Annotated in this window: 119 protein-coding genes, 1 tRNA gene, 2 pseudogenes and 1 other annotated feature (1 of these 123 cut by a window edge); of the genes and pseudogenes, 32 read left to right on the forward strand and 90 right to left on the reverse strand. The window is 39.4% G+C overall.

Translation table 11 applies throughout. The features are described from left to right. Positions 1-28: 28 nt before the first annotated feature. From HCJ55_RS00895 to HCJ55_RS00925, 7 genes are all read right to left on the reverse strand, one after another. Entirely contained in the window at positions 29-847 is an 819-nt protein-coding gene (locus tag HCJ55_RS00895) for a purine-nucleoside phosphorylase (protein WP_008948286.1), read from the reverse strand. Between the two features lie 18 nt (positions 848-865). Beyond that, positions 866-2050 carry a phosphopentomutase gene (gene deoB / locus HCJ55_RS00900; protein ID WP_008948287.1) on the reverse strand — a complete coding sequence of 395 codons (1185 nt, stop codon included), beginning with the start codon at positions 2048-2050 and terminating at the stop codon, positions 866-868. A gap of 28 nt (positions 2051-2078) precedes the next feature. Next, a complete protein-coding gene (xerD, locus tag HCJ55_RS00905) occupies positions 2079-2972 on the reverse strand; it encodes a site-specific tyrosine recombinase XerD (protein ID WP_008948288.1) in 894 nt (297 codons plus the stop codon). Positions 2973-3122: 150 nt separating this feature from the next. Further along, positions 3123-3575 (reverse strand): ferric iron uptake transcriptional regulator, encoded by a 453-nt coding sequence (gene fur / locus HCJ55_RS00910; protein WP_070785259.1) that lies wholly within the window; start codon positions 3573-3575, stop codon positions 3123-3125. A 241-nt stretch (positions 3576-3816) separates the two neighbouring features. Further along, entirely contained in the window at positions 3817-4839 is a 1023-nt protein-coding gene (locus HCJ55_RS00915; protein WP_185516657.1) for a FecCD family ABC transporter permease, read from the reverse strand. Then, the gene (locus tag HCJ55_RS00920; RefSeq protein WP_185502010.1) at positions 4839-5864 is read right to left on the reverse strand and encodes a FecCD family ABC transporter permease; all 1026 of its coding nucleotides are present in this window, start codon (positions 5862-5864) and stop codon (positions 4839-4841) included. The genes HCJ55_RS00915 and HCJ55_RS00920 overlap by 1 nt, the downstream gene beginning before the upstream one ends. Before the next feature lie 101 nt (positions 5865-5965). Beyond that, entirely contained in the window at positions 5966-6907 is a 942-nt protein-coding gene (locus tag HCJ55_RS00925; protein WP_185516659.1) for an iron-hydroxamate ABC transporter substrate-binding protein, read from the reverse strand. 165 nt (positions 6908-7072) lie between these two features. On the opposite strand from HCJ55_RS00925, the gene HCJ55_RS00930 reads away from it, so the two are divergent. Beyond that, positions 7073-7897 carry an ABC transporter ATP-binding protein gene (locus HCJ55_RS00930; RefSeq protein ID WP_008948293.1) on the forward strand — a complete coding sequence of 275 codons (825 nt, stop codon included), beginning with the start codon at positions 7073-7075 and terminating at the stop codon, positions 7895-7897. Further along, entirely contained in the window at positions 7887-8885 is a 999-nt protein-coding gene (locus HCJ55_RS00935; protein WP_185516661.1) for an NAD(P)/FAD-dependent oxidoreductase, read from the forward strand. Before HCJ55_RS00930 ends, HCJ55_RS00935 begins: the two co-directional genes overlap by 11 nt. A 15-nt stretch (positions 8886-8900) precedes the next feature. Here the strand turns inward: HCJ55_RS00935 and timR are convergent, their stop codons facing one another. From timR to HCJ55_RS00960, 5 genes are all read right to left on the reverse strand, one after another. Beyond that, the gene (timR, locus tag HCJ55_RS00940; protein WP_185516916.1) at positions 8901-9521 is read right to left on the reverse strand and encodes a macrodiolide transporter TimAB transcriptional regulator TimA; all 621 of its coding nucleotides are present in this window, start codon (positions 9519-9521) and stop codon (positions 8901-8903) included. Then, positions 9521-10336 (reverse strand): macrodiolide ABC transporter permease TimB, encoded by an 816-nt coding sequence (timB, locus tag HCJ55_RS00945; protein ID WP_185516663.1) that lies wholly within the window; start codon positions 10334-10336, stop codon positions 9521-9523. Before timB ends, timR begins: the two co-directional genes overlap by 1 nt. Next, positions 10333-11220 (reverse strand): macrodiolide ABC transporter ATP-binding protein TimA, encoded by an 888-nt coding sequence (gene timA, locus HCJ55_RS00950; protein WP_185502006.1) that lies wholly within the window; start codon positions 11218-11220, stop codon positions 10333-10335. Before timA ends, timB begins: the two co-directional genes overlap by 4 nt. Before the next feature lie 851 nt (positions 11221-12071). Beyond that, a complete protein-coding gene (locus HCJ55_RS00955; protein ID WP_185516665.1) occupies positions 12072-12317 on the reverse strand; it encodes a hypothetical protein in 246 nt (81 codons plus the stop codon). Between the two features lie 45 nt (positions 12318-12362). Next, entirely contained in the window at positions 12363-12920 is a 558-nt protein-coding gene (locus HCJ55_RS00960; RefSeq protein ID WP_185502004.1) for an NUDIX hydrolase, read from the reverse strand. Positions 12921-13195: 275 nt separating this feature from the next. Between HCJ55_RS00960 and HCJ55_RS00965 the strand changes: the two genes are divergently transcribed. Both HCJ55_RS00965 and HCJ55_RS00970 read left to right on the forward strand, forming a co-directional pair. Next, a complete protein-coding gene (locus HCJ55_RS00965; protein ID WP_003723132.1) occupies positions 13196-13855 on the forward strand; it encodes a 5-bromo-4-chloroindolyl phosphate hydrolysis family protein in 660 nt (219 codons plus the stop codon). Continuing rightward, a complete protein-coding gene (locus HCJ55_RS00970; RefSeq protein WP_003725866.1) occupies positions 13833-15032 on the forward strand; it encodes a toxic anion resistance protein in 1200 nt (399 codons plus the stop codon). The genes HCJ55_RS00965 and HCJ55_RS00970 overlap by 23 nt, the downstream gene beginning before the upstream one ends. Before the next feature lie 33 nt (positions 15033-15065). Here the strand turns inward: HCJ55_RS00970 and dinB are convergent, their stop codons facing one another. From dinB to rnz, 3 genes are all read right to left on the reverse strand, one after another. Beyond that, positions 15066-16136 carry a DNA polymerase IV gene (dinB, locus tag HCJ55_RS00975; protein ID WP_008948301.1) on the reverse strand — a complete coding sequence of 357 codons (1071 nt, stop codon included), beginning with the start codon at positions 16134-16136 and terminating at the stop codon, positions 15066-15068. A gap of 109 nt (positions 16137-16245) precedes the next feature. Beyond that, positions 16246-17037, reverse strand: coding sequence for an SDR family NAD(P)-dependent oxidoreductase (locus HCJ55_RS00980; protein ID WP_185502003.1), 792 nt, complete (start codon positions 17035-17037; stop codon positions 16246-16248). Positions 17038-17041: 4 nt separating this feature from the next. After that, the gene (rnz, locus tag HCJ55_RS00985; protein ID WP_008948303.1) at positions 17042-17962 is read right to left on the reverse strand and encodes a ribonuclease Z; all 921 of its coding nucleotides are present in this window, start codon (positions 17960-17962) and stop codon (positions 17042-17044) included. A gap of 302 nt (positions 17963-18264) precedes the next feature. Between rnz and zwf the strand changes: the two genes are divergently transcribed. The 3 genes from zwf to HCJ55_RS01000 all read left to right on the forward strand — a co-directional run bounded on the left by zwf (position 18265) and on the right by HCJ55_RS01000 (position 20458). Next, positions 18265-19740, forward strand: coding sequence for a glucose-6-phosphate dehydrogenase (gene zwf, locus HCJ55_RS00990; RefSeq protein WP_185502002.1), 1476 nt, complete (start codon positions 18265-18267; stop codon positions 19738-19740). A 117-nt stretch (positions 19741-19857) separates the two neighbouring features. Further along, a complete protein-coding gene (locus HCJ55_RS00995; RefSeq protein WP_008948305.1) occupies positions 19858-20289 on the forward strand; it encodes a YueI family protein in 432 nt (143 codons plus the stop codon). Positions 20290-20320: 31 nt separating this feature from the next. Then, positions 20321-20458, forward strand: coding sequence for a hypothetical protein (locus HCJ55_RS01000; RefSeq protein ID WP_003763184.1), 138 nt, complete (start codon positions 20321-20323; stop codon positions 20456-20458). Here the strand turns inward: HCJ55_RS01000 and HCJ55_RS01005 are convergent. Next, positions 20438-20926: a DUF6884 domain-containing protein gene (locus tag HCJ55_RS01005; RefSeq protein WP_185516667.1), complete on the reverse strand. Its 489-nt coding sequence runs from the start codon at positions 20924-20926 to the stop codon at positions 20438-20440. The two genes, HCJ55_RS01000 and HCJ55_RS01005, sit on opposite strands and share 21 nt — an antisense overlap. Beyond that, positions 20899-21426, reverse strand: coding sequence for a GNAT family N-acetyltransferase (locus HCJ55_RS01010; protein ID WP_008948307.1), 528 nt, complete (start codon positions 21424-21426; stop codon positions 20899-20901). The genes HCJ55_RS01005 and HCJ55_RS01010 overlap by 28 nt, the downstream gene beginning before the upstream one ends. Before the next feature lie 689 nt (positions 21427-22115). On the opposite strand from HCJ55_RS01010, the gene ilvD reads away from it, so the two are divergent. From ilvD to budA, 10 genes are all read left to right on the forward strand, one after another. Continuing rightward, positions 22116-23810: a dihydroxy-acid dehydratase gene (ilvD, locus tag HCJ55_RS01015; protein ID WP_003728794.1), complete on the forward strand. Its 1695-nt coding sequence runs from the start codon at positions 22116-22118 to the stop codon at positions 23808-23810. A 17-nt stretch (positions 23811-23827) separates the two neighbouring features. Continuing rightward, positions 23828-25549, forward strand: a complete 1722-nt coding sequence (gene ilvB, locus HCJ55_RS01020; protein WP_185516670.1) for a biosynthetic-type acetolactate synthase large subunit — start codon at positions 23828-23830, stop codon at positions 25547-25549. Then, positions 25550-26041 (forward strand): acetolactate synthase small subunit, encoded by a 492-nt coding sequence (ilvN, locus tag HCJ55_RS01025; RefSeq protein WP_003723150.1) that lies wholly within the window; start codon positions 25550-25552, stop codon positions 26039-26041. A gap of 98 nt (positions 26042-26139) precedes the next feature. Continuing rightward, the gene (gene ilvC / locus HCJ55_RS01030) at positions 26140-27135 is read left to right on the forward strand and encodes a ketol-acid reductoisomerase (RefSeq protein WP_008948311.1); all 996 of its coding nucleotides are present in this window, start codon (positions 26140-26142) and stop codon (positions 27133-27135) included. A gap of 159 nt (positions 27136-27294) precedes the next feature. Next, positions 27295-28833: a 2-isopropylmalate synthase gene (locus tag HCJ55_RS01035; protein ID WP_185516672.1), complete on the forward strand. Its 1539-nt coding sequence runs from the start codon at positions 27295-27297 to the stop codon at positions 28831-28833. 1 nt (position 28834) lies between these two features. After that, complete coding sequence (gene leuB, locus HCJ55_RS01040) at positions 28835-29887, forward strand: 3-isopropylmalate dehydrogenase (RefSeq protein WP_185516674.1); 1053 nt, start codon at positions 28835-28837, stop codon at positions 29885-29887. Position 29888: 1 nt separating this feature from the next. Next, entirely contained in the window at positions 29889-31277 is a 1389-nt protein-coding gene (gene leuC, locus HCJ55_RS01045) for a 3-isopropylmalate dehydratase large subunit (protein ID WP_185501995.1), read from the forward strand. Then, positions 31264-31845, forward strand: a complete 582-nt coding sequence (gene leuD, locus HCJ55_RS01050) for a 3-isopropylmalate dehydratase small subunit (RefSeq protein ID WP_185516676.1) — start codon at positions 31264-31266, stop codon at positions 31843-31845. The genes leuC and leuD overlap by 14 nt, the downstream gene beginning before the upstream one ends. Positions 31846-31863: 18 nt before the next feature. Further along, on the forward strand, positions 31864-33132 hold the full coding sequence (gene ilvA / locus HCJ55_RS01055) for a threonine ammonia-lyase (protein ID WP_185516918.1): 1269 nt from the start codon (positions 31864-31866) through the stop codon (positions 33130-33132). A 191-nt stretch (positions 33133-33323) separates the two neighbouring features. After that, positions 33324-34043: an acetolactate decarboxylase gene (budA, locus tag HCJ55_RS01060; protein WP_185392133.1), complete on the forward strand. Its 720-nt coding sequence runs from the start codon at positions 33324-33326 to the stop codon at positions 34041-34043. A 40-nt stretch (positions 34044-34083) separates the two neighbouring features. On the opposite strand, the gene HCJ55_RS01065 is transcribed toward budA, so the two are convergent. The 21 genes from HCJ55_RS01065 to HCJ55_RS01165 all read right to left on the reverse strand — a co-directional run bounded on the left by HCJ55_RS01065 (position 34084) and on the right by HCJ55_RS01165 (position 55288). Then, positions 34084-35385: a pyrimidine-nucleoside phosphorylase gene (locus HCJ55_RS01065; protein ID WP_185501993.1), complete on the reverse strand. Its 1302-nt coding sequence runs from the start codon at positions 35383-35385 to the stop codon at positions 34084-34086. Between the two features lie 130 nt (positions 35386-35515). Beyond that, on the reverse strand, positions 35516-36526 hold the full coding sequence (locus tag HCJ55_RS01070) for a substrate-binding domain-containing protein (RefSeq protein ID WP_185516678.1): 1011 nt from the start codon (positions 36524-36526) through the stop codon (positions 35516-35518). Between the two features lie 79 nt (positions 36527-36605). Then, positions 36606-37277 (reverse strand): deoxyribose-phosphate aldolase, encoded by a 672-nt coding sequence (deoC, locus tag HCJ55_RS01075; protein WP_003724140.1) that lies wholly within the window; start codon positions 37275-37277, stop codon positions 36606-36608. 61 nt (positions 37278-37338) lie between these two features. Continuing rightward, positions 37339-38286: a DNA-binding transcriptional repressor DeoR gene (gene deoR / locus HCJ55_RS01080; RefSeq protein WP_185516680.1), complete on the reverse strand. Its 948-nt coding sequence runs from the start codon at positions 38284-38286 to the stop codon at positions 37339-37341. Between the two features lie 96 nt (positions 38287-38382). After that, on the reverse strand, positions 38383-38799 hold the full coding sequence (locus HCJ55_RS01085; protein WP_045598469.1) for a PTS sugar transporter subunit IIA: 417 nt from the start codon (positions 38797-38799) through the stop codon (positions 38383-38385). A 16-nt stretch (positions 38800-38815) separates the two neighbouring features. Beyond that, entirely contained in the window at positions 38816-39811 is a 996-nt protein-coding gene (locus tag HCJ55_RS01090; RefSeq protein ID WP_185503996.1) for an SIS domain-containing protein, read from the reverse strand. A 22-nt stretch (positions 39812-39833) separates the two neighbouring features. Next, a complete protein-coding gene (locus HCJ55_RS01095) occupies positions 39834-40898 on the reverse strand; it encodes an SIS domain-containing protein (RefSeq protein ID WP_185516682.1) in 1065 nt (354 codons plus the stop codon). 12 nt (positions 40899-40910) lie between these two features. Further along, positions 40911-41732 (reverse strand): PTS system mannose/fructose/sorbose family transporter subunit IID, encoded by an 822-nt coding sequence (locus HCJ55_RS01100; RefSeq protein WP_003723163.1) that lies wholly within the window; start codon positions 41730-41732, stop codon positions 40911-40913. Beyond that, a complete protein-coding gene (locus HCJ55_RS01105) occupies positions 41713-42531 on the reverse strand; it encodes a PTS mannose/fructose/sorbose/N-acetylgalactosamine transporter subunit IIC (protein WP_003723164.1) in 819 nt (272 codons plus the stop codon). Before HCJ55_RS01105 ends, HCJ55_RS01100 begins: the two co-directional genes overlap by 20 nt. Positions 42532-42553: 22 nt before the next feature. Continuing rightward, positions 42554-43021: a PTS sugar transporter subunit IIB gene (locus HCJ55_RS01110; RefSeq protein ID WP_023548624.1), complete on the reverse strand. Its 468-nt coding sequence runs from the start codon at positions 43019-43021 to the stop codon at positions 42554-42556. A gap of 19 nt (positions 43022-43040) precedes the next feature. After that, complete coding sequence (locus HCJ55_RS01115) at positions 43041-43742, reverse strand: GntR family transcriptional regulator (protein WP_009930481.1); 702 nt, start codon at positions 43740-43742, stop codon at positions 43041-43043. Position 43743: 1 nt separating this feature from the next. Then, positions 43744-44475 carry a GntR family transcriptional regulator gene (locus HCJ55_RS01120; RefSeq protein ID WP_185516684.1) on the reverse strand — a complete coding sequence of 244 codons (732 nt, stop codon included), beginning with the start codon at positions 44473-44475 and terminating at the stop codon, positions 43744-43746. Positions 44476-44645: 170 nt separating this feature from the next. After that, complete coding sequence (locus tag HCJ55_RS01125; RefSeq protein ID WP_185516686.1) at positions 44646-45641, reverse strand: aldo/keto reductase; 996 nt, start codon at positions 45639-45641, stop codon at positions 44646-44648. 117 nt (positions 45642-45758) lie between these two features. Further along, positions 45759-47456, reverse strand: a complete 1698-nt coding sequence (gene alsS, locus HCJ55_RS01130; RefSeq protein ID WP_185516689.1) for an acetolactate synthase AlsS — start codon at positions 47454-47456, stop codon at positions 45759-45761. Positions 47457-47692: 236 nt separating this feature from the next. Further along, positions 47693-47893: a cold-shock protein CspB gene (gene cspB / locus HCJ55_RS01135; protein WP_003720346.1), complete on the reverse strand. Its 201-nt coding sequence runs from the start codon at positions 47891-47893 to the stop codon at positions 47693-47695. A gap of 286 nt (positions 47894-48179) precedes the next feature. After that, positions 48180-48875, reverse strand: coding sequence for a phosphatase PAP2 family protein (locus tag HCJ55_RS01140; protein WP_008948329.1), 696 nt, complete (start codon positions 48873-48875; stop codon positions 48180-48182). Positions 48876-48888: 13 nt separating this feature from the next. After that, on the reverse strand, positions 48889-49878 hold the full coding sequence (gene dapF, locus HCJ55_RS01145) for a diaminopimelate epimerase (protein WP_185516691.1): 990 nt from the start codon (positions 49876-49878) through the stop codon (positions 48889-48891). Positions 49879-49989: 111 nt separating this feature from the next. Next, a complete protein-coding gene (gene ileS, locus HCJ55_RS01150; protein ID WP_185516693.1) occupies positions 49990-52755 on the reverse strand; it encodes an isoleucine--tRNA ligase in 2766 nt (921 codons plus the stop codon). Positions 52756-52806: 51 nt separating this feature from the next. Beyond that, positions 52807-53040: a binding site (T-box leader), on the reverse strand. Continuing rightward, a complete protein-coding gene (gene divIVA, locus HCJ55_RS01155) occupies positions 53037-53561 on the reverse strand; it encodes a septum site-determining protein DivIVA (RefSeq protein WP_008948332.1) in 525 nt (174 codons plus the stop codon). It overlaps the preceding feature by 4 nt. Before the next feature lie 94 nt (positions 53562-53655). Beyond that, the gene (locus HCJ55_RS01160) at positions 53656-54177 is read right to left on the reverse strand and encodes a transcription repressor NadR (protein WP_185396989.1); all 522 of its coding nucleotides are present in this window, start codon (positions 54175-54177) and stop codon (positions 53656-53658) included. Positions 54178-54181: 4 nt separating this feature from the next. Then, positions 54182-55288: a cysteine desulfurase family protein gene (locus tag HCJ55_RS01165; protein WP_185516695.1), complete on the reverse strand. Its 1107-nt coding sequence runs from the start codon at positions 55286-55288 to the stop codon at positions 54182-54184. A gap of 130 nt (positions 55289-55418) precedes the next feature. Between HCJ55_RS01165 and nadB the strand changes: the two genes are divergently transcribed. The 3 genes from nadB to nadA are packed head-to-tail and all read left to right on the forward strand — an operon-like array spanning position 55419 to position 58812. Then, positions 55419-56873: an L-aspartate oxidase gene (gene nadB / locus HCJ55_RS01170; RefSeq protein WP_185516920.1), complete on the forward strand. Its 1455-nt coding sequence runs from the start codon at positions 55419-55421 to the stop codon at positions 56871-56873. Further along, positions 56870-57715 (forward strand): carboxylating nicotinate-nucleotide diphosphorylase, encoded by an 846-nt coding sequence (nadC, locus tag HCJ55_RS01175; protein WP_185516697.1) that lies wholly within the window; start codon positions 56870-56872, stop codon positions 57713-57715. The genes nadB and nadC overlap by 4 nt, the downstream gene beginning before the upstream one ends. Continuing rightward, entirely contained in the window at positions 57712-58812 is a 1101-nt protein-coding gene (gene nadA / locus HCJ55_RS01180) for a quinolinate synthase NadA (protein ID WP_185516699.1), read from the forward strand. Before nadC ends, nadA begins: the two co-directional genes overlap by 4 nt. Positions 58813-58845: 33 nt before the next feature. On the opposite strand, the gene HCJ55_RS01185 is transcribed toward nadA, so the two are convergent. The 16 genes from HCJ55_RS01185 to HCJ55_RS01260 form a co-directional block, all read right to left on the reverse strand. Beyond that, the gene (locus tag HCJ55_RS01185; protein WP_185516922.1) at positions 58846-59622 is read right to left on the reverse strand and encodes a YlmH family RNA-binding protein; all 777 of its coding nucleotides are present in this window, start codon (positions 59620-59622) and stop codon (positions 58846-58848) included. Between the two features lie 124 nt (positions 59623-59746). Beyond that, positions 59747-60037, reverse strand: a complete 291-nt coding sequence (locus HCJ55_RS01190) for a YggT family protein (RefSeq protein WP_008948340.1) — start codon at positions 60035-60037, stop codon at positions 59747-59749. A 22-nt stretch (positions 60038-60059) separates the two neighbouring features. Next, on the reverse strand, positions 60060-60518 hold the full coding sequence (locus HCJ55_RS01195; protein ID WP_185392150.1) for a cell division protein SepF: 459 nt from the start codon (positions 60516-60518) through the stop codon (positions 60060-60062). 3 nt (positions 60519-60521) lie between these two features. Then, a complete protein-coding gene (locus HCJ55_RS01200; protein WP_185501977.1) occupies positions 60522-61211 on the reverse strand; it encodes a YggS family pyridoxal phosphate-dependent enzyme in 690 nt (229 codons plus the stop codon). A gap of 118 nt (positions 61212-61329) precedes the next feature. Beyond that, on the reverse strand, positions 61330-62502 hold the full coding sequence (gene ftsZ / locus HCJ55_RS01205; RefSeq protein WP_008948343.1) for a cell division protein FtsZ: 1173 nt from the start codon (positions 62500-62502) through the stop codon (positions 61330-61332). Between the two features lie 66 nt (positions 62503-62568). Further along, positions 62569-63849: a cell division protein FtsA gene (ftsA, locus tag HCJ55_RS01210; protein ID WP_008948344.1), complete on the reverse strand. Its 1281-nt coding sequence runs from the start codon at positions 63847-63849 to the stop codon at positions 62569-62571. Between the two features lie 365 nt (positions 63850-64214). Then, entirely contained in the window at positions 64215-65027 is an 813-nt protein-coding gene (locus tag HCJ55_RS01215; protein WP_185516702.1) for a cell division protein FtsQ/DivIB, read from the reverse strand. A 22-nt stretch (positions 65028-65049) separates the two neighbouring features. Next, positions 65050-66141 (reverse strand): undecaprenyldiphospho-muramoylpentapeptide beta-N-acetylglucosaminyltransferase, encoded by a 1092-nt coding sequence (gene murG / locus HCJ55_RS01220; protein WP_185501975.1) that lies wholly within the window; start codon positions 66139-66141, stop codon positions 65050-65052. Then, a complete protein-coding gene (murD, locus tag HCJ55_RS01225) occupies positions 66138-67505 on the reverse strand; it encodes a UDP-N-acetylmuramoyl-L-alanine--D-glutamate ligase (protein WP_185516704.1) in 1368 nt (455 codons plus the stop codon). The genes murG and murD overlap by 4 nt, the downstream gene beginning before the upstream one ends. Before the next feature lie 138 nt (positions 67506-67643). Next, positions 67644-68618 carry a phospho-N-acetylmuramoyl-pentapeptide-transferase gene (mraY, locus tag HCJ55_RS01230; protein ID WP_185501973.1) on the reverse strand — a complete coding sequence of 325 codons (975 nt, stop codon included), beginning with the start codon at positions 68616-68618 and terminating at the stop codon, positions 67644-67646. A 46-nt stretch (positions 68619-68664) separates the two neighbouring features. Next, a complete protein-coding gene (locus HCJ55_RS01235; RefSeq protein WP_185516706.1) occupies positions 68665-70140 on the reverse strand; it encodes a UDP-N-acetylmuramoyl-L-alanyl-D-glutamate--2,6-diaminopimelate ligase in 1476 nt (491 codons plus the stop codon). A 174-nt stretch (positions 70141-70314) separates the two neighbouring features. Further along, a complete protein-coding gene (locus HCJ55_RS01240; protein WP_185516708.1) occupies positions 70315-72570 on the reverse strand; it encodes a penicillin-binding protein in 2256 nt (751 codons plus the stop codon). Continuing rightward, positions 72567-72929 (reverse strand): cell division protein FtsL, encoded by a 363-nt coding sequence (gene ftsL, locus HCJ55_RS01245; protein WP_008948351.1) that lies wholly within the window; start codon positions 72927-72929, stop codon positions 72567-72569. Before ftsL ends, HCJ55_RS01240 begins: the two co-directional genes overlap by 4 nt. Before the next feature lie 16 nt (positions 72930-72945). Then, entirely contained in the window at positions 72946-73884 is a 939-nt protein-coding gene (gene rsmH / locus HCJ55_RS01250; RefSeq protein ID WP_185516710.1) for a 16S rRNA (cytosine(1402)-N(4))-methyltransferase RsmH, read from the reverse strand. A 13-nt stretch (positions 73885-73897) separates the two neighbouring features. Beyond that, positions 73898-74329 carry a division/cell wall cluster transcriptional repressor MraZ gene (gene mraZ / locus HCJ55_RS01255; RefSeq protein WP_003723756.1) on the reverse strand — a complete coding sequence of 144 codons (432 nt, stop codon included), beginning with the start codon at positions 74327-74329 and terminating at the stop codon, positions 73898-73900. A 202-nt stretch (positions 74330-74531) separates the two neighbouring features. After that, positions 74532-75779, reverse strand: a complete 1248-nt coding sequence (locus tag HCJ55_RS01260; RefSeq protein WP_185504009.1) for an MDR family MFS transporter — start codon at positions 75777-75779, stop codon at positions 74532-74534. Between the two features lie 115 nt (positions 75780-75894). On the opposite strand from HCJ55_RS01260, the gene HCJ55_RS01265 reads away from it, so the two are divergent. Next, positions 75895-77667: an SgrR family transcriptional regulator gene (locus HCJ55_RS01265; protein ID WP_185516712.1), complete on the forward strand. Its 1773-nt coding sequence runs from the start codon at positions 75895-75897 to the stop codon at positions 77665-77667. Here HCJ55_RS01265 and HCJ55_RS01270 read toward each other — a convergent pair. The 4 genes from HCJ55_RS01270 to HCJ55_RS01285 all read right to left on the reverse strand — a co-directional run bounded on the left by HCJ55_RS01270 (position 77639) and on the right by HCJ55_RS01285 (position 79861). Then, a complete protein-coding gene (locus tag HCJ55_RS01270; RefSeq protein ID WP_008948355.1) occupies positions 77639-78025 on the reverse strand; it encodes a DUF3397 domain-containing protein in 387 nt (128 codons plus the stop codon). The genes HCJ55_RS01265 and HCJ55_RS01270 overlap by 29 nt on opposite strands. Continuing rightward, positions 78018-78911 (reverse strand): 2-dehydropantoate 2-reductase, encoded by an 894-nt coding sequence (locus HCJ55_RS01275; RefSeq protein WP_185506168.1) that lies wholly within the window; start codon positions 78909-78911, stop codon positions 78018-78020. The genes HCJ55_RS01270 and HCJ55_RS01275 overlap by 8 nt, the downstream gene beginning before the upstream one ends. Positions 78912-79060: 149 nt before the next feature. After that, a complete protein-coding gene (gene rpmF, locus HCJ55_RS01280) occupies positions 79061-79234 on the reverse strand; it encodes a 50S ribosomal protein L32 (RefSeq protein ID WP_003726143.1) in 174 nt (57 codons plus the stop codon). A gap of 90 nt (positions 79235-79324) precedes the next feature. Beyond that, positions 79325-79861 (reverse strand): YceD family protein, encoded by a 537-nt coding sequence (locus tag HCJ55_RS01285; RefSeq protein ID WP_185504011.1) that lies wholly within the window; start codon positions 79859-79861, stop codon positions 79325-79327. Positions 79862-79990: 129 nt separating this feature from the next. On the opposite strand from HCJ55_RS01285, the gene HCJ55_RS01290 reads away from it, so the two are divergent. After that, positions 79991-81163: a nucleotidyltransferase gene (locus tag HCJ55_RS01290; RefSeq protein WP_185516714.1), complete on the forward strand. Its 1173-nt coding sequence runs from the start codon at positions 79991-79993 to the stop codon at positions 81161-81163. An 82-nt stretch (positions 81164-81245) separates the two neighbouring features. Then, entirely contained in the window at positions 81246-83486 is a 2241-nt protein-coding gene (locus HCJ55_RS01295; RefSeq protein ID WP_185516716.1) for an ATP-binding cassette domain-containing protein, read from the forward strand. A gap of 44 nt (positions 83487-83530) precedes the next feature. Here the strand turns inward: HCJ55_RS01295 and HCJ55_RS01300 are convergent, their stop codons facing one another. The 7 genes from HCJ55_RS01300 to cyoE all read right to left on the reverse strand — a co-directional run bounded on the left by HCJ55_RS01300 (position 83531) and on the right by cyoE (position 88646). Next, a complete protein-coding gene (locus HCJ55_RS01300) occupies positions 83531-84571 on the reverse strand; it encodes a SepM family pheromone-processing serine protease (RefSeq protein ID WP_008948360.1) in 1041 nt (346 codons plus the stop codon). Positions 84572-84589: 18 nt separating this feature from the next. Beyond that, positions 84590-85072: a pantetheine-phosphate adenylyltransferase gene (coaD, locus tag HCJ55_RS01305; RefSeq protein ID WP_185506043.1), complete on the reverse strand. Its 483-nt coding sequence runs from the start codon at positions 85070-85072 to the stop codon at positions 84590-84592. 2 nt (positions 85073-85074) lie between these two features. Further along, complete coding sequence (gene rsmD / locus HCJ55_RS01310; protein ID WP_185504015.1) at positions 85075-85632, reverse strand: 16S rRNA (guanine(966)-N(2))-methyltransferase RsmD; 558 nt, start codon at positions 85630-85632, stop codon at positions 85075-85077. Positions 85633-85728: 96 nt separating this feature from the next. Then, positions 85729-86010 (reverse strand): YlbG family protein, encoded by a 282-nt coding sequence (locus HCJ55_RS01315; RefSeq protein WP_003748837.1) that lies wholly within the window; start codon positions 86008-86010, stop codon positions 85729-85731. A gap of 30 nt (positions 86011-86040) precedes the next feature. Beyond that, positions 86041-86490: a YlbF/YmcA family competence regulator gene (locus tag HCJ55_RS01320; protein WP_031674748.1), complete on the reverse strand. Its 450-nt coding sequence runs from the start codon at positions 86488-86490 to the stop codon at positions 86041-86043. 47 nt (positions 86491-86537) lie between these two features. After that, complete coding sequence (locus HCJ55_RS01325; RefSeq protein ID WP_185501964.1) at positions 86538-87593, reverse strand: CAP domain-containing protein; 1056 nt, start codon at positions 87591-87593, stop codon at positions 86538-86540. A gap of 147 nt (positions 87594-87740) precedes the next feature. After that, on the reverse strand, positions 87741-88646 hold the full coding sequence (gene cyoE, locus HCJ55_RS01330) for a heme o synthase (RefSeq protein ID WP_185506047.1): 906 nt from the start codon (positions 88644-88646) through the stop codon (positions 87741-87743). Positions 88647-88881: 235 nt separating this feature from the next. On the opposite strand from cyoE, the gene HCJ55_RS01335 reads away from it, so the two are divergent. Together HCJ55_RS01335 and HCJ55_RS01340 are read left to right on the forward strand one after the other, a co-directional pair. Continuing rightward, entirely contained in the window at positions 88882-89799 is a 918-nt protein-coding gene (locus tag HCJ55_RS01335) for a COX15/CtaA family protein (protein WP_008948366.1), read from the forward strand. Between the two features lie 109 nt (positions 89800-89908). Continuing rightward, positions 89909-90652: a potassium channel family protein gene (locus HCJ55_RS01340; protein WP_185516718.1), complete on the forward strand. Its 744-nt coding sequence runs from the start codon at positions 89909-89911 to the stop codon at positions 90650-90652. Positions 90653-90657: 5 nt separating this feature from the next. Here HCJ55_RS01340 and HCJ55_RS01345 read toward each other — a convergent pair whose 3' ends face one another. The 3 genes from HCJ55_RS01345 to HCJ55_RS01355 are packed head-to-tail and all read right to left on the reverse strand — an operon-like array spanning position 90658 to position 93573. Beyond that, on the reverse strand, positions 90658-91299 hold the full coding sequence (locus HCJ55_RS01345) for an MOSC domain-containing protein (protein ID WP_185516720.1): 642 nt from the start codon (positions 91297-91299) through the stop codon (positions 90658-90660). Between the two features lie 18 nt (positions 91300-91317). Further along, a complete protein-coding gene (locus HCJ55_RS01350) occupies positions 91318-91935 on the reverse strand; it encodes a YcnI family copper-binding membrane protein (RefSeq protein WP_185516722.1) in 618 nt (205 codons plus the stop codon). A gap of 12 nt (positions 91936-91947) precedes the next feature. After that, entirely contained in the window at positions 91948-93573 is a 1626-nt protein-coding gene (locus HCJ55_RS01355) for a copper resistance CopC/CopD family protein (protein ID WP_185516725.1), read from the reverse strand. 137 nt (positions 93574-93710) lie between these two features. Here HCJ55_RS01355 and HCJ55_RS01360 point away from each other — a divergent pair, with 137 nt between their 5' ends. Continuing rightward, the gene (locus HCJ55_RS01360) at positions 93711-93902 is read left to right on the forward strand and encodes a hypothetical protein (protein ID WP_008948371.1); all 192 of its coding nucleotides are present in this window, start codon (positions 93711-93713) and stop codon (positions 93900-93902) included. 60 nt (positions 93903-93962) lie between these two features. Beyond that, positions 93963-94349, forward strand: coding sequence for a large conductance mechanosensitive channel protein MscL (gene mscL, locus HCJ55_RS01365; protein WP_008948372.1), 387 nt, complete (start codon positions 93963-93965; stop codon positions 94347-94349). A gap of 75 nt (positions 94350-94424) precedes the next feature. On the opposite strand, the gene HCJ55_RS01370 is transcribed toward mscL, so the two are convergent. The 8 genes and pseudogenes from HCJ55_RS01370 to groES all read right to left on the reverse strand — a co-directional run bounded on the left by HCJ55_RS01370 (position 94425) and on the right by groES (position 100766). Beyond that, the gene (locus HCJ55_RS01370; RefSeq protein ID WP_185504021.1) at positions 94425-94574 is read right to left on the reverse strand and encodes a hypothetical protein; all 150 of its coding nucleotides are present in this window, start codon (positions 94572-94574) and stop codon (positions 94425-94427) included. 16 nt (positions 94575-94590) lie between these two features. Next, positions 94591-95459, reverse strand: a pseudogene (locus HCJ55_RS14065) (DUF1672 family protein). A 57-nt stretch (positions 95460-95516) separates the two neighbouring features. Then, complete coding sequence (locus HCJ55_RS01380) at positions 95517-96389, reverse strand: DUF1672 family protein (RefSeq protein ID WP_185516727.1); 873 nt, start codon at positions 96387-96389, stop codon at positions 95517-95519. 401 nt (positions 96390-96790) lie between these two features. Continuing rightward, complete coding sequence (locus tag HCJ55_RS01385; RefSeq protein WP_185501954.1) at positions 96791-97183, reverse strand: hypothetical protein; 393 nt, start codon at positions 97181-97183, stop codon at positions 96791-96793. A 44-nt stretch (positions 97184-97227) separates the two neighbouring features. Further along, positions 97228-97437, reverse strand: a complete 210-nt coding sequence (locus HCJ55_RS01390) for a hypothetical protein (protein WP_008948377.1) — start codon at positions 97435-97437, stop codon at positions 97228-97230. 150 nt (positions 97438-97587) lie between these two features. Beyond that, entirely contained in the window at positions 97588-98565 is a 978-nt protein-coding gene (gene bsh / locus HCJ55_RS01395) for a choloylglycine hydrolase (protein ID WP_185516729.1), read from the reverse strand. Positions 98566-98817: 252 nt separating this feature from the next. Then, positions 98818-100446 (reverse strand): chaperonin GroEL, encoded by a 1629-nt coding sequence (gene groL, locus HCJ55_RS01400; RefSeq protein WP_008946500.1) that lies wholly within the window; start codon positions 100444-100446, stop codon positions 98818-98820. Between the two features lie 35 nt (positions 100447-100481). Continuing rightward, positions 100482-100766, reverse strand: coding sequence for a co-chaperone GroES (gene groES, locus HCJ55_RS01405; RefSeq protein ID WP_008946501.1), 285 nt, complete (start codon positions 100764-100766; stop codon positions 100482-100484). A 235-nt stretch (positions 100767-101001) separates the two neighbouring features. Here groES and HCJ55_RS01410 point away from each other — a divergent pair, with 235 nt between their 5' ends. Then, positions 101002-101688, forward strand: a complete 687-nt coding sequence (locus tag HCJ55_RS01410; protein ID WP_185506057.1) for a CPBP family intramembrane glutamic endopeptidase — start codon at positions 101002-101004, stop codon at positions 101686-101688. 1 nt (position 101689) lies between these two features. Next, positions 101690-101894, forward strand: a pseudogene (locus HCJ55_RS01415) (DUF4305 domain-containing protein). Positions 101895-101921: 27 nt separating this feature from the next. Here the strand turns inward: HCJ55_RS01415 and HCJ55_RS01420 are convergent. Then, positions 101922-102569 carry a redox-sensing transcriptional repressor Rex gene (locus HCJ55_RS01420; protein WP_003722329.1) on the reverse strand — a complete coding sequence of 216 codons (648 nt, stop codon included), beginning with the start codon at positions 102567-102569 and terminating at the stop codon, positions 101922-101924. Positions 102570-102879: 310 nt separating this feature from the next. Between HCJ55_RS01420 and HCJ55_RS01425 the strand changes: the two genes are divergently transcribed. Next, the gene (locus tag HCJ55_RS01425; RefSeq protein ID WP_185516732.1) at positions 102880-104832 is read left to right on the forward strand and encodes an ABC-F family ATP-binding cassette domain-containing protein; all 1953 of its coding nucleotides are present in this window, start codon (positions 102880-102882) and stop codon (positions 104830-104832) included. Positions 104833-104856: 24 nt separating this feature from the next. Further along, positions 104857-105816 carry an alpha/beta hydrolase gene (locus HCJ55_RS01430; RefSeq protein ID WP_185516734.1) on the forward strand — a complete coding sequence of 320 codons (960 nt, stop codon included), beginning with the start codon at positions 104857-104859 and terminating at the stop codon, positions 105814-105816. Between the two features lie 200 nt (positions 105817-106016). Here HCJ55_RS01430 and HCJ55_RS14005 read toward each other — a convergent pair whose 3' ends face one another. From HCJ55_RS14005 to HCJ55_RS01480, 11 genes are all read right to left on the reverse strand, one after another. After that, entirely contained in the window at positions 106017-106076 is a 60-nt protein-coding gene (locus HCJ55_RS14005; protein WP_232048003.1) for a hypothetical protein, read from the reverse strand. A 299-nt stretch (positions 106077-106375) separates the two neighbouring features. Continuing rightward, complete coding sequence (gene tsaD, locus HCJ55_RS01435; RefSeq protein ID WP_069891898.1) at positions 106376-107398, reverse strand: tRNA (adenosine(37)-N6)-threonylcarbamoyltransferase complex transferase subunit TsaD; 1023 nt, start codon at positions 107396-107398, stop codon at positions 106376-106378. Continuing rightward, the gene (rimI, locus tag HCJ55_RS01440; RefSeq protein WP_185501951.1) at positions 107395-107850 is read right to left on the reverse strand and encodes a ribosomal protein S18-alanine N-acetyltransferase; all 456 of its coding nucleotides are present in this window, start codon (positions 107848-107850) and stop codon (positions 107395-107397) included. Before rimI ends, tsaD begins: the two co-directional genes overlap by 4 nt. After that, entirely contained in the window at positions 107847-108539 is a 693-nt protein-coding gene (gene tsaB, locus HCJ55_RS01445) for a tRNA (adenosine(37)-N6)-threonylcarbamoyltransferase complex dimerization subunit type 1 TsaB (RefSeq protein WP_185516736.1), read from the reverse strand. The genes rimI and tsaB overlap by 4 nt, the downstream gene beginning before the upstream one ends. Beyond that, positions 108536-108997: a tRNA (adenosine(37)-N6)-threonylcarbamoyltransferase complex ATPase subunit type 1 TsaE gene (gene tsaE / locus HCJ55_RS01450; protein WP_069891901.1), complete on the reverse strand. Its 462-nt coding sequence runs from the start codon at positions 108995-108997 to the stop codon at positions 108536-108538. The genes tsaB and tsaE overlap by 4 nt, the downstream gene beginning before the upstream one ends. 105 nt (positions 108998-109102) lie before the next feature. Next, on the reverse strand, positions 109103-110227 hold the full coding sequence (locus HCJ55_RS01455) for an Lmo2079 family surface lipoprotein (protein ID WP_185516738.1): 1125 nt from the start codon (positions 110225-110227) through the stop codon (positions 109103-109105). Positions 110228-110359: 132 nt separating this feature from the next. Further along, the gene (locus HCJ55_RS01460) at positions 110360-110740 is read right to left on the reverse strand and encodes a hypothetical protein (protein WP_008948390.1); all 381 of its coding nucleotides are present in this window, start codon (positions 110738-110740) and stop codon (positions 110360-110362) included. A 95-nt stretch (positions 110741-110835) separates the two neighbouring features. Next, positions 110836-111192, reverse strand: coding sequence for a fluoride efflux transporter CrcB (gene crcB / locus HCJ55_RS01465; protein WP_185501948.1), 357 nt, complete (start codon positions 111190-111192; stop codon positions 110836-110838). Next, a complete protein-coding gene (gene crcB / locus HCJ55_RS01470; RefSeq protein ID WP_185506062.1) occupies positions 111182-111571 on the reverse strand; it encodes a fluoride efflux transporter CrcB in 390 nt (129 codons plus the stop codon). The genes crcB (HCJ55_RS01465) and crcB (HCJ55_RS01470) overlap by 11 nt, the downstream gene beginning before the upstream one ends. 105 nt (positions 111572-111676) lie before the next feature. Then, positions 111677-112303, reverse strand: a complete 627-nt coding sequence (locus HCJ55_RS01475) for a GyrI-like domain-containing protein (protein ID WP_185516740.1) — start codon at positions 112301-112303, stop codon at positions 111677-111679. Further along, positions 112300-113193, reverse strand: coding sequence for an aminoglycoside phosphotransferase family protein (locus tag HCJ55_RS01480; protein ID WP_185516742.1), 894 nt, complete (start codon positions 113191-113193; stop codon positions 112300-112302). Before HCJ55_RS01480 ends, HCJ55_RS01475 begins: the two co-directional genes overlap by 4 nt. A 132-nt stretch (positions 113194-113325) precedes the next feature. On the opposite strand from HCJ55_RS01480, the gene HCJ55_RS01485 reads away from it, so the two are divergent. After that, positions 113326-113409, forward strand: a tRNA-Leu gene (locus tag HCJ55_RS01485). A gap of 50 nt (positions 113410-113459) precedes the next feature. On the opposite strand, the gene HCJ55_RS01490 is transcribed toward HCJ55_RS01485, so the two are convergent. Further along, a complete protein-coding gene (locus HCJ55_RS01490; RefSeq protein WP_185516744.1) occupies positions 113460-114731 on the reverse strand; it encodes a helix-turn-helix domain-containing protein in 1272 nt (423 codons plus the stop codon). 603 nt (positions 114732-115334) lie between these two features. Continuing rightward, positions 115335-115343: the final stretch of a multidrug efflux MATE transporter FepA gene (fepA, locus tag HCJ55_RS01495; protein WP_185501943.1), read on the reverse strand. Its footprint extends 1323 nt past the window's final position; 9 of the gene's 1332 nt are visible here — the last part of the coding sequence; the start codon falls outside the window, past its right edge — the gene reads right to left on this strand; the stop codon is at positions 115335-115337.

Below are 115343 nucleotides of genomic sequence, written 5' to 3' on the forward strand. Positions count from 1 at the left end.
TTTGGGCTGAGATTAGCTACCAATTATTTTAAGAAATTTTAGCAACAATTGCTTTTACATATTGTAAAAACGTGCTGCGAACTTGATCCGTTGTTTCGATAACTTCTGTATGAGAAAGTGGTTGGTCCAGAATTCCAGCCGCCATATTCGTAATACAAGAAATACCTAGTACTCGTAATCCAGCATGGTTCGCAATGATTACTTCTGGTACAGTGGACATTCCAACTGCATCTGCTCCAAGCGTACGCATCATTTGGATTTCAGCAGGTGTTTCATAAGTTGGACCGCTGAAACCAGCATAAACACCTTCGCGAATCGTTAAATTAAGCTCTTGCGCAATAAGTCTCGCATCGACACGTAAAGCTAAATTATAAGCTTCTGACATATCTGGGAAACGTGGGCCAAAATGCTCGTCATTTGGTCCGATAAGCGGGTTCGTTCCTGTAAAGTTAATATGGTCAGAAATCAACATTAAGTCTCCAGCAGAGTATAATTCGTTTACGCCACCAGCCGCATTCGTTACGACAAGTACTTCTACACCTAATTCTTTCATAACACGAACTGGGAAAGTAACATCTTGCATCGAATAGCCTTCATAAAAGTGGAAACGGCCTTGCATTGCAACAACTTCTTTATTTTCTAACTCACCAAAAACAAATTGTCCAGCATGTCCTTCTACTGTAGAAACAGGAAAATGTGGGATTTCGCTATAAGAAAGTTTCGTTGGGTTATTTACTTCGTCTGCAAGCACACCTAAACCTGATCCAAGAATCAAACCAATTGTTGGTGTTCCAGCATAACTTTCTCTAATTTTTGCAACTGCTTCATTTACTTTTTCTAAACTCATTTTTGTTCCTCCCTTTTCCTATTTCAAGTCTTTTAAGAAACTTTGGCCATATTCTGGCATTTTTACATCAAAATTATCGGCAACTGTTGCGCCAAGATCGGCAAACGTTTTGCGTAATTCTAATTCTGAACCGCCATTTTTGAAGCGTGGTGAGTATACAAGTAATGGTACAAACTCACGAGTGTGGTCTGTGCCAGAGTATGTTGGGTCGTTTCCGTGGTCAGCTGTAATAATTAAAAGATCATCATCCGTTAGTTTCTCCATCACTTCTACTAAACGGCCATCAAAATCAACAAGCGCATCTGCATAACCTTGAGGATCACGACGATGTCCAAACAGCGCATCAAAATCAACTAAGTTCAAGAAACTCATACCGTTAAAGTCTTTATCTAATACAGCGATAAATTGGTCCATTCCGTCCATATTGGATTTTGTACGGATAGATTCTGTAACACCTTCACCGTCAAAAATATCAGAAATTTTACCAATCGCAATCACATCTTTGCCACCATCTTTTAAAGCATCCATTACAGTTGGTTTAAAAGGTTTTAGCGCGTAGTCATGGCGGTTTGGCGTTCTAACAAACGCACCAGGTTCACCAACGAACGGACGTGCGATAATACGACCAAGCATGTATGGATCATCCAGAGTGATTTTGCGACAGAACTCACAGATTTCATATAGTTCTTCTAAAGGTACAACATCTTCATGCGCCGCGATTTGCAAAACAGAGTCAGCGGAAGTATAAACAATTAACGCGCCTGTTTTAACGTGTTCTTCGCCAAGCTCATCCATAATTTCTGTGCCGCTTGCCGGTTTATTACCGATTACTTTGCGACCTGTTTTTTCTTCAATTTGGTTGATTAAATCGTCAGGAAATCCATCTGGGAATACGCGGAAAGGCGTATCAATGTAAAGTCCCATAATTTCCCAGTGACCTGTCATTGTATCTTTACCGTTCGAAGCTTCTTGCATTTTCGTATAGTAAGCAAGTGGTTTTTCTGCTTTTTTAATTCCATCGATTTCACGAATATTGGATAGACCTAGTTTGCCCATTTCAGGCATGTTTAGTCCGCCAACATGTTTTGCAATATGTCCAAATGTATCAACATCAAAATCGCCAAACTCAGCAGCATCTGGTGCTTCTCCAATACCAACTGAATCCATTACAACTACATGTACTCGTTTAAATTTATCTGGCATATTTACTCATCCTTTTCAATTATATTTTTTAAGCGCGCGGGTGAAATTGCTTGTAGACATCCTTTAGGCGCAGTTTTGTTACGTGTGTATAAATTTGCGTAGTGGAGATATCGGCATGACCAAGGAGCTCTTGTACTGATCTTAAATCAGCCCCGTTTTCAAGCAAATGGGTGGCGAATGAATGACGCAAAGTATGCGGTGTAATCGGCTTTTCAATCCCCGACTCTTTCGCAATTCCTTTTAAAATTTTCCAGAAGCCTTGTCTCGTCAACCCTTGACCGTGATGATTTAAAAAGACAAAATCATTTCGATATTTCGGTCTGCGAAGTTTTGGCCGTGCTTCTTCTAAATATTGCTCTAACACAGTTGTCGCCGTTTTTCCAAGCGGGATAATTCTTTCTTTATCGCCTTTACCAATTGTTTGAATAAAACCCATATGAAGGTGCAAATCGTCCATTTTTAAACGAACAAGTTCCGTTACACGAAGCCCTGTTGCATATAAAATTTCCATCATTGCTTGATCTCTTAGCCCAAGCGGGGTACTAGTATCCGACGAACTAAGTAACTTTTCCACATCATCTAAGTTTAAAACTTTGGGTAGGCTTTGCGCTTGTTTTGGTGTTTCAATTTGAATCATTGGATCATGTGACATTTTTCCATCGTGCATTAAATAATGGAAAAACGATCGTAGTGAGGCAATATATCGCGCTACACTTCTTGCTGACTTTCCTTCTTGCCTAGCAAACGCCATAAACCCTACTATATCGCTTCTTTCAAGTATATTTGGATCCGTCAAATTCTTAGAAGTTTCCATGTAAGAAACAAAATAGTGTAAATCTCGCTGATATGCTTTGATGGTATTAGCGGATAAACCTCTCTCTACAATTAAAAAATGTAAAAAATCTTCAATCAAATCATTCATAAGCATTTCCTCCACAAGACCTATTCTACCATGTTCCACTCTGACTGAAAACGTTTAATTAATAGAAAGAAACTTATAATACTTTTCAGGCAATTCAGTCCATCTTTAACCATAAAAAAAGTTTGAGATAGATTATCTCAAACTCTGTTATTATTCTTTTTTAGTTTTTTGTCTGCAGTCTGCGCAAACCCCTTGGAAAGTCAAGCGGTGATCTTTAACAAGAAAGTTCCACTTCGATTCAACAATTTTTTCTACATCTTCAAGTAAATCTTCTTGAATTTCTTCCACAGATCCACATTCTAAACAAACTAAATGATGATGGAAATGTTTAGCGCCCTCTTGTCTCAAGTCGTAACGAGATACGCCGTCACCAAAATTAATTTTATCTACCACGCGTAGCTCTGTTAAAAGCTCAAGCGTTCTATAAACAGTTGCAAGACCAGTGTCAGGTGCAATATCTTTCACACGCAAGAAAACTTCCTCGGCACTTAAATGATCTTTTTCATTTTCCAGTAAAACGCGAACAGTAGCTTCTCGCTGTGGTGTTAATTTATAACTAGCATCATGAAGTTGTGCTTTAATGCGTCCAATACGACCTTCCATTATGGTTCCTCCCTTGGTTGCTACAACAAGTTGTCTTTCTAAATTATCATCATTATCATTTAACAATAAATACAGTTTATAATAATTATAAATAAAATGCAAGTTAGGAATTTACTTTTTACGGTAAAAATAGCACGTAGTCAATTCCTATTGCTTATGTTTACTAAGATATCATAAAAGCAATAGGCTGTCTACAATGATTATCAATTACTCATTAATTTCTCGTTATCAATAATTATTATTATTTAGCTTTAGCAAGAAGGAACAAGAAATACGGTGCGCCGATAATCGCGACAACAATCCCCGCAAATATTTCCGATGGTTGGATAATCAAACGTCCGATCGTATCCGCAAGTAATAATAACAAACCACCAGAAAGCGCCGCCGTCACCATCACCCAGCGATGCGCCGAGCCAACCAGCTTCCTCGCAATATGTGGACCAATCAACCCAATAAAGGCAATTCCACCACTAACAGAAACACAAGCCGCCGCTAAACCAACTGCTACTATTAATAGAACAAATTTTTCACGTTCCACCCGAACACCAAGTCCAGTAGCCACTTGATCTCCAAAAGAGAGCACATCCAGCGTTTTTACTTTCATAAAAGCAATTGTCCCTAAAACAATTAACCACGGCAAAAGTGCAAAAACATATTGCCAGCTCGATGCCCAAATATTGCCAGCCATCCATTCCGCATAGCGCTGATAATTTTGCGGATCAAGTCGAACGGTTAAAAGCGTAATTAACGCCGCAATCGCCGCCGCAACAGCAATCCCCGTAAGTAGCAACCGGTTAGGCAACAACCCTTCACTCCTACTATAAGAAAGACCATACACAACAAACGCCGTTAAAATTGCCCCGACAAACCCAATAAATGGCATAAATAAAACTGGTACATCCATCGTGGAAGGAAAGAAGGAAATATAAAGCATAACCGCAAGACCTGCGCCGTTATTAATCCCAAGAATTCCCGGGTCAGCTAGCCCATTTCCAGAAATCCCTTGTAAAATCGTTCCAGAAACCGCCAGCCCCGCACCAACTAAAAGTGCAATAACAATCCGCGGCAACCGAAATTCCGTCACAATAAGCTGTGTGCCCGCATCCGCCATTCCAAAGAAAGATTTAATCACTTCTAAAAATGGCAATTTCGAATAACCAGCATTGACACTATATGTAAATGTACAAAATATCAGCACACTTAAAATAATCAACGTCCAAATCCGCCGTGATTTTTTTCGCTTTTCCGCAACCGTCATATACATTATAAGTTCCTCCTTTCTTTACGAGCTACATATAAGAAGAAAGGAACCCCGATTAGTGCAAAAATAACACTGATTGGCGTTTCATATGGTGGATTAATCGTACGCGCCACAATATCCGCTGCTAAAGTCAGAAACGCCCCAACAACAGCCGAGCAAGGAATAATCCAGCGATAATCAACCCCGACTAAAAATCGCACCAAATGCGGTACAATCAAGCCAATAAAACCAACCGGCCCAACAACCGACACAGCTAGCCCCGCTAAAATCAATACCACTACCATCGACGCAATTTTAACAAAAGTTGTCTTTTCACCAAGGCCAACCGCAATGTCATCGCCTAAACTTAAAATCGTAATCGACTTACTCAATAAAATTGCTGCAATAAGTGCTCCGAGTAACCAAGGCCAGATCGCCGCAAGTTGGCTCCATTTCACACCAGCCACCCCGCCCGCATACCAAAAGGCCAAATCTTGACTCAGTTTAAAATAAATTGCAAGTCCTTCACTAAGCGCTGTTAGTAGCGAACTAACCGCCGCACCAGCAAGCACTAACCGCGTTGGCGACATCGCACTCCCAGCCAGCGAACTAACGCCAAAAACCATGAAAGCTCCAATCGCCGCTCCAACAAAAGAAAACAAAATCAACGAATTATAGCTAAGCCACGGCATAAACGCGAAACAAATAGCTACCATAAACGTCGATCCAGCATTCAACCCGAGCAAGCCCGAATCAGCCAGCGGATTCCGCGTAATTCCCTGCATAATCGCGCCAGCCACCGCAAACGCCGCTCCAATCGCCATATCCGCAATCACCCGTGGAACACGCAAACTACGAATAATCTGATGCTGCGTTTCCGAACTATTATAATGAAAAAGTGCATCCCAAACCGTACTCAAATTAATATCGGCCGCCCCTACCGCAATTCCGAACAAAGCTAGAATTAGAAGCAACAAAAGCCCACCCGAAAGTATAAAAATCGCGACAGTTGGTCTTGTATTCATTTTTATCTGTTTTGACTTATCCATCTGTACATGTTCCTTCCATCTAAATTATCCGCTCATTTTAAGTGATAATAATTATCAATCGCAAAGAAAATTATATCAATATCAAACACTAAGCGCAATCATTAGTTAGATTCCAGTAACTTCTCGACAATAATATCCAACTGCCCTTCCACTGCTAGAGGATCATAATAAAACATCGTATCAAAATCCATTTGATAAACATTCCCAGCTTTAAACGTCGGTAAATTTTTCCAAATTGGTGAGTTCGTCAAATCCTTCAACGTCTTCTCACCGTCTTTAGCATCTCCAGAAGAAGTCGTCGTGACAAACATTCTATCTGCCGCAAATTCTGGCAATACTTCCAGTGAAATCTTCTGCCAATCTTGCCCAGCCAGCACATCTTTTTGAATTTTTGCCGGAGCTTTCAACTGCAAAGCATTATAAATCGCTTGACCGCCGCGCCCCATGTTTTGCCCCATCACATAAAAATCTTTATCTTGCACTTCATAAATTCCCACTGTTTCATTTGGATCCAGTTTTTCTGCTAATTTTGCTCTACTTTCTTTCGCTTTTTGATGAAATTGATCCAGCCACGTTTCTCCAGCTTTCTTTTCACCAACCAAGTCCGCAATTTGACGCACATCTTCCTCGACATTTTTAGAAGTCGCATAAGGAATCAACACAGTTGGCGCAATTTTTGACATCGCCTCAAATTCATCTTCATTTGAAACAATAATTAAATCAGGCTGTAATTCCGCCACTTTTTCCGCCGAAACAGGATCACCAATATCCGCAATCCCATCTACTTTTCCTTTCAAAAATGGATTTTCCAGTTGTTTCGCTCTAGCACCAACTGGCTTCATTCCTAGCAAAACAATGTTTCCTAAATATTCCGAAGCGACAATCCGTTTCGGGTGCGCCGGAATTTCTACTTTCTTACCATTTATCATTGTATATGTACGCATCTCGACCTGTTCTTTCCCAGCCGATTTGTTATCTCCACAAGCAGTCAAAACCACTGCAATTAAAAGCATTGATACGAGTAAAAAGATGCCCTTTTTCAATTGAACCCCTCCTGTAAATGATAATAATTCTCAGTTAGTATAGCAACATTCTTCACAAAGTGCAAATCATCCTCGGCAAAGTATCGCTTGCATCTTTACCATAAAAACTCTATACTTAACCATTGAGAATGATTATCACCTTAACTTTAAATTGGAGCGATGAAAATGAAAGACCTTCATACAGATAACTTACAAATTTCATACGACAAACGAATCATTGTTGATGGTTTAGATATAGCCATTCCAGCGAATAAAATAACCGCCTTAGTTGGTGCAAACGGCTCTGGGAAATCGACTATTTTAAAAACAATGTCCCGCTTAATGAAACCTTCTAAAGGGGCTGTTTTTCTGGATGGCAAAACGATTCATAGCCAGCCGACCAAAGAAATCGCTAAACAGTTAGCTATTTTGCCACAAAATCCTTCTGCACCTGATGGTTTGACGGTGTTTGAATTAATTTCTTATGGACGTTCCCCGCATCAAAGTAGTTTTAAATCCATTACTGCAAAAGACCGCGAAATCATTTTCTGGTCGTTGCGTGTAACGAATTTGACGGAATTTGCGGATCGACCAATCGATAGTTTATCAGGCGGACAACGCCAGCGTGCTTGGATTGCCATGGCGCTTGCTCAAGAAACAGACGTACTTTTTCTTGATGAACCGACGACTTTTTTAGATATGACCCACCAACTAGATGTGCTTAATTTATTAAAACAACTAAATCAATCGGAAAATCGCACAATCGTGATGGTTGTCCATGATTTAAATCACGCATCTCGTTATGCCCACCACATGATTGCCATTAAAGAAGGAAAAGTTATTGCAGAAGGCACGCCAGTTAGCGTCATGACCGAGCAAACTTTAGAGGATGTTTTTAATATCAAAGCAGATATTTTAATTGATCCACGCAGCGGTGTCCCTCTTTGCCTCCCATACGAAACATGCAACGGATGCGAAATTGTAAAGGAGCTTGATTCCATTGCCAAATGAGGTTTATGATGTAACAATTATCGGCGGCGGCCCGATTGGCTTATTTTCCGCATTCTATAGTGGCTTGCGTTCGATGAAAACAAAAATCATTGATGCCGAACCAGCTGTTGGCGGTAAAGTTCGCTACTTTTTTCCAGAAAAAATTATTCGCGACATTGGTGGTATCCCCGCAATTACAGGCGCAAATCTCGTTGCCAATTTAAAAGAACAAGCAGAAACATTTCATCCTACGATTATTTGTAATGAGCGCGTGGTTGATGTGACCAAACTAACAAACGGTACCTTCCAACTAACTTCACACAATGGTGCGATTCATTTTTCTAAAACAATTGTTATTGCAACAGGTAGTGGCACGTTTGAAGTCAATAAGTTAGAAGCAAATCATGCCGAAGATTTTCCACTAGCAATTCATTATGATGTCAAAAACATCGAGCAATTCCGCGATAAAGTAGTGGTGGTGTCTGGTGGCGGGAATTCTGCCATCGACTGGGCTCAAACCCTCGAACCAATCGCCAAACAAGTGCACCTTATTTATCGCGGCGAAGATTTTAAAGCACATGAAGAAAGCGTGCGCGAGCTAAAAAACTCCCGGGTCGAAATTCATATTCATCATGAAATCAGTGAACTCATCGGAACGAACAACCAACTAACCGAAATTGCCGTTTGCTGTAATCAAACGCAAACTACGAAAACAATTAAGACGGAGGCACTTTTTATTAATCACGGTGTAAAAGTGGATCTCGGAACAATGGCTGAATGGGGCTTTGAACAGGCGGATTTCGGCATAGTCGTGGATGATGAAATGAAGACGACAGTTCCAGGCATTTTTGCTTGTGGAGATAGCGCCACCTACCCTCGAAAAATACGCATTATTGCAGCTGGACTTCATGAAGGACCAATTGCAATCAATAGCGCTAAAAAATATTTAGAACCAACTGCGGCAGACGAAGCGATGATTAGTACACATCACGAAAGCTTTATTGGTTAAAAAAAGGATTTGGGCTCACTCGCCCAAATCCTTTTTCTCTTCACATATCCCAAATTCAACAATTCGCATCATTTCCGTAAAATCATTCGCAAGCGGAACAAAATCTTCCATCGTCGCATTCGGATGACTTTGCAAATAAACAGTACTCGTTTCCGTAATATGCTTAAAAAGAGCCGCCATCACTTTACGCGCCGCATCCATATTCACATCTTTCTTCAACTTCATCTCACTTAAAACCTGATTCATTTGCGCTTCCGATCGCTCAATCGCCTTATCAAAAAAGCCCTCTAGCTTACCTTTTAATTCTACTGGCGGGTTCCCATAAGCTTGCATAATTAAGCCAAACACCGCCGGAAACTTGCGATTAAAATCCAGTTTCATCTTCGTCGACCAAATTGCCATCTCCACAAAGTCGCTCCAATGTTCCCCCTCCAAACTAACTTCATTTGTCGCAAAATCAACTGCATAACTGACCGCCGCAATATAAAGCTTTTCCTTAGAACCAAAATAATGAAAAATCAGCCCTTTCGAAACACCAGCTTTCGCACAAATTTTATTCGTACTAGCCGCCTGATATCCTTTTTCCGTAAATTCTTCCATAGCAGCTTCTAAAATTTTTAATCGTTTTTCATCCATCATACTTTCAAATCCTTTTTCTTATAAAGAACAAATGTCGCTGCAACCATCACAACAATCACCCCACAAGAAATCAGCGCGTTCGTTCCCATAATCCTTTTATCCATAATCTCAGACGGAATCGCATAGTTGATTGGTGAAAAGTATTTGAAGAAATCGACCTTGTCATTTAAACCAGCCATAATTCCTAAAATATACGTTAAGAACACAAGGGCAAGTGCGACCGGAGAGGCTTGCTTAGCTGAACGAAGCACCGCCGAAACCATAAAACCAGCACTCATAAATACAGCAGCTACCAGTAACTCACTAGAAAATACCCGCACAAGCTCCATCACTAAATTACCGCTATCTACCCCACTCGGCTTTAAGAAAAGAACAAGCGCCACCGAAGCCACAAATGTAATTGCCCAAAAAGCTACAAACGACAATAAATTACCAATCATTTTCCAAAAAACAAGACTTGACCGAGTAATCGGCTGCGCATATAAAAATTCAATCGTACCATCCGTTTCTTCTTTTATTAACGCCTGCGCACCAATCAACGCCGCATACACACACGCCGCAATAAAAATATACTGAAAAACATACGCAAAATAGGCATCAATATTCGTTAAATCAGCCATCGAATCCATGTGCAAAATTTTCATCATATCTTGCGGAAGTGCATTCATTTTCGTATTAACTAAATCTTGCATCCCGCTACTTTGCATACTAGGGAAGAAAGCCATAAACACACCTAAAATCACAATCACCACAACCGCCCAAACAACCAGACTCTTTATCCGCGTTTTCCACTCAATGTGTAAAATGTTCACTTGATTTCTCCCCCTTCGTATAGCGTCATAAATTTATCTTCCAATTCCTGATTTGTAATCGTTAAATCCGTAATTTCTTTTTCTTGTAACAATGGCAAAATCGTCTTAATATCCTCATCAAAAATAAGCCGCGCTTTCCCCGCTTCCTTTTCGATAATTCGTGCGCCTGCATTCGTCAATTTTTCAAGTGGCAAATTCGTTCCTTTCAGCGCAATCACTTTGCCTGTCATTTGTTGATTAGCGATATCTTCCACTGCGATAATGTTTCCATTTCGAATAAAAGCAGCCCTTGTACAATATTCTTGAACTTCCCGCAAATTATGACTAGAAAGAAAAATCGTCATTCCCTCTTTATTTCGCTCAGTCATTTCTTTGAATAAATAATGTTGCATTAAAGGATCAAGCCCATTCGTCGGTTCATCCAAAATAAATAATTTTGGCTCGGTAATAAGTCCAGCAACAATCGCCACTTTCTTTTTATTTCCAAGCGACATTTCTCCAAAGCGTTTTTTCGGGTCAATCGCAAACATTTCATAATACTTATTCATTTTTTGCGCCGCATTTTCAATATGGTGGAACTTGGCAGCATAGTGGATAATATCATTTGCCGTCATTTGTGGATAATAACGCACCTCACTCGGCACATAACCAACCATTTTCTTAATTTCCGCTGAATCTTTCACAACGTCTTTCCCGAGAACCGTTGCACTCCCACTCGTAGCATAAATAAAATTCAATAAAACTTTGATTGTCGTTGATTTCCCTGCACCGTTTGGGCCAATAAAACCATATAGTTCGCCTTCATTTACAGACAAATTCACATTTTCAATTGCTCGCTTTTTATGATAATTTTTTGTGAGCGACTCCACTTTAATTGCTTCCATGTTCTCTCCTCCACACTCAAATTGACCACTTAGTCAATTCGAGTATAAGCCCTTTTGACCAGGTAGTCAATCCAGAACTACTAAACCCTTTTTCATAGCCAAAAACTTAATTCCAGATATAAGCAAGCAAAATCTATAAAAGTAGATAAATCACTGTTTTTCATCTGTGTTTATGCTTAGAAAATATAGGTTTCAGCCTAATATTACTAATTTCAACAACCAGCCTATTCTGCATAGAATAATCATATTTCAGATGCTATAATTATGGATAAGTAAGCAAGTTTGTGGTGGTGGCTAGTTCTTTCAACAAGAAAGGATGATGCCTATGAATTTTTTGTTAGGAACTCCTGGAAAGGATAATCCATGACCGTTTATGAAGCCCTGTCTTTTGCAGTCGCTTTTGCAACCTTAGTGTTGTTATTAAACAGTCAAAATAACAAAAAAAATAACCACTCATAAACTTTGGACGGTTTAGTGGTTATTTTTATAATAAATTAAACTAGCTGCCACCTTAAATGGGCTTGCGCTTGAGGGTCATGTTCACGCATGACTCTCTTTTCACATTAATAATACCACATTCCAACCTCTTCTGACAATGTTTTACATAATGAAGACACAACAATGCTATAACTTTAAATGAACTTGATTATCTAGTCCTATATAATGTCTTTCTAAACTGCAGCCATCATAAATAGGTTTATGCTTTCATACACTAGTATTAAAAAGCCTTCTTCAAAATATAAAGTAACCTTCTATTTGCACCTTGCGTCCTATTTTAGAACAACTTTATTTGGTTTTTTATCTATTGAAATTAATAATGAATCTAGATAGTTAGGATCATGAAAGCTATTTCAGGGCACTAAAGAATAATACGCATTCATTAAGCTTACAACAATTCCAGAACCTCGTGAAGTAACATTTATGAAACCGTCCCTCCTCAATTCATCCAGTTTGATATACTTATTAATTGGAAATTCTGTGGAAGCCATGGAAAAAAACTTCCAATCCCCCGAATCTAAAAGGTCTCTATTTACAAATAGTAATGAAATCGCAAATAAATCACCAACACCCCACACTTGTTTTTTTCGCTTTGTCATTTTTCATAGTCTTCTATAAATCAATCTCATACAGTTGAACAAGATTTATTCATTTTCTTCTATTAATAGTTGCATTTTCCAGTATTGCATCGCGTACATTGTTTTAGCATCATGAATGAGTTGTTGTTCTATTAATTGTTCTGCTTCTTCTGGTGTTACTTTGACTAAATTAATAAATTCATCGGCATCTTGTGCTAACGGATGCTCCATTTTCCGGAGATCGCGCGCTACATAAATATGTAAAAGTTCATTGGCAAATCCAGGCGATGTATAAAAAGAAGTGAGATACGTTAAATCATCGGACTGAAAACCAGTTTCTTCTTCTAATTCCCGTCTGGCCGTCACGAGCGGATCCTCTCCAAGCTCCATTTTACCAGCTGGAATTTCGATAATCGTTTTTTCGAGTGGCTTTCGGAATTGTTCTACTAAATACATTTCACCATCTGCTGAAAACGGAATAATTGCTACAGCCCCGGGATGTTTAACGATTTCGCGTTTACTCTTTTCCCCGTTTGGCAACTCTACATCATCTACTTGCAAATCTATTACATTTCCGCTAAAAATCTTTTCTGTATGAAGCGTTTTTTCCTCCAATGAGTCCATTTCTGCCACCTACTCCTCGTTTTTTTTCATTATAACATAACTAAGTCCGAGTTTAATTTACATCGCACGACTGATAACATCTATTTTCTAAATATGGTATGATAAGAACAAATAAAGGACAATTTCTAAAATATAAAAACCTTGCAACTTGCCTAGTGCTAGCATACAAAATATACTTAAATGGTAGGTTACTTTCCACTAATCTTTATTTTTAGAAGAACATATTATAAGAAAAGCGGACCTTTTAAACAGGTACTTAAAGGAGAAGATGTATAATGACCGTTTTTAAAAAGATATTAGCATTCACAGGTTCTATTTTCCTTGTCATTATTTTGGCTGGTATTCTCACTTCACTAATCCATAGTGGCTTGGTAATTGCAGCAATTGTTATCGCTGTTGCGGCTATCCTATTTTTCTTTTCATCTAAAGCTGGGGACCGCGCGCAAATGATTGCAACTGGATTAACTAAGAAAGAATATAAATATATTCGCACTAACCTTGAAGAAGCTCGCGTGAAAATTATCCGCCTTCAAAAAATTATGACACAAAACAAAGCGTTATATTCTTTCCAAGAGCGCAACAAAACGCTTTTACTTACAAAAAGAATTTACGGTATCGTAAAAGATGAACCAAAACGTTTCTATGAAGCAGAAGATTTCTTTTTCTCCCATCTTGATTCTTTGGTGGAACTAACCGAAAAATATGCTTTCCTAGAAAAACAGCCAGTAAAAGACAAAAAAATCTATCAAACACTTTCTGATACACGTACACTTTTAAATGATTTAAGTCGAGTAATTGAAAAGGATTTATTTACGCTTTTAAATCAAGACGTGAATAATCTTGACTTTGAATTAGAAGTAGCGAAAAACTCCATTTCTAAACAGAAAAAGAAATTCGAAAGGGGTACAAAAGATGACCGAGAACAAGCCAAGTGAAGAAACAAATGAATTAAAAGATTTAGTAGTTGAGAAAGAATTCAACCAAACGTTAGATGATCTTCTTGCTAACCCGTTTGGATCAGACGGCGAATCAGCTGCAAGCATCGTGAATAACGAAACGGATGCAGCTCCTCGCCTAGTCGATATGCTGACAGAAACAAATAAAAAACAAGCTTTAGAACTATCGAAACAAATCGAACCTGGAAACCAGGCAGCGATTCTTGGATATGGAGCTCCGGCCCAAGCTAAACTCCATGATTTCTCGCACTCGATGTTAGCACATGTACAAAAGCAAGATGTTGGCCCAATTGGCGATATCATTAGTGATTTAATGTATCGTTTACAAGAAGCGGATCCTGATGAACTTGCGGCTCGCAACAAAAATGTCTTCACCAAAATGTTCCACCGAGTAAAACAATCCATCAATGAAATTACTTCTAAATATCAAAAAATTGGTACCCAAATTGACCGCATCGCGTTGAAACTGGAACATTCCAAAAAGCGTTTAATGGAAGATAACTCTTTCCTAGAACAGCTTTATGATAAAAATAAAGATTACTTCCAAGCACTCAACATTTACATTGCTGCTGGAGAATTAAAATTAGAAGAAATTAATACTAAAATGCTCCCAGAACTTCGTAAAAAAGCGGAACAAACTGGCGACCAAATGGATTATCAAGAAGTAAATGATTTAACACAATTTGCGGATCGTCTTGATAAACGGGTATATGATTTACGCTTAAGCCGTCAAATCACTATTCAACAAGCGCCACAAATTCGTTTAATCCAAAATACGAACCAAGCACTTGCTGAAAAAATCCAATCATCGATTATGACAGCCATTCCACTTTGGAAGAATCAAGTAGCAATCGCGCTTACCTTGCTTCGTCAACAACAAGCCGTTGCAGCTCAGCGCCAAGTTTCCGAAACAACCAACGAACTTCTCAAACGAAACGCCGATATGCTAAAAACAAATGCTATCGAAACAGCGCGTGAAAACGAAAGAGGTATTGTGGATATCGAAACGCTGAAAGAAACTCAATCAAGCTTAATCGAAACATTACAAGAAACGCTTAAAATCCAACAAGAAGGCCGTGCTAAACGCGCCGTTGCTGAAAAAGAACTTGTAACAATGGAACAAGAACTTAAAGAACGTTTACTAGAAATGAAATAAAAAAAGCTAGCGCAAAAGTTGCGCTAGCTTTTTTTATAGTCCTTCTAATCGTAAATTTTCAAAGTAAACGGGTTTTAAATTAGTTACAGTAAGCCCAATCAAGCGAATGCTATCTTGTCCAGTGTAACTTTCTCTTAGAAGTAACGCTGCTGCTTGATAAATTTGATTGGCATCATTGGTATATTCATTTAAAGTAAGCCGTTTGGTAATTGTTGTAAAGTCACTGTATCGCAATTTCAGTACCACGGTCTTGCCGTGTTTTTGTAATTTAATGAGACGCTCTTCTACTTTCTTAGCAAATTTCATAAGACTCTGTTCTAAAATCCGATTATCGAGCACATTAAATTCAAAAGTCGTTTCTTTGCCAACAGATTTGCGATCACGATGCGGATTCACAATGTTGTTCGAACGACCGCGCACATGACGATACAACTGATAACCATGTTTATGCAATTCGCGAATAAGGTCCCATTCACTCCACTTCTTCAAATCTGCCCCTGTTTCAATCCCTAGTCGGTGTAACTTTTCTGCGGTAACTTTCCCTACCCCATAAAATTTCGTCACTGGAATCTGTTCTAAAAAGGCTTCTGCTTCTTCCGGAGTAACCACGGTAATGCCAGCAGGTTTTTTGAAATCCGAGGCAATTTTCGCAATAAATTTATTAAATGATACGCCAGCAGATGCAGTTAGTCCAAGTTCGCGGTAAATCGTTTGTTGGATATCACGTGCAACGAGTGTGGCGGATTTCATTCCTTTTTTATTTTCGGTCACGTCTAAATAGGCTTCATCTAACGAAAGTGGCTCAATAATATCCGTATATCTGGAAAAGATTTCGCGGATTTGATTAGATACTTCTACATAATGCGCCATATTCCCGTGAATAAAAATACCATTCGGACAAAGCTTGGCAGCTTGGCGAGTAGGCATAGCTGAGTGTACACCATATTTGCGTGCCTCATAAGAACAGGTTGAAACAACTCCGCGCTTATTAGGATCCCCACCAATAATAAGTGGCTTCCCGCGAAACTCGGGATGATCGCGTTGTTCTACAGATGCATAAAAAGCGTCCATATCAATATGAATAATTTTCCTACTCGTATCCATAACTGCATCTCCTTTAAAAACGAACAAGCGTTCTTATCTAATTATAAACGCTAACTTAATTAATTACAAGAAAAAAATACCCCATTTTTACAAGGTATTTTCTCCTGTATTATTTCTTTAAAAATGCGCCTTTTCCGAAGAATTCTATTACTTGCGGCATGACTTGATAAAGCCGTGTTGCGATATTCATTACAAAAGGCAAATTGATTTCACGGCGTCTTGTGCCCATAATTTGTACGGTTTTCCTAGCTACTTTCTCTGGTTTTAAGACTAATTTGCCGACTGTTTCCAAATAGTTACCTGATTTATCCGCGACATCGAAAAAGTTCGTTGCAATCGGGCCTGGATTTATCGTCGTCACTTTGATTTTATCGGGGATTAGTTCCAAGCGAAGCGCGTTGGAAAAACCTAGTACTGCATATTTGGTAGCTGAATACACCGTTGATTTTGGTGTGGCAATTTTGGCTGCTTGAGAGGCTATATTAATGATATGTCCAGACTTGCGGGCTTGCATTTGCGGTAAGATTAGTTGCGTTAACTGAATCAAACCTAACACGTTCGTATCAAACATTTTTTCGATGGTCTCAAACGGGATATCTACTGCATTTTCAAATAAGCCAAAACCTGCACAGTTCACTAATACATCGATTTGATATGCCGCATTGATTTCGGCGCTGACTTGTTTTACTTGCTCAAAATCTGTCATATCGAGCGTAAAATAGGCCGCTTCAACAGAAAAATTGGCACTTATTTCTTTTTGTAATTCGATTAATTTTTCCGTACTTCTTGCTGTGATAATAACGTTTGCGCCTGATGCAGCAACTTGTCTTGTGAGTTCTGCACCAAGACCACTAGAAGCACCAGTAATTAATACCGTTTTATTTTTCAAAAAAGGGTTCATTTCGTCACTCTCCTACTTGGAAAACAGCTAAATCGTACGCTATTTCAGTATTTTCAAAAATAGATTTTGCTTCTATTAATAACTCTTTGCTGGCATCGCGGTCATATCTTGAGCTGATATGGGTTAAAATTAGCTTTTGGACATTGGCATTTTTAGCTAGTGTGGCAGCTTGAAGTGTTGTTGAATGCATGTATTCCCCTGCCATCTTCGCTTTGTCACCTTCAAAAGTGGCTTCGTGAACTAGAATATCCGCGTTTTGCGCTAATGCAAGTTCGTTCGCTGTTTCTTTTGTATCACCGAAAATACTAATAATCTTTCCTTTTTGAGGCTCGCCAATATAGTTTTTTCCGTCGATTACTCGCCCGTCAGCTAGCGTGACGCTTTCGCCATTTTTTAGCTTTTGAAAAAGTGGTCCGGCTTCAACACCATCTGCTTTTAATTTTTCTGCATGAAGCGCGCCTTGTTTATCTTTTTCGACAATGCGGTAACCGAAGCTACGAACGCCGTGTTCAAGCTCATCTGCTGTAACGGAAAACATCTTATCTTCAAAAATCAAACCAGGTTCAATTTCGTTAAAGATAATTTTGTAGGTGAGTCTTGTTCCGCTTAGTCTTAAAGAAGTTTCGATGTATTCTGCTATTCCAGCTGGGCCGTATATAGTTAAATCAGATTCCCCTCCTTGAAAAGAGCGGCTACTTAATAAGCCTGGTAGTCCAAAAATGTGATCACCATGCATGTGGGTAATAAATATTTTTTCTAGTTTGCTTAATTTGATTTGACTACGCATGATTTGGTGTTGTGTTGCTTCTCCGCAATCAAATAGCCAAATTGTATTTCGTTCATTTAACATTGAAAGTGCGATGGATGTGACATTACGGCCTCGTGACGGTACGCCTGCTCCAGTTCCTAAAAAAACAAGTTCCATTTATTGTTCCATTCCCTTCCCAGTTCGTGTCTTATTTTATCACATTCTTAAACGAACAGGAAATAAACATTTTTCCAATAAAAACCCTTATAATTCAGAAATAACTGTCAAATTAAAAAAATATTCGAACCAAACAGTTGCACAAATGCCTCATTATGGATAAAATAGTATGGACTAATGAGGAAAATTAATAGCTCATTTAATAAGGCCTTTTTTTGTGGGGTTCTTTTCAAACTAAGAAAACTTTTTCTTAGCAGTTAATTTTTTGCCATTAAGAGAATAAGAAAGAGGGTAAATGACGTATGACAGATGAGTTAGAACAAAAAGCATTGATTACTATTTTTGGCGGTACGGGAGATTTGGCAAATCGCAAACTTTACCCTTCGCTATATCATTTATACAGTAAGGGGTCTCTTGGCGACAATTTTGCTGTTATTGGTACGGCGCGTCGTGAATGGAGTAATGATTTCTTCCGTGATAAAGTAAAAGAGTCTATCAAAGACATTGATGGTTCCGAAAAAGATGCGGATGCATTTGCTTCTCATTTCTACTATCAATCTCATGATGTGACTAATAAAGAATCTTATGTAACGTTAAAAGATTTGTCGGATGAACTTGATGCAAAATATGAACTTGGTGGTAATCGCCTTTTCTACCTTGCTATGGCGCCGAATTTCTTTGGAACTATCGCAAGTCGCATTAAATCTGAAGGCTTTGTGGACACAGACGGTTTCCATCGTTTAATTATCGAGAAACCATTTGGACATGATTTAGCTAGTGCGGAAGAATTAAACAATTCGCTTCGTCAAGCATTTAAAGAAGATGAAATTTATCGTATTGACCACTATTTAGGAAAAGAAATGATCCAAAATATCTCGGTTATTCGATTTGCAAATTCGATCATTGAATCGCTTTGGAACAATCGTTATATCGATAATATCCAAGTTACTTTAACAGAGGTGCTAGGAGTAGAAGATCGTGGACGTTATTACGATGAAAGTGGCGCACTTCGAGACATGGTTCAAAACCATATCTTACAAATCGTGTCTTTACTCGCAATGGAACCACCGATTAACTTATCAACTCGCGAGATTCGTCATGAAAAAGTTCGCGCGCTTCGTTCTTTACGCGTTTTTGAAGGAAAAGAAGTTCATCAAAGCTTTGTCCGTGGTCAGTACGGCCCTGGTGAAGTAGATGGCAAAGAACTAAAAGGCTATCGTCAAGAAGATAATGTTGATCCTCATTCCAATACAGAAACTTTTGTTGCGGCAAAACTTGAAATCGATAATTTCCGCTGGGCTGGCGTTCCATTTTACATTCGTACTGGTAAACGTCTTGCGAAGAAAACAACGCAAATTGCGATTCAGTTTAAAGATGTACCACTAAACTTATTTGGCCAACAACAATCGCTTGGTGGTAATGTGCTTGTTATTCATATCCAACCTGACGAAGGTATTACACTTCATTTGAACGTGAAAGAACCTGGTCAAGGAATGGTGACAATGCCAGTCAACTTAAATTATATTCATTCTTCACCAGATGGCATGAATACGCCTGAAGCATATGAAAAATTAATTCTAGACTGTCTGCGCGGCGACGCGACTTACTTCTCTCACTGGGATGAAGTTTCGCTATCATGGAACTTTATCGACCATGTAGCAGATGTTTGGACAAATACAAAAGATCATTTCCCGAACTACAAATCCGGTTCAATGGGTCCAAAAGAAGCAGACGACCTTATTCAACGTGACGGATTCCAGTGGTTCCCAATCGATTAATCAAAAAACCAGAAATATGGCTAATCTAGCCTGTTTCTGGTTTTCTTTGTTTACTTGCAAAAGCCCATGAGCATGTTAGAATAGAGAGGAAACTAACTAGTTAAAGGAGCTCATATAATGGCTGAAAATATTGATGACTACCTAGAAAAAGGCATGTATGGGGCAAAAGAAATTAATCCCGCTGAGAAGAAAAAATACCTAGGAACTTACCGTGAACGCGTATTAGTCGCTCTCACTAAAGAAGAAGTTTTAACCCAAGAATATCTTCCAGAACTAGAAAAAGCAATCCTAGAAAATAATGACTCCAAGCTTCTGTTAAACGGATTACTGCATTATAATTCTTTACGCCCTTATATTAAATTAGCGGAAAAATGTAAACATGAATTTTCGATTGTTACTCGTTTGGAAGGTGAAACAGATATTTATCTCGTCCTTGCCTGCCAAAAAGCGGTAAACAAAGAGGATATTCATTTATATAAAGAAGCACCCGTAGAAAAACAAGAAGAACCTGTCTCGTTACTGGAGAAGGTTCGTAAATTATTTAATTAAGTTTTCCGTCCAACATCGAGGAGGTCGATTTATGCTACATCTTATCACAGTATCACTCGCTATTTTAATGGCGTTACAAACGATTTATTTTTTCATCCGCAAAAATGTCAATATGGGCGTTATGTTTTTGCTTATAACAGCTGCCCTTCTACTTCTCAGCACGATTTAATGGCATACCGGTCTCGACAGATTGTTTTAACTCGCGCTGCATGACACCAATCCCGGTCGCACCTTCAAGTGGAAAACAAAAAGATTGTTTATCATCTGTAATACTCGCGAGTAGCCCTCTGAACTTTTCACCGCCTAACATCGGGATTTGTTCAGTAGGGTTTATTTGTAGTTTCTGCCACTGTGCCTTTAATTCGTCGAGCTGAATCGTATCTTCCCCTGTTCCTTTCATCGTGAAGCGAACATCGTACGTTTTTGGGACGATATCATTTGGTCGTAAAAAACCGTATTTAGGCGATAAAATTAAATACTCCTTCGCGAACTGTTCTGCGTATGCTTTGCTTAAACGATGGAATGTCCCCGTGTATACATCGCTTGCCTTCACTGGACCGATATCCGGCAATTTGTCCCATATTTTCGGCTTCCCTGATGCGATAATAATCAGGTTTGTTTTATTGGATATTCCCACATCATCACTCTTCCTTGTTTCTCTTCGGTATCTTTTTCCTCTATATGTACGAAATGGTTATGCTTTAATACTTGGATGGATGCACCATTTTGTTCGTAGCTTCTGGCAAAAATACGATTAATTTCAGGCTGCTCTTCTAGCCAAGCAATCATTCCTATCAGCGCTTCGGACATATAGCCTTTATTTTGATAGTCTGGCACGATACTATAGCCAATTTCTATTTCTCCCGTTTCATCTGGGTTGCCTTGTCCGCCAATTTCGCCGATAATCTTATTTTCTTGCTTTAAAACGACTAATCGCGTCCATTTAATCATTCTATCATCTTTTTTTACATTTTCTAACACATATGGTAAATAAAAAAAGAAATCAATTCCGGGCCAGTCTGGCGATACTTGGTAGCCACTCGCTTTTTCTAAAGCTTCTGTCCCATTGATCGTTGCTTGAATCATTTCCAGCGTGTAGTTAATTAAAATTAATCGATCTGTTTCTAAATTATCCACAACCAAAACCCGGCTTTCCTACTAATTTATTACTTTCAATTTAGCAGAATTGGATAGAGGAACGCAACTAATCTGTGATTTTTTATCCGAAATTTTAATTTTTAACAACAAAACTATAAAAATAAAACTATTCTGACTATATACTTGACCTTTAATTTTTGAATACGCTTCCATTCTAGTTATAGTCCAAATATAAGACCAGGTACTAATTATAACTAAAAGTGCAAGTTGCTTGAATTGTGCAAACTGACGGAAAACTTTCAAAATAACAATTGACAATCGCATGGCAACCATATATATTAAATACTAACATAACATTTCTTGATATTAATTTTTTTCAAAAATGTGCGACTAATCGAAAAAATAAAACCATTTAACGAAGGGGATAATGACTTATGAAAACGACTAAATCAGTCATTACAATTTTATTACTCTAGAAGGACTTTGAGCACTGTAGAAATTTACAGTAGTTTGAGTCCTGTTTACGTTAAATGGGATTCTGGCAAAGCATCCCATTGTTTTCATCATTGGGGTGCTTTTTATTTAGCCGGATTTCGGATTTTCAAGCATTAAAAAGCGATTATCAAGCAAGCAGAACTTAATCATATATATTAATGCCACGCTATTTAGTGAATTCTAAAAATTCAGTGTCGGCAAACAATTCTTAATTAGAAATGGGGTAAAGTCATATGCGTAGTGACAAAATAAAAAAAGGTGTCGAACAAGCTCCAGCAAGAAGTTTGCTGCATGCTACAGGTCAAATTAAAAGTCCAGGTGATATGGACAAACCATTTATCGCTATTTGTAACTCTTACATTGATATTGTTCCCGGTCACGTTCATTTGCGAGAACTTGCGGATGTGGCTAAAGAAGCAATTAGAGAAGCTGGCGGTATCCCATTTGAATTTAATACGATTGGTGTAGATGACGGCATTGCCATGGGACATATCGGTATGCGTTACTCCCTTCCCTCTCGTGAAGTTATCGCGGATGCAGCGGAAACAGTAATCAACGCGCACTGGTTTGACGGGGTTTTCTACATCCCAAACTGTGACAAAATTACGCCGGGAATGCTTCTTGCGTCGGTTCGTACAAACGTCCCTGCTATCTTCTGTTCAGGTGGTCCAATGAAAGCTGGGTTGTCAGCTCACGGAAAAGCGCTCACTCTTTCTTCCGTTTTTGAAGCGGTTGGCGCCTTTAAAGATGGTAGCATGTCGCAGGAAGATTTCCTTGATATGGAAGCCAATGCGTGTCCAACTTGTGGATCTTGTGCTGGTATGTTTACGGCGAATTCAATGAACTGCTTAATGGAAATCCTCGGTATGGCTGTTCCCGGAAATGGTACCACACTTGCTGTTTCTGACGCGCGCCGTGACCTTATTAGAGAATCTGCTTTTCATTTGATGGATTTAGTTAAAAAAGATATTCGTCCTCGTGACATTATTACAAAAGATGCGATTGATGATGCTTTCGCGCTAGATATGGCAATGGGTGGTTCGACAAATACCGTACTACATACACTCGCACTTGCAAACGAAGCTGGTATTGAAGATTACGATTTGGAACGTATCAATGATATCGCCAAACGTGTTCCCTACCTTTCCAAAATTGCACCATCCTCTTCTTATTCGATGCATGACGTTCATGAAGCTGGCGGCGTTTCTGCCATCGTTAAAGAACTTGTTGACCTTGGCGGCGCAATTCATCCAGACCGAATTACTGTTACTGGAAAAACGATTCGCGAAAACGTAGCTGATGCCAAAATTAATAATACCGATGTTATTCATCCAAAAGAAAATCCCTATAGCCCAGTTGGTGGACTATCGATGTTGTTTGGAAATATCGCACCAAAAGGAGCTGCTATCAAAGTTGGTGGCGTAGATCCTTCCGTACAAGTTTTCAAAGGAGAAGCGATTTGCTTTAGTTCTCATGATGAGGCTGTTGAGGCGATTGATAATCATACGGTTCGCGAGGGACATGTGGTTGTTATCCGCTACGAAGGTCCAAAAGGCGGCCCGGGAATGCCAGAAATGCTTGCACCAACCTCCAGTATTGTTGGTCGCGGTTTAGGAAAAGATGTTGCCTTAATTACAGATGGACGTTTTTCCGGAGCTACTCGCGGTATCGCAGTTGGGCATATTTCTCCCGAAGCTGCGGCTGGTGGTCCAATCGCACTCGTTCATGACGGTGATATCATCACGATTGATTTGCCAAACCGGACGCTGAATGTGGATGTTCCTGATGAAGTTTTAGAAGAACGACGAAAAGAATTACCGAAATTTAAAGCTAAAGTAAAAACTGGTTACCTTGCACGATACACTGCGCTAGTAACGAGCGCCCACACTGGTGGTATTTTGCAAATTCCAGAAGATTTAATCGACTAAAAAATGAGGTGATAAGCGTGATTGATACGACGAAGACAAATGAAAAAGCGACAAAAAAGCAAAGTAAAAGTGGAGCAGAACTTTTAATTGACGCCTTGAAAAAACAACAAGTAGACATGATTTTTGGTTATCCGGGTGGCGCGGTTCTTCCTCTCTATGATGCCTTTTATGACTGCGATATCCCGCATATTCTAACAAGACACGAACAAGGAGCCATCCATGCTGCTGAAGGGTATGCTCGTGTCACTGGGAAACCTGGAGTCGTAGTTGTAACGAGTGGACCTGGTGCGACGAATGTATTAACTGGAATTGCAGATGCGATGAGCGATTCGATTCCATTAGTAATTTTTACCGGACAAGTTCATACGCCTGGTATCGGAAAAGATGCTTTCCAAGAAGCCGATATGATTGGGCTAACGATTCCAATTACTAAATACAATTACCAAGTGCGTGATGTTCGTGACTTACCTAAAATCGTCAATGAAGCTTTCCATATCGCAAGTACTGGTCGTAAAGGTCCTGTTGTCGTAGATATTCCTAAAGACATGGGGATTATCCAAACGGACACAGTTCGACCAGATACGATTGATTTGCCGGGTTATCAACCGACTTATTCACCTAACCCGCTCCAACTCGAAAAATTAATGAATTCCCTTTCTGCCGCAAGCAAGCCACTTATTCTCGCTGGCGCTGGCGTTAACCATTCTAGAGCTACAGCCGAATTACTAGAATTCGCTGAACGCTATCAAATTCCTATCGTGAATACACTGCTTGGTCTAGGAAGTTTCCCGCAAAGCCATGATTTATTCCTTGGTATGGGTGGTATGCACGGTTCTTATGCAGCAAATATGGCGCTAACGGATTGTGACTTACTCATTAATTTTGGCTCTAGATTCGATGACCGCCTTGCAAGTGCGCCAAAAGAGTTTGCCACTAAAGCAACGATCGCTCATATCGATATTGATCCTGCTGAAATCGGCAAAATTATCGAAACGCAAATTCCAATCGTTGCCGATATCAATGAAACCCTTACGCAACTTCTGCAAATGGAACTTCCGGTTCATCCAGATACATCCCATTGGTACAAATTAAATATGACACGTAAAAACCGTCATCCTTTTAATTTTGATAGAACGAAAAAAGCGGAAATTAAGCCGCAACGTGTGATTGAACTTATTGGTGAAATTACGCAAGGTGAAGCGCTTGTTTCTACCGATGTTGGACAGCATCAAATGTGGGCAGCGCAGTTCTATCCGTTCCAATTTGATCATCAAATTATTACAAGTGGCGGACTTGGCACAATGGGCTTTGGTTTCCCGGCAGCAGTTGGGGCGCAACTTGCTTTCCCGGATAAAACGGTAGTCGCGATTGTTGGCGATGGCGGTTTCCAAATGACCAACCAAGAACTCGCGATTTTAAACGATTATCAAATCAATGTAAAAACGGTCATTATCAATAATGGTTCGCTCGGGATGGTTCGTCAGTGGCAAGAAAAATTCCACGGTGAAAGATATTCCCACTCGATTTTCACGAGTCAACCAGATTTTGTCAAACTATCTGAGGCTTATGGCGTCAAAGGGGTTCGCCTGACGAATCCGGAAACGCTGGAAAAAAATTTGAGAAAAGCCTTCGCTCACCCTGGACCAATTGTTATTGACGTTCATGTTGCCAAAGATGAACTCGTACTTCCAATGGTTCCAAGTGGCAAACCTAATCACCAAATGGAAGGGGTGGAATAAATGCGCCGAATCATTACCGCTACAGTAAACAACTCTTCTGGCGTGTTAAATCGTATTACTGGGGTTATCTCCAGACGCCAATACAATATCGATAGCATCTCTGTCGGCTGGACCGAAATCCCGAATGTTTCCCGGATTACCATCGTTGTCCATGTTGATTCCTTATACGAAATTGAACAAGTAACCAAACAGCTCAACAAACAAATCGATGTGTTGAAAGTGAGCGATATTACTGACGATGCGCATATCGAACGCGAACTAGCTTTACTGAAAATCAACTCCCCCGCCGCCTTACGTTCCGAGCTAAACGCAGTAATCGAACCATTTCGCGCAACCGTCATTGATGTCGGCACTAAAAATGTTGTCATCCAAGTAACTGGTACAAGCGAAAAAATCGATGCATTTGTTGATACGGTTCGTCCCTACGGCATTAAACAAATGGCAAGAACTGGCGTGACTGGCTTTACAAGAAGCCCTAAAAAAATGGGTTGAAATCATTTACTACAGAGCAATCCGTTGCTTTGCTAGCATCAGGACAGCACACTTGCTATTCTGAAATATAAAAAGAAATTAGTTGGAGGTTAGGAAAAATGACAAAAGTTTATTATGAAGATGCAGTAAAGAACAACGCACTAGAAGGTAAAACAGTAGCAGTAATCGGGTACGGTTCTCAAGGCCACGCACATTCTCAAAATCTACGTGACAATGGCAATAACGTTATTATCGGCATTCGCGAAGGAAAATCTGCCGAATCTGCTAGAAACGATGGTTTTGATGTTTATTCTGTTAGCGAAGCCGCTGATAAAGCTGATGTTATCATGATTCTTTTGCCAGATGAAACACAAGGCGAAACATACGAAAATGAAATTAAACCTAACCTAAAAGCTGGTAATTCACTTGTTTTCGCTCACGGTTTTAACATTCATTTTGACGTAATTAATCCTCCAAGTGATGTAGATGTTTTCCTAGTTGCTCCAAAAGGTCCTGGTCACTTAGTTCGCCGTACATTTGTCGAAGGTGGCGCGGTTCCTTCCCTATTCGCAATCTACCAAGATGCAACTGGAAACGCACGTGATACAGCTCTTTCTTATGCAAAAGGTATTGGCGCAACTCGTGCAGGTGTTATCGAAACTACTTTCAAAGAAGAAACAGAAACCGATCTATTCGGCGAACAAGCAGTTCTTTGTGGGGGCGCGACTCACCTTATCCAAGCTGGATTTGAAACACTTGTAGAAGCTGGCTACCAACCAGAACTTGCTTATTTTGAAGTACTACACGAAATGAAACTGATTGTTGATTTGATGTATGAAGGCGGCATGGAAAAAATGCGCCACTCCATCTCCAACACAGCAGAATATGGCGACTATGTATCCGGCCCTCGTGTTGTTACAGCTGATACGAAAAAAGCAATGAAAGAAGTACTTACCGACATTCAAAATGGTAACTTTGCTAAATCTTTCATCGATGACAACAAAAACGGCTTTAAAGAGTTCCATAGAATGCGCAAAGAACAACAAGGTCATCAAATCGAAAAAGTTGGCGCAGAACTTCGCGAAATGATGCCATTTGTCAAACCACAACATTAATACTTAATTCGGATTGCTAGGTGGGATTTCTCGCCTAGCAACCGTTTATCCTTTTTTCGATATGAGTTTAAGGTAGAATGCATTTCTTTCTTAAACTGATACTGAAAGCAGGAAAAATCCAAGCTTCCCTATCTAATATAAAACAAGAGGTGAAATCGAATGAAGAAAATCCAGTTTTTTGATACTACACTTAGAGATGGCGAACAAACCCCTGGAGTTAATTTTGACGTAAAGGAGAAAATCCAGATTGCCTTACAACTCGAAAAACTTGGAATTGATGTGATTGAAGCCGGCTTTCCGATTTCTTCTCCTGGAGATTTTGAATGCGTCAAGGCGATTGCAAAAGCGATTAAACATTGTTCTGTAACAGGGCTAGCGCGCTGTGTTGAAGGAGATATCGACCGCGCGGAAGAAGCGCTTAAAGACGCTGTTTCTCCGCAAATACATATCTTCCTAGCAACGAGCGATGTGCATATGGAATACAAATTAAAAATGAGTCGGGCGGAAGTTCTTGCTTCCATTAAACACCACATTAGTTATGCAAGACAAAAATTCGAAGTAGTACAGTTTTCACCAGAAGATGCAACTCGGTCAGATCGTGCTTTTCTAATTGAGGCCGTTCAAACAGCAATTGATGCCGGGGCAACTGTCATCAACATTCCGGACACGGTCGGATATACTAACCCAACCGAATTCGGACAGCTATTCCAAGATTTGCGTAGGAAAATTAAACAATTTGATGATATTACTTTCGCTTCCCATTGTCATGATGACCTTGGTATGGCGACTGCAAATGCACTTGCTGCAGTCGAAAATGGTGCAAGACGCGTCGAAGGTACAATTAATGGGATTGGTGAACGTGCTGGAAATACAGCTCTTGAAGAAGTTGCTGTCGCGCTTCATATTCGCAAAGATTTTTATCAAGCAGAAACCAATATCGTTTTGAACCAATTTAAAAATTCTAGTGATCTGATTAGTCGTTTGTCAGGTATGCCTGTTCCGCGTAATAAAGCCGTAATTGGTGGTAATGCTTACGCGCACGAATCCGGTATTCATCAAGATGGCGTACTAAAAAATCCAGACACATATGAAATCATCACCCCTGCCCTAGTTGGCGTAGATAAAAACTCGCTTCCTCTTGGAAAACTTTCTGGGAAACATGCCTTCAATACGCGCATGGAAGAAATGGGCTACACACTAACTGAACAAGAACAAAAAGATGCCTTTAAACGTTTCAAACAACTAGCAGATGCGAAAAAAGAAGTAACCGAAGAAGACTTGCACGCGCTAATTCTCGGCCAATCTTCCGAGTCTGCGGATGATTTCGAACTAAAACATTTGCAAGTTCAATATGTAACTGGTGGCGTCCAAGGTGCGATTGTTCGCATTGAAGAACGTGATGGCGCTCTAGTAGAAGACGCAGCAACTGGTTCTGGAAGCATTGAAGCGATTTACAACACAATTAACCGTCTTATGAAACAAGATATTGAATTAACCGATTATCGTATCCAAGCAATTACAGCCGGTCAAGATGCCCAAGCAGAAGTCCATGTCGTCATTAAAAATGACAAAGGCGCTGAATTCCACGGTATCGGTATCGATTTTGACGTTTTAACAGCTAGTGCTAAAGCTTATTTGCAAGCATCCGGCAAAAGCAAAACCGCCAGTAAGCAAGCTGATTTCGAGGAGGTAAAATAACGTGACCTATAAAATTACTTCCTTAGCTGGCGACGGAATTGGTCCAGAGATTATGACCTCTGGACTTCAAGTATTAGAGGCAGTCGCAAAAAAATACAACCATACGTTTGAAATTGAATCTCATCCTTTTGGCGGCGCAGGAATTGACGCAGCTCACGACCCAATCCCCTCTTCCACCTTAAAAGCGTGCCAAGATGCCGACGCGATTTTACTTGGGGCTATCGGTGGTCCTAAATGGGATAACGCACCTAAACGTCCCGAAGATGGCCTACTTGCACTACGAAAAGCGCTTGGACTTTTCGCCAACATTCGTCCTATTCAAGTTCCAAGTTCCATCACGCACCTTTCTCCTTTAAAAAAGGAAATTGTTGAGAACACTGATTTTGTCGTTGTTCGTGAGTTGACTGGCGGACTTTACTTCGGGGAACCGAAACATTGGGACGATGCGGCTGCTGTCGATTCTCTAACGTATACACGAGCAGAAATCGAGCGAATTATTGAGAAAGCTTTCGAAATAGCTGCGACGAGAAATAAAAAAGTTACTTCTGTGGATAAAGCGAATGTGCTAGCTTCTAGTAAATTATGGCGAAAAATTGCTGAAGAAGTGGCTAGCCGTCATCCTGATATCACGCTAGAACATTTATACGTCGATGCGGCTGCGATGATTATGATTCAACGGCCGACGACTTTTGATGTTATCGTGACAGAAAATTTATTTGGCGATATTTTAAGCGATGAAGCCTCTGTTATTACTGGTTCACTGGGGATGCTCCCTTCCGCTAGTCATGCAGAAAATGGCCCCTCTTTATACGAACCAATTCACGGATCTGCACCAGATATCGCTAATCAAAATATTGCCAATCCAATGTCGATGATTTCTTCAGTTTCGATGATGCTCCGCCAATCCTTTTCACTTTTTAATGAAGCAGATGCGATTGATGCGGCAGCTACAAGAACAATGCAAGCTGGATTTTTAACCGCTGACCTTGGTGGAAACACTACTACGACAGACTTTACAAAAGAAGTTCTAAAACAAATTGAAGGAGGAGAATAAAATGGGGAAAACACTTTTTGATAAACTTTGGAACCGTCATGTCATTTATGGCAAAGAAGGTGAACCGCAATTATTATACGTTGACCTTCATTTGATTCATGAAGTTACTTCTCCTCAAGCGTTTGAAGGACTGAGAATGGAAAAACGGCCACTGCGTAGACCGGATAAAACGTTCGCGACAATGGATCACAATGTTCCTACTGAAGATATTTTCAACATCCAAGATCTTGTGGCTAAAAAGCAAATTGAAGCGCTGCAAACTAACTGCGCGGAATTCGGCGTAACGCTAGCTGATATGGGCAGTGACCGTCAAGGCATCGTGCATATGGTTGGACCTGAAACAGGGCTAACGCAACCTGGCAAAGTGATTGTTTGTGGGGATTCTCATACGGCAACACACGGCGCTTTCGGAGCGATTGGCTTTGGGATTGGCTCTAGTGAAGTAGAACATGTTTTTGCGACTCAAACTATTTGGCAACAAAAGCCAAAATCAATGGGTATTGAAATTAACGGTAAACTTCCAAAAGGCGTTTATGCAAAAGATATTATTTTGCATTTGATTGCCACATATGGCGTTGCTTTTGGAACTGGTTATGCCGTCGAGTATTATGGTGAAACTATTCGTAATATGTCGATGGAAGAACGGATGACAATTTGCAATATGGCGATTGAAGGCGGCGCAAAAATGGGCATGATGGCGCCAGATGAAACTACTTTTGAATATGTGCGCGGTCGTGAATACGCTCCCGCTGATATGGATAAAGCAATTAGCGACTGGAAAACGCTTCAAACTGACCCAGATGCAGAATATGACCTCCATATCCAAATGGATGCTAGTATTTTAGAACCTTATGTCACTTGGGGAACGAATCCAGAAATGGGCGTCCCTTTTTCGAAAGCATTTCCAGAAATTAAAGATATGAACTATGAGCGCGCCTATGAATATATGGGGCTAAAACCCGGACAAACGGCGGAACAAATCGAGCTAGGTTATGTCTTCATCGGTTCCTGTACGAACGCTCGGCTTTCTGATTTAGAAGAAGCCGCTCGTATCGTCAAAGGAAACAAAGTGAAAAATAATATTCGCGCACTCGTCGTCCCTGGTTCCCGCCAAGTGCGTAATGCGGCAGAATCTATTGGACTGGATAAAATTTTTATAGAAGCTGGTTTTGAATGGCGTGAACCCGGTTGTTCGATGTGTCTAGGAATGAACCCTGACCAAGTACCAGACGGCGTTCACTGCGCTTCTACTTCGAATCGTAACTTTGAAGGACGGCAAGGTAAAGGCGCCCGTACTCATCTCGTTTCACCAGCAATGGCTGCGGCCGCGGCAATCAACGGACACTTTATCGATATTCGAAAGGAGGCGGTTATCAGTGGAGGAAATTAAAGTACACATTGGAAAAACAGTGGCGCTAATGAACGACAATATCGATACCGATCAAATCATTCCCAAAAGTTTCCTAAAACGGATTGAGCGGACTGGTTTTGGTGAATTTCTCTTTGATAGCTGGCGTTATCTACCGAATCGTAAACCAAACCCGGATTTCCCGCTCAATGCTCCGGACCGCCAAGAAGCGACTATTTTAATTACTGGTGAAAATTTTGGTTGTGGTTCTTCGCGGGAACATGCGGCATGGGCGCTACTTGATTACCGTTTCCGCGTGATTATCGCAGGAAGTTATAGTGATATTTTTTATATGAATTGCACGAAAAATGGCGTGCTCCCGATTGTGCTCCCTCGAGAAGCTCGGGGAAAATTAGCAGGAATTGCAGCCGACGAGGAAGTGACAATTGACTTACCAAACCAACAAGTTATCAGTTCAGTTGGCACCTACCCTTTTGAGATTGATGCTACGTGGAAAAATAAATTTATTAACGGACTGGATGATATCGCCATTACATTCGAACATATTGATGCGATTAAAGCCTATGAACAAAAAGTGGATTCAATATAAGAAAAGGTAGTGAGGATGATGGAATTAGTTGACTTATTAGTGACAGAAGAAGATGTCGAAAAGGCCTATGACGTATTAAAATCGGTCGTCAAGCATACACCACTTGAATATGATTTCTATCTTTCGGAAAAATATCATTGCAATGTGTATCTGAAACGCGAAGACTTACAACGAGTTCGTTCGTTTAAATTGCGCGGTGCTTTTTACGCTATTTCCAGACTGTCAGCTGAGCAGTTAGAACACGGTGTTGTTTGTGCAAGTGCTGGAAATCATGCACAAGGAGTCGCTTATACGTGCAAACGCATGACGGTTCCCGCAACGATTTTCATGCCAACAACTACACCACAGCAAAAAGTGTCACAAGTAAAATTTTTCGGTGGTAGTAACGTTGAGGTTGTCTTAATTGGCGATACATTTGATGCGTCCGCAACTGCGGCAAAAGAATTCGCGGCAGAACACGGACAGACTTTTATCCCGCCGTTTGATGATCCTGATATTATCGCTGGGCAAGGCTCGCTCGCTGTGGAGATGGTGAAAGATTTAAATAAAGCACACGAACAAGCGGATTATGTTTTTGCTGGTATTGGTGGTGGCGGTTTAATTAGCGGTGTCGCAACGTATCTCAAAGCGAAAAGTCCTATCACCAAAATTATCGGAGTCGAACCAGCTGGCGCGCCTTCGATGACTGAAGCGTTAAAACAAAACCGAGTCGTAACGCTTGATAAAATCGATAAATTTGTCGATGGCGCTGCGGTGAAAGAAGTTGGGAGCCTGACATTTCAACATGCGAAAGTATTGGTTGATGAAGTGACCACTATTTCTGAAGGCGCCGTTTGTTCCACGATTTTGGACATGTATACGAAGCAAGCAATTGTCGCTGAGCCAGCTGGTGCTCTTTCTGTTGCTGCACTTGAAACGTATCGGGAGGAAATTAAAGACAAGACGGTGGTTTGTATCGTGAGTGGTGGGAATAATGACATCAACCGCATGCAGGAAATTGAAGAGCGCTCCCTACTCCACGAAGGATTAAAACATTATTTTATCGTTAATTTTTCACAACGTCCTGGTGCTTTGAAGGAATTTGTTAACGACGTGCTCGGTCCGCATGATGATATTACTAAATTCGAATATACGAAAAAAGTAAATCGTGGTAATGGACCAGTTATTATCGGCGTGCTCTTACAAGATAGAAACGATTATGAAGGCTTACTCGACCGAGTTGCGGCATTTGATCCAAGCTATATTCCGATTAATGACAATCAAACACTCTACACATTACTTGTTTAAAAAGGGTTCTCGCATTGCGCGGGAACTTTTTTATATTACAGTTTACTCTTCTGTTATAGTAACAGTTTATTTCATAAATCAGTTTAAAATCTTTTGTTTAAGGATATAAAGTAGTATAATGAACATATAGAAATTAAACTGTATTATTTAAAAACAACTTTTTATATATAACAATTCAAGGAGTGGCAATGATGGACGCAGTTAGAAAAAATCGATTATTTCAGCATTCTACAATGGCAGCACTTGTTGGTGGACTTTTCAGCGGAACAACGAGTTTCAAAGAATTACTACAACACGGTGACCTTGGTATAGGAACACTTGATCAATTTGATGGCGAGTTAATTATTTTGGATGGAGAAGCTTTCCAAATACGTTCGGACGGGCAAGCATATAAAGTAAAACCGGAAGATACGACGCCTTATGCGAGCACTACTTTTTTTGATGCCGATACTTCTTTTAATGTTTCCGAACCGACTTCGAAACAAGCTGTAGAGGAAAAAATCGCGGAATTAGTACAAGGACCGAATGTGTTTTACGCGGTGAAAATGACTGGGAACTTCCGTTACGTGGATACTCGTGTTGTACCAAAACAACAACGACCATATCCACCACTCATTGAAGCAGTGAAAGAACAACCAACGTATCATTTTGAATATATTACGGGTACAATTGTTGGTTTTTGGACACCAGCTTATATTAGTGGTATTGGCGTTTCTGGTTACCATGTGCATTTTATTGATGATATGCGCAAAATTGGTGGCCATGTGTTTGACTACGAAATGCTTGAAGGTACAGTAGAAGTCGCGCAACAAACTGAATTCGAATTGCAATTACCGCAAACGACCGAATTCTTGCGCAGCGATTTAAGTACACCCGATATGCTAGAGCAAATTGAAGCAGCAGAAAATTGATTCATAGAAAAAGCGCCCAAATTAGCTTGGGCGCTTTTGTTTATTCTGTAATAATTTTATGAACAAGTGTTGGTGCTGTTGCTTGCTCAGAGATTTTGATGTTTTCGTAGATTTTCGCCTTCACGTTTTCTACATCTTCTTGATCGGCAAAAATGGTTACGAGTGACTCGCCTTCTTTGACTGCATCGCCAACTTTTTTACGTAACATTAAGCCTACCGCCAAATTGATTTCGTCTTCTTTTGTTGCGCGGCCAGCTCCGAGAATCATTGCAGCGATTCCAATTTCATCAGCAACGATTTGGCTTACGAAACCAGATTGCTTAGCTGGTACTTCGATTTGGTATTTTGCTTGCGGAAGTTTTTCCGGATGGTCAACTATACTTGCGTCGCCACCTTGGTTGGAAAGGAATGTTTTGAATTTCTCAAGTGCTGCACCGTTTTCAATTACTTCGATTAATTTGGCACGAGCTTCGTCTAATGTTGCTGCTTTTTTAGCAAGTACGACCATTTGACTGCCGAGTACTAAGACTAATTCTGTTAAGTCTTCTGGTCCTTGGCCTTTTAATGTATCGATAGCTTCTTTTACTTCTAAAGCGTTTCCGATTGCTTCGCCGAGTGGTTGGGACATATCGGAAATGACTGCCATTGTGTTTCTGCCAACGTTATTTCCGATGCGAACCATAGCATTTGCTAGGTTTTCTGCATCTTCATCGGTTTTCATAAATGCGCCCGCGCCGGTTTTTACATCCAACACAATTGCATCTGCGCCTGCTGCAATTTTTTTACTCATGATAGAGCTTGCGATAAGCGGAATGGAGTTGACAGTTCCTGTTACATCTCGAAGCGCGTACATTTTTTTATCGGCTGGAGTAAGGTTACCTGATTGGCCAATAACCGCTACTTTATCGCGATTGACTAAATTGATAAAATCTTTTTTATCTAGTTCGATATGGAATCCTTCGATGGATTCTAGTTTATCGATTGTGCCTCCTGTATGACCTAAGCCACGTCCGGACATTTTTGCAACTGGAACGCCTACTGCGGCTACAAGCGGAGCAAGTACAAGTGTCGTCGTATCGCCAACACCGCCAGTACTATGTTTGTCGACTTTGATTCCTTCAATTGCGGATAGGTCAATCGTGTCGCCAGAACCTACCATTGCCATTGTTAAATCCGCGCGTTCTTGATCGTTCATATCTTGGAAAAAGATTGCCATGGCTAGAGCACTTGCTTGATAATCTGGAATTTCCCCATTTGTATACCCATCAATGAAAAACTGAATTTCTTCTGTTGATAAAGCTTTGCCGTCCCTCTTTTTGGAAATAATATCCACCATTCTCATTTCTCTTCACCCTTTCTTTTTGTCCACTTTAGCATTTTATGTATCTTTATTGAGAACGGTTACACTTTTCAAGTAAACCGTTTTACTAAACAAGAACATGTGCTTAACATGCTCACTATATCGTACTCGCTCACTTGTTGTCAATAGTTTTTGTGCTGCTACGATTGATTAGAGAAATGTCGAGTAAACGGTTCTCTAGTTTCTCGGTTGGATTTTGCAGATTTTTCAGCAAAAGTTCTGCAGCAATTTCGCCGATACCGTAGATTGGTTGGCGAACTGTTGTAAGTGGCGGGGTCATATATTCGGCCAGTTCAATATCATCAAAGCCGATGACGCTAAGATCATGAGGGATGCGCATATTTTTTTCTAGCGCCGCACGATACGTTCCCATCGCCATTAAATCATTGGTTGCAAAAATGGCACTCAGCTTTTCTTGAAGTAATTTTTGCGTGGCGATATAACCGCCATTCATCGTTTGGTCCCCGCTGACAATCCAGCTATCTTTTACCGGAAGTTGATAATCTTTCATACACGCCAAGTAACCTTCGTAGCGCTCATGTACGTTGTAAAATGATGTATCTGAAATAATGATTCCGATATTCGTATGGCCTAATTCAATTAAATGCTCCGTCGCCATATAGCCACCTTTGAAATCATCAATCGCGATATTACCTTCTTGCCTTGGATTCCGCTGTCGGTCGAGCAAAATATACGGCGAACGCTTCTCTTCCATACGTTTGATGACACCTGAGAGCAGAATATTAGGGCTGGCGATAATTAAGCCATCGACAGCCCGGTGCAATAATTCTTCAACATATAAATCTTCTCGTTCTTTATCATTAGAAGAGTTACAGAGCATAATCATGTAACCTTCTTTATTTAAGTAATCCTCGGCCCCTTTAACCATTTGCGAGAAAAAAGGATCGGTTACTTCCGGAACAATCATCCCAATCGTGTTCGTGTGGCTAACAATCATGTTTTTGGCGAAAAAGTTTGGTTTGTAAGACATCTCTTTTGCTGTTTTCAGGACTTTTTCACGAGTTAAGTCGCTAAATCGTTCCCCTTTACCATTCAAAATTTGAGAAATCGTCGTAATTGAAACGCCTGTCTTTTCAGCTATTTCGCGGATGGTTGCAGCCATTTAAACTCCCCCAGTCAGATTATCTATTCTCCTTATTTTGCCACATTTGAGAATAATAATAAAGGGGTTTCATTCAAAATTAGTAATTATCAGGTTTAGCTGGTTTTTCGCCGGAAACAATTGCAACGCCTGCACTTGCGCCAATACGAGTTGCGCCTGCTTCGATCATTTTTTCTACGTCTTCTTTCGTACGAACTCCACCAGATGCTTTTACGCCGATGTTTGGTCCAACTGTTTTACGCATTAAGGCGATATCTTCGGCAGTTGCGCCACCTGTGGAGAATCCAGTAGATGTTTTAACGAAGTCTGTTCCCGCTTTTACAGCGATTTCGCATGCGCGAACTTTTTCTTCATCCGTTAGTAGGCAAGTTTCGATAATTACTTTTACTAAGGCTTTTCCTTTGGCAGCATCGACAACAGCGCGAATATCGCGTTCTACTAATTCGTCGTCCTTGTCTTTAAGTGCACCGATATTGATAACCATATCGACTTCTTTCGCACCATTTTGGATGGCATCTTTCACTTCGAATGCTTTCACTTCTGGCGTATTTGCTCCAAGTGGGAAACCGATAACAGTACAGACAACGGATTCAGCTCCAGCAAGTTGTTCAGCGGATAGTTTTACCCAAGTTGGGTTCACACATACGGATGCAAAGCCGTATTCTCTTGCTTCTTTTGTTAGGGTTAAAATTTGTTCTTTCGTTGTGTCTGGTTTTAAAGCAGTATGGTCGATCATTTTAGCAATTGTCATTTTAAAAACTCCTTTAAATTGTATTTGGTTTCATCATATCGCACCGCAGAACATTTGTAAACTAATTGATGAAATTTTGTTCAAGTAGTTGTTTTGCGGTAAATTGGTCGGTAATAAAATGATTGGCATAACCGCCACGAAGCGCGCCGTGAATCGCTTTTATTTTTCGTTCGCCGCCTGCGACAAGGATTGCTGTTTCTTTTTGTTTTAAATCTTGCAAATTTATGCCGATGGTTCGTTCGTCCATTTTTTCGTCAGCAATTTCACCGTCGATTGTAAAAAAGCGTGAACAAATATCGCCGACTGCTTTTTCTTTTAAGCGAGCCTTTTCTTCATCAGAAAAATAGCCTAGGCGGAAAAGCAAGGCTTCATCACGCACGGTTCCTACTGTAAAAATAGCGATATTGGCTTTTTTACCGAGTTCGATGATGTTTTTTATATGGCGATCTGCTTCTACCATTTGTTTTGTCAGCGGGTTGTCAAGCACAACAGGAAGCGGCAGTGATACCGGGGCCGTGTCATAGGCTGCACCGAATAATGCTAACGTTTCAGCAGCATACGTATTGACATCAGAATGACTCACGCCGCCTTTAAGTTGGACGATTTTTATTTCTGCTTTTAACGGGGTTAGTTTTTGGGCGATTTTGTACATCGTTGTTCCCCAACTCACACCAAGAATATCGCCATCATGGATAATTTCTTCTAAATATTCAGCGGCACTTTGGCTGATTTGCTTGGTTATTTCGCTGTAATCATTTGTTTGGCTGAACGCAACTGTGACGTTTTTTAGTTGGTACTTTTCTTTTAAAGCGACGGCCAGTTCTGTGAGGTTAGAAAATGGATCTTGGACTTCAATTTTGACGTATCCTTTTGTTTTCGCGTTTTGGAGCAATCTGGAAACGGTCGGTCTGGAAACACCAAGACGCGTGGCGATTTCTTGCTGGCCGAGATCCGATTGATAGTACAGTCTCGCCACCTCAACGCTGAGCTGTTCTTTTTGTTTATCCATTTCATCCCTCCATCGTTTTCTTTTTAGTATAACGTAAGAACGGGGATAGTTCGAGAGGGAAGATAAAAAAAGACAGCCGCAGCTGTCTTTTTCCTATTAAAAATCTTCTTCTATTTCCTCAAGCGGCGCGGAATATTCATAAATACCTAACCGCCCAGTTTCGGCAACTTGATTCGCAAGTTGTTTTAAGGATAGCGTTTCACGACTGAGGAATGCTTCTAATAAAAGCGGAATATTCACGCCTGCGACAAGTTCTACTGCATCAAAATTTCCGAGCAAGCGAACGAGCACATTAAACGGAGTGCCACCTTTTAAATCGGTTAGAAATAATACGCCTTCTGTTAAATCGAGTTTAGCTACTTCACTGGCAATTTTCGCCTGTAAGTTTTCCGCAGATTCATTCACTTCAAAAGGAACAAAACTTGTATTTTCTTGTTTACCGCAAATCATTTCCGCAGATTGAATGAGTTCTTTTGCGGCGTTTCCATGAGTACAAACAAAAATTGCTTTCATTTTCTAAACCGCCTTTTTAATAGTCTAACTGACGATAGTATCTTCTGATTTCCATTGGATGACAGTTAATTTTTTCCACGTGTACATCAATACGATTATTAACTGCGTGGATAATAAATGGTGACAACGCCCCTCTGAATTTAGCGGAAATACCCGGCATATCGTAATCTTTTGCATCAATGACTGTATAATTAGCGCAAATTTGCGGAATAAAATTAACTACCCGTTCACTTAATGAGCGCTGGCTGTCTTCTGTAACGTAAATAGTAACTGGTGTATCTCGTTCCACAATTTCAAACATACCGTGGAAAAACTCATGTGACTCAATCGATTTCGTTTTAATCCAGTGCTGTTCTTCCCAGTAACACATTGCGTATGAATAGGTCGCACCCCACTGATTCCCAGCACCAACGAAATAATGAATGTCGTCTTGATGATGTTTTAGCGCAAATTCTTGACCAAATTTATCTGCTGCTTTTTCTACTTCTACAATCCCTTTAGCAAAATGTTGATCCATTTCTTGATAAAACGCATCATAATCTTCAAATTCACCTGCTAAATACATAAAACGATCTGCCACCATAAAGAATTTTAATTGTTCATTTAACGGATAGGAGATTAAGTGATCTACTAAATTAGCAAGTTCGGTTTCCGCTTTATCAATAAACCCAAATACAGTCGCACCAATTTCATTACATTTTTTCACAGCATCTACTACTTCTTGCGTACTTCCGGTCACCGATGAAATAACTACAAGTGTATCTTTGGTGACACGTTTATTGCCTGTAGTTAGAAACACAGCCGCATTTTCATAAAAAGTTTCTAGCGCCGTTTTTTCTTTCATATGCACCACAGCTTGCATGGCGGATGCGTATGTCCCGCCAATTCCTAGCCAGCAAATATTACTAAAACCACGGTGGTGTATTTGGTCTACTACTTCATTAATTTGTGGGCGTAACTTTAGCGCCCCTTCCATGTTTTCTCTCACTTTTTGTTCATCAAATTTTAGCACTCTTCATTCCTACTTTCTTTGATTAAATTTTGGATTTTGTTATTTTATCAAATTCCGGAAAAGCGGATACTTCTAAATTAATTCCTTTTTTCTTGGAAATTTCAAAGGATAATAAATGAACCGGGATAGTCATAAATAGCGGCGTCAGAAGTTCTGCTGTCCGCATACCGAGTAATAAATCATCCGCGTTTTCCCCGCCTGCATCCGCATAAATTGTCCGGATTTTCTTTACATGGCCTTGTAAAAATTGTTTTAATTTTTCCGCGCGATCTTCTAGTAATCCTTGAGGTTCAAGGAAGATAATATAGTCTCGTTCGGATAAACCTATATATGGTCCATGCATATATTCTTCTAGCTCTTTACCAAATGACGTAATCCGGATGGTTTCTGTTACTTTTGTTTCTCCTTCGCGCGCTACACCATAAGCAGCGCCGTATCCTATGAAGAAAACTCGTTCCGCTTCCATCAATTCCTGTGTATGCTCGTTCACCCAAGTAGCTGATTTCTCTATCACTTGTGGTAAATGAGCGGTGATTTTTTTCAATTCTGCAATTTCCGCCTGATACTCTTCTTCCAACATTTTCTCTTGTAAAAGGGCTAACTCAAGCGCCATTAAATTCAACATAAGAATCGTTGCGCTATAGCCAAGCGTGACATATGGCATCTCTTCTATGCCCATTCCGAGATCAATTGCCCGCGTACTTTCTTTAGCAATCGGGCTAGTTAAATCGCTCGTTAAAGTGAAAACAATGCCACCTTGACGCTCAATTTCTTTTACGAGATGAATAGTGGAGTAACTGTGCCCACCTTGTGATATAGCGATGTATAAAGTGCTTTTGTTTAAATGAAGCATGTAATTTCCTGCAGTAGATGGTTCTTCCACATATACCGGAATAGCGAGTTTATCCGACATATATAACTGCGCTGCGAATGCCGCATTAGAACTAGAACCTGTTGCAAAAATAACAATTGCTTGATAGTCCACTTTCTCCATTTGAATAACCTTTTGTAAAAGGTCTTTTCGACTTCGGATGATATTTTCATAAACGCTTTGTTCCGACCGGATATAATAATCCATGTTTTTCATTTTTTCACCTACTTATTTTAATAAACCTGTGAATGCCCCTAAAATCCCAATTCCTGCGATTAATAGAAGAATCCAATGTGCTTTTAGTCCTTTTTTATCTAACCAGAAAATAAAGAAGGTAAAGCCTAGTGCTAGAATTCCTGGGACGATACCGTCAAAAACACTTTGAATCGTTACTGCATCATCACCAGAACCAAATTTCATTGGCATATTAATGTTTACCATCGTGGCGACCATCGCACCAACAACAGCCAGACCGATAACCGAAGCCCCATAAGACAGTTTATCCATTAATCCAGTTTTTTGAATTTTTTCGATAAAGTTAGCTCCAATGTTATAACCAATGAATAACCCATAATAACGAGTCAGAATAGCTGGAATATTGAAAATAAGGAGGAATAAAATCGGCCCTAACATATTTCCTTGTAGCGCTAAGGAAGTTCCAATACCTGTAGCGATAACGCGTAAAGTTCCCCAGAAGAACGAATCTCCAATCCCACTTAGAGGACCCATCAATGCTACTTTTATATTATTGATAGAATCTGTGTCAAAATCTTTATCTTTCGCAGATTGCTCTTCCATCGCAATGGATATCCCGAGCGGAAAAGTGGAAAGCCACGGTGTTACGTTATAAAATTCTAAATGTCTTTGATAAGAAGAAATTCGTTTGTCTTTATCATTTTTAAAAATTTTGTTTAGAGCTGGTAACATGGAAAATCCATAACCGAGATTGGATTGTCGTTCGTAGTTCCATGACCATTCCATCGTGAACGAGCGCCAAAAAACTTTCATTAAGTCTTTTTTCGTTAATACGTCAGAACTCTTCATCTTCATAATTTATACCTCCATCATTCGCAAGTGCTGGCTCTGTATTCGTATTTTTCGGACCATTGTCATTTTTAAGTGTTGCATAACCTGTTAAAATTAGCGCTAAACATGCAGCGAAAATCGCTACACCTGTTACAGGAACTTTTAAGTAAACAGCTAACGCGAAGCCAAATACGAAAAATACCGCATTCTTCTTGTTGACCATCAATTTGAGAAGCAAAGCAAAACCATATGCTGGCAGTAAACCAGTCGCGATTCCAAGTCCCGTTATAACGAAAGCTGGGATGGCATCAAGTACGTTTTGAATAACCGGGCTTCCTACTAAATAGGATGTCGCAACAATAATACCAATTGGCAAGTTGATCGATAAAAACCCACCTAGTAACTGCATTCGACTAATCCCTCGTGAATTTCCCTCGAGTGCGTATTTATCTGCTTTATGAACAAAGTAAGGTAATACGAAAATAAAGCATAGATTTTTAACAACAAGTACAAGGGAGGCAATTGGAATCCCAAGCGCTAACGCTACGGCTGTGCTTTCGCCAGTCGAAATCGCAAAGGCAGTTCCTAATATACTTCCTGAAATAATTTCTGGAGGAATAGATGCTCCAATAGAAAATGATCCCACAAAAGCTAATTCTAAAGTTGCCCCCATAATAATCCCCATTTGTACATCCCCCATGATAAGCCCGGCGAGTGTACATGTTACAAGTGGTCTTGATAGCATCGATGAACCAAATAAATACTCTCCATTTGCAAGCATTGCTGCAAGTGCAAGCAAAATCGCTGTTCCAAACTGTTCCATAATTTATCCCTTCTTTCGTCTTTTATGCTTCAAAGGTTACTTTTTTCTCGTTAGGCACTTGCTGCATAAACACATCTACTTTCTCTTTTTGAAGCTCTTTTAATTTCGCTACTTCTTCAGGCGTTAAATTAACTGCTTTGGAAAAATTGGCTGTTCCTTCTCTTTGCTTCGTTCCGCCTAGATTTAACATCGGGATTTTGCCATTCGTACCATGGATTAATTTGTAAGCGTCTTCAACTGATTCGACAACAATAAGCATGTTGTATTTATCAGTGACACCTGAATTAATCGCTTCGATACTTTCATCGATACTTTTCATGACTAGTTTTGCTGCCTCTGGTTTTGCAAGCCGTATTGCCGACTTACGAAAATCGTCCGCTGCTACCCCATCATTTGCCACTAAAATTGTATTTACATCTAAAGCATTAAACCAAGATACAGCTACTTGTCCATGTAGTAAACGATGGTCTACTCTTAGAAATTGAATCATTTTTTCTTCCTCCTTAGTATTAGTTAAAATCAACTACATATTTGGTCGACTCAGCATCTTCATAATGATATTGGATGGCAATCGGCATTTCATTTTCTGCATAAAAGACACTGCTCAATTTAAAAACAGGATCATTTTCGTTTATATGCATATTTTTGATTTGCTCATTCCCAGCTAAAATAAGTTGAAGTTCCTGCTCAAGCTCAAATAATTTATATTTACCTGAATTAACAAGCTCAATAATATTAATAATTTGAAAATCCTTCGCTTGTAAATCAGGGTATAAACTCAACGGTAAAATTAAACGATCTAACGTGACACCGTTCTCACTTTTTTGGACAAACTTGATAGAATACACAAGTTCATTCTCTTTTATACCAAACTTCTCTGCGTAAAACTTGCCAGCTTTGCGGATGTAAAAGTCTTTAATGTCTTTTTTCAAATTTTCATTGGTATCAGTTTTCATAACACCTGTCATTTCTAGAATATTCTGGGATGTAAGTTTTGGTTGGACGTATAGCCCAACACCGTTTTTACGAACAACTAAACCCTCTTCGACTAATAAATCTACTGCGCGGCGAATAGTTGTCCGACTGCTAGAAAAAATTTCTTGTAAGGCTGTTTCGTTTGGCATAAGCATTCCCGTCTTATACTCATCGCGATTAATACTATCTTTTATTTCTGAAGCAATTACTTCAAAAAGTGGTTTTTTAGCTCCCATTTCACTCATCCTCCAAGTAATCAAATATGTTTTTCGCATTGATTTTGTATTTGATTTGATTACCAATTAGATATTGTTTGCTGTACTCAAACGGTTCATCATTTTGATCAAATGCTTTACTAACTACTTCAAAAAGTGGCGTGTTTAGTGGTACCTTTAATGCTTCTGCTAACTTTTCATTCGCTGATACAAAGCGCAATTCTTCGCGCCCGTAGGTAGGTTTAATAGCAAACTGCTTTTCTAACACATTGTATAGCGAGGAATTATTTAAATCGATTTTCTCAATACCAGCAAATCTCGTGCTATCAATAAAAGATATTTCATAAGAAAACGGCTGATTATCAACTATTCTTCGCCGAATTAATTTAAACACCGGCTTATCTTCACTTAAGTTTAAAAAGTGGTTCACCTCGTCTTTGCCAGCTACTATTTCTTGTGATATTACTTCTACCTTTTGTTCTCCTGGCAATTGGCTGCTCATGGAATTCATTTGCAATATATTGATTGTTTGCTTTTGATTGATTTCGATTCCTTTTCGGTTTCTTTTTTGGATGACAGCTTCTTTTTCAAGTGTATCAAGTGACCGTCTGAGCGTGGTCCGGCTGACACCTAGTTCGTTTTCAAGCGCACGTTCTGATGGGAAACTTGTTTCTCCGGCTGCTACTTTTTCTTGGATAAGCTGTCTTAGTTGTTCTTCACTTTGCACTGCTGGCGACAAGTCTTTATATTCCATATTTCCACCTCTTTTTTCAAATCATTTATCTATTTCACTTTTTCAAAAGATACAGCTTTAAACATTTTTAATACCACTTCATTGTAAACGGTTGCATTTTATTTGTCAATAGTCTTTTTACATAAAAAAGCATAAGGTAGATTTTCCAATCCAACTCATGCTCTGTTTGATTATTTAGTTGTAGGCAGTGCTCCAACTACTGGGTGCGGGATGTATAGTTCTTCTAGATAGTTAACTTCCGAAGTGGTTAGTTTAATATTTAGCGCCTCTACCGCGCTTTCTAGGTGACTTTCTTTTTGCGCTCCGATGATTGGCGAAGTGATTTCATCTTTATTTAATAGCCACGCTAGAGCAATTTTATCTCGAGATACTTGGTGTGTTTCCGCAAGTTCAGCAACACGTTCAATAATACCTCTATCCGCATTCATCATGTCATCGTATTTAGATTTTTGAACTGGGTCCGTTTCGGAACGATTCGTCGTTTCATTCAAATCACGTGTTAACCGCCCTGATGCTAGTGGACTATATGGTGTAATCGCAATTTTTTCATCGCGACAAAACGGAATCATTTCTCGTTCTTCTTCCCGGTAAATCATATTGTAATGATTTTGCATGGAAACGAATTTTGTCCAGCCATTTCTTTCTGCGACGCGTTGTGCTTTTTGGAATTGCCAGGCATACATCGCACTCGCACCAATGTAGCGCGCTTTCCCCGACTTAACGACGTCATGCAACGCTTCCATTGTTTCTTCGATTGGCGTATTTTCATCAAAACGGTGAATGATATATAAGTCCACATAATCTGTTTCTAATCGTTTTAAACTATGGTCAATTTCGCTCAAAATTGTTTTTCTAGATAAACCGCCACTATTCGGACGATCTGGGCGCATGGTTTGATGTACTTTGGTTGCTAACACAATATCATCGCGGTTAGCGTAGTCTTTTAGCGCACGCCCGACAATTTTTTCGCTTTCACCATAGGAATAAATATTAGCGGTATCAAAGAAATTAATGCCTAAATCGAGTGCTTTTTTAATAATTAGGCGGCTGTTCGCTTCGTCTAAAACCCATTTATGAATCCATTTATCTTTATCACCGAAGCCCATTGTTCCTAAACAAATTTTCGAAACATCCATCCCAGTGTTACCAAATTTAACATATTCCATTCAAAACCCTCCTAGTCAATTTCTAGTACTACTACAGCATAAACCTTGAAGTACACTCCAAGTCAACCTTTTACTATTAAAAAAATCTCCCGGAATATCCGAGAGATTTTTAATTTTTTAATAAAATTGGTCAGGTAGTAAAGTTTCGCCGAGTTTGATATTATCACGGTAATCAATTGGAATATCAACCACGACCGGCCCTTCTGTTTCAAGCGCTTCTTTTAAAACGTCCGCAAGCTCTGCCGGATTTGTCACGCGAAGCCCTTTTGCTCCGAAACTTTCTGCGAATTTAACGATATCGACATCACCAAAACGAACCGCCGCTTCTTTACCGTATTTCATTTTTTGTTGGAAAGCGACCATGTCATAGCTACCGTCATTCCATACAAGGTGAACAAGTGGCGCACGTAAGCGGACAGCTGTTTCTAATTCCATCGCGGAAAATAAGAAGCCACCGTCTCCAGAAATCGAAACAACTTTTTCACCGGGGTGTACGAGTGTAGCAGCAATTCCCCAAGGAAGCGCAACACCAAGCGTTTGCATACCATTACTGAAAAGCAGACGGCGTGGTTCATAGGAGCGGAAATGACGCGCCATCCAAATGTAGTGAGAACCAACATCGACAGTTACAGTGACATTATCATCAATCGCTGAACGAAGCGTTTGAATGACAGACAACGGATGCACACGGTTTGTTTCGTCACTTTCTGGCGGAACATCTCGTTCTTCTAATTGGGCGTGAAGCTCTTTTAATGTTTCAAGTTCTTTTTCCGCTAATTCTAAACCGCTAAATTTTGCATTGACACGGTCTAAAGTAAGCGCGATGTTGCCGACTAATTCCGTCACTGGTTGGTAATAATGATCAATGTCAGCGCGAATATCATCTAGATGAACAATCGTTCTGTCGCCGGAAGCATTCCAAGCTTTCGGATCGTATTCAATTGGATCATAACCAACCGTAATAACTAAATCGGCTTTATTGAGCAAAATATCGCCAGGTTGATTACGGAATAAGCCAACACGTCCAAAGAAATTATCTTCTAGGTCGCGCGAAATCACACCAGCTGCTTGGAAAGTTTCTACTACTGGAATGCTTGTTTTTTGGAGTAAACGACGAATCGCACCTGTTACTTCTGGGCTTGAAGCACGCATACCTAGTAGCAATACAGGTAATTTCGCTTTTTTCAAACGGGTAACTAGTTTCGCAACTTGTTCTTTGGATGCTGGGCCGTTTTCGGGTTTAGCAAGTGGGCGAATTGCCTTTACCGGCACGTTCGGTTCATTAACAATATCTTGTGGCAAACTGATAAAAGCGGCACCTTGATTTGGCTCAGCGGCTGAACGAAAGGCGTTGGTGATAGCTTCTGGGATACTTTCGGCGTGCACTACTTCTTCGCTATATTTAGTAATCGGACGGAACAACGCTGCATTGTCCATAGATTGATGGGTTCTTTTTAGACGGTCTTGTCGAGTTACATTTCCGGCAATTGCAACGACTGGATCCCCTTCTGCTGTGGCGGTTACAAGACCTGTTGCAAGATTGGATGCGCCCGGCCCACTAGTTACAAGCACAACGCCTGGTTTCCCTGTTAGACGACCGATAGCCGCAGCCATAAATGCAGCATTTTGTTCGTGTCGGCTGACGATTAATTCTGGTCCGCGTTCTTCCATCACATCAAAAACTTTATCGATTTTTGCTCCGGGAATCCCAAAAACGTGGGTAACTCCTTGATTAATTAAGCTGTCTACAACTAAGTCTGCACCTGATTTTCCTTTTGCAACTACTTTTTCTTGTTCTTTTTCAAGCTTTGCCATTTCTATCATCCTTTTGTTATATAATTTATTTATATTTTAATAGTACAGATTATAATGAAATCTCATTTACAAGACTTATTATACTACTCAAAAGAATTATTGCAAGATTACTGACTCAAAAACTGTTATACAACTAAATAAAAACTGTTATATAAATATCGCAAATAAAAAAACACACAGCATTCCTTCTCCCTAAGAAGTTCGCTGTGTGTTTTTATTAGTTTAACGTGAACAGATTAAAGTTTAGTAACTTTTTCTGCTTGTGGGCCACGTTGGCCTTCAACGATTTCAAATTCAACGCTTTGACCTTCGTCTAAAGTTTTGAATCCGTCACCTTCGATAGCGCTGAAGTGTACGAATACATCATCTCCGCCTTCTACTTCGATGAAACCGAAGCCTTTTTCACTGTTAAACCATTTTACTGTACCTGTTTGCATATTTCACAAACCTCCAAAAATTTTCTTAATATGTTTCTTTTACTAACGAAAAAGATGTTAACAACAAGCTAAGCATTTTTTCAATTACAAAATTCACATATTAGTAAAGATACGCATCTATATCCATATCCTTACTAATACATAAATTTACTTCCTTCAACACTTATATATTAACGCCATCGCACAAATAAATCAAGCGAAAAAGCTGTACGGTTACAAAATAGATTATTCAGTTTACTATCAAAAAAACCTGCTATAAGCTAATTCTTATAACAGGGTTTTCTTATTAATCAATAATACTTTTATCTTTAATACGCCATTTCACGAGTAAGTTATGTAACGGTTTACGAACTAAGAAATAAACGCCTAGAGAGATTAGAACAGAAGCGGTACCAAGGAAAAAGCCGCCAAGTACATCTGTCGGGAAATGCACACCAAGATAAACACGTGTATACATTACGAACAAGATGAAACCATAACCAATGATTCCGATAACGATTTTTTGCCACATTTTCGGCACGGTGAAGATTAAGAACATTGCTGCAAGGCCGTAGAAAACAGCTGTAGCAGTCGCATGTCCACTTGGGAAACTATAGCCAGACTCACTTACTAACCAATTGATACTAGCTGGGCGCGTACGGCCAACCAAGCTTTTCAAAACAAGATTTAGGACAACTCCACAAACGAGCATCGTGCCGCCGAACCAAAGTCCAACAACAAATTTACGTAAAAAGAATAAAATTAGGACGACTACAACAGTTAAAATAATCGTTGTTTCTGCGCTTCCCAGGTTAGTCACTAATTTGACGATAGACGTTTTATCCGGTTGAATTCCGCCGCGGATTTTTTCAATCCAGCTTAGATCAAAACGCGCTACCCAATTGCTTTCTGTTGCGATTGCTGAGGCGATGGTAATAAATAAAATAAGGCAAAATCCGCCGATAACGAATAGCGGTGTTGCTTTTTTTCGATTTGTATTCATGGTTAACTCCTTTTCATTCAGTTGTTTTTAGAAATTCTTTTACTTCTTTAACGAGCGCTTGATACTTCGCTTGTTCTGATGTCGCTTCATTCGTAAGCTCGGTAACTATGTCATTATCATAATGAACAGAACCATTGCTAACAAATGTGGCATTGCCGATTAGTTGTAATGAAATTTCGCCAGTTTCGTCTTTTTTCGCGGTTACTTGCACGCGGCCGCCATCATTATAAACGTTTAATGGTGTTTCGAAAGTATCATTATCCAACATTTTTTTAATTAAGCTACATGCCGACATCGCTGTCCCGCAAGCGTTCGTAAACCCAACACCGCGTTCAAAAGTCCGCACATAAATAGCATCATCGCGCAAACGTTTCACAAAGCTCACATTGACGCCATCTGGGAAATACGGGTTTTCGCTATTTAAGTAGCTCGCTAATTTTTCTTGTTTATCCGAATCTAACACCGCTTGATCCACAAAGGTAATCAAATGCGGATTTGGAACAGAAACGGCTGAAAAAGCTAGTTCTGCGTCAAGTTCAGGCACAATTTGATTAAATAATTTTTCCACGCCTACATCCATTGGTAAACTTTCTGGGTTAAATTTAACCGGCGAAATTTCAACTTGGTAGGTTGGAATATCAAAACCAAGAGAAGTTGCTTTTTTAACATCCAGTGTCGCTTTCATTGTTTCAACTTCCGCTTCAGATAATCCATTTTTTTCAAGTAAATAGCGGGCTACCGTTCTTAGGCCATTCCCACACATGGAAGCAACCGAACCATCGGAATTAACAACTTGCATTCGGCCGATTGGGCCTGCTTGCTTACTTTTTGTGACATATAAAATGCCGTCTGCTCCGCCAAGCGAATGGTTTCTATCACACAATTTAATTGCAAAATCAGCACGTTCCGCATCAGACCAAGCAGTAATTTGATTTTCTTCTTCATCTACTATGAAAAAGTCATTTTGCGAACCATGTACTTTTGTAAAGTGAATTGTTGCCATGACTTCAAGCAACCTCCTTTAATTGGAATTACGTCTATAATACCACATCTTAAAATAAAAAAGCTTGGGGAACCTCCTTTTTAACTTACTAGGATTTTCCCCAAGCGCGCATTATGCTTCGTAGTGGTTTACAACAATATCAGCACAGCGGCCACATAAAGTTGGATGTTTCGGATCTACGCCAACATCTTTTTTCACAACGCGGCAACGTTCGCAAGTTTCGCCTTCTGCAACAGTAATTTGAACAGCCACTTGATTAGACTTGAATGCAGATTCTGGTGCATTTTCTAAGCCTTCAACTAGTTCAAAATCAGATACGATGAATAGTTGCGCGAAATCACCTTCTAATGAATCAAACAATGTTTTCGCTTCGCCGTCCACGTATAACGTTACTTTTGCAAGCATTGATTTACCGATTAGTTTTTCGTTACGAGCGAATTCTAATGCTTTTTGGACGTTATCGCGAATTTGCATGAACGCGTCCCATTTCGCTGTAATTTCTTCGCTATCAGCTAATACTTTCACGTCTGGCAAGTCTTGTAAATGAATGCTTTCAACGCCTTCACCAATCAAGTTATTCCAAACTTCTTCTGTCGTATGAGGTAAAATTGGCGCAAGTAATTTTGTCAGCGTAACAACTGCTTCATAGAAAACAGTTTGCATCGCGCGACGATCATGGCTATCTGCTGCTTCAATGTAGACAACATCTTTGGCAAAGTCCATATAAAATTGGCTTAATTCTACTGTACAGAAATTGTTGATTTGGTGATAAATAGTAGAGAATTCGAAAGCTTCGTAGCTATCTTTCACATTTTTCACTAAATCGTTTAATTTGATTAGCATGTATTTGTCTACTTCGCGTAAGTTTTCATAAGAAACTGCATTTACAGTTGGTTGGAAGTCATTGATATTTCCTAGTAAGAAACGCATTGTGTTACGGATTTTACGATATACCTCGGATACTTGTTTTAAGATTTCATCACTAACGCGAACGTCGGCTTGATAATCCACAGAAGCAACCCAAAGGCGAACAATATCCGCACCAAGTTGTTTAATTACTTTGCCTGGAAGAAGTGTATTTCCAAGCGATTTACTCATTTTGCGACCTTCGCCATCAAGAGCGAAACCATGACTTAAAACGTTACGATAAGGCGCTTCGCCAGTGATCGCTACAGCAGTTGTTAACGACGAGTTAAACCAACCACGATATTGGTCAGAGCCTTCCATATATAAATCAGCTGGACGAGTTAATTCAGGACGAGCATTCAGAACCGCTTGATGACTTGAGCCTGAATCAAACCAAACATCCATAATATCCGTTTCTTTTGTAAATTCGCCATTCGGGCTACCCGGATGCGTAAAGCCAGCAGGTAATAAATCTTTGACATCACGTTCAAACCAAACGTTCGAACCATGCTCACGGAATAGTTCAGAGATATGGCTGATTGTTTCGTCCGTGATAATTGCTTCCCCATTTTCCGCATAGAAAATCGGAAGTGGAACGCCCCATGCACGTTGACGAGAGATAACCCAGTCGCCGCGGTCGCGAACCATGTTGAATAGACGTGTTTCGCCCCATGCTGGAGTCCAGTTAACACCTTTAACAGCCGCGAGTAAATCATCGCGGAATGCGTCAATCGAAGCAAACCACTGCGCTGTTGCACGGAAAATAACTGGTTTTTTCGTACGCCAATCATGTGGATAAGAGTGAGTGATGAATTCCATTTTTAGTAATGCGCCCACTTCTTCTAATTTTTCTGTTACCATTTTGTTCGCTGTATCGTAAAATACGCCTTCAAATCCTGGTGCTTCCTCTGTAAATACACCACGATCATCTAAAGGAGCAAGTACTTCTAAATCATATTTTTTCCCGATTAAAAAGTCATCTTCCCCGTGTCCAGGAGCCGTATGAACCGCACCCGTACCAGCTTCAGCAGTGGCATGTTCCCCGTTCATTACTAAGGAATCACGGTCATAGAGTGGGTGTTTTGTTACAACGCGGTCAAGTTCAGAACCACGAACCGTTTTAACAACAGTCGCATCTTCAAAACCTAATTTTTCACGTAAGCTTGGTAAAAGTGCTTCAGCTACAACATATTTTTCACCAGCAGATTCAATTACTACATAATCCAAATCAGGATTAACAGTAATACCCATGTTGGCAGGGATTGTCCAAGGTGTAGTAGTCCAGATAACGATATTTGTTCCTTCGTCTAGTACGCCTTTTCCGTCCGTTACTTTGAAAGCTACGAAAATCGAAGCAGATGTTTTATCTTGGTATTCGATTTCTGCTTCTGCAAGCGCGGATTCACTTGAAGGAGACCAATAAACTGGTTTTTTCCCTTTGTAGATGTAGCCTTTTTTCGCCATTTCACCGAAGACTTTGATTTGTTCTGCTTCGTATTCTGGTAAAAGCGTGATATATGGGTTTTCCCAGTCGCCATTAATACCAAGACGTTTGAAGCCTGTGCGTTGACCTTCTACTTGCGTCATCGCGTATTCAGCACAAAGTTTACGGAATTCAGCGATAGACATTTCTTTCCGTTTTACGCCTTTTTTCGCGATAGCTGTTTCGATTGGAAGTCCGTGTGTGTCCCAACCCGGAACATACGGGGAACTGAAGCCAGCCATTGATTTATAACGAACGATAATATCTTTAATTGTTTTGTTTAGCGCGTGCCCCATGTGAAGCTCGCCGTTTGCATAAGGAGGTCCGTCATGCAAAATGTACGTCGGGCATCCAGCATTTTTTTCTTGGATTTTCTCATATAGCTTTTCTTCTTCCCATTTTGCTTGCCATTCCGGTTCTTTGTTTGGTAAATTCCCACGCATTGGAAAGTCTGTCTTCGGCATTAATAACGTATCTTTATATTCCATGTTTTATTCTCCTTTAAAACTTTATTTTTAAACGCAAAAAAATCTCTCCCAAAAAGGGACGAGATTCGCGGTACCACCCTTGTTGACATGCATTCTAACTGCTTGCCCACTTCATTAGTGCCATAACGCTGGCTCGCGCTAACACTTACTCAAGCGGCTGCTTTTTCGGGTTAGAACTAAAGAGTGATTTCGATTTTCTAGAGGATAGCTGGCCTCGCACCATTTACCAACTCGCTTCGTATCCTTTATCTAAAAAATGTACTTGTCTCTAATAATTGTTTTTAGCGTTCTTCTGATTGAGATTCAACTTCTTTGATAGATGCAAGTTCTGTCGCATCCACATCGTAAGCCATCATTTGTTGCCAATCTTCGCTTTTAATTAAATCCATTTGCGCTTCTACCAACATACGTAGACGCTCGCGGAATACTTTGGATTGGCGTTTTAAGTCTTCAATTTCAATCGCGATTTTGCGTGCTTTAGAAAGAGAATCGCTTAAAATACGGTCAGCATTTTTTTCTGCTTCACGGACAATAAGTTTTGCTTCTTTTTCAGCGGAAGCTTTCACTTCTTCGGCAGCTGTTTGTGCCACGATTAATGATTTGTTTAATGTTTCTTCAATGTTAGTAAAATGAGCTAAACGTTCTTCACTATTATCTAAAGTGTCCTCAATACGCTTTTTCTCTTTAATAACTTGTTCATAATCTTTAATGATTTGATCGAGGAAGTCATTTACTTCGTCTTCGTCATAACCTCTAAAACCACGGGTAAACTCTTTGTTATGTATATCCAGCGGCGATAATGGCATATCTAGCACCTCCATACGACTATTGTTTATAAATACCTAACATACATTTTACCATAGTTACTTGCTTTTTCCTAGAATTTATATTGAAAAATGATCAGATTAAAAATCCAGCTTTATCTAAGGCGGCAATAGCAAGTTCTAATTGTTCTTTTGTATCTGCTTCAATCGTGTGCAAATGTGTTCCGTCCGTTAGCCCTGACAGCATAGTTGCTCCGGTTGTTTGCACTTTTTTGACAAATTTCTCAACATCAAAACGACTTTTCAAATGTAGCGATGCGGTAATTTCGCCGTAAATCGGATGGTCGACAATTACGTCAATAATCGATACGCCGTGATCCACCAAAATATTTAGTTCTTCGGCGGCCTGTTCTTTCGTATGCTTGACCGCGATAACGCGCCTTTCTCCTGTATAGCCTGTTTCTTTCGCGTAAATGTAACCTTGCGGCGTAGCCATGATTGGCTCATTACCAGCTTTTAAGAGCGAAATATCTTGTACAATAACTTGACGGCTAACATTCGTTTTGCTCGCAAGTTGATTGCCTGATATCGGCGCTTCGGCTTCTTTTAACCATTTTAAAATGAGTTGCCGACGCGTATCACCTAAAATTTTCTTCATTTTCTCACCTTTTTCGTAGTAATTTGTCGATTTCTTCTTTAAAAATAATACTATCGCTTAATTCATTTTCGTTTCCAAAGGACAAGCGAATAAATCGGCTTGCTTCTTCTTCTGTTTTCCCGGTAGCAATTAATGTCTTGGATGGCGCTGGGTCCCGCAAACTACAGGCGCTCGTTGTCGAAATTTGAATATCCGCTTCGTTTAATGCCAGTAATGCTTCTTGCCCTTGCATATTGGGTAAAGTCAATCCTAGAATAAACGGAGATGTATTTCGTCCCCCTTCGACCTCGACTCGCGCTGTTAACGTCTCACAAATCGCCATTTTAAGTTCCGCAATCCGCCTCGCTTCTTTTTCTCTAGTTTCCATTATATCATAGGCTGCAGTCGTAAAGGCAGCAATTGCTGGAACATTTACAGTACCCGCTCGAAAGCCAAATTCATGGTGAACATCTGGCAAAGCAGCTTGCAGGGGAATATCTGGATTTATAAAAAGAAGACCCGCCCCTTTTGGACCATAAATTTTATGTGCCGAAATACTAAAACTAGTTACGTCACCTAATTCCAAAGCTAGTTTTCCGAATGATTGAACGATATCTGTATGAAAATAAGCGCCTGCTTGTTTGGCAATATGCGCTAATTCTGCAATGGGTTGGATGGTTCCAATTTCCGAATTCACATGTTGAATGATGATAAGCCCGGTATCCGCAGAAATCATTTTGCTCAGAACTGCTGGACTTACTTGACCAAAAGCATCGACTGGCAAAATTTCCACCCGACATTCCCCTGCTTGCTCTAAAGCACCTAGCTGTTGCCAAATAGAAGCATGCTCTAACGGACTCACTAACACTTCTTTCTTCTCACTTGTATGTAGCAATGTTTGTATCGCGATTTGGTTGCTTTCCGTGCCACCACTTGTAAAAATAATTCCCCTCACAGGAACATTCAAAATATCTGCAATACTGCCACGACACTTTTCTAAAAGAGCGGCCGCTTTCGTCCCGGCATCGTGTAAACTTTCCGAATTAGCGAAGAACTCTCTTGAGGCATTCATAAAAACTTGTAGTGCCGCCTCGCTCATTTTCGTTGTTGCTGCATGGTCAAAGTAAATCATTCCTTATCTCTCCCCTAGAATTTTATACTTGAAATTAGTTTTGTTTTGTGTGATTATAGATGACAAGACAACTGTATATTCATTAAGAAGTATACAATTAATTGAACCTACTATGCAAGAGGTGGAAATGATGATAAAAGAACGAGTTATTATTGTTGGGAGCGGCATCTCTGGTTGTATGGCTGCCCTCAGATTAATGCAGGACTATGATGTGACAATAATCACAAAAGGTATGAAAGAAGAAAGTAACTCCATGCTCGCTCAAGGCGGAGTAGCTGCCGCAGTGTCAAAAAGCGATACTCCGAAAAAACATTTTAGCGATACATTCCAAGCGGGTTGTTTTCATAATAAAGTCCGCGCGGTAAGTCAACTCGTTACTTGCGGCCCAGTTGTACTCCAAAAATTGATAGATGAAGGCCTGACATTTGATAAAAAAGATGGTGAATTTTCGCTTGGTTTAGAAGGTGCGCACAGGCTGCCGCGGATTTTACATACTGGCGGGGATCAAACTGGTAAATATCTTACTACTTTTTTGCAAGAAAAGTTGACGAATATTGACTGGCAAGAGGAGCAAATGGTCATCGAGATTATCAAGCATAACGAAGTAGCCATTGGCGTTCATTGTTTAGATAAAGAAAATCAGCTACATACGTATTACGGCGAACATATTATTTTAGCAAGCGGTGGGCTTGGACAGCTATTTCCGGTTACGACAAATGCGGCGACGATTTCTGGAGACGGGCTGGCGCTAGCTTACCGAGCAGGTGCCAAACTGACCGATATGGAATTTATTCAGTTTCATCCAACTTTGCTTTTTTTAAATGGGCGTTGTCGTGGGCTTATTTCTGAGGCGGTTCGCGGGGAGGGAGCTGAACTTGTACGAGCTGATGGTTCAGCTGTCATGATGGGCGTTCACCCACTGGCAGATCTTGCGCCACGTGATATTGTTGCGGCGACATTGTTTGAAGAAATCGAACGTGGAAATGCTATTTTTCTTGATATAACGGCGGTAAGTCATTTTGAAGAACGCTTCCCAGCGATTACCGCCAGTTTAGATGCGCATCAAGTACCGTTTCGCGAAACAAAGCGTATCCCAGTTCACCCCGGTGCACATTTTTTGATGGGTGGCATTCGAACCGACCTTCACGGAAAAACCAATATTCCCGGTCTGTACGCTATTGGTGAGGTGGCGAATGCTGGCGTGCACGGGGCTAATCGACTCGCGAGCAATTCACTTCTTGAAACTCTTGTTTTTGGCGAAAAAGTAGCTGAATACATTCACACACAGAAACCTAATCCAAAAAAATATCCACTAATCCCGTGCGCCAGCTCAACCAAAACAGTTCATTTACCAGAGAAACAAGTTCTTCAAGAGAAAATTTGGGAATCGCTGGGAATTACTCGAAAACCAGAAAAAATAACGGAATTTCTTCGCTGGTTAGCTGCATTTGATTACGCTAATCACACCCGCGAAGCCGCTGAAATCAGCCATATGCTTATTACTGCAAAATTAATCGCCGAAAGTGCACTTAAACGAACCGAAAGCCTCGGCGCACATCGAATTTTAAAAGGAGTAATGAAATGAACTCAATACTTATGAATCAGGCTATTCACGCATTTTTATTAGAAGATATTGGTCAATATGATTTAAGCGCAGACACGATTTTCGCCAGTGATACAATTGGAAATGGAGTGTTTCTAGCAAAGGAAACTGGTATTCTTTGTGGTATTTCTATCCCGCCAAAAGTGTACGAGATTCTTGGTGGTGATGTGCAGTTTGAAGCTTATAAAAAAGATGGGGATCAAGTAACAAAAGGAGATATCATTGCGACCGTATCAGCTCCCGTGCGCACACTACTTTCCGGCGAGCGCGTCATTTTAAATTTAATGCAACGGATGAGCGGGATTGCGAGCCAAACGAATGTAGCCATCAAACAGCTGGATGATCCGGCAATTCGCATTTGCGATACACGAAAAACAGCACCCGGTCTTCGCGCCTTCGATAAATATGCCGTACAGACCGGTGGCGGCTTTAATCATCGTAACGGTCTATACGATGGCGTTATGCTAAAAGATAACCACATCGCCTTCTCTGGAGGTATTACCGAAGCTGTAGCTACTGTCCGCGGAAAACTAGGACACATGGTGAAAATTGAAGTCGAAACGGAAACACCCGAACAAGTGAAAGAGGCCGTCCAAGCTGGCGCAGATATCATCATGTTTGATAATCGTACCCCAGAAGAAATCGCCCAACTTGTTAAACTGGTACCGGGACACATTACTACCGAGATTTCCGGGAATATCACTTTGGACAATATTAATAGCTATAAAGGGTCTGGCGCGAATTATATTTCTTTAGGCTCGCTAACGCATTCTGCCCGCGCGCTCGACATCAGCTTTAATAGTAAAGGAGGAATAAAGGCATGAACTTACTGGAAACCGTGGAACAAGATACGATGCCGGCTCGTTATAAAAGTATGACGCAAACAGAAATGATTGCTCGTGTCACAGAAATTAAAGCCCAGCTTGGCGACGATCTTTTTATCCCCTGTCACCATTATCAAAAAGATGAGGTTGTTCCTTTTGCAGATGCGATTGGTGATTCGTTACAATTAGCGCAAATTGCTGCAAAGAATAAAAAAGCGAAACATATCGTTTTTTGCGGGGTTCATTTTATGGCGGAAACGGCGGATATGCTTACGACCAATGAGCAAATTGTTACGTTACCAGATATGCGCGCCGGTTGTTCGATGGCGGATATGGCAGACATTCACCAATTAACAAACGCTTGGCCTAAATTGCAAACTCTTTTTGGCGATACGATTTTGCCTGTGACTTATATTAATTCGACTGCCGCAATTAAATCTTTCGTTGGCGAACACGGTGGTACGACTGTTACCTCCAGTAATGCAACCAAGATCGTCTCATGGGCACTTGAACAAAAAGAGCGGATTTTCTTTCTTCCCGACCAGCATCTAGGTCGAAACACCGCCTTTGAACTAGGCATCCCACTTGAGCATATGGCGATTTGGAATCCGATAAAAAATGAACTGGAATACGATGGCAATTTGGCCGATTGTAAAGTCATTCTTTGGAAAGGCTACTGCTCCGTTCATCAACATTTTACCGTTAAAAATATCGAAAATATCCGTAAAAATCATCCGAACATGCGAATTATCGTCCATCCGGAATGCACGCATGAAGTTGTTTCTTTAGCAGATGATTCGGGTTCAACGAAAAAAATCGTGACAGAAATAAGTAATGCTGCGCCAGGGACGGAATGGGCTGTCGGTACAGAAGCTAATCTAGTCGGCCGCATTATCCAAGAAAATCCGGATAAAAAAATCGTTTCGCTCAACCCATTTATGTGCCCGTGTATGACCATGAACCGTATCGATCTATCACATTTACTCTGGACACTCGAAGCCATCCAAAACGGCGAACAACGTAATCAAATCAAAGTTGATGAACAGACAACGACATTCGCTTTAAAAGCATTGGAAAGAATGCTCCAATTAAGCTAACAAAAAAACGAAAGCAGCGAATGCTTTCGTTTTTTATTTTAAATAACCAATTTCGATACGAATTTTATCTTTTTTCGTTCTGCCGCCTGTCGATAGTACTTTCACACGACCATACCCACGCGCAGATAATACATCTTCTTCCTCACATTCAAAATCCGGATTCTCGACTGTTTTCCAGTTTACTTTCACTAGTCCAGCAGTAACCAATTGTTTCGCCTTCTGTCTAGAAATATGATGCGCATTACTAATGATTACGTCGAGTCGCATACTAGAAACAGTTAAGCCCATTTCTTCCCAAACGACCGGGGCATAAACAGCATTAGCCAATTCCGTCTCTTCTAACATCACATTCACTTTACCAATTTTCTCAAGCTGTAATGTCAAATAATCCTTCATCGAGCTTTCTACTAACAGTTGCCACTCGGTATCCTTATTTAAAATGTCACCAAAAATATCGCGCTTCATGCCTAGCGACATCAGCGTTCCAAGGATTTTTTGATGCGTGAGTGTCGTAAATTTCACCGGGTAGCGAATATGGAACAGGGCAATCTCAAAATCTGCTTCTGTTGGCGTATAATAATCCGGGTAAATCAGTGCGCGGCGACGTTCCGCGTGCTCTACTCCGCCAAAAAACTGCACATTAATTTGCTCATAGCCACCAATAACGGTTTCGGTAATAAAACGCTGCCTCGGGTCTAAGAAATCCGTCAACTGCGGCGTATATTCATTTTCTACTTGCATCGTAATCCCTAAAACCTTATCAATAAATGCGTATTCTTCCGCGCGAAAATGCTGATAAATTCCATCCATCATAATTTCTCCCTTTCAATCCGTGTCAAGTCTTTAGTGCTATTATACCACGAAAACAGCTGCTACTAGGCTAATCTTGCTTGATTATGAAAAAAAGGCACCCATTTGAAAACGGGTGCGCTTTTTAAAATAACATTGGAATAATGTACACTTGAATTAAACCAGTTAAAACTCTCATCGCATATTGGAAAATGAAATAAGCCACAAGGGACGAAATATCAAACATACCAATCGGCGGAATAATCCTTCTAAAAGGTTCTAAAATCGGTTCAAAAATGCGTGCTAGCAATTGGCCAATTTTCGACTCTCTTGCACCTGGGAACCAGCTCATCAAGAAATAAATAAACATGAGTGTTGGCAACCATCTAACAATAAATAAGATGACCTCCACCACTTGATATAAAATACTTTGCAATCTAGTTCACACCTCTATTTCATCACATAAAGTTTTGTTCATCAAGCATTTCGGAAATAGAGCCATCCACTTCCACATTGTCTGGAGTACATAAGAAAATATTATTGCCAACGCGTTGAATATCTCCACCTAACGCATAAACTGTACCGCTCAAGAAATCGACAATACGCGTCGCTTGATCATGGCTAATACGTTGCAAGTTTACAACAACAGATTTATATTCTTTTAAGTAATCCGCAAGTTCTTGTGCTTCTGCATATACACGCGGTTCCGCAAGTACCATACGACTAGAAAACTGAGCTCCCTGCATACTAACCACCTTCGCATCATCTTCTTCTACAGCATAAAAACGGTTTTTATTAGGTCTTTCTTTCTTCGTTTTCTTTTGCATAGGTTCAGGTTCCCTCGCTACTTCTTCTTCATAATATTCTTCCTCTTCATCTAAGAAAAAGAATGACTTAAATTTATTCGATAGTCCCATTTGTTACACCTCCATATTATCGTCACTCACCAAAGCTCTTCCTACTCGTATAAATGTTGCACCTTCTGTAATCGCAATTCCGTAGTCATTTGTCATCCCCATAGATAACTCTGTACATGGAATGTTTTTTAACTGAAGCGCATGAATTTCTTGCTGCAATTGCTTTAACTCATGAAATACGTGATGCAGCTCTATGTCACTATTAGTAATTGGTGCCATTGTCATTAAACCAACAATCTCAATGAACGTAAAATCCGCTTCTTGTAAAAAAGATAGCGCCTCTTCTTTCGAAAAACCATGCTTGCTTTCTTCACCAGAAATATTTACTTGCAGAAAACATTTAACTGGTTTAGTAGCGCGCTTTTCGATTTCCTTTGCAAGCGATGATCGGTCAAGCGAGTGCAAATAATCGATTTTTGGTAATACATCTTTTACTTTACGCGTTTGCAAAGAGCCAATGTAATGCCAACAAATGTCGTCTTTATCTGCAAGTGCTACTGTTTTTTCTAGGAAAACATCGGCACGATTTTCACCAAAGTGGCGAATACCTAAATCATAAAGCTCCGTGATTCCAGCAACATCGATCGTTTTTGTAACAGCTACTAACGTTACATCTTTCGGCTCGCGATTACTTTCTTCACAGGCGTGCTCGATTTGTGCCGTTACTTTTTCTAAATTAGCTTGTTTTGTCATTTTTAATCACCTTATATAATTCCCGAAGCGCTTTATTTAAAACACTTCTTGTTATAATCAGATACCCGGTCACTTGGCAAAGCTTCAAAAGTGGCCGGGTGAATTTGTGTTATAAGTATTATCCGCGACGATTACGGTTACGGATGAATGCTGGTACATCAACATCTGAACTATTTTGTTGTGGTTCAGCTTGTTGTTCATGAACAGGTGCATTTGCTTGTTGTGGCGCGTTTTGCGCATAATCATTTTGTTGTTCGTCTTGTACAGCATAGTTAGGACGATTTACTTGAATGGATTGATTTGGACGACGATTAGCTTGTGCTTGTTGCGCTTGCTTTTCTTCGTCAAAACCTGTTGCGATAACAGTAACAATTAATTCGTCTTGTAATTCGTCGTTAATAACAGAACCGAAAATCATGTTTACATCTTCGTCAGATGCGCTAGATACGATTTCTGCAGCTTCTTGTACTTCATAAAGGCTAAGGTTAGATCCACCAGTGATATTCATTAGGACCCCTTTTGCTCCATCAACGGAAGTTTCAAGAAGTGGAGAAGAAATGGCTTTTTTCGCAGCTTCGGCAGCACGGTTTTCACCAGTTGCGATACCGATTCCCATAAGGGCAGAACCACGATTAGTCATAATAGTTTTTACATCGGCAAAGTCTAAGTTAATTAAACCAGGAACGGCAATCAAATCAGAAATCCCTTGTACACCTTGACGTAAAACATTATCTGCTTCACGGAAAGCTTCAAGCATTGGTGTATTTTTATCAACAATTTGAAGTAAACGGTCGTTAGGAATCACGATTAGCGTGTCTACTGCTTCTTTCATTGCTTCTGACCCAGCTAGGGCTTGTTTTGTACGTTTTGGTCCTTCAAAACCGAATGGTCGTGTGACAACACCAACAGTTAGCGCGCCCATTTCTTTTGCGATTTGAGCGATAACAGGTGCAGCACCAGTTCCAGTTCCGCCGCCCATTCCAGCAGTTACGAATACCATATCAGAGCCTTTTAAAGCTTCTTCAATTTGTTCGCGGCTTTCTTCTGCTGCTTTTTTACCAATTTCAGGTACAGCACCCGCGCCTAGACCACGCGTTAATTTTGTACCGATTTGTAGTTTTGTTTCTGCTTTTGCTAAGTTAAGTGCTTGAGCGTCTGTATTAACGGAGATAAATTCTACTCCTTGAACACCATGCTCAATCATACGGTTTACAGCGTTATTACCGCCGCCGCCAACACCGATTACTTTAATTGTTGCCAAACTTTCTGAACTAGTGTCAAATTCTAACATATTATTGCCTCCTATTTGCCGATTTATACGATACGATTTTCTTGCTGATATACCAGCTATTCGCTTTTATTCAAAAAATGCGCCGAAAAAATTCTTCATTTTTGTAGATACTTTTTCGTCATCTGATTTCTTTTGTTTTGGTTTAGCTTGTTTTTGTTTTGGTGCTTCGTCGTCGTAGCGAGGTTCGCTTGCAGTCGAGCTTACATCGCGTCCTTCTAACTCAGCCATTTGGTAAGCGTATTTAATTAAGCCTACTGCGGTTGTAAAGGATGGTTCACGAACACCAATATAATCAGGAATCGCTAGTCTAACGTGTGCTGCTAATGTTTTTCCAGCCAAATCAATTGCGCCCGGAATAGCCATCGAGCCACCAGTTAGTACATAACCTCCTGGAAGATGCGTTTTGCCAACTCGTGTTAGTTCTTCTACTACTAATTGGAAAATTTCTTCCATACGCGCTTCGATAATATCTGCTACTTCCACTTGTGTAAAATGTTGTTTTTGGTCGCTGCCGATAACATCAATAGCAAAAACTTCATCTGGAGAAGCATCATCATAAAATGCGTAACCGTGCTCTAATTTAACGCGGTCTGCATTGGCAGTTGATGTGTTAAGTCCAAGTGATAAGTCTTTCGTGATATTGTCTCCACCAACTGGAATAACACCAGTATACGTTAGTCGTCCTTGTTCAAACACGCTAACCGTTGTCGTTCCTGCGCCAACATTCACGAGTGCCGTTCCAAATTCTTTATCATCTTCTGATAAAGAAATCGATGCTTCGGCAAGTGGTTGTAAAGCAATATCAGAAATTTCAAGTCCTGCACGTTCCACACAACGTAATGTATTATGTAAAATTGTTTTTGAACCAGTAATTAATGTGCCTTCCATTTCTAAACGTACGCCAATCATTCCGCGCGGATCTGTAATCCCAGTTAGCCCATCCACAACAAATTGATCTGGAATGGTATTAATAATTTCTCTTTCAGGAGATAGAGGAACAACCTGAGCGGCATCCAATACATTCCAGACATCTTCATCTGCAATTTCACGGTTTTCGCTACCTACTGCCACAATTCCTCGGCAAGCCTCTAAATGTACCTGATTGGATACTACCCCAACGATTACTTGAGAGATTTCTACGCCAACCATTCTTTCTGCTTGTTCAATTGCCTTTTTGATGGATTCTACAGTCTTGTCTATGTCGATAATGATCCCTTTTTTGATTCCGGAAGATTCGACATTCCCAACACCGATAATATTGAGTCTATCGTCAGCCATTTCTGCGATGATTACTTTCACAGAAGCTGTTCCAATGTCTAAACTTACATAAATTTCGCTATCACCCATTTATCGGCACCTCCTTTTATTCTAGTCATTTAAGATTTATTTATTTCATTTTTTATACCGAGCAAAAGCCGGTTTTTTAACTTGCTTGAAAAAGCTATAAAACTTCTTTATTTTTATGGCGTCAGTGTAGAATGATTGCCCATTCTGCCTAACATACAAAATCACTTATTTACAGTCTACACTAAGAAAGAAGGTAATAAAAGCACAAAGAACAATTTTTGGCAAATTCTTAGGATATTTTTTTCATTTTATTCAAAAAGCGAACAAGTGTTGGTATCCCTTGGTCTAAGGTCACCATTTTGTTACCTTTTTGAAACATCTGTTACCTATAAATTTGCCAAAAGTTAGCACGAAGAATGATTGTATTATTGGTTTGATTTTTTCTCTTCTTCAGCTTTTTCTTCGGCTGCTTTTTTCTCAGCATTTTGTTGATAATAACTTTGGAAATAAGAACCAACTTCGATGTCAATAACACCTTTTTGGCCATTTGCTAGTTGCGCGACGATGGCTGGATAGTGTTGCATCTTTTCTGCAAAAGTACTGATGTCTGCGGAAACCTGGTTGCCATCATTCATATATAATTCGATATGGCTTTTGTCGCTATCTGTTGGACTATAAATCACTTCCGAAATGGAGCTAACGACCTCTTTTGGTAATTTATTAATTTGTTGTACCATTTTTTCGAGGGTTTTGCCGTTTTCAAAATTTTGGAAGAGCAAATCATTACCGATAGGAAATTGTCGCGGTTGATCCGTTAGCATAATACCACTTTCAAGCACATCGTAGTATTTTCCGTCCTTTTGTTGATAGCCGATTGTTTTAAATTCGGTAATGTTGATCTGGACATCATTTAAACCCTCTTTAGAAACGGTCGCATCTTTAATGAGCGTATTTTTCTTAAGTGTATCTTCGGTTTTACCATTTCTTATACCGATAACAAACTCACCCATTCTAAGTCCACTTTCTTTTCGTACTTCATTTTCAGTAAGTTGTTTATTGCCACTTACAGTAATTTTATCCAACTTACTGAGCGGTGAAAGAAAATAAAGCGTAATAGCTATCAAAATCGCAAAAATTCCGATTAAAATGGCTAGATGTCGTACTAATTTTTTTTTGCGGTATTTTTTAAGTTCTGGAATACGATTTTCAATAGAAATCACTCGTTTATTCTCTGCCATTTTATTCGCTCCTTTCTGCGATTTATTTCATAATACTTAGTACAGCTTCCACTAATTTCGCGGCTGCATCAGGGCGTCCCATTTGCTTGGCGCTTAGTTTCATGCTGTTTAATTTTGCTTCGTCATTCAAAATGGAATCAACGGTCGCCATTAAATCGGTAGTTTTTAATTCTGCTTCTGTAATTACGATTGCTGCATTATTTTTTTCTAATGCACGCGCGTTGTTTTCTTGATGATTCGCTGTTACGTAAGGACTTGGTATCAAAATACTTGGTACTCCAAGCGCTGTCAGTTCTGCGAGTGTTGTCGCTCCTGCTCTTGAAACAACCAATGTCACCGCGTTTAAAATTTTCGGCATATCATAAATAAATGGTTGAACGCTAATATGATTGCCTAAATGTAGCTCGGCTAAAGCATCTTTTATTTTTTCATAATGTACTTCACCGGTTACATAAAGCAGTTGAAAATCACGATTGTTCCATTCTGGTAAAATGGCCTCGACTGCTTCGTTCACGCCGCGCGCTCCTCGACTACCTCCAAAAACAAGGACAGTTGGCTTTCCGGAAACAAGTCCATATGCCTCAAGTGCACCTTCTGAGTCAACTCCAACTACTTCTGAAGCACGTGGATTCCCAGTAAAAACGATTTTTTCTGATGCAAAAGAATCGCTTACTTCTTCAAAACAAATCGCTACTTTATCGGTGTAACGGCTTAAAAATTTATTCGTTAAGCCAGCAACACTATTTTGTTCATGGATTAAAGTAGGAATTTTTAATTTTGCCGCTGCGTAAACAACTGGGCCACAAACATATCCACCTGTACCGATAACTACATCGGGCTTAAAATCGCGTAAAATCTGTTTGCTTCTTTTAGCCCCGCTCAAAAAGCGCATGACCGTTTTAATATTTTCGACAGATAAGGAACGTTTAAAACCAGTAATTTCAATGGCTTCAAAAGGAATGCCTTCGCGTTTAACGATACCTGCTTCTAATCCTTTTTCAGTTCCAATATATAAGAACTCCGCTTCTGGATGTACTTTTTTTAATTCTCTGATGAAGGCAAGCGCTGGATAAACATGTCCACCAGTACCGCCACCACTTATTGCTACTTTCATTTTTCCACCTCTTCTATTAGCTCGCTGATCGCATCCATGTAAGCATTCCCGCGAACTTCAAATGTCCGGTATTGATCCCAACTCGCACATGCTGGTGAAAGTAAGATAATATCTCCTGGTGCAGATTCACGATACGCAACTGGAACAGCCGCCGCAACATCATCGACATAATGCACTTCAATGCCTGCAATTTTCCCAACGCGGCCAATTTTATCCGCTGTTTCACCGAAGACAATTAAAGATTTTACATTTTTGAAAAATGGTAATAATTCATCGAACGAATTACCGCGGTCTAACCCGCCAGCTAATAAAACAACTGGATTTTTAAACCCTTTTAATGCGCTTTGTGTTGCAAGAATATTGGTTGCTTTGGAGTCGTTATAGAACTTGCGACCTTGCCATTCGACAACAAATTGCGTCCGATGTTCTACGCCTTTAAATGTTTCTAAAACACGCATGATTTCTTCATTTGAAACGCCTAATGTCTTCGCTACAGCAACGGATGCAAGAACGTTTTCTAGGTTATGCTCTCCAGGAAGTAAAATATTATCGCGTGCGCCAATCACTTCATCGTTGAACATAATATTTCCATTTTGTACGTAACTGCCTTGCCCTAAACGTTGCGTTGTTGAAAATGGAATAACTTGTGCTTTTGTTTGTTTTGTTAGGTTTTTCAGCTCTTCTTGATCCCAGTTAATTACTAGGAAATCATCGGCTGTTTGATTTTTTTGGATGTGCCATTTTGCTTGCACGTATTCACTACGGTCTGTATGGTAATCTAAATGCGCTTCATAAATATTCGTGATTACCGAAATGTGCGGCTTGAATGTTTCTACGCCCATTAATTGGAACGAAGATAATTCCATCGAAATATATTGATCACTTGTCGCATTTTCAGCAACAGCGGATGCTGGAAAACCAATGTTTCCTGCTAGTAAAGAACTATTTTCTTTATGTGCATTTAACATATGGTGAATAATCGTTGTTGTCGTTGTTTTACCATTTGTTCCTGTGATTCCGACAATAGGTGCCTCAGAAATTTGGTATGCTAATTCCACTTCTGTGATGACTGGAATTTTTAGTTTTAACGCTTTTTCAATCATTGGGTTGTTGTATGGAATTCCAGGGTTTTTTATTACAAGCTCAAATCCCTCATCCAAAAGTTCAATCGGGTGCGAACCGCAAATGACTTTAATTCCTTGTTCAAGCAAGCCTTGTGCTTCTGGATTTTCGCTAAAAGGTTTTTGGTCGTTAACTGTAACAAACGCTCCCAGTTTATGCATAATTGTTGCCGCGCTAACACCACTTCTTGCAAGACCCAAGACAAGCACTTTTTTGTGATGGTACATTTCAATTTTTTTCATTTCCTTTGGTTCCCCCATTTATATCAAAATTGGCGGTCGCATTTATGAGATTCATAAAAACGACGGAAAGCGCCAACCAGATTCTGTAAAAAACAGCTAACTAGAGACGCTTTTGCCGCAAAAATCGCGGCGCATTATTTAAAAGATGACTACACAGACGGAGATAATTGCTCCGATTAGTCCGATTCCCCAGAACGTTAAAACGACACGCCATTCGGACCAGCCACCAAGTTCAAAATGATGATGAATTGGTGTCATACGGAAAATTCGTTTCCCTCCAGTTGCCTTAAAGTAAAATACTTGTAAAATAACAGACGCTGTTTCAATCACGAAAATAATTCCGATTAACAGTAACAGCCATTCTTGATGTACTAAAATAGAAACTGCTGCGATACTTCCGCCAAGTGCAAGTGAGCCGGTATCTCCCATGAAGATTTTCGCTGGATTTTTATTAAATAGTAGAAATCCAAGCATACCGCCGACAATTGCAAAACAGAAAATCGCAACATCCATTTGTTCTTGGTAAAAAGCAATCACACCAAAAGCAGAAAAAGCAATCACAGATAGACCAGATACAAGTCCGTCTAAACCATCTGTTAAATTAACTGCATTGGAGAAACCAACTAACCAGAACAAAATGAAGATAACAAAGAACCAGCCAAGATCCACTTCTATATTCGTAAATGGAATATTAAGCGTTTCGGCAAAGCTACTAAAATGATACACAAGATAAAATAAAATCGAAATCGCAACTTGACCTAAAAACTTCTGTTTCGAAGTAAGACCTAAATTACGCTTTTGAACTACTTTGATATAGTCGTCCAGAAAACCTAATGCGCCAAATAATGCCAGCGCGATAAATAGTAGCCAAGTAGCCGCACTAACTTCCCCACTGATGAACGAAAAGATCAAAAAGCTTACCAGCATGGCGATAATGAATACAACCGCACCCATCGTTGGCGTTCCTGATTTCTTTTCATGCATTTTCGGACCTTCATCTCTAATACTTTGGCCGAATTTTAATTTCACCAAAAATGGTATAAATAGTGGGACACCTATCACGGTAATGATAAAAGCCACTGCAAATGTTGATACTAACATGTATAAAGACACAATAAATTCTCCCCAATCTGTTTGTCAAAGCACTTCACTTCATATTTTATGCGAGTCCGAGTTTTTTTTCAATAGCTATTCGAGCTTCGACGCGATCATCGAAATCAATAACCTCGTCACCAATCAACTGATAATCTTCGTGACCTTTTCCAGCGATCAGAATAACATCCCCTGTTTTCGCCTCGTTTATTGCAAAACGAATGGCATCTCGGCGGTTCTCATGAACAATGTAAGAATTGCTTTCTGGAACGCCTTGAATCATATCTTCAATAATCGCATGTGGATTTTCACTGCGTGGATTATCGGATGTGAAAATAGGGTTTGTTGCATAGTCAACAGCAATTTTGGCCATTTGTGGTCGTTTTCCTTTGTCACGGTCGCCGCCGCAGCCAACAACGACAAAAACGCGTTTTTCTGCAAATTCATCAATCGTTTGTAAAACGTTTAGCAATCCGTCTGGTGTGTGGGCATAATCGACAATGACAGGGAAATCTTGCCCTGCGTGTACGAGTTCGAAACGGCCTTTGACACCTGGTATAGTTTCCACGGTCGCAATCGCTTTTTCGATTGGAATATGTAGTGCGAAACTAGTGGCAATTGCTGCTAATACGTTATAAATGCTGAAGTTCCCAATCATTTTTATTTTCAAAGCGAAATTACCAACTGGTGTCGCTAAATCAAACGTGGAACCATAGCTTGTAATTTTAATGTTACTTGCTTTAAAATCAGCTTGTTCTTTAATTCCGAAAGTAATAACGTGAGCGGCTGTTGCGGTTTGCATGCGCACGCTTTCCGTATCATCTGCATTGAGTACAGCAATTTTTGGATTACTTGTATGATAGCTATTACCTAGTTGCGCGAACAATAAACTTTTTGCGTTGGCATATTCTTCCATTGTATGGTGATAATCTAGATGATCTTGAGATAAGTTCATAAAGACAGCGACATCATAGTCGGAGCCGTAGACACGACCTTGAACAAGTGCATGCGAGGATACTTCCATCACAGCCGTACTTACTCCGCTAAGTAACATGTCTCGAAATGTTTCTTGTAAAGTTAAGCTATCTGGTGTTGTATTTTTTGTTTCTAAAATTTGGTCGCCAATTTTGCGATACATCGTACCAATTAGTCCTGTTTGCTCGCCATTTTCGCGAACGATTTGTTCTACTAAATGGCTTACGGTTGTTTTTCCATTGGTTCCAGTAATCCCAACTAATTTTAATGCTTGGGTTGGTGAACCGTAAAAATAATCGGCTAACATTGCCATGGCGCGTTTGGAATCTCTAACGTATAACACCGGAATCGCAACGTCGACAGGTTTTTCTGCGATGATTGCTACGGCGCCAAGTTCTACTGCGCGTGTTGCGAACTGATGTCCATCCACCAATTCCCCGTCTATACAAATAAAGAGTGTCCCTGGTTTTACTTTTCTACTATCTTGGGCGATTTGGCTAATTTCGATTGCTTCACTCGCCTCGCCAGTATACACCGGGATAGCTTGCATTAGTTCATTTAACTTCATTCTTGCCATCTCCTCAAACTTATTCTTTCTGTTAGTTTTGCTAAAACCAAAAAGAATCCTTTTCTATCTTAGCAAAAACAACAGCGTATAGCTACCACGACAAAAGACACAGATTGCATTTAAAGTTAGAAGTATGCCACTTTGTAAAGCTGACATACTTCTATCTTCCTATTATTAATTGAGCAAATCGCCGATACCGGCATTTTCTTGGATGTCAGTCGCTTTTTTATTTTGTTCAGCTGTATCTTGATCGTGATTTTGATTAAAATCGCCAATATCTGCTGGCGGTGCGAGGGTTAGTTTCATTTTCGTTTCGCTATTAATGATGCTACCCGCGGAGACACTTTGTTCACGCACATAACCATTCCCAGAAAACTCAAATGGAATACCAGTTATTTCAGAAACTTTCAGTGCATCGTCTTTGGACCACGTTATCATATTTGGTGCAGTCATATCGCCATCCGTCATTAAAATAACTTTTTGACCTTGCATGATGGCGCTATTTGCTTGTGGAAGTTGTTGGACAATTTTTTTGCCGTTACCGACTATGATTGGTTCCAAACCTTTATCTTCTACTGCTTTTTTAGCTTCTTCTACTGTTTTTTCTGCTACAACTGGTACTTTTTCAGAAGCTAGTTTTTCCACGTCGCCTGGTTTAATATTCATGTATTGTAGGCTGTTTTTCATAACGGGATTAAATACTTCTGACACTGCTTCGCCACCTGTTTGGCTACCAGATAATTGCGGTTGCTGCATTGTTACGTAAATAACTAATTCAGGGTTATCCGCTGGTGCCATGCCTAGGAAGGAGAATATATAATTATCCGCGCCAGTCATGTATTTGCCTGTTTTTGGATCTGGGATTTGCGATGTTCCTGTTTTACCAGCTACATCATATCCCGGAATTGCATATAATTTACCAGTACCATTTTGGCCACTAATAACGTTTTTTAATTCGTTACGTGTTTTCTTGGCAGTTTCTGCACTGATTGGTTTGCCGGCAATTTTTGTTTCTGTTTTGGTTTCTTCGCCTGTGCTTGGATCTTTTACACTGGAAACGACATACGGTTCTTTCATCGTGCCGTCACTTGCGATAGCGGATGCCGCTTGAATCATTTGCATCATCGAAACGGTTGTCCCTTGTCCGAAAACGGTTGTTACTTTTTCAATTGGGTAGTTATAGAGAATTTTACCGTTTGTTTCATTAGGTAAGGCAATTCCTGTTTTCTTCCCAAAGCCAAATTTATCTAAATAGGTTTTAAACGTATCTGTACCCATTTTATTTAGCAGTTTAGCGAAGGCAACGTTACTGGAGCGTTCTACCCCTTCACGATACGTAATGGAGCCCCAACCATTTCCGTTATTATGGTCATGGATGGCAATATCGCCTACTTTATAAGAACCCGATTGATAGTAATCATTGGCATTATAAGCATTTGTATCAATCGCCGAAGCAAGGGAGATAATCTTCATTACCGAGCCCGGCTCATAAGCATACTCGACAGGTAAATCTTGCCAAATACTAGAACTATTTCCGGTAATCGTTGAACGATCAGCTGGATTGAAAGAAGGACGTTGACTAATTGCTAAAATTTCACCAGTTTTTGGATCAGCTACAACAGCCATCATATTTTTCGGTTTATATTTTGCGTCAACGGTAGTCATCGTGTCTTCTAAAAAGGTTTGAATCTTTTTATCTAATGTTAGCGTGATGTCTTTGCCATCTTTTGCTTCGGTTACTTTATTTTTAGAATTAGGTAAAATATAACCCATTCTATCTGTACTGTAGTCAATCTTGCCGTTTTTGCCTGTTAAAATATCGTTATAACGGGATTCAATTCCCATTTTGCCTTCTAGAACAGTGGTGTTTTTTTCTTCTTCTTGTTGCGCGAAACCGATTAATTGTGTCGCAAACGTTCCATTAGGATAGAAGCGTTCGGATTGACGAGTAAATTCAATACCCGGTAATTTTTCTTTGTCGATTTCTGCTTTTGTTTCTGTGGAGATTTTTTTACCAGCCGCGCCGAATTCGACTTGATACTTGCCTTTTTCTTGGAGTTTATCTAGAATATCTGATTCATCCATTGGAATGTATTTTGCAAGTACGCGCGCTGTTTTTTCTTCGTCCACTACACGCATTGGATTTTTCGTTGTTTTGGAAAGTTTATCACTAACAACTGCCGCAATCGTGTAAGAAGCCGTATCCTCTGCTAACACTTCTCCTTTACGATCTAAAATGGAGCCGCGTTTTGCTTCGAGGACACTGCTTTTTAAATGTTGTTTAGATGCTTTTGCTGCAAGTGGAACTCCATTTGCTTCTCCCGTAATTTGCAAATAAAGAAAACGGCCAGAAACTAAGAGAAAGAGAATCGTGAAAAAGATAAAAAGTACAAGAGCTCCCCTTCTCATGTTACCTATACGCCGTTTCATTGACCATCTACCACTTTCACATTATCGCCATCAAGTTTTAGCCCTTTTTCTTTAGCGATTTTTAAAATACGTTCATATCTCCCTAGATCTTTTACTTCTACTTTTAAGTCTTCATTTGATTTTTGTTGTTCGAGAATTTTGGTTTCTTTTGTTTGAATTTCTTGGTTTACGGTGTAAATTTGAGCTTGTACACTAATGATACGAAAAGCAACAACTAAAACAATCGCAAGCGCAATCGTGATGATTAGTTTTTCCCCGAGCGTCATTTGACCACGTCTTAGGATTTGTTTTTTAGGCTGTTCCGCTTCTCTATGTACTCTATTTGGTTCGAGATTCGATTTATAGGCGACATTGCTCACATTTTTTCAACTCCTGCTATTTGATAATTTTTTCGATCACGCGTAATTTCGCTGAACGTGCTCGGTTGTTTTGTTCCAGTTCCTCTTCACTTGGTAAGATTGGTTTTCTTGTAGCAAGTTTGAAATCTGGTTTATATTCATCTGGAATGACTGGAAGACCTGGTGGTAAATCTGGTCCTTTTGTCGCTTCTTGGAATAATTGCTTGGTTATGCGGTCTTCTAATGAATGAAACGTAATTACGCTAATTCTGCCGCCTGGTTTTATTAAAGTTAAGGCTTTTTCAAGCGAATCTTCTACTGCACCTAATTCGTCATTAACGGCTATTCGGATAGCTTGAAAAGTGCGTTTCCCTGGATGTCCGCCTTTTCTTCTTGCTGGCGCCGGGATAGCTGTTTTGATAATATCTACTAGTTCGCCGGTTGTTTCAATTGGTTTTACTTCACGACGACGTTCGATTTCACGAGCAATTTGTTTCGAGAATTTTTCTTCACCATACTGAAAAAATATACGGATTAAATCTTGGTAAGACCATTCGTTGACAATAGTTTTTGCTGTCAATTCTTGTTCTTGATCCATTCGCATATCTAGCGCAGCATCTTGGTGATAACTAAAACCACGTTCTCGTTCGTCTAATTGAGGGGAAGAAACACCTAAATCATATAAAATCCCATCAACCGCTTCAATTCCGCGCTCGTTTAATGCTTCTTTCATATCGCGAAAATTGGCTTTAATAAAAGTCACTTTATCGCTATAATCTGCTAGTTTAATTTCTGCATTATCAATTGCTGTTTGATCTTGGTCAAAAGCAAATAAATGCCCTTTTTCATTAAGCTTATTTAGTAAATACTCGGAGTGGCCTGCGCCGCCAAGTGTTGCATCGACATAGATTCCGTCTGGTTTTACTTCAAGCATATCGACTGTTTCATGTAGTAGTACGGTTTCGTGCTTAAACATGCAATTCCCCTCCTTAAATATCGAAGCCAATCATATTTTCGGCTAAATCAGCAAAAGATTCTTCTGCCTCGTTAAAGACATCGTCCCACTCTGATTTACTCCAAATTTCAATACGACTTGAAACCCCAATAATTACTGTTTCTTTTTCCAAATCCGCATACTGTAGTAAGTTGGATGGAATATTAATCCGACCTTGTTTGTCTAGTTCACATTCAGACGCACCGGAAAAGAAGAAACGTGTAAAGGAACGAGCATCTTTCTTAGTAAGTGGTAAGGTTTGGAGCTTTTCTTCAAGCTTTTTCCATTCCTCTTGTGGATAAGCAAATAAACACTTATCAAGTCCTCGGGTTATAACAAAATTATCCCCCAAAAGCTCACGGAATTTAGCTGGCACAATTAATCTGCCCTTTATATCGATGTTGTGTTGATATTCTCCCATGAACATTAGACTTCACCCACTTTCATACATACCACTTTACCACATCTCCCCACTTCGCACCACCCAAAACCTAAAAAAGTGCAAAAAAAAATCATTCTAGTCAAAACATAGAATGATCAAATCCCTATTTAAAGCCATTTTCAACTATTCTTATTTGTGAAAAACAATGTGGGGCTCGGTGGAGGGATTCCCCACTTTCACCCCAAAATCATTTTGCTAGTACTTTTTGCCAGCCAGATTTTAATGCTACTGCTGAAAACACAATACTTAAAACCCCAAGAATAATCGTAAAAGTACCCATCCCATATTTGCCAATAAATGGTGCGAACACTAAACTTACAGAGCCAACCATTTTACCAACTTGGAAAACAATGCCATTCAGCGCCATATAAGCCCCACGTCTATTATCATCCACAATAGCTGCTAAAATCGTTTGACGCGTTGGTACGTAAAGTAATTCCCCAATTGAAAGTACGACTGTCGCGATAAGTAATACCGCCAAATTATTCGCAAAAGCACACACCGCAAAACCTGCCGCAAACAAAGTAAAACCTACGTACATAATAGGTTGCTGCGCCCGTTTAGTCACAAATCGCGCAATCGGCACTGTGAATAGTACAATAAACAGAGTATTTACAGCCGTTAATACACTCACTATTTGTACGCCATTCAAAGAAATGTTCCCAAGTGGTCCTAAATGCACAAGCAATCCCTGAATATCTTCCGCCAAACGAACCGAGATGTAATTACTTCGTTGAAACTCAATCGACATAATCGCAATTCCCCCAATAGTATATAGAAGAAAACGATAATCATGTAAAACTTGCCCGTAATTTTTCAGCATTCCCATTAAACCATACGTTCCTTTTTCGGGGATAACTTTTTGTTTCAATGTTTCTGATATACAAGCAATCGTTAACCACGCTGTTACAAACGACATCGCAAAAAGTGCCACAAGTAACGGAAAAAGATAGTCCACAAAAAACCACCCACCAACAATAATCCCAATCATTATCGACAAATTGTTCGCCCAGTAACTAACTGAATACATAAATGACCGATTCTCTGGTGTACTTACATCAATTAACATCGCCTCACCCGCTGGATTAATGAGCCCTTGTGCCACGCCAATAACTAATAACATCACAAAAGTCATCCACGGCGAATGGAAAAATGGTGAATTACAAAGCACCATCCCAAGAAAAGCAACCACTTTTAACAATTCTCCAGCGACCATTAATTTCTTTCGACCAATAATATCCGCCAAATGCCCGCCGTACATACCCGCAAGAAATTGCGCCAACACGTTAATCATCAAGAGAATTCCAGCAACACCACTATTGATTTCCATTGAAAAATAAATTGCCATAAAAGGAAAAATCATCGAACCGATTACTTTACTCAAAAATTGAATTAATATCCGCGCCCGAATATTCGGGTGTAACTCTCTAAACATGACATCCCCTCCATTTGCAATTTTTCTGACTTCTCTGTTAGTATAAAAGGGATACATACATATAAAAAGGGTATTCATTCTGCTAATTTGTCCCCTTTTAGAATGGAGCGGAATTATGGATAAAGATTATTTTACGATGCGGGCATATCTATACAGCATCACGACTGATTTAGACGCACCTTTTAAATTAAGTGATTTAGCCAATATTTGGTTTTGTACGACTAAAAATGCCAAGCGTAAATTACAACAATATCAAGCAAAAGACTTGCTTACTTATTTTCCAGGACTTGGCCGGGGACATGTTTCACGGATTATCTTTCCTAAACAACTGGAAGAAGAAGTACTGGCAGTTTTAGAACAAAGCCTAGCAGAAGATGCCTTTAGCGATATTTTATTTTTACTCCAATTACCTATTCCCAAAAGTTGGTTTACGGGCATCTCCACTGAAATCCAGCAAATGTTCGGCTTACAAGTAACGGATAATCAACAAGAAATACTCCGCTCAATCGTTCGCCGCAAACTCACCACTTTAGATCCGCTTAAAACCTCTGTTTCTATGGAAGCCTTTCTCATTACTCAAATTAGCGATACACTCGTCAAATATGATGAAACTAAAAAGGCTATTGTCCCTCATATCGCTCACCACTGGAACGTTTCCGATGACTTTACTGAGTGGACTTTTTATTTACGTAAAAGTGTTTTATTTCATCACGGGCGAATGCTTGATAGTGAAGATGTGAAGTTTAGCTTGCTTCGTTCCATACAAACAAAATCTGTTTCCGCTTGGCAATTACAAGATATTAAAACGATTAAGTGCCTAAACAAATTCACGCTTTCTATTCATTTGAAAAAGCCTGAACCGTTTTTAATTCGTTATTTATGTACAGCCAATATGGCGATTTTGCCGCGTGACGTTATTTTTGATGAATATAAATGGATTTCTACAGGGCCATTTCGAATAGTGGAGCGTAATGATGAGCGCTTAGTTTTAGAAGCCTTTGATGGTTATTTTTTAGAGCGACCGATTCTTGACCGAGTAGAATTTTGGACAGCGCAAACCGGGACAACGCTAAAAACTATCCCAATGCAGTTCACCTCTGTTGATTACGAGGAAAATACGGCTTACGTAGAACGGCGCAAACTTGGTGTAGGCGTTAATTTTATTTGTTTCAATACGCATCGAAATGGCGTCCCGCAACACCCAGCATTTCGCGAAGCCATTTATCAGCTGATTGATTGTCAAAAAGCAAGCGAACAAGACTTCGAAAATTATGGCACGGTGGCGTCCAACTATTTTCCCGAAAAATCTATTTCGCCGAAAAAGTACCCTGAAAAAATCGCCGCCTTATTAAAAGAAGCCAATTACCGTGGAGAAAAAGTGATATTCGGCTCAACCCAACACCCTACTGCTTTAAAAGAAGCAAAGTGGATTCGGGAACAGGCGCTACAATTTGGAATTAACTTAGAACAAAAATTTATCACGCATCATGAAGCTTCTTACTCGAAAGTTCCAGAACAAGAAACGGATTTTATGATGATGGGCGAAATTCCGGCTTCCGATAACGAAATGGCTTATTTGGACTTTCTCAACAATCCCTATCTATTACCGCAACAACTGTTCAATCCATCTATCCTTGCAGAACTCACAAAAAAACTGGAGGTGTTTAAAACAGAAAAAGACGCCTCCAAAAGAGACGCCTTGCAAACAGAGATAGATCGCTGGCTAACAGCTAATCATTATTTAATTTATTTGCATCATCCTGAAAAAAGCCAGTCACTTCATTCAATGATGAAAGGAATTGCAGAAAACCCTTATGGCTATTTTGATTTAAGCAAAGTTTGGATTGAAACGAACCCGCTTAAAAACGTAAAATCAGACTATAAATAATGCCATATAGATAAAGCACCACATAGAGCAAGGCGAAAATGAAGAAGCACAGTCGCCAGTAGCCACGCAAAATTTTACGGAATTGGATTTCGCCTTCTTTTTTCGCGGCCATCACAACGATAGCAATACCTAAGATAAATAAAAATAGTAAAATATATAGTAAAAACGAGCGATTAAATAGCACAATCATGAAAAAATGAACGGCGATAATTAAGAAAATAGTAGACAAGTCAGCGGCTAACATAATTCTCCGCTGGCTTTTCTTTATTTTAATACTGGAAAAAAACATCGTAAAAATAAATACCACCACTGGTAATATAATAATAATTGCTGTTGAATTTGTTAACCAATCAAACATTGCTTTCTCCTTCCAACCCTTTAATTAGATGATATAACGTGCGAAGTGTAGGAAGTGACTCCCCTTTTGCTAAAATTGGCAAGACGATTCCATCAATTTCTGTCATGCGATTGTTCATTCGATCAAGCGCCATCGAGGAAAAATTAGTAGCAGTCACTCGGCAAATGGTTTCCACTTTCTCTAATGCATTTTCTATTGGTAAAACCATTTGAATTTCTTTCACAATTATTTTTAACAATGCATGCCATTCTTCGTTTTCTAGGAGTTTTCCATTTTGGACTTGAAGGACGGCTGTGAGTGGATTAATCACGGCATTGATAAATAATTTTTCTTGGATAATTTCTAAGTAACTATCGTGTTTCTCAACAGGGAAAATTGGATTGGATTGTAGTATTTCAGCTACATCATCACTTACTTCGCCCTGATACACACTATACTTTGTCCTACCATGACCACGCCAAATGACCGTAGTATCATTTTCCCGACCTGCGCCATGTTCGCTAATACCGAGCAAGATAGTTCGTTTTGCGCCGAGTAGTGACAAGCTATCTAAATGCGCTGCCCCATTTTGAATAAATAACAGCGTAACTGTTTCAGGTAGTTTTTGTAATATGGGTAAAATTGCTTGTAGTGAATATTGTTTAACGGCGACAATTAATAACTGTTGTTCGGACAATTTGGCTGTGTCTGTTATTTCTGTTGCTTGTATATGTATATTTTTAAATTCAACATTATCTTTTAAAGAAAGCCCTTTTTGGTTTAATAGCTCGCTTTGTTCTTTTCTGCGGGTAAAAAGTGTGAGCTCTGCTTTTTCAGCAAAATTAGCTGCATATAAAAGACCCATCGCTCCTGCTCCAATAATCCCGACCTTTAGTTGGTTCGCCATTTTGTTCAGCTCCATATTGGTTAATGCTTTTATTTTATCAGAAGTAGCGATTGTTTGCACTTTTTGGCGCAAACAAAAACCTCGAAAGACCCATGGCGTCTTTCGAGGTTCGTTTTCAACAAGTGAAACGTCACCTGTTTTTAACAATATTAGCTGTTTGCTACATCTTTGCCATCATATTGTCCACATTCTGGACATACGTGATGGGAAAGTCTGTATTCGCCGCAATTCGAGCATTCGTTCATGCCCGGAAGTTGAAGTTTCACGTGAGTACGACGCTTACGCTTTTTGGCTTTTGAAGTTCTTCTAAAAGGTACTGCCATTTCCTTACACCTCCTTGACGATAACTAAGTACTTGTATCGTTAATCTAAGAAAAATAAATTCCTTAATATATTCCAGCTTCACGGGGAGTTTAGTCTTCTTTTTTCTCATCGAAAAAATTGGCTAGTCCCGCAAGACGAGGATCCACTTTTGGTTCTTTTGCTATTTGTTCTAGTAGATTGCCTTCTTCTGTTTTCATTTCCCATTCATTGCCTCGTGGAAGTTTACTCATTTCGAGTGCGTCTTCACTGAAAACTTGCATTGGAATTTCAACGAGTAAAAGTTCTTCTACTACAGGGGTTAAATCGACCATATCCTGTTCCATCACATGCCAAGATTCATCTAGAACTTGTTCTTTGGATTTCACAAAGGTTTCCGTCGCATGCACTTCATAAGGATAAACAACATCCTCAAGTGTACGAGCACATGGAAGTGTCCACTCGCCCTTCATTGTAAGGTTAGCGGTAACTTCTTCTGGGTGTACAATAAGCTCCCCAGTTACTTGTACGGGGCTTGCATCACGAACGTCTATATTGTTCTCTTGAAAGAACTTTTTTAGGTCAGCTTTTTCATTAATCGTGAAGTTGCTGTCACGATATTTTTTCAATTGACTGATAGACCATTTCATCCTACATCACTCCAAGCGCAACACAAAATATTATAGCTTTTTTAAAGGCTTTTGTCAATGGTTTTTCGGGGACCAAAACTACTGGCGGAAATTTATGCTAAAATAGATTATCTAAAGGAGGGAATCGAAATGAAAGCAACTGGAATTGTGGTCGAATATAATCCGTTTCATAATGGGCATAAACTACATCTAAATAAGGCATGTGAGTCCACTAATGCAGATGTGGTGATTGCGGTAATGAGCGGCTCTTTTGTGCAGCGCGGTGAACCGGCAATCTTACCTAAATGGGAACGAACAAAGATGGCACTCGCTGCTGGCGTTGATATGGTTGTTGAACTTCCGGTTTCATTTGCGACACAACATGCGACTATTTTTGCCGAAGAGTCCGTTCGGATTTTAGATGCCCTTCATGTTGATTCGCTATTTTTTGGAAGCGAACATGGGGTTGCAGAAGATTTTTCGGTCGCTGCTAAAACAGTGGTCGAAAATGAAGCAGCATTTAATCAGGCAATTCAGCTGGCGTTAGTTGATAAGAAAATTTCTTATGCGAGAGCTTATACAGAAGCTTTCACCACTTTATTCGGCGCTGACTTGCTGGACGTCACTAAACCAAACAACATTCTCGGTTTCCATTACGCACTGGCTGTTCAAAAACAAAATCCTACTATCTCCTTGCAAACAATCCCGCGCGCGCATGCCGAATACCATGCTGCGGAAGCAACTCATGATCAAATTGCTAGCGCGACTGCGATTCGAAAATTAATACTTGCTGGAAAATCAGAAGAAGCTAGCCGCTATCTCCCTGTATCTTCCATCGAAGTTTTAAAAAATTATACAGGGCCATTTTTATCATGGGAAGATTATTGGCCGTTGCTTAAGTATCGCTTAATTCAAGCTAGTTCGGAGGAGCTTGAAGAGATTCGTGGTGTTAGTGAAGGCATTCAAAACCGAATGCAACACGCGGCAACCAAAGCGCAGAGTTTTTCCAATTTTATTGAACGATTAAAAACAAAACGATATAGCAATGCCAGATTGCAGCGAACAGCTTTGCAAATTTTATTAAATGCGAAAGAACAGCCTACCTCGCCTTACATCCGCATACTCGGCATGAATAAAACTGGCCAAAAATACTTATCATTTCATAAAAAAAATATTTCTCTTCCTATAGTCACAACTGTTTCCAAAGCAGCACCCGGACTTTTAGAAGAAGATTTACGAGCAACTTCTATTTATACGCTAGCAAATGGACTTGAAAATTATCAAGCAGGCGACTTTCATATTCCACCAATTTTGACCTTGTAAATATTTACAAGGTTTTTGGTTGACTTTTGTGGAGCAATTTTGCTAAGATATTTGTCCGACTCAAAAAACAGGAGGTATGTGTATGGTACAAGAATATATTCGCTTAAGAGGAGCACGTGAAAACAATCTCCAAAATATTTCTCTAGATATTCCAAAACGAAAAATCACTATTTTTACTGGTGTATCTGGTTCCGGGAAATCTTCTATTGTATTTGAAACTATTGCCACGGAATCGCAAAGACAGTTAAATGAAACGTACAGCGCTTATCTTCGTAATTTCCTTCCGAAGTATTCGCAACCGGATGCGGATTCAATTGAAAACCTCTCCACCTCTGTTATTATTGATCAAAAACGACTTGGCGGTAACTCTCGCTCCACCCTTGGTACCATCACGGATATTAATTCGATTTTGCGATTACTTTTCTCGCGGGTCGGCAAACCTAGCATCGGCACAGCAAATCTATTTTCTTTTAATGATCCTGCTGGTATGTGTCCCGACTGCCACGGTGTTGGTCAAAAAGTTTCGGTTGATTTAGTCAAATTACTCGATCCAAATAAATCGCTCAAAGAAGGCGCCATCTTATTTCCGACGTTTTCTGTCGATTCATGGTACTGGAATTCCTATGCTTATTCCGGCTTTTTTGATGTGAATAAAAAAATAAAAGATTATACCGAAGAAGAATACGACATGCTTTTACATGGAAAAGATATTAAAGTCTTTCTGGAAACTCCGATGGGTAGCATGAACGCCACGTACGAAGGTTTAATTCCGAAATTCAATCGTTTGTACATTCAAAAAGAAGGCGAAATGTCTGCTTCTACGAAAAAACGTGTCGATAAATTTACACATATCGCACCTTGTACCACTTGCGAAGGAACACGACTTTCTGCGCAAGCTTTATCTTGCAAAATAAACGGCGCGAATATTGCCGACTTCACAGCAATGCAATTAGATGAACTAACAGACACAGTTGCGAACATTACTGATTCGACTGCTATTCCGATGGTCAAAAGTATCACAGATCGATTGCAACATTTAATTGATATCGGACTTGGTTATATGACACTTGATCGCCAAACAGCTTCTCTTTCAGGAGGAGAATCACAGCGTGTCAAAATGATTCGTCATTTGGATAGTAGCCTAACTGATTTACTTTATATTTTCGATGAACCAAGTATTGGTCTTCATCCACGTGATGTCCATCGTTTAAATGAATTACTCGTGAAATTACGTGATAAAGGCAATACAATTCTCGTCGTCGAACATGATCCTGATGTGATTAAAATTGCCGACCATATTGTCGATGTTGGCCCGCACGCTGGGAAACATGGTGGTGAAATTCAGTTTGTCGGGAGTTACGCAGATTTACTTAAGTCTGATACCCTGACTGGTCGTTTCCTCAATCGCCATTTACCAATTAACGATAAACCACGTACACCAAAAGGCTTTTTAACAACGGAAAAAAGTAGCCGCTTTAATTTAAAAAATATTCAAGCAAACATTCCGAAAGAAGTGCTTACGGTGATAACAGGTGTGGCTGGTTCTGGGAAAAGCACGTTAATTCATTCCGTGTTTCTAAAAGAATATCCAGATGCGATTGTTATCGACCAATCAGCAGCTCATGCGAATATCCGCTCCAATCCAGCGACCTATACGGGCATCATGGATCCAATTCGAAAAGCATTTGGAAAAGAAAATGATGTCAGCCCTTCCCTGTTTAGTTACAACTCCAAAGGGGCTTGCGAAAACTGTAAAGGACTCGGTTTCACAACGATGGATTTAGCTTTCATGGATTCGATTCGTACACCTTGCGAAGTCTGTCACGGCAAACGATTCCAAGATTCTGTTTTGCAATATAAACTAGACGGGAAAACAATTAGTGATGTATTAGAATTAACCGTCTCCGAAGCACTCCAATTTTTCACGGATAAAAAAATCTTGAAGAAAATCGCGGCAATGGAAGAAGTCGGAATTGGTTATGTCACGCTTGGTCAACCACTTAGTACGCTTTCAGGCGGGGAATGTCAGCGTCTAAAACTCGCTAACGAGCTGCATAAAAAAGGTTCGATTTATATTATGGATGAGCCAACAACTGGGCTGCATATGTCAGATATCGAACATATTCTGGCAATTATTCACTCACTCGTCAATAAAGGCAATACCGTTATTGTGATTGAACATAATGTCGATATTATTCGAAATGCTGACTGGATTATCGACCTTGGCCCAGAAGGTGGTAGTTCAGGCGGGCAAATTATTTTTGAAGGTACACCACTTGATTTACTTGAAAACAAACAATCATTAACTGCAAAATATCTTTAATAGAAAAAAGCCGCGTTGTCTAAATTTAGACAACGCGGCTTTTTTTATTGTAGTTTTTCTAAATAGTTAACAGCGTCTTGGAAAGTTTTTACTGGAACGATTTTCATTTTAGAGTCGATATCTTTCGCTGTTTTTACAGCAGTGTCGTAGTTGCTTTCGATACTCGGGTCGCTTTTTTTCATTTCTTCGGTAATAGGATCATTTGGTGCAAAGAAGATTTTCGCGCCACTTTTATCTGCCGCAACGACTTTTTGATCAATTCCACCGATTCTGCCAACGGTACCATCAGGGTCAATCGTGCCAGTTCCAGCGATTTTTTTACCATCTGTAAGGTCATTTTTTTGGAAACGGCTGTAAATTTCTAGGCTGAACATTAGACCGGCAGATGGTCCACCAATTTTTTCGGAGTCGATTTTCACGGTTGGGTCTGCGGTGATTTTTTCATCGTCTACTAGTGTGATACCAATTCCCGGTGTGCCTTTTTTGTCAATGGCGGTTAATTCGATGTTGGCTACTTCATTTTTATCGCCGTGTTTGTAGTTGATTTTGACGGTGTCGCCTACTTTTTTACTGTGGATGTAATCAATGAATTCTTGGCTAGATTTGAAAGCATGTCCATCGATTTCTGTAATTAAATCCCCAGCGTGAAGGACATCGGCTGCTGGGACGTCATCTTTTACGCTTAATACATATACGCCATCATAAGTGACTTTGACTTCTTGGCCAGCTGCTTTATAGGCAACTTGGATGGCATTGTTTTTGGATTCGTTCATCATTTGCATTTGACGAACGTTATATTCTTCATCGCTTTCATTTTCGTATTTGATATCGCTATCTTTCTCTAATTCATGATAAGGCAAAAATTTGGCGGTCATATATGTATAAATATTCGCCTTTCCCATCGCGATCGTCACTAGACTTAGTGAGCCATCTTTCTTATTTGGATGGTCATCAACTGTAACGAGTGGCGCAAGTTCTTCGGTTCCGCCAGGTTTTGAAATATAATACGGAACTGGAATAAAAAAGCCCGCTATAATAATGATTAACAGCACTATCGCCGTTATTTTTTTCCACTCTTTACGCATTATTTGTCCATCTCCTACTTATTTAAATTTTGCTTGTACTGCTTCGTTCACAATTTCGGGTACAAGTTCGCGGATATCGCCTTGATACTGCGCCACTTCTTTTACCATGCTCGAACTTAAAAAGGAATATTTCGTGTTAGTCATCACAAAAAAAGTCTCGATTTCGGCATTAAGTGTTCGGTTCATCGAAGCAATTTGCATCTCGTATTCAAAATCACTTACTGCCCGAAGCCCTCTAACAATCGCAGTAGCTCCTCGTTTAGCCGCATAATCAACTGTTAATCCGCTCGCGCTTTCTACTTGAACATTCGGCAAATGGGCGGTTACTTGTTTGATCATTTCCATTCGTTCTTCCACGGTGAAAAGTGGTTTTTTGGACGAATTATTTAAAACGGATACGTAAAGCACATCAAAAATTTTCGCTGCACGTTCGATAATATCCAAGTGTCCATTTGTAATTGGATCAAATGTCCCGGGAATAACGGCAATTTTTTCTCCCATTTCTACGCCTCCTGAAATTCAAATATCGATAAAACAGTAATTCCGTATGAAACTGATCTGATTTTCTCGAATTTGCCAATGGTGTCTGGCATAATGGCTTCTTTGTCATGCTCGCAAATGATTCTTGCCTGATCGCTCACTAGTTCTAGTTTTTCCAAAGCAATCATTAATTTTTCTAATTGTTGCTTTTTATATGGTGGATCTAAGAAAACAAGGTCGAATTTCCACTCGTTTTTGTGGAGTAGTTTGAGTGCTCGTTCGGCGTCATTTCGGTAGACTTCCGCTCGCTCAGTAAAATGGCAGCCCTCAAGGTTTTGACGGATTGTTTTAATCGCCAGTGTCGCTTGGTCAATAAATACTGCTCGCTCGGCACCCCGGCTTAGTGCTTCGATTCCAAGCCCGCCGCTCCCAGCAAATAAATCCAGAACGATATCCCCATCAAAAAATGGACCGATAATCGAAAATAATGATTCTTTTACTTTATCTGTTGTTGGTCTTGTATTATTTCCTGGAACTGCTTTTAAAGCGTGTCCTTTACGTTCTCCTGCAATGACTCTCATGTTTTTGCACAACCTTTACTTCAATGTCTTTTTTACTTTATCATAAATAGGTGCAAAAAAACAGCAAGACTAGTTGAAATAGTCTCGCCGTTTTGATTAAATACTGATTTGCACATCTTCGTTTTTATGTTCGTACATCAATTCTTTTTTGGATTCGTATTCTGTTTTTAAGAACGGACGGAAAGACATTTCCACGCGTTTCACATAATGAAAACGAGAAACTTTGTTAGAGATATCTTCTACTTCGGCCATATCACAATATAATACCGCATATTTTAATTTGCGCGATACATAATGAACATTTCCAAATCGCTTCAAAGATCTAACTTGTTTGAGATGATTCATCCAAACGACGATAGCTTGTCTATCATTTTCCATTGTTTAAGCTCCTTCTTTTTAGGATAAGCTTTACGCTGAACAACCGCAGCCTCCCCCGCTGCCACATCCACCTGTTGAACAAGCAGATTTTGTTTCAAAAAACGGATTACCGGTTGGTACTTTGATATTCTCTGAAACTGCACTTGCGAGGAGCAGACTGATTTCATCCAAGAGAGATTGTAAGTCCATCTCTGCACGGCGAAAAGCTGCTACATTTTGGTCCATGTCGACTTCGCGTTTATAAGCACGAGTCTTTCTGGTTACTTCTTTATAGTCAGGATGATACCGGCCGAACCGCTGTACTTCCTCGTATTGTTCTTTTATTCGTATAAATTGACGAATATTTTTTTGTGAATTAGCGTCATTTAGTAACGCTTCTTTGGCACGTTTGTAATTTTGCGCTTCCTCGGAGTTTAGAATCATGCTAGCAAGCTCATCTGATAAATCGAGTAGCGCCATATTTTCCATTGTAGCGAGCAATCTAGCCACCTCCATATAACTTACTTTTTTATTATACCATAGAACTATTATTTAATTATAAAATTTTGCGTATAGTACTTCTGATATGTTCCCGCACCCATGTAGGTATACGAACCATCGAGTAGATTCTCTCTGTGACCTTTAGAGTTGAGCCAACCTTCAACAGCCGCCGCACTATCGACATAATTATAAGCGATATTTTCTCCAGCTTTTGTATATTTAACATTACCAGCGCTCAAACGTTTGCTTAAATCGCCTTGTGTTGGTGAAGTATGATCAAAATAATTATTTTTCTTCATATCTACACTATGCCCATAAGCAACTTTCGCAACCGATTCGTCCCAAGCTACTTCTTCTACCCCATAGCGATCACGAAGGACGTTCGTAATTTCTAACACTTGTTTGCTAGAAGCATCATCAATCGCATTCCAATCTTCTGGCGATAACTTCTCTTCATAAATTTCTCCTTGATAGGATAATTCATAAGGACGCATTTTGATGAAAGATAATTTATTGAGGTAACGCACACTAATCAGTTTGGACTTAAATTTATCGAAATTCAGTTGCGCATAAACGCCGCTTCCAATGTTGACAATCGGGCGAGCATTTAAGTCTTCTTCAGAAAGTTCGAATTTATAATAGCTGTCTTTATAGTTGAAGGATATTTCCGATTGCAAATTAGCATCGGTAAATACTTTTTCGGTAGACATACCAATTGTATATGGCATGACATTTAAATCTTGTCCTAGCGCGTAAACGGTTTGAATGATGTTATTTGTGACGCCGACTTGCATGTAGCTTGTTCCTGGTTGACTATAAATGTAATTGTCGTAACCGTACGCTGTTTTGTCCACTCGCACCGGGTCGCCAAATTCTTTCTTTAACTCGCTTACGTTTTTATTAATAAATCTTGCCAAGCTGGAACTATCTTGCACTTGTTTCGGATTTTCATTTGTTGTTTTTTTATCATCAGGAAAATTGGATTTTGTTGCGGTATCCTCGGCAGTATTTTGCTCTACTGATTTACTGAAAAATAGATCTGTGTTGTATCCAATGAACAGGCAAATGATTAATAGCACAGCTACTCGCATTATAAACTTCACATTTTGCCCTCCTCGGCAGTATTTTGTTTTCTTGATGTAACTTTCATTTTACCAATACTATTATCATTTGAAAAGCTTTAAAAGCCATAAAAAAACAATTACGAGAAAACGGCATAATGCGCGCTTTGTCATAATTGTTTTTTATTTTTATAAGAAAATCGAAATAACAACCATTGCTACGAATAAAATTGTCATATAGTTTAACGAGTATATGAACATCCATTTTGCCCACTTGATACTGTCTTCCATTTTGAAACCATAAATGCTGAGTGCTAGCCAGCCTATATTAAGTAACGTTGCTAAAATAACATAGACGATGCCTAGTTCAAACATAAAGAATGGTAGGATGGTTAATAAAATCACCCAAAAAAACATGCTTTTCTTCGTGCGTTCAATGCCTTTGACTACTGGCAACATTGGAATTCCAGCAGCGGCGTATTCATCTTTCCGTTTAATGGCGATCGCATAAAAATGCGGTGGTTGCCAACAAAACATCACGAGAAACAGCATGATTGGCACGATGCTAAACGATGGCTCAACAGCAAACCAACCAATTAGCGGTGGCACAGCGCCCGAAAAACTACCAATTACGGTGTTACTAACTAATTTTCTTTTTGCATAAAGCGAATAAACGACTACATACAAAAAGACCCCAATAACGCCAAGAACTCCTGCTTGCCAAGTCGTCATAAATAACATAATCGTACCGACAACGCCTAGCACAAGCGCGACCATTAACGCACGCTTACCAGAAATTTTCCCGGTCATTGTTGGTCTGTTTTTTGTTCTTTCCATAATTCCGTCAATATCACGGTCAATGACATTATTAAAAGCGCCCGAAGCAGCTACGATAAGTGCTGAACCGACGATAGTAAAAAATATCACGTCTACATTTTGAATAAAAGAAATTCCATTTAACTGAAAGGCTAACCACATACCTGTAAAAGCAGTAATCGTATTGGAATTCACGATACCAATTTTCACAAGCTCGGTAAAATCACGGACAGTAAACCTACTAGCCGATAACTCCCCAGTCTTTTCTATCTGATTCACTTTTTCTCCCCCTAACACTTGCTGATATAAACCAGTGATTGCGAACTGATAGATATCTTATACCCTTATTATGTGAAAAATACGCCCCTTTTGTCAATAAATCGGCTTTAGTCTTGTACGCTTTACTTCTTTAAATAAACACGCTACAATTAGTTTGATGTGTACTCATGAACTTATACATATAAACAAATTTTAGTAAAATCTCACACGCATCTAAAGGAGAGATTGGTAGATAATGAAAAAATTCTTGAAAGTTTGGTCTGTACTAACGATTATTTGTATGACGGTCGTTGTGTTTGGTGGAGCGCTCGTGACGAAAACTGGTTCAGCTGACGGTTGTGGTAATAGTTGGCCGCTTTGTAATGGGCAGTTGGTTCGTTTAACAGATGTTACTCCGGAAAAACTAATTGAATTCATGCACCGAATGACGACGGGAATCAGCTCGATTTTTGTTATCGTTTTAGCGATTTGTGCTTGGATTTATATGAAAAATCGTCGGGAAACAAAACCACTTGCGATTATCGCTGTATCGTTTCTAATTATTCAAGCGTTAATGGGAATGGCGGCTGTTGTTTGGGGACAAAATCCGTACATCATGGCGTTACACTTTGGTATTTCGATCATCTGTTATGCTTCTATTGTATTGCTTGCGTTGATGATTTTCGAGGTAGACCGGAAGTTTGATGCTAGAAACCTCGTGATGGGAACAAAATTGCGTATTAATATTTATGCGCTCACGATTTATACGTACTTAGCGGTTTATACTGGTGCGCTTGTACGACATGAAAAAGCAAGTATGGCAGTTCCGGTTTGGCCGTTTGAAAATGGTCACTTTATTATGCCTACTTCCGTACAAGATTATGTGCAGTATTTCCACCGATTAGCGGCCTTTATTTTAATTGTATGGTTGCTGTATGTAACGTGGCTTGTGTTCCGGAATTATAGAAGATATCGCGTGCTTACTTTTAGCATGGTGTTGTCACTTGTATTTATTGCTCTTCAAGCCGTTACTGGTGCGCTTTCTGTTTATACAGGAGTGAACTTATATATCGCGCTTGCTCATAGCTTGATTATTACGATGTTGTTCGCGCTACTTTGCTACTTATGTTTACTAGCATCGAGAAGTAAAAGTAATCGACTACGAATAAAATAACGAAAACTGCTGGTAACTTTATGTTGCCAGCTTTTTTTGATTTATCTACGGTTTTTGCGTCGTTTTATGCTAAAATAAATGAGAGTATAAGTCAAACGAGGTGGATAACTTGGATAAAACAAAGAGAAAAATGATTTATGAGACGTTTATGCTCATTCTGATCTTACTTTCCCTTGCCCTATTACCGTACAGAAATACCTTTACTTTTATTTTAAATTGGATTATTTGGGCGATATTTACACTTGATTATCTTGTTCGGCTTTACCGGGCGGATAATAAGTGGCATTATGTGAAAACCCATCCGTTTCAACTGATTGCGATTATTCCATTCTACACTGGCTTCCGAGCGGCTCGGATTGTTAGCTTTGTGCATCTTTTAACGATTACTGCGATGGGAAGACGGTATATTGTCCCGATTTATAACTTTTTCCGTTCCAATGGTTTGAATCGATTTTTGATGATTTTCGTATTGCTCGTAATTATTATCCCTGTTCCGATGGTCTTTATTGAACCGGAGATAAATAATTATCCGGATGCGCTTTGGTGGGCAATTGTTACGGCGACAACGGTTGGTTATGGTGATATTGTTCCTGTCACACCGATTGGGCGGATTTTAGCTTCGATTATGATGCTATTTGGGATCGCGTTTATCGGGATGATTACTAGTACGCTTACCAACTTTTTCCGTGCTAAGAAAACAACTACTTCTAGTACACAAAGAGCGAGCAAAATTACCCAATTAATTGCGGACACACCAGATTTAACGAAAGAAGAAATCGCGGTGGTAGAGCAATTTCTGACATTACGAAAAAAAGAATTAGCCGATGAAAATAAAAAAAGTGATAGCGAATGATGCTATCACTTTTTTATTCGTTTTTCGACTTGATCACGGTAGCGTTCGGACAATGCTTCCACAGCCAAAATACGCTCAAAGTCTTCGTTTGTTCCTTTTTTATGAAGTACTTTTTCATGGCAAAAGGCAACGGTTACCCCGTGTGATTCTTGGTGAACTGGCTTGATTTCATCCGTTTCCGTAATTGTACCTGGCGTAATTGTTCGGCAAAGATAGCCAGTTAGTCCGGTTTCGTGGATTGCTTTGTAGAGATTCGGGATGGCATTAAATTTTTCAATTGTGCTGCACGGGTTTCGGGCTTCGGTTACTTGGATAATGGTTTCGCCAATTTGAAATTTATCACCGATTTGAACCGTGTTTTCTAGCATATTTGTGACGATTAGATTCTCGCCAAAAGCAGTTACTTGTAGGTCTTCGCCGAACATTTCTGCCCATTTTGCATAATGCTCGTATGGATAAATGCAGACGGTCCGGTCTACCCCGCCGTGATATTTCAAATTGTGTGGTGCATCATTTTCGAAGCCATTCATCGTGAGAGTTGCTTTTTTTACGCGCTGTTTTTCGATGCCAGTCATCATTTTTTTGTTATTTGAGAGAGCCAGTTCTTTCGGTTTCCCGACTGCTAAATGGATGATTTTCCGTTTCATCTGTATGCTCCTTTGATGTTATTTTTTTCGGCTTAAAATAGCAAGAATTCCGGTAATAAGTGCGATAACACTGATGGCTACTGCAGTCCACAACAGAATAGTATTGTCACTTGCGTCGCTTGTGTCTTCAGCTGTATTCTCAGCTCCCGCCACTACTTCTCCGTGTGAACCTGTTGTTGAATTAGATGATTCTTTTACAATTTTCGTTGTCGCGTGCGGGGTTTCGGAATCCTCTGCTCCTACCCATTCGACAATCGAGCCATCTTCATAATACTGGTAGGCATTCCAAGCAACTTCCCCTTCTTCACTTGGGTTTTTAGCGATAAAACTGAAACGTTGGAATTGGCCTTTTTCAATGCCGTTTCCTTCTGTTTGCCAAGTTACTGTGTCATTTTTCTTATCGACGGTTGTTGTCCAGCCTGGCACGGGTTCATACGATTCGAAGGAAACACCTTTTGGTACTTTTAAAACGATTTTCTTGGATGCCGCGTCTTTTTCGGATGGTACTTTCATCGTGTAGGTTTCCCAAGATTCAACATCTGACTCACTTGGTTGAACGGAAACGTGGGCGCTTGCTTGGAATGGAATGATAAAAACAGCTAATAAAACGACGAGCGAACTAATAATTTTTTTCATTGTTTTTCCCCTTTACTGAGTAATATTGGTCGTAAATGTTTGATTAATATCGGTAAAATCTTTTGTTAAACCATGGACGGTAATTTCCCATTTTCCGGTCTGGTTAATATAAAGTCCTTCTGCGAAATATTGCGTATCATTTGCGAGTTTTGCTTGAAAAGTGGATTTTTCGTCTGTTTTGGTGGATTTTGTTGTGACGGTTACTTGTTCAAAATCCGTTTTTGCTGCGCCGTCTGCTGAGGTGAATGTGATGATAAATTGGTTTTGACCAACTGTCGCGGGCTCCACTCGCAAATTGATTTTGGCCGGTTCACCGTCTGCTGCAATTGTTTCGTCAAATGCTTTCGGAGCAGGTGGCGGTGGTGTTTGTACATTTGTTAAAACGCTTGCGACTATAAGGATGATGGTGCCAATAATGAGTTCGACGAGAATCGTTTTAAATGGTATTTTTTGGTTTTTGATTTTGAGATAGATGTAATGCCCTAGGCCAAGTAGCGCCATTAGTAAAAATAAACCAATTTTGAAAAGAAGTAGTTTGCCGTAATTGGTTGTAAATAGGTTGGCCATTTGCCCGATGTTCATAACCGCCATAAGCAAGCCGCTAACCAAGATTGATGCGACTGCGATGATTGCGACGATGGCAAAGCAGCTCCAAATTTCGCGCGCTTTTCCAGTTCGCGGTAATACGAATAATAGAACCAAGATCCCGCCAACCCAAACACTCGCCGCAATCATATGAAGCATATCGGCTGTGATACTTACTATTTTATCGGCACTCGCTGCAGCATGTCCATTTTGAGCCTTCGCGAAAATTAAATAGCCAATTAATGCGGTCTCGGTCAGAAGCGCGAACCAGCTTGATTGTTTATTTTTGCGGAACATGATGATAACAAAAATGGTAAGCACGAACCAGACAACAAACTCACTAATCCAAATATAACCAGTTTTTGTTGTTAAGAAAGCCGCTAACTGGCTTGGTTGGAAGCTTTCGCTGATTGCTACACCCGTTGTGATGCTTGTTTGTACGAAAAGTTGCATGAGGAATGCTACGCCTAAAAATAGGAGCGCTGTCCACGTTACTTTTTTCAAACGAGCAGATATTTTCTCGGTCAGCGGTTCTTTCCGCGGATAAAGGCCTAAGCCGAACAATAGCATCCCAATAAACAACGAAAATCCTATGTATAGTATTGTTTTTTGAACCGAACTAATTTGTAAGTCCGCACTATTCGACGGTACTTCGGTCGCTTGGAATGTCGCTTTGGTGTCGCCTAACTTAAAAGAAATTAAGCCCGTTACCGCGTGACCATCAGCCGAAACTACACGCCATGAAACCGAATAGACATCTGCTTTTAAATCAGCTGGCAACGACGCTTCCACCATATGATTGTTCTTTTTGGAAACAGCCGTTTTCCCTGTTTCCACTCGTTTCCCACTAGAATTTTTCACTTCTATCAACGGGAAATCTGCTTCAATTTCTTCATTGAAAACAAGCGTTACTTTTTCTGGTGCGGTTTTAATATGTGATTGATCGGCTGGATTGGAATTTTCCAAATAAGCATGCGCAGAAACATGCTGAACCGGCACGATGAGTATAAATAGTAAGATGACAATAAAACTGACCCTTTTCATTAATTTCATTTCCTACTCCTTTGTGAACGAACGGTTTTACTCTTTTTAACTTATCACGTGCAAGAATTGAATGGAAATAATCGGCTCATTTCCTATTGCAAAAGGCGCGCACATTATGGCATAGTTAAAGAAAAGGAGGTTGTGCTATGCTTCGTTACATCGCATTATTTTTTTTATTTGCATTTGTTATACTCATCACGATGCGGCTTCCAGCACTTCTGGCAAAATGGAAACCAACCATTCTTAGCTCTTTCTGGCTTCGAACGCTGACATTCATCATTATCGGCTACGTTTTAGTATTGCCCGCGCTTTACATAGGCCGTTTGTTACTAAAATAAGTTCAGTTGCTTTCACATCGCAGTTAGATGTTTTATACTGAGTAGTGGGAGGTGAATTATATGAAAAAAATGTTAGTAGAATTTAGAGATTTCGCGTTAAAAGGGAACGTACTTGACCTCGCTGTAGCGGTAGTTATCGGGGCTGCATTCGGGAAAATTGTTTCATCTTTAGTAGATAATATTATTATGCCACTTGTTGGCGTGCTTCTAGGTGGGCTTGATTTTACAGATTTAAGTTTCAAAGTCGGTAAATCAGTTATCCAGTACGGTGCTTTCATTCAATCCATCGTTGACTTTGTCATCATCGCTTTTGCCATTTTTATTTTCGTCAAAATACTTACTAGCTTTATTAAGAAAAAAGAGCAACCCGTGGAAGAAACACCAGTGCCTCCTACTGAGGAATACTTAAAAGAAATTCGCGATTTATTGAAAGAACAACAGAAATAACCGAAAAAAATCCTTCTTTTGTAGAAGGATTTTTTTATTTGTGTTAAACCACTAATTTGCCTATATGCACTTCCGTTAAACATTGATACTCCCACGTTTAACTTGTTCCAATAAGCTTTTCATGTTGTTACTAGTTTGTACAGCTAACTTATCTAAAGCAGAAATTGCGGCTGATTTATTCAGCAACATGACATCTATATCTGATGTTTTTAACTTTGTTGTCATTTAATTACGCTCCTATTTATTTAATAATATCTTTGGCATCTATACTTTCTCCATCAGGCAAACCTGCTCGATTTACAATAAGATTTTTATACACTGTCGTTTCATAGTTTCCTTTAGGTAATCCCGATTCATTTTGTATCTCCGTTGCTAAATTGTTAGCTATCTCTTCTTTAGGCAAACTATCTTTTTTAGAAAAGAAATTCATTGCAATTGCCATTTTCTTATTTTGAGGATCATCTTTTAAGAATAAAACTTTCAAATCGTCTACTGAAATTTCTTGGTTTTCTAAATATGCACTATAGACACTAGGAAAATACAAAGCAGCTGTGGCAATAAAATAGTATTCTTTTTCATAACCTACTGATGCAGTTTTATTAATCGCTTCATTTCTTCTCCCTAACAAATTATATTTTTTGCTATTCTTTCGGCAAATATATCTAAGTGCTCAAATTCTGTTTGATAAGCCTTTGCATATAAACCACTTACAATCGCTTTCTCAACTTCCCCCGCCTCACTTCGGGCATTCCCAACCTCATCTTTATTTAAAATTAAACCTACAATTACAGATGTATGAAACTAAATAGACTCCTCACTCTCTACCATGACAACAGCAGCATTCCGAGCAGGTACCACATTATTTACTTTCACATTTGTTTTATATTTTGTTTTCATATAGTCTATCGCTACTTGTTTAATCTCTTCCTCGTGTTTCTTCACTCGTTCTGCGGACTTCTCCCCATCTACAAACGAAAACCCTTGTCCTACATAATCCTGCACGGGCGTAGTGCCTTCTTGCGCTTTCTCTTGCTCTGTTTTTTCATTCATATTGAAACAGCCACCTAATAATAATAAACTTGCTAATAAAATCATTATTTTTTTCTTCATCTGTTCTCCTATCAGCTTCTGTATTTCATGCTCATCTTATATATTCTAGTATTCTTTTTATTTAGTAATGCCTTCTACATCTACATTTTCTCCATCGGGTAATCCTACTCGGTTTACAATGAAATTCTTAAATAAATTAATCGGGTACTCTCCTTTTGGTAAGTCTAGTTCTTCTTTAAATTCTTCAGCTAAGCTATCTACTACATTTTGCTTAGGAAGTTTATCTTCGTTTGAAAAGAAGTTCATTACAATTGTCATGTTCTTACTTGTTGCATCATCTTTTTTAAATAAGGCACGTAGCTCCTCTGCTGAAACTTGATTATTGTCTAAATATGCATTATATGCACTTAGATAATCATCATATCCTACAGTTATAAAATAATATTTCCCTTGATACCCTTTAGGTGAAGCTTTGATTAACGCTTCCTCTGTGTAACCTTCTAAATTGTATTTTCCCGCTAACTCTTCTGCAAATTCATCTAGATGATGGAACTCTACTTCATACGCTTTTGCATAAAGTCCCCCTACAATTGCTTGTTCAACTGCTCCTTCGCTACTAGACCCACTTCCTATTTCATCTTTTTTATTAAGCATAAATTTTACAACAACCGAAGTAGTAAACTGAATTGGCGCCTCACTTTCCACAATAACAACCGCACCATTTCGCGCCGGGACCACATTATTCACTTTCACATCGGTTTTATATTTTGTTTTCATATAATTTATCGCTGCTTGTTTTATCTCTTCCTCATGTTTCTTCACTCGTTCTGCTGATTTATTCCCGTCCACAAATGAATACCCCTGTCCAACATAATCCTGCACGGGAGTAGTGCCTTCTTGCGCTTTTTCCTGCTCTGTTTTCCCATTTATATTGAAACAGCCTCCTAAAAACAATAAACCTGTTAACAAAACAATTACTTTTTTCTTCATCTCTTCTCCTACCTACTTCTGTATTTTATCCCTTTCAAATCTTAATTTTTTCCAATTATTCGAACACTTAAATTGCTATAAATTTAAATCATCCAATTAACAATCATTTTTAGATTGTTACTCTCAAATAAAAATATAGTTAGATATCATCCTAAAATTATATCATAAATTCACAAAGTGCAATGTGACAGAACAACGAACAACGCTTCAATAAAATGCTGATATGATCCATTTTCAAGTAATCCCTTTTATACAAAAAGATGATTTTTTCACAATATATTCTTTTATTGATAATTTCTTCAAGTTTAATTGCCCAAACCTCCAATTGGCCAAAAAAATTAGGCTATCCACCCCCTATCAATTTCAAGAGGGAAAATAGCCTAATTAAATAAATTACAGTATTATTCTTGTTGCTTTTTCAATTGTATCGCTAAGAACATTTCGACTGCTGCGACAACTAAAAAGATAATTTGTAGAATAAATACATAACCAATAATCAGTAATTGCACCACCATCCATACTGCCAAAACAGCGGCGGCTGCAAACATGACTTCTTTTGTTCGTGGTAATTTTTTTAGTAAGTAAATTAGTGCTGCTAGGTGGAATAACCCAACAAAGACGAATAAAAATATGCCGGGTACTAAATAATCGACAAACGGTGAACCATCAAGTAAGCCAGTTGAAAGAGATAGTAGACCACCGCTTGGCATGAAAACCATTGATAATCCTCCATAAATTGCCCCAACTGCTGTAAAACCAACTATTAAAATACTACTGATACGTGTCCAGTTCATGGCGTTCTCCTAGTCGTTTTTCTAGTAGTATACCACGAAAACTTTTATTCTGCCGCTTTTCTTCGTTTTATTTTTTTGATTAAATCAATCAATACATAAACGGCAATTCCGCATGCGACAACTGTTGTAAGATACCAAGCCGGGCCAGATTCCGCGCGCACCCCGAGCCAATAAGTCACGGTTTTCGGATTGAAAAATGCAAAGCAAATCGCACAAAATGCAATCACTCGACCAATAATGGAATTCTCTCTCATAACAAGTGCATCTCCTTTTCTTTTATTATAACAATGGTTAGGGGATTGCTTCTTGCTTTTTCGGTCCCAAAATTGTTTAACGCATGACAAATTTTGGTTTTCCTCACAAAAAAACTACGACAAGGGGCTTCCCTGCCATAGTCCTATAAATTATTTATTAACGATGTTCACTTGCTGCTCATTTACGAGTGGATAAATTGCTAGTTCTTTACTCTCTAAATCCTCTTGATGCATATCCACGCCAGTAATTTGGCTATTTTCGTAAGTTCTATAATAATAGATGCCTTTATCAATATTGCAGCATGAGGAATAAATGGTATGCTCATATTTTTCCCCACCAACATCACAAAGCCCTTTTTGCTGTTCTACCGAGCCTAAAATATGGAAAAATTGGCTAATACTTTCAGATTCAGAATCACCTGAAATGGAATTCAACTTGGTAAACGTTGCCTTCACAAAACGAGACATGGAGGATAAATCACCAGGTAAACCAATCCCACCCATTCCGCGACTATAAGCATCCAAGTCAATTTCGCTAGAGAAAGTATTTTCTGGCGTTTTACTGGAAAGCGCACGATAATTATTTAAATTAAATAGTTGATAATCAAATGTTGGATTATTTGTTAATACCCCTACTGGATTATCATAGATGCGAAGACCATCTTTCACAGACTCAATCACGATGGATTCAGTTTGATCCGCCATCAACCAATGAAGCGGAGAAAGTGGCAGTTGCTCACTAAAACTAATATTAACAAGATTGATTTTATCAAGTAGTACTCTTGCTTCTTTTACAGTAGCGCATTGACTAAGAATCCATGGAATAAATTCAAATGGTGTCACATTATCTTTTCCTTCCGCAAATTCCTTATAATCAGCATTCCCTGAGAAATTGAGTCCCGCCATACTAAGCCCTTTTTCATTGGTGGCGTCGTAGTACAAAGGATAGTTTTCCATCACAGCAGCAATACCAATTAACGCATAATGTTGATTAATATCCTCTACCTTGCGAAAACGAAACGGATAATTTTTTGGCGTAACAACCACAACCTCTTGGTAAGAAAGTTCATAGTCAAAATTCCTTCCAAAATAGTGATCTTTTGTTGTATAAGTTATTGACGTACACATCAAAAATCCCTCCTCGAATTTTTCAGCTTACATGTATATAAGTACCCTAGGCATTTTGGGTAAAACATAATTTGTTGTTTTTTTCACAATAAAACGGAATAGCTGCTAATCGCTAACTCCCTCTCAGGGCGTGCAACCTAAATCATTAAAAAAATTTACTTTATCATAAGTTTGTTTTCATTTTTCCACTACAAAAAAAGATCCCTGAAAAAATTCAGAGACCTTTTTAAAATTGTTCGGTTGATACGATGCTTACATCATACCGCCCATGCCGCCCATTCCCATGTCAGGAACAGCTGATGGACCGTTTTCGTCTGGTTTGTCTGCTACAACTGCTTCTGTAGTTAATAGAAGTGCTGCAACGGATGATGCGTTTTGTAGTGCGGAACGTGTTACTTTAGTTGGATCGACAATACCAGCATCAATCATGTTTACCCATTCGCCGTTTGCTGCGTTGAAACCAACGCCAACTGCTTCGTGTTTCAAGCGTTCTACGATAACGGAACCTTCTAGGCCAGCGTTATGTGCGATTTGGCGAACTGGTTCTTCTAGAGAACGAAGCACGATGTTGATACCTGTTTCTACGTCGCCTTCTGCTTCAAGTGCTGCTACTTTGTTGTAAATACTTACAAGGGCAGTACCACCACCGGCTACGATACCTTCTTCTACAGCTGCACGAGTAGAGTTAAGGGCATCTTCAATACGTAATTTACGTTCTTTTAGCTCTGTTTCAGTTGCAGCGCCGACTTTAACGACAGCTACTCCACCTGCAAGTTTTGCTAAACGCTCTTGTAATTTTTCTTTATCAAATTCAGAAGTAGTTTCTTCCATTTGCGCACGAAGTTGATTTACACGAGCGCTAATTTGAGTGGAATCGCCTGCTCCTTCTACGATAGTTGTATCATCTTTTGTTACGACTACTTTGTTAGCAGTTCCAAGTTGATCAATGGTAGCTGTTTTCAGTTCTAAGCCTAAATCTTCTGTGATTACTTGTCCACCAGTTAAAATAGCTACGTCTTCTAGCATTGCTTTACGACGATCGCCGAAACCAGGAGCTTTTACTGCTACTACGTTAAATGTTCCACGAAGTTTGTTTAGCACAAGAGTTGCTTGAGCTTCTCCTTCAACATCTTCCGCGATAATTAACATTGGACGACCTTGTTGAACTACTTGCTCTAAAACTGGTAAGATTTCTTGAATGTTGTTGATTTTTTTATCTGTAATTAAGATATATGGTTTTTCAAGAACAGCTTCCATTTTATCGGAATCGGTTACCATGTAAGGGCTAGTGTAGCCGCGGTCGAATTGCATACCTTCTACTACGTCTAATTCTGTTGCAAAACCTTTGGATTCTTCAATAGTGATAACGCCGTCGTTACCAACACGTTCCATTGCTTCTGCGATTAATTTACCAACTTCTTCATCACCAGAAGAAATAGCTGCAACTTGAGCGATAGACTCTTTGCTTTCAATTGGTTTAGAGATAGCTTTTAATTCTTCGATAGCTGTTGCTACGGCTTTTTCGATACCGCGGCGAACGCCTACTGGGTTTGCTCCAGCTGTTACGTTTTTTAAGCCTTCTTGAATCATTGCTTGCGCTAAAACGGTAGCTGTTGTAGTTCCGTCCCCAGCAACATCATTGGTTTTAGAAGCAACTTCAGATACAAGTTTTGCTCCCATGTTTTCAAATGGGTCTTCTAATTCGATTTCTTTTGCAATCGTTACACCATCATTTGTAATTAACGGAGAACCGAATTTCTTTTCTAAAACAACATTACGACCTTTTGGGCCAAGCGTTACTTTTACTGCGTTTGCTAATTGGTCGACACCACGTAACATGGCACGACGAGCATCTTCACTAAATTTAATATCTTTTGCCATTTTATATTTCCCTCCGATTATTTCTTTTTTTAAAATTATTTAGTAATTGCTAAAATGTCACTTTCACGTAAAATCAGATAGTCAGTTCCTTCATACGTTACTTCTGTTCCAGAGTATTTTGCGAAAATTACTGTGTCACCTTCTGCAACTTCAAGTGTTTCTCTTGTTCCGTTTTCTAGAACACGACCTGAACCGACTGCAACAATTTTCCCTGATTGCGGTTTTTCTTTGGCAGAGTCTGGTAATACAATCCCACTCGCTGTTTTTTCCTCTGCTTCAAGTACTTCAATTACAACACGATCTCCTAATGGTTTTAACAATGTAAATGACCTCCTCTGATATAATTACATTTTTCATTTTAGCACTCGACACATCAGAGTGCTAATACAGTTATTATGATACCAAACTGAATAAAAATTGCAAGCAAAAACGTTTAAAAAATGGAAGAATTCTTATTTGCGGTAAAGCTTGATAACGAGTACAATAAGGAGAGCTATTTCCGCTTGTTTGAAGCAATTTAGCATGATTTTTGTTTTTAGAGAGGATGCGTCTTTTTTGGCTAAACGTTATATTACGATTGTGTTAGTTTATTTGTTATTACTGTTCTCTGCATCTATTGGAATTCCAATTGTTCAACATATTTTATTAAGTGTCACTTCCCTTTCGGCGGAAGATGCTGCGGCTTATGGAATGGTTATTTGGTCGATATTTTCTAATCTTTTATCGCTGGCTATTATCATTCCGATGCTTTATAGAAAACCAAAAGAAAATAAAATTGAACTCGGTGAAAAAACGAAACCACTATTTAGTATCGTTTGGATTATCGGTGGTGTCATTGGATTATATGTAGCGCAAATTATTTGTAGCATTATTATTACGATGATTTCTGGGGACATGAGCACGTCTGCAAATACGGAATTACTAGTTGATTTGACAAAAGCTGCACCGATTTTCTTGATTTTCATTTCCATTCTAGGCCCAATTTTAGAAGAGCTTGTATTTAGAAAAGTGGTTTTTGGTGGGCTGAGCAATGTCATGAATATTCATGTGGCTGCGGTTATTAGTTCGCTTTTCTTTGGACTGCTTCATGGGGATATTTCCTTTTTACTGACTTATTTTGTCATCGGACTGATTCTTTGTTTTCTTTATACGAAAACGAAACGGATTGTGGTTTCGATGGGCGCTCATATTTTGATGAACACGATTGTTTTGCTTTTGAGTCTCGGAATAATTGGAGGATAATATGAAAAATTCATTAATTAAGCAAAGTTTTCTTTATTTTGCGCTTGGTCTTGTATTTGTATATTTTGTTATTGTTCGTGTAGCTGAATATGGTTATGATATCCTTGCTTATATACTTATTATAATGACATTAATGGATTTTGGGATTGGTATCGGCTTGATTATTACCGGACTGAGAAGACGTAAAAAAAACCTGTAGAAAGTAAGTTTTAGCTTACCTTCTACAGGTTTTTTTATTCTGTTTTCGCTGGATAATTTTCCAGGAAATAGATTAACGTTTGTAATTCCGTTGTAAGATCGATATGGTGCACACGAACTTGTTTTGGAACACTGATACGAGCTGGTGTAAAGTTTAGGATACCTTTAACATCTGCTTCGATTAAACGATCTACCGTTACTTGTGCTTCGTCAGCTGGAACTGTCAGAATAACTACTTCCACACCGTTTTCACGAACAATTTCTTCCATATCATTTAAATGATAAATCGGAATATCTTGTTGAACACTACCTACTTTCGCTGGATCCACATCAAATGCAGCAACGATTTTGATATTATTGTTTTTCATGAAATTATAATGTAATAATGCTGTCCCTAGGTTACCAACACCGATAAGTGCAACATTTGTCTGTTTGTCCTGACTGAGTGTTTTGCTGAAAAAGTCGAGTATGTATGAAACGTTATACCCGTATCCTTTCTTACCTAATGCGCCAAAGTACGAAAAATCACGTCGAATAGTCGCTGAATCAACTTTCACCGCTTCACTTAATTCCGCTGATGATACTCGTTCCTTACCTGACTCATCTAGGTATTTCAAGTAACGATGATATAATGGTAAGCGTTTTGCTGTCGCTTGTGGAATTTTAGTTGTTTCCTCCATCATGCCTTCTGTCCCTTCTTCTTTTAAATTTTTTCTGAAGTTGAAGCTTTTGTGAACTGTACTTCCTTTCACATGCTTGCTTATATACTATAAACATTTCACAAGGAATGCACAAACTTTTTGCTCATAACTTTCAAGTAAGGTTTTGTCCCGCAAAATATCCGGTGCAGTCCTTCTTTTCTATTCTACGCTAAAATCACAAATAATGCGAGTGTTTTCACAAACTAACTGATTCGTGAACAATTGGCTATCTCATTGCGATTACTTGGCTTTTAAGATAAACTAGTAGGGAGAACGTTCGAGGAGAGAGATTATGATATTATTACAAGTTCAGCAAATTTCTAAATTCTTCGGTGCAGAAGTAATTTTAGATAATATTAAATTAGAAGTAAAAACTGGTGACCGAATTGCTTTAGTTGGCAGAAATGGCGCAGGAAAATCTACTTTACTTAAAATCATCGCAGGCAAAATGAGCTATGACGGCGGAACCATTTCCAAACCTAAAAGTGTCGAAATTGGCTATTTGGCGCAAAACACTGGGCTAGAGTCTTCCAAAACTATTTGGGATGAAATGCTTAGCGTGTTTGACTCACTTCGAAAAATGGAAGCTGATTTGCGCAAAATGGAGCTTCGTCTCGGCGAACCAGAACTATATAATGACCCGGAAAAATATCAAGCATTGATGACGGATTACGATACATTGCAGCATACCTTTAAAGAAATTGGCGGGTATACGTATGAAGCTGAAATCCGCTCTGTTTTAAATGGTTTGCGCTTTTATCCTGATGATTATGAAGTGGAGATTGCTTCTTTAAGTGGTGGGCAAAAGACACGGCTCGCACTGGCCAAATTGTTGCTTGCTAAACAAGACATTCTTGTTCTCGATGAACCGACCAACCATTTAGATATCGAAACGTTAGCATGGCTAGAAACGTATTTACAAAACTACCACGGCTCCTTACTTATCGTATCCCATGATCGCTACTTCCTTGATAAAGTCGTTAACCAAGTATACGAAATCAGCCGCACCAAAATCGATCACTACAAAGGCAATTACAGTTCGTTTGTCAGTCAAAAACAAGCCAAACTGGAACAAATGTGGAAAGAATTCGATAAACAACAAAAACAAATTGCAAAACTAGAAGATTTTGTCGCAAGAAATATCGTTCGCGCATCCACAACTAAACGCGCGCAAAGTCGAAGAAAACAATTAGAAAAAATGGATGTGCTCGGTCGACCTCAAGGGGATGAAAAAGCCGCTCACTTTGGTTTCCAATTTGAAAAGCAAACCGGTAAGGATGTTTTAATGGTAGATCAGCTAAGCATTGGTTATGCAAAAGACAAGCGCATTGCTTCCAATCTAACCTTCGAAATGAAACGCCAAGATAGCCTTGCACTCGTTGGCCCAAATGGAATCGGCAAGTCTACCCTACTTAAAACACTTATTCGCGATATTCCAGCTCTAAGCGGCGAATTTCACTTTGGCGCTGGCGTGAAAATTGGCTACTACGACCAAGAACAAGCCAAACTAACTTCCAACAAAACCGTTTTAATGGAACTTTGGGATGATTATCCTGAATTAAATGAAGTTAATGTCCGAACAACACTTGGTAATTTCCTATTTTCAGATGACGATGTGCTAAAAAATGTCCAATCACTCAGCGGTGGCGAAAAAGCGAGACTCGCGCTTGCTAAACTCACTTTACTTGAAGCCAATGTCCTCATTCTCGATGAACCAACCAACCATTTAGACATTGAAAGTAAAGAAGTGTTAGAAGCAGCTTTAATCGATTTTGAAGGGACGATTTTGTTCGTTTCCCATGACCGTTATTTCATTAACCGGATAGCTTCGAAAATCGTCGAATTGGCCCCGGAAAAAGCGACTGTTTTCCTAGGAGATTACGATTATTACCAAGAAAAATTAGCGGAAGCAAAAGAACTAGCACGACTTGATGCTGAAGACCGCCGCAAAAAAGGCGAACAAGTCGAAACAACCGCCTCCGTCAGGAAATTAAACTACCAAGAAGAAAAAGAACAGCAAAAACTACTTCGACAACGAAAAAGAAAACTTGAAGAAGTAGAGCAAGCCATGGAACAGACCGATGAAAAAATCGCCGAACTTGAGCTCCAATTAACCAAACCCGAAGTTTTCCAAGACCATGAAAAAGCCCTTGAAATCACACAAGAGCTGGACGCGGTGAAAGCGGACGGCGAAAAACTCATGGAAGAATGGGAAACCATAAGCGAAGAACTGGAATCCATGTAATCTGCATAAAAAAAGGAGCAAATAATGAAAAAGATTTTAATTATTTCTGGTTCAATTATCGTTAGCTTACTTGTCATTATTACCATTTGTGCGAGTTTTTACTTATATAGTTATGCTTTAGCGCGTGACAATTCCAGCATGGACGATACAGCAACAACAGACGAAACAACGGAAACGGCCAAACTGGCGAAGAAAAATCGCGAGGCAAATGTCGCTTGGATGGAAAAGCAAAATCTCACGCAATGGACTGAAACCTCAGCCGACGATTTGAAACTTGTTGCTAATTATTTAGCAGCCGATAAACCATCTAATACGACAATCATTTTAGCCCACGGTTATCGTGGCAAAAGTGGTAAAGTTGAGATGGCTGGCCTAGCACGGATGTATCACGAAAAATTTGGTTACAATGTTTTAATGCCTGATGCCAGAGCACACGGCGAAAGTGAAGGTGAAAATATTGGTTTCGGCTGGCCCGAACGCAAAGATTATGTACAATGGATTGATCAAGTAATCGATAAAAATGGAACCAACACAGAAATCGCACTCCACGGCGTTTCCATGGGCAGCTCCACCGTCCTTATGACAAGCGGCGAAAAACTACCAAAACAAGTAAAAAGTGTTATCGCGGATTGCGGCTATACTTCGATGGATGCTGAACTTTCCTATCAATTAAAAGCCATGTTCCATTTGCCGAATTTCCCAATTATCCCAACAGCTAGTCTAATAAACAAAGTGAAAGAAGGTTTCTTTTTCAGCGAAGCAAGTGCCGTTGATGCAGTCGCTAAAACAGACTTACCGATTTTCTACATTCATGGTGATTCAGATGCTTTCGTTCCTACTTATATGGTGGACGAACTTTATGACGCTACGAATAGCTATAAAGAAAAATGGATTGTCAAAGGCGCCGAACACGGCCAAGCATTCACGGTAGATCCAAAAACATACGAAGAAAAAGTACGCCAATTTTTAAATAAAACGATGTGAAAACTAGCGATTTTCTAAGAACTATATGCTATCAGTTATACAGAGGAAAAACTTGGCAAATAATAACTAAATGTGTTACCATATAAATGAAAAGAGAGCCATGCGTCAACATGACTCCCTCGCGAACACCATTTAAGATGGTGACAGCCTTTTATATGATTTATTTAAAAACCACTAGCTGTCAGGCTTATGAGTGGTTTTTATTTTTTGTCATTTTTGCTGTTCATGATCGTTACGATTAAGACTGCAAAAGCAATCATCAGCGTAAGACTCTCGAAAACAGTCACACGTTTATCCTTTCCAGGTAACGCCTAAAAACAACATAAGCACCACCTACTTTCCGGATGAAAAAGGCTGGTGCACCACCATAAACTTGCTTGCTTCACAATTATAACATGCCAGTATCTTTAGAAAAAGAGTTGGTGCGAAAGTTGTATTTTAGAGGCATAATCGGAAAATTAACCTTGAATAAATCTAATAAAAATAAACTGCAGCGAAAGTAATTGTTCACTTTCACTGCAGTCCGAAGCGTGCGGAACGAAAAATCCCGCGCGCTTTTTCATATATCTTCCAGCAATAATCCTGGATTTGCATTCATATCAAAATTACTACGTTTTCCTTGCAAGAAACTCACTGTCCCAGCAGCTGCAATCATCGCTGCATTATCACCACATAACGATAACGGTGGAATAATCAGTTCTGTGTCTGGAAGTTCTAGTTTTACTTCTTGAATAAGTCGTTCTCTTAAACCTTGATTCGCTGCAACGCCTCCCGCAAGAAGCAGTTGTTTGACATCGTACTCTTTAGCTGCCCGAATCGTTTTGCTTACTAAAACATCCACGACACTTGCTTGGAAACTCGCCGCCATATCATTTGGATTCGGCTCCTCGCCGCGCTGTCTTAAATTGTGGAGTGTATTGATAAAGGAAGACTTCAAGCCGCTAAAACTAAAATCAAATGAGCCATCATCCATCATCGCACGCGGAAAATGAAAAGTATCTTCGCCATCTTTGGCAAGTTTATCAATTTGCACGCCGCCAGGATATGCAAGGCCAAGTGTGCGCGCCACTTTATCATAAGCTTCACCAGCCGCATCGTCCCTTGTTTCACCGATAATCTCAAATTCATTATCTGCTTTCATTAAAACAAGTTCGGTATGCCCGCCGCTGACAACTAACGACAATAATGGGAATTTAAATTCTGTTTCAAAACGATTTGCATAAATGTGGCCAGCGATATGATGCACGCCAACTAAAGGTAAATTGTGCATAAAAGCTAGCGTTTTGGCTGCGTTCACGCCGATAAGCAGTGCGCCAACTAGACCTGGCCCTTCTGTCACAGCGACCCCGTCCAAATCATCCATCGTCACATTCGCCTGTTTTAAGGCTTCTTCAATCACAAGCGTAATTTGCTCTACGTGATGTCTTGATGCAATTTCTGGGACGACCCCGCCAAATCGTTTATGACTTTCAATTTGCGAAGCCACCACACTCGATATAATTTCATTACCATTTTTCACAACAGAAGCAGCTGTTTCGTCACAGCTAGATTCTATCCCAAGAATTAATGTATTTTTTTTCATAAGTCCACCCACATCACTAGCGCATCTTCTTTCGTATCCGGATAATAGTTTTTCCGAATGGCGCCATCTTGAAATCCTAATTTTTTGTAAAGTCCTTGTGCTACATCATTGGATACGCGAACTTCGAGCGTCATCCGAACAACTCCACGCTCTTTTGCAACTCGAATCATTTCCCGCAAAAGTGCCTCGCCGTAATGATTGCCTTGATAATCTGGATGAATCGCAATATTCGTAATGTGCCCTTCATCTAAAACAAGCCAAACGCCCGCATAGCCTACTACCTGCTCCTCATAAACCGCAAGTAAATAATAGGCGTATTGATTAATAATAAATTCATTCCGAAAAGCCGCTTCTGTCCAAGGTACCGTGAATGCAGCATTTTCCACATTCATAATACTTTTTAAGTCAGCAACCGTTGCTTCTCGAAATATTAAGGCTTCTTCCAAACTCACTCGGAACCCCTCGATTCCAACCATTTGCTTTCCGCTTCTGCCAATTTTAAATAGTCTGGGACGAAATTGTCCGCTGGTTCGCCGTCCAAGTTCGCCGCTAATTTTACAAGCGAACTAGCCCGCGAATACGTATAATCCGCCAGAGCAAAAATCGCCCGTTTACCAAGAATTTCGGTCACTGCTAGCTGAATTTGTTCCGTCAACGTTCCCACGAATAAAATTGTATCGTCACTTTGAGTAAATTGCTCTACTAATTCGGTAAGCGCAATATGACCGTCCGCAGCGACATTCTCCATTTTACCTTGGATTGCTTGATAAACCCCCGCGTAGACATTGCCACGGCGCGCATCCATTAATGCAACCACTTTTCCAGGAAAGTACAAGCCATTTTCTGCTAAAAGTGCCAAAGAAGAAATCCCTACAATTGGAATTCCCGCATCCCAGGCCATTGTTTTCGCGACAGTCACGCCAATTCGTAGTCCTGTATAAGAACCCGGCCCTTTTGCCACAGCAATTTTTTCTAAATCAGCAGGTTTTACGCCGCATTCTTCCATTAAAGCCGCAATCGCCGGAAGTAAGCGTACACTATGATTTTTTTTCAAATTCGTTGTATATTCGCCGATAACTAGCCCATCATTAAAAAGCGCTATCGTCATCGTATCTGAAGACGTATCCATCCCAAGTATCATTTCCCAAAAACCTCCATCGCAAGTTGCTCGTACCTTTCCCCAACTGGCTTCACAACCATTTTGCGCGTATTCTCATCTATATGAAAAAGCTTGATTTCCAAGTATTCTTCTGGCAAATCTTCGCGAACAAACTGCGCCCATTCAACCACACTAACACCCGCTCCGTAGAAATACTCCTCCAAGCCAAGTTCATCAGCCGAAGTATCTTCCAAGCGGTACACATCCATATGATAAAGCGGCAAACGCCCCTTCTTATATTCGCGAATAATAGTGAATGTCGGACTTTTAATCATTTGCGGAATCAAAAGACCTTCACCAAGTCCTTTTGTAAAAGTAGTTTTTCCAGCGCCGAGATCACCTTCAAGTAAAATCACGTCTCCAGCTGCCAGTTGTTCACCAAGTTGTTTTGCGCGAAGTCTTGTCTCTGCTTCACTCGTCATTATTAATTCGAATTCCATTAGCTCACCCGTCCATCATTTTCTCTACATATCATACCACAAAGCTGCGCCAAAATAAAAATCAAAAAAACGCAACGACCTAAGCCGCTGCGTCTTTCCAGTGAATTAGTAAACTCCACTGTTTATATATATTTGTCTTGCAAAATCGCTTATGATTAAAGTTAACTCTTCTTTAGAAAGAATTTGTTCTTTTGTTGGGAAATCAGAAATTGGAACAAATTTTTCTGCTTTTGTTTCTAGTTTAAAACTGATAGACTCTGGATTCGTATTGTTTAATGTATCTTCTACTTTTCCACTAATAGTTAATGTATCTAATGTATTATCTTTTCCTGGTTTTACAGCAATATCGAAATTAATCATTAGTTTTTTATCATCTAGTAACTTATCAGCAGCTGTTTTAAGGCCTGTTAGTAGCTCGCTATACTGTGTGTCAAAGTCTTTTACTTGATCTGAACCTTGGCTTTCTGTCATTACTTTGAAATCCGCTTTTACTGCTTCTTCATTCATTAATTCACGAAGTTCTGTTAGTAATTTTACAACATCTTCTTTTTTAAGTGAAACCGTGATTGTACCATCTTCTGCTTCTTTAAAACGATCTTTTTCCAAACCTTGGAAATAGTCTTCTGATAGTTTTGTTATTTTTTCATTGATATTTTTTCTAGCACCTTCATACGCTTTTTCATCAATCTTCACTTCAGTGCCATCTGTTAATAAACTCGTTAATTCTTCTGTACTAATATACTTATCTTTCAAACCGGGCATTTCTGTGTCAATTTTTGACCACATGCCACCTGTCGCTTGATCTAAAAAGCTAAGTAATGACGCGTCAGGTTTAACGATAGATTTAAGTGGAATATATGAATTTCCTGACTCTAAATCCGATAAAACATTTAAATCCATGGAAAATGGTAACATATTATTTGTAGATTTTATATTGGCTTTTGTTTCTGTCTTGTTAGCTTTTTTATCCGTTGAAGTCGTTACAGATAGTTTAATATCTTTTAGGATACCAATCATTTGCGAGCTAGAGTCGTCACTTGGTATTTGGATATCTGTTACACCCATCGTAGTAGTATATGTAGACTTATCCGGAGCATTTTTCCCATTTTTTAATGTTTGAATAAATTTCCCTTGTGGTGTTTTTGCTGCTTTTTCTTCTGCGCTTTCCCCACATGCACTAATTACTAATGCTAAAACTAACAGAATTGAAAGTAAAATCCCTTTTTTCATTATTCTCCTCCTACTTAGTTGATACATTAAAATTAACACATATAAAGTACTGAAAACAAGCCATTTTCCGAAGTGTTCATAAGTCTGTCACAAATCACATCAAAAAAACGTCCCTTTTGAAAAAGGCACGTTTTATTTTGGAGTTACTTTTATAGAAGTAGCATTTTCAGACACTTTTCCAGGAGCTGGTGAAGTAATATCTGTTCCTTGTGGGAATACGGCTTTGATTGTGTCATCATCTTTAATATCTGTTAGTTTCATCGTTTTGCCAGTTGTTGCGTTAGTCACGGAAGTATTGCTACTTACGGTGACGATAACTTCACTGGCATAATTATTTTTTTCACCATTCCATGTTAACGTTCCATTGACTGTTAACTGCTTATTATTCTCCAATAAACTAGTGTCAGTTACTGATCCATCAAGGACTAAAGCAGGAACCTCTTCCTTATTACAGCCCGCCAAAAATAGTACTACTAGTAAAACCGGCAACATTATTTTTCTAAAACCTGTCATCGCGCTCTCTCGTCCTCTCCGAAGCTTTTCGTTCTTTCTAGCATAGCATTTAGCGGAAATACAGGCAATCGTTTTCTTCGTTTCTTAAACAATTCTTATACACCCAGCATTATTCCGACAAAAGCCGCCGCCAAGCCAAACACATACGTACAGCCTAAATACGAAAATAATGCGCGATAATTTGTTTTCCATTTTAATTCCATACTCTCCACTTTGAATGTTGAAAATGTCGTATATCCGCCCATAAAGCCAGTGCCAAGAAACAGCTGCCAGTCAGGCCCAAGCGCAGAAGATACCAGAAAACCTAACAAAAATGAACCAGTGACGTTGATGAAAAATGTCGCGTATGGAAAGTTCGTCTTCCATTTACTTTTAACAAAAACCGAAATCCCATATCGTAGCATCGCGCCTAGTCCCGCACCAAAACCAACCAATAAAAAATTAATGAACATGGCGCGCACCTCGTTTCAACAACCTATCACTAAATAGCCTGCCAAGCTTAACCATCACAAGCCCGCCAATTAAACTAACCAAAACATAGCTAATCGCCAAAATCACATCACCATTTTGCAACAGTTGAATTGTGTCCACACTAAAAGCAGAAAACGTTGTAAAAGCACCAATAAATCCCGTTCCAATCCCATTTAAGATTACTAGTGAAATACGCGATTTCTCCGCCAAAAACTGCATGAGAAAAGCTAGCAAAAAACAACCAATCAAATTAACAGCTACAGTCGCATATGGAAAACTCCCGCCACCAAGCCATAAATTCATTGCATAACGGCACATTCCACCTAGGGCACCAAAAATTCCCACATATAAAAAATACATCCTCAAAAACCCCACTTCACAAAAAAACCACCCTGAAATATTTACATTCCGGGCAGTCGCCTTGTCCTATTTCTTCTATACTATAACGCAAAACATTCCTATTATTCAACTCACCGGAAGTCGCAGAATTGTCTTCATTTTTTCAGGATCAGCTTTCCGCGGATCACTCAAATAAATTTCATGATGCTTCCGAACAGCTCCTGTATCATTTTGAAGCCCTTCCTCTTCCATAAATTGATGCATTTCCGCCACTGTCTTCACTTCTTCACTAAACGGCCCAATATGCATCATTTGCACACATTCCCCTTCTTCAAAACGAACCAATTTCACACGGCTCGTATCGACATCAGGCTTTTTCTTCTTAGCAATCTCTTTCGCCCATGCCAACACTTCTTCCGTAACAAAGTCGGGTTGTCTAAGAATCGACGTCCAAAGCCAAGCATCCCGGTCCTGCAAGTCAAACATGCCCTCTGACCACCAAAAACCTTCCAGCGGTGGCACAACAAAATCCGTATAACCCGTCAGACGCGTCTCGCCCATTTTACTCATTTTAATCGTATAAGCAATTGCGTAAAGAGACTGCACCGCTTTTTGATATTCCTCGCCGTCTGGATCCCCTTTTCCATCCACCATCAAAAAATTCATCTCTGGCACAAAAATACGCTCAGGTTTCCGTTTTGGCGCATAAAATTTCTTTTCTTCTTTTTTAAAATCAATTTTCTTCTCAGTCATTTGAATTCCTCCTCGTTCATCCAGTATGGCATCAGCCTCTGAAAATTATCATGACTAGCTGCCGTCTTTGCTGCATAATTCATTAACTTATCTAAATTACGTGACTCGTCTCCCGCCGCCCAACTAATAGCCGCAAGAAGATGCATCGCCGAATAAAGCGCATAAAGTTCCCAAAAATCGGCAAGTTGTTCCTTTTCAATATAGCCTAAAATGTTGGCTTGTGCAAAAGGAATACTGACCTCTGTTGTAAAAAAGCCAATTTTAGCTAAATCAAATAAAGGGTCACCGAACTCTAGCCGATTAAAATCAATAAGCCCCGCAAATTTTTTATTATCCAAAATAATATTTGCCGGATGAAAATCGCCATGTTGTAAACAAATTGGTCTATTTTTTAATCTAGCTAGATTATCATGAACAAACTTTTCGGTTTCTATCAGAAATGGAGCTGAGATTTCTAATTTTTTTAGTTCCTGTGCTTTTCGTTTGAATTTGGTTGACTGAAAATCAAACCAATTCATTACTGGTATATCTAAAGGTAGTTCATGGATTTTCCGTAAAAGTTCTCCTGCCGAAAAACCAGCTTTAAACTGTTCCAAATTCGACAAATGATTCATACCACTTTCCGCATCTTCTCCGCGCAAATAATCAATAATCATGTAGCCCTCTTCACCGATAGAGCCGAAATCATACGCCTTTGGGACAAGCGGAATTTGAGAACTTAACGCGCGGATTATTTCAAATTCTTGCTTCCGTTCTTGAAGTAAATCTTTTGGAAAAACGCGAACAAGGTATTTTTCATCCATTTGATATTTCCTATCGATAGAAAAACCTTTTTTTATTTCCGAAATCACTTTCGCATTATGCAACATTTTTAATTGTGTCACATCCATAATCAGCTCTCCCTCCTGTAAACCCGCTATCCTTCATTATACAAGAATACGCTTACTTTTTCCCAATTATTCATGCAGAATTTGTTGACAAAATAAAGGCTTCAATATTATAATTAATTTTGCTACACATACGCGGTCGTGGCGGAATCGGCAGACGCGCTAGGTTGAGGGCCTAGTGGGGTAAAACCCGTGGAGGTTCAAGTCCTCTCGGCCGCATTATAAAAGACAGTCTTGGTTAATTATAACCAGGACTGTCTTTTTCATTCTCACGACAAAATATCATAAGCCATCTTATACTTCGTTGATTTCGCGAAATGCGTGCTTGCGTGTTTTTTCACCCGGTCAATCAGTACGGGATCATTGGACGCATCAATTTTTTTCAGTAGTTTTATCATTTTCGTTTCGTAACTCACTTGCTCGTTTTGGTGATATAAAAGCAATGTTTCGGTGTATTCCATGAAGTAATTCAGCTCTTGCACTCGCTCCATTACTCTGTTCATGATTCCCATTAATGAAGTTGCTTTTTCGACAGATCCTTTTTCCGCAAAAATGACCATCAATTCCGTTATGACAAGATAATCGTTATTGTTAAAGCTTGTATTAGTAGTTTCATAGGCCATCAGTTCTTCATACAAACTGGTGATTTTCTCATCAAATAGCGTTTCATTTCCTTCAATGTTTTCAATTTCTGCCATTTTTAATTGAACGACAAAATAATAGAGTTTTTTCGCTTCTGGATATTTCGAAAAGTAATGCAGTGTTTGTTCAAATCTGTTTTTTGCCTCTTTCATAAAGCCAATTTGAAAATAAATATAGCCGTAGAAATAAAGAATAGCCACAAACCGCTCTTGCTCTTCATCCTTTATTAAATCCCACGCTTGCTGAATATGCCCAAGTGCTGGTTCATAGATGCTTTGGCAAATATAATTGATACAGATACACACGTGAAAAACAGCATGAAAATCTTTATTATCCGTAATATCCACGCATTTTTCCCAGTATTCCACTGCTAATGGATAATCGCATGTTGCATGAGAATGTTTTACCGCCTGACTATAGTAATAGTAGGAAAGTAACTGACGCGGGAAAGAATCTGTTGCACGTTTTTCTGTGCTATTTAAATATTTGGCTTCTACTTCCTCTGCTTTAGCAAATTCCCAAGTTTTATAGTAAAACGCTACTTTTAAACAATAAAAACTGAGCTCGATAGCTGGTGATTCATGCAGTAAATCCACCGTTTCAGCTATTTTATTTAAGCGTTTTTCCATTTCTACTGGATTCGAAAATACCAATAGTTCAAAAATTCCATCCATTTCCCTCAGCAGATCTTTGTTCGTTTCTTCCTCACTCATTAATAATACTTCTTCTGGTATTTCTAGTCTTCTTGCTATATGCATCAACGTTTCAAACGAGGCAACTTTTATGCCATTTTCGATATTTGCTAAATAAGGAACTGAAATAATTCCTTGGGCTACTTCTTTTAAAGTTAGCTTCTTCTCTTTACGAATATTTTTAATTCGCAAACCGATTAAGTTCATGATGTCACCGCCAATTTTTCCATATTTTCCTTTTAATTATAACCATTTACCAACGGAAAACAACCGTCTTTTTCAACTATCTTCTATTTTTACTATCCTGCATTTTTTCATATTATAGCACTTTACAAAACGCTATCCCTTACATACAAAACGTTTTAGACCATAAAGGCTCGATTGCCTTTTGACCTAAAACGAATAATTATCTCTATTTAATCTTTAAAAAAATTCACTGAACTGTCATAACTAACTCTTTGGAATTTCGACTTGTTTATCAGTATAGGGAAAGCAGAAATATTCCCACGTATTCCTTATTTCACCTAATACTGACATCTTATTACTTTTTTAGTCTGCTCCCACATGCGACTAATTCCGTTAATAAACAACAAGACTTTTGGATTCTTTCCCTTATCGAATCCGAAAAAATCGCTACACATTCCCTTTTAAAACTCGTTCTACGTAAAAATGGAAACGTAGATTTTTATTTTACCATCGAAAATAAATAATTTCGCAAAAAGGAAACATGCTACTTTTTCCGCTTTTTTGAAGATGTTTTTGGTTCGTTTTATCTAAAAAGGCGAAGATAGATGATATCTTCGCCTTTTTTCATTTAAA

Source organism: Listeria marthii, assembly GCF_014227425.1.
Classification (GTDB): domain Bacteria; phylum Bacillota; class Bacilli; order Lactobacillales; family Listeriaceae; genus Listeria; species Listeria marthii.

Bases quoted from the DNA above. Each gene is read 5' to 3' on its own strand.
- rsmH (WP_185516710.1), bottom strand. From the start codon at position 73,884: ATGTTTAAGCACGAAACCGTACTACTACATGAAACAGTCGATATGCTT.
- HCJ55_RS01480 (WP_185516742.1), bottom strand. From the start codon at position 113,193: ATGGATGTGACACAATTAAAAATGTTGCATAATGCGAAAGTGATTTCG.
- dinB (WP_008948301.1), bottom strand. From the start codon at position 16,136: ATGGATACGAGTAGGAAAATTATTCATATTGATATGGACGCTTTTTAT.
- HCJ55_RS00960 (WP_185502004.1), bottom strand. From the start codon at position 12,920: ATGGACTCATTGGAGGAAAAAACGCTTCATACAGAAAAGATTTTTAGC.
- timA (WP_185502006.1), bottom strand. From the start codon at position 11,220: ATGGAAGCAATTAAAGTGGAGTCGCTCACAAAAAATTATCATAAAAAG.
- HCJ55_RS01460 (WP_008948390.1), bottom strand. From the start codon at position 110,740: ATGACAGGTTTTAGAAAAATAATGTTGCCGGTTTTACTAGTAGTACTA.
- HCJ55_RS00965 (WP_003723132.1), top strand. From the start codon at position 13,196: ATGACCGTTTTTAAAAAGATATTAGCATTCACAGGTTCTATTTTCCTT.
- dapF (WP_185516691.1), bottom strand. From the start codon at position 49,878: ATGGCAACAATTCACTTTACAAAAGTACATGGTTCGCAAAATGACTTT.
- HCJ55_RS01350 (WP_185516722.1), bottom strand. From the start codon at position 91,935: ATGAAAAAAATTATTAGTTCGCTCGTCGTTTTATTAGCTGTTTTTATC.
- HCJ55_RS01125 (WP_185516686.1), bottom strand. From the start codon at position 45,641: ATGGAATATGTTAAATTTGGTAACACTGGGATGGATGTTTCGAAAATT.
- rsmD (WP_185504015.1), bottom strand. From the start codon at position 85,632: ATGAGAGTCATTGCAGGAGAACGTAAAGGACACGCTTTAAAAGCAGTT.
- HCJ55_RS01275 (WP_185506168.1), bottom strand. From the start codon at position 78,911: ATGGCGAACCAACTAAAGGTCGGGATTATTGGAGCAGGAGCGATGGGT.
- ileS (WP_185516693.1), bottom strand. From the start codon at position 52,755: ATGGAATATAAAGATACGTTATTAATGCCGAAGACAGACTTTCCAATG.
- HCJ55_RS01390 (WP_008948377.1), bottom strand. From the start codon at position 97,437: ATGAGAGAGAATTCCATTATTGGTCGAGTGATTGCATTTTGTGCGATT.
- HCJ55_RS01065 (WP_185501993.1), bottom strand. From the start codon at position 35,385: ATGAGAATGGTGGATATTATTTCCAAAAAGAGGGACGGCAAAGCTTTA.
- HCJ55_RS01270 (WP_008948355.1), bottom strand. From the start codon at position 78,025: ATGTTTGATTGGTTAACAAATTCAACAGCAATTATTATTATATTACCA.
- HCJ55_RS01195 (WP_185392150.1), bottom strand. From the start codon at position 60,518: ATGGGACTATCGAATAAATTTAAGTCATTCTTTTTCTTAGATGAAGAG.
- HCJ55_RS00955 (WP_185516665.1), bottom strand. From the start codon at position 12,317: ATGACAAAGCGAAAAAAACAAGTGTGGGGTGTTGGTGATTTATTTGCG.
- deoB (WP_008948287.1), bottom strand. From the start codon at position 2,050: ATGCCAGATAAATTTAAACGAGTACATGTAGTTGTAATGGATTCAGTT.
- HCJ55_RS01335 (WP_008948366.1), top strand. From the start codon at position 88,882: ATGAAAAAATTCTTGAAAGTTTGGTCTGTACTAACGATTATTTGTATG.
- HCJ55_RS01385 (WP_185501954.1), bottom strand. From the start codon at position 97,183: ATGAACTGGACACGTATCAGTAGTATTTTAATAGTTGGTTTTACAGCA.
- cspB (WP_003720346.1), bottom strand. From the start codon at position 47,893: ATGCAAACAGGTACAGTAAAATGGTTTAACAGTGAAAAAGGCTTCGGT.
- HCJ55_RS01000 (WP_003763184.1), top strand. From the start codon at position 20,321: ATGCTACATCTTATCACAGTATCACTCGCTATTTTAATGGCGTTACAA.
- mscL (WP_008948372.1), top strand. From the start codon at position 93,963: ATGAAAAAAATGTTAGTAGAATTTAGAGATTTCGCGTTAAAAGGGAAC.
- nadA (WP_185516699.1), top strand. From the start codon at position 57,712: ATGAACTTACTGGAAACCGTGGAACAAGATACGATGCCGGCTCGTTAT.
- HCJ55_RS01160 (WP_185396989.1), bottom strand. From the start codon at position 54,177: ATGAAGAAAATTTTAGGTGATACGCGTCGGCAACTCATTTTAAAATGG.
- coaD (WP_185506043.1), bottom strand. From the start codon at position 85,072: ATGGGAGAAAAAATTGCCGTTATTCCCGGGACATTTGATCCAATTACA.
- tsaB (WP_185516736.1), bottom strand. From the start codon at position 108,539: ATGATACTTGGGATGGATACGTCTTCAGATACGATGACGATAGCGCTT.
- HCJ55_RS01295 (WP_185516716.1), top strand. From the start codon at position 81,246: ATGGTACAAGAATATATTCGCTTAAGAGGAGCACGTGAAAACAATCTC.
- nadC (WP_185516697.1), top strand. From the start codon at position 56,870: ATGAACTCAATACTTATGAATCAGGCTATTCACGCATTTTTATTAGAA.
- HCJ55_RS01455 (WP_185516738.1), bottom strand. From the start codon at position 110,227: ATGAAAAAAGGGATTTTACTTTCAATTCTGTTAGTTTTAGCATTAGTA.
- rnz (WP_008948303.1), bottom strand. From the start codon at position 17,962: ATGGAACTTGTTTTTTTAGGAACTGGAGCAGGCGTACCGTCACGAGGC.
- HCJ55_RS01035 (WP_185516672.1), top strand. From the start codon at position 27,295: ATGAAGAAAATCCAGTTTTTTGATACTACACTTAGAGATGGCGAACAA.
- HCJ55_RS00920 (WP_185502010.1), bottom strand. From the start codon at position 5,864: ATGGATAAGTCAAAACAGATAAAAATGAATACAAGACCAACTGTCGCG.
- ilvA (WP_185516918.1), top strand. From the start codon at position 31,864: ATGGAATTAGTTGACTTATTAGTGACAGAAGAAGATGTCGAAAAGGCC.
- HCJ55_RS01200 (WP_185501977.1), bottom strand. From the start codon at position 61,211: ATGACAAAACAAGCTAATTTAGAAAAAGTAACGGCACAAATCGAGCAC.
- ilvD (WP_003728794.1), top strand. From the start codon at position 22,116: ATGCGTAGTGACAAAATAAAAAAAGGTGTCGAACAAGCTCCAGCAAGA.
- HCJ55_RS01285 (WP_185504011.1), bottom strand. From the start codon at position 79,861: ATGAAATGGTCTATCAGTCAATTGAAAAAATATCGTGACAGCAACTTC.
- HCJ55_RS01315 (WP_003748837.1), bottom strand. From the start codon at position 86,010: ATGGAAAATGATAGACAAGCTATCGTCGTTTGGATGAATCATCTCAAA.
- HCJ55_RS01100 (WP_003723163.1), bottom strand. From the start codon at position 41,732: ATGAAGATGAAGAGTTCTGACGTATTAACGAAAAAAGACTTAATGAAA.
- HCJ55_RS01380 (WP_185516727.1), bottom strand. From the start codon at position 96,389: ATGAAGAAAAAAGTAATTGTTTTGTTAACAGGTTTATTGTTTTTAGGA.
- HCJ55_RS00930 (WP_008948293.1), top strand. From the start codon at position 7,073: ATGAAAGACCTTCATACAGATAACTTACAAATTTCATACGACAAACGA.
- budA (WP_185392133.1), top strand. From the start codon at position 33,324: ATGGACGCAGTTAGAAAAAATCGATTATTTCAGCATTCTACAATGGCA.
- murG (WP_185501975.1), bottom strand. From the start codon at position 66,141: ATGAAAGTAGCAATAAGTGGTGGCGGTACTGGTGGACATGTTTATCCA.
- HCJ55_RS01105 (WP_003723164.1), bottom strand. From the start codon at position 42,531: ATGGAACAGTTTGGAACAGCGATTTTGCTTGCACTTGCAGCAATGCTT.
- HCJ55_RS01265 (WP_185516712.1), top strand. From the start codon at position 75,895: ATGGATAAAGATTATTTTACGATGCGGGCATATCTATACAGCATCACG.
- HCJ55_RS00895 (WP_008948286.1), bottom strand. From the start codon at position 847: ATGAGTTTAGAAAAAGTAAATGAAGCAGTTGCAAAAATTAGAGAAAGT.
- timR (WP_185516916.1), bottom strand. From the start codon at position 9,521: ATGGATGAAAAACGATTAAAAATTTTAGAAGCTGCTATGGAAGAATTT.
- HCJ55_RS01345 (WP_185516720.1), bottom strand. From the start codon at position 91,299: ATGAAACGGAAAATCATCCATTTAGCAGTCGGGAAACCGAAAGAACTG.
- HCJ55_RS01165 (WP_185516695.1), bottom strand. From the start codon at position 55,288: ATGATTTACTTTGACCATGCAGCAACAACGAAAATGAGCGAGGCGGCA.
- HCJ55_RS01185 (WP_185516922.1), bottom strand. From the start codon at position 59,622: ATGGATGGAATTTATCAGCATTTTCGCGCGGAAGAATACGCATTTATT.
- HCJ55_RS01235 (WP_185516706.1), bottom strand. From the start codon at position 70,140: ATGAAGTTAAATGAACTAATGCAAGCTATCCCGGTGTATACTGGCGAG.
- HCJ55_RS01215 (WP_185516702.1), bottom strand. From the start codon at position 65,027: ATGGCAGAGAATAAACGAGTGATTTCTATTGAAAATCGTATTCCAGAA.
- HCJ55_RS01085 (WP_045598469.1), bottom strand. From the start codon at position 38,799: ATGAAAGCAATTTTTGTTTGTACTCATGGAAACGCCGCAAAAGAACTC.
- groL (WP_008946500.1), bottom strand. From the start codon at position 100,446: ATGGCAAAAGATATTAAATTTAGTGAAGATGCTCGTCGTGCCATGTTA.
- HCJ55_RS01260 (WP_185504009.1), bottom strand. From the start codon at position 75,779: ATGTTTAGAGAGTTACACCCGAATATTCGGGCGCGGATATTAATTCAA.
- ftsA (WP_008948344.1), bottom strand. From the start codon at position 63,849: ATGGGTGATAGCGAAATTTATGTAAGTTTAGACATTGGAACAGCTTCT.
- HCJ55_RS00980 (WP_185502003.1), bottom strand. From the start codon at position 17,037: ATGAACCCTTTTTTGAAAAATAAAACGGTATTAATTACTGGTGCTTCT.
- crcB (WP_185501948.1), bottom strand. From the start codon at position 111,192: ATGTTCATTAATTTTTTATTGGTTGGTTTTGGTGCGGGACTAGGCGCG.
- HCJ55_RS01120 (WP_185516684.1), bottom strand. From the start codon at position 44,475: ATGGAATATAAAGACTTGTCGCCAGCAGTGCAAAGTGAAGAACAACTA.
- HCJ55_RS00970 (WP_003725866.1), top strand. From the start codon at position 13,833: ATGACCGAGAACAAGCCAAGTGAAGAAACAAATGAATTAAAAGATTTA.
- leuC (WP_185501995.1), top strand. From the start codon at position 29,889: ATGGGGAAAACACTTTTTGATAAACTTTGGAACCGTCATGTCATTTAT.
- crcB (WP_185506062.1), bottom strand. From the start codon at position 111,571: ATGTATTTTTTATATGTGGGAATTTTTGGTGCCCTAGGTGGAATGTGC.
- deoC (WP_003724140.1), bottom strand. From the start codon at position 37,277: ATGACAATTGCTAAAATGATCGACCATACTGCTTTAAAACCAGACACA.
- HCJ55_RS01425 (WP_185516732.1), top strand. From the start codon at position 102,880: ATGATATTATTACAAGTTCAGCAAATTTCTAAATTCTTCGGTGCAGAA.
- HCJ55_RS01290 (WP_185516714.1), top strand. From the start codon at position 79,991: ATGAAAGCAACTGGAATTGTGGTCGAATATAATCCGTTTCATAATGGG.
- ilvN (WP_003723150.1), top strand. From the start codon at position 25,550: ATGCGCCGAATCATTACCGCTACAGTAAACAACTCTTCTGGCGTGTTA.
- HCJ55_RS01370 (WP_185504021.1), bottom strand. From the start codon at position 94,574: ATGACAACAAAGTTAAAAACATCAGATATAGATGTCATGTTGCTGAAT.
- HCJ55_RS01095 (WP_185516682.1), bottom strand. From the start codon at position 40,898: ATGAAAAACATGGATTATTATATCCGGTCGGAACAAAGCGTTTATGAA.
- murD (WP_185516704.1), bottom strand. From the start codon at position 67,505: ATGAAAAAAATTGAAATGTACCATCACAAAAAAGTGCTTGTCTTGGGT.
- HCJ55_RS01115 (WP_009930481.1), bottom strand. From the start codon at position 43,742: ATGGGAGCTAAAAAACCACTTTTTGAAGTAATTGCTTCAGAAATAAAA.
- nadB (WP_185516920.1), top strand. From the start codon at position 55,419: ATGATAAAAGAACGAGTTATTATTGTTGGGAGCGGCATCTCTGGTTGT.
- divIVA (WP_008948332.1), bottom strand. From the start codon at position 53,561: ATGCCATTATCGCCGCTGGATATACATAACAAAGAGTTTACCCGTGGT.
- deoR (WP_185516680.1), bottom strand. From the start codon at position 38,286: ATGGATAAACAAAAAGAACAGCTCAGCGTTGAGGTGGCGAGACTGTAC.
- HCJ55_RS01355 (WP_185516725.1), bottom strand. From the start codon at position 93,573: ATGAAATTAATGAAAAGGGTCAGTTTTATTGTCATCTTACTATTTATA.
- zwf (WP_185502002.1), top strand. From the start codon at position 18,265: ATGACAGATGAGTTAGAACAAAAAGCATTGATTACTATTTTTGGCGGT.
- HCJ55_RS01360 (WP_008948371.1), top strand. From the start codon at position 93,711: ATGCTTCGTTACATCGCATTATTTTTTTTATTTGCATTTGTTATACTC.
- HCJ55_RS01140 (WP_008948329.1), bottom strand. From the start codon at position 48,875: ATGAATACAAATCGAAAAAAAGCAACACCGCTATTCGTTATCGGCGGA.
- HCJ55_RS00915 (WP_185516657.1), bottom strand. From the start codon at position 4,839: ATGTATATGACGGTTGCGGAAAAGCGAAAAAAATCACGGCGGATTTGG.
- ftsZ (WP_008948343.1), bottom strand. From the start codon at position 62,502: ATGTTAGAATTTGACACTAGTTCAGAAAGTTTGGCAACAATTAAAGTA.
- HCJ55_RS01475 (WP_185516740.1), bottom strand. From the start codon at position 112,303: ATGACTGAGAAGAAAATTGATTTTAAAAAAGAAGAAAAGAAATTTTAT.
- bsh (WP_185516729.1), bottom strand. From the start codon at position 98,565: ATGTGTACGTCAATAACTTATACAACAAAAGATCACTATTTTGGAAGG.
- HCJ55_RS01070 (WP_185516678.1), bottom strand. From the start codon at position 36,526: ATGGCTGCAACCATCCGCGAAATAGCTGAAAAGACAGGCGTTTCAATT.
- fur (WP_070785259.1), bottom strand. From the start codon at position 3,575: ATGGAAGGTCGTATTGGACGCATTAAAGCACAACTTCATGATGCTAGT.
- HCJ55_RS01300 (WP_008948360.1), bottom strand. From the start codon at position 84,571: ATGCGTAAAGAGTGGAAAAAAATAACGGCGATAGTGCTGTTAATCATT.
- alsS (WP_185516689.1), bottom strand. From the start codon at position 47,456: ATGGCAAAGCTTGAAAAAGAACAAGAAAAAGTAGTTGCAAAAGGAAAA.
- tsaD (WP_069891898.1), bottom strand. From the start codon at position 107,398: ATGAAAAAAAATACATTAATTCTTGGGATAGAATCTAGCTGTGACGAA.
- HCJ55_RS01420 (WP_003722329.1), bottom strand. From the start codon at position 102,569: ATGATGGAGGAAACAACTAAAATTCCACAAGCGACAGCAAAACGCTTA.
- HCJ55_RS01110 (WP_023548624.1), bottom strand. From the start codon at position 43,021: ATGATTCAATTTCTAAGAGTAGACCATCGTTTACTACATGGACAAGTA.
- HCJ55_RS00995 (WP_008948305.1), top strand. From the start codon at position 19,858: ATGGCTGAAAATATTGATGACTACCTAGAAAAAGGCATGTATGGGGCA.
- rpmF (WP_003726143.1), bottom strand. From the start codon at position 79,234: ATGGCAGTACCTTTTAGAAGAACTTCAAAAGCCAAAAAGCGTAAGCGT.
- HCJ55_RS01240 (WP_185516708.1), bottom strand. From the start codon at position 72,570: ATGAAACGGCGTATAGGTAACATGAGAAGGGGAGCTCTTGTACTTTTT.
- HCJ55_RS01430 (WP_185516734.1), top strand. From the start codon at position 104,857: ATGAAAAAGATTTTAATTATTTCTGGTTCAATTATCGTTAGCTTACTT.
- xerD (WP_008948288.1), bottom strand. From the start codon at position 2,972: ATGAATGATTTGATTGAAGATTTTTTACATTTTTTAATTGTAGAGAGA.
- mraZ (WP_003723756.1), bottom strand. From the start codon at position 74,329: ATGTTCATGGGAGAATATCAACACAACATCGATATAAAGGGCAGATTA.
- HCJ55_RS01490 (WP_185516744.1), bottom strand. From the start codon at position 114,731: ATGAACTTAATCGGTTTGCGAATTAAAAATATTCGTAAAGAGAAGAAG.
- ilvC (WP_008948311.1), top strand. From the start codon at position 26,140: ATGACAAAAGTTTATTATGAAGATGCAGTAAAGAACAACGCACTAGAA.
- tsaE (WP_069891901.1), bottom strand. From the start codon at position 108,997: ATGGAATTCGAATTAATAATGACGAGTGAAGCAGAGACAAGACTTCGC.